The organism is Providencia alcalifaciens, from assembly GCF_020271745.1.
Lineage (GTDB): Bacteria > Pseudomonadota > Gammaproteobacteria > Enterobacterales > Enterobacteriaceae > Providencia > Providencia alcalifaciens_B.
Window position 1 is genome coordinate 2,074,633 of sequence record NZ_CP084296.1, and the last position, 115,343, is coordinate 2,189,975.

General features: G+C 45.0%; 112 protein-coding genes, 1 pseudogene and 1 other annotated feature (2 of these 114 only partly in view). Of the genes and pseudogenes, 88 read left to right on the top strand and 25 right to left on the bottom strand.

Annotated elements, in window-relative coordinates; genetic code table 11:
- The 14 genes from LDO51_RS09465 to LDO51_RS09530 all read left to right on the top strand — a co-directional run.
- Window positions 1-2,298 carry the 3' portion of a type I restriction-modification system subunit M gene (locus tag LDO51_RS09465; RefSeq protein WP_181489223.1) on the top strand. Its footprint begins 126 nt before the window's first position, so 2,298 of the gene's 2,424 nt are visible here — the last part of the coding sequence; the start codon falls outside the window, past its left edge; the stop codon is at window positions 2,296-2,298.
- 6 nt (window positions 2,299-2,304) lie between these two features.
- Window positions 2,305-3,594 (top strand): restriction endonuclease subunit S, encoded by a 1,290-nt coding sequence (locus LDO51_RS09470; RefSeq protein WP_011788460.1) that lies wholly within the window; start codon window positions 2,305-2,307, stop codon window positions 3,592-3,594.
- Window positions 3,595-3,603: 9 nt separating this feature from the next.
- Window positions 3,604-4,767, top strand: a complete 1,164-nt coding sequence (locus tag LDO51_RS09475) for a DUF4268 domain-containing protein (protein WP_181489225.1) — start codon at window positions 3,604-3,606, stop codon at window positions 4,765-4,767.
- A 14-nt stretch (window positions 4,768-4,781) separates the two neighbouring features.
- Window positions 4,782-7,799, top strand: coding sequence for a type I restriction endonuclease subunit R (locus LDO51_RS09480; protein WP_181489227.1), 3,018 nt, complete (start codon window positions 4,782-4,784; stop codon window positions 7,797-7,799).
- A 22-nt stretch (window positions 7,800-7,821) separates the two neighbouring features.
- Window positions 7,822-8,907 (top strand): ATP-binding protein, encoded by a 1,086-nt coding sequence (locus LDO51_RS09485; RefSeq protein ID WP_181489229.1) that lies wholly within the window; start codon window positions 7,822-7,824, stop codon window positions 8,905-8,907.
- Between the two features lie 22 nt (window positions 8,908-8,929).
- Complete coding sequence (locus LDO51_RS09490; RefSeq protein ID WP_000811851.1) at window positions 8,930-9,481, top strand: MarR family transcriptional regulator; 552 nt, start codon at window positions 8,930-8,932, stop codon at window positions 9,479-9,481.
- A gap of 303 nt (window positions 9,482-9,784) precedes the next feature.
- A complete protein-coding gene (locus LDO51_RS09495) occupies window positions 9,785-10,153 on the top strand; it encodes a metal-dependent hydrolase (RefSeq protein ID WP_011788464.1) in 369 nt (122 codons plus the stop codon).
- A gap of 9 nt (window positions 10,154-10,162) precedes the next feature.
- Window positions 10,163-11,317: an SAVED domain-containing protein gene (locus LDO51_RS09500; RefSeq protein ID WP_181489231.1), complete on the top strand. Its 1,155-nt coding sequence runs from the start codon at window positions 10,163-10,165 to the stop codon at window positions 11,315-11,317.
- The gene (locus LDO51_RS09505; RefSeq protein WP_181489233.1) at window positions 11,310-12,500 is read left to right on the top strand and encodes a nucleotidyltransferase domain-containing protein; all 1,191 of its coding nucleotides are present in this window, start codon (window positions 11,310-11,312) and stop codon (window positions 12,498-12,500) included. Before LDO51_RS09500 ends, LDO51_RS09505 begins: the two co-directional genes overlap by 8 nt.
- Entirely contained in the window at window positions 12,501-13,214 is a 714-nt protein-coding gene (locus tag LDO51_RS09510) for a hypothetical protein (protein WP_015066553.1), read from the top strand. It abuts the gene before it with no gap.
- A gap of 116 nt (window positions 13,215-13,330) precedes the next feature.
- Window positions 13,331-15,481, top strand: coding sequence for a MobH family relaxase (gene mobH, locus LDO51_RS09515; protein WP_181489235.1), 2,151 nt, complete (start codon window positions 13,331-13,333; stop codon window positions 15,479-15,481).
- 48 nt (window positions 15,482-15,529) lie between these two features.
- Window positions 15,530-17,350, top strand: coding sequence for a conjugative transfer system coupling protein TraD (gene traD, locus LDO51_RS09520; protein ID WP_181489237.1), 1,821 nt, complete (start codon window positions 15,530-15,532; stop codon window positions 17,348-17,350).
- Window positions 17,351-17,359: 9 nt separating this feature from the next.
- On the top strand, window positions 17,360-17,920 hold the full coding sequence (locus LDO51_RS09525) for a conjugative transfer protein (protein WP_181489239.1): 561 nt from the start codon (window positions 17,360-17,362) through the stop codon (window positions 17,918-17,920).
- Window positions 17,907-18,542 (top strand): DUF4400 domain-containing protein, encoded by a 636-nt coding sequence (locus LDO51_RS09530; RefSeq protein ID WP_181489241.1) that lies wholly within the window; start codon window positions 17,907-17,909, stop codon window positions 18,540-18,542. The genes LDO51_RS09525 and LDO51_RS09530 overlap by 14 nt, the downstream gene beginning before the upstream one ends.
- A 25-nt stretch (window positions 18,543-18,567) precedes the next feature.
- Here the strand turns inward: LDO51_RS09530 and LDO51_RS19670 are convergent, their stop codons facing one another.
- Window positions 18,568-18,846, bottom strand: a complete 279-nt coding sequence (locus LDO51_RS19670; RefSeq protein ID WP_000058216.1) for a helix-turn-helix domain-containing protein — start codon at window positions 18,844-18,846, stop codon at window positions 18,568-18,570.
- Window positions 18,843-19,166: a type II toxin-antitoxin system RelE/ParE family toxin gene (locus LDO51_RS09540; protein ID WP_001896384.1), complete on the bottom strand. Its 324-nt coding sequence runs from the start codon at window positions 19,164-19,166 to the stop codon at window positions 18,843-18,845. Before LDO51_RS09540 ends, LDO51_RS19670 begins: the two co-directional genes overlap by 4 nt.
- A gap of 180 nt (window positions 19,167-19,346) precedes the next feature.
- Here LDO51_RS09540 and traL point away from each other — a divergent pair, with 180 nt between their 5' ends.
- The 17 genes and pseudogenes from traL to LDO51_RS19685 all read left to right on the top strand — a co-directional run bounded on the left by traL (window position 19,347) and on the right by LDO51_RS19685 (window position 36,552).
- A complete protein-coding gene (gene traL, locus LDO51_RS09545) occupies window positions 19,347-19,628 on the top strand; it encodes a type IV conjugative transfer system protein TraL (protein WP_000433891.1) in 282 nt (93 codons plus the stop codon).
- A complete protein-coding gene (locus LDO51_RS09550) occupies window positions 19,625-20,251 on the top strand; it encodes a TraE/TraK family type IV conjugative transfer system protein (protein WP_159262613.1) in 627 nt (208 codons plus the stop codon). The genes traL and LDO51_RS09550 overlap by 4 nt, the downstream gene beginning before the upstream one ends.
- Complete coding sequence (locus LDO51_RS09555) at window positions 20,232-21,131, top strand: TraK domain-containing protein (protein WP_345725755.1); 900 nt, start codon at window positions 20,232-20,234, stop codon at window positions 21,129-21,131. The genes LDO51_RS09550 and LDO51_RS09555 overlap by 20 nt, the downstream gene beginning before the upstream one ends.
- 2 nt (window positions 21,132-21,133) lie before the next feature.
- Window positions 21,134-22,423 carry a TraB/VirB10 family protein gene (locus LDO51_RS09560; protein WP_159262611.1) on the top strand — a complete coding sequence of 430 codons (1,290 nt, stop codon included), beginning with the start codon at window positions 21,134-21,136 and terminating at the stop codon, window positions 22,421-22,423.
- Window positions 22,424-22,497: 74 nt separating this feature from the next.
- The gene (gene traV / locus LDO51_RS19675; protein WP_148039504.1) at window positions 22,498-23,070 is read left to right on the top strand and encodes a type IV conjugative transfer system lipoprotein TraV; all 573 of its coding nucleotides are present in this window, start codon (window positions 22,498-22,500) and stop codon (window positions 23,068-23,070) included.
- Window positions 23,067-23,453, top strand: coding sequence for a TraA family conjugative transfer protein (gene traA / locus LDO51_RS09570; protein ID WP_032469918.1), 387 nt, complete (start codon window positions 23,067-23,069; stop codon window positions 23,451-23,453). Before traV ends, traA begins: the two co-directional genes overlap by 4 nt.
- A gap of 220 nt (window positions 23,454-23,673) precedes the next feature.
- Window positions 23,674-24,465 carry a type IV toxin-antitoxin system AbiEi family antitoxin gene (locus LDO51_RS09575; protein WP_002040534.1) on the top strand — a complete coding sequence of 264 codons (792 nt, stop codon included), beginning with the start codon at window positions 23,674-23,676 and terminating at the stop codon, window positions 24,463-24,465.
- Window positions 24,458-25,394: pseudogene (locus LDO51_RS09580) on the top strand (nucleotidyl transferase AbiEii/AbiGii toxin family protein). The gene LDO51_RS09575 and the pseudogene LDO51_RS09580 overlap by 8 nt, the downstream one beginning before the upstream one ends.
- 131 nt (window positions 25,395-25,525) lie before the next feature.
- Window positions 25,526-26,218 (top strand): DsbC family protein, encoded by a 693-nt coding sequence (locus LDO51_RS09585; protein ID WP_001228924.1) that lies wholly within the window; start codon window positions 25,526-25,528, stop codon window positions 26,216-26,218.
- Window positions 26,218-28,617 (top strand): type IV secretion system protein TraC, encoded by a 2,400-nt coding sequence (gene traC / locus LDO51_RS09590; RefSeq protein WP_000648043.1) that lies wholly within the window; start codon window positions 26,218-26,220, stop codon window positions 28,615-28,617. The genes LDO51_RS09585 and traC overlap by 1 nt, the downstream gene beginning before the upstream one ends.
- Entirely contained in the window at window positions 28,610-28,957 is a 348-nt protein-coding gene (locus tag LDO51_RS09595; RefSeq protein WP_001044649.1) for a hypothetical protein, read from the top strand. The genes traC and LDO51_RS09595 overlap by 8 nt, the downstream gene beginning before the upstream one ends.
- Window positions 28,941-29,453: a S26 family signal peptidase gene (locus LDO51_RS09600; RefSeq protein ID WP_181159794.1), complete on the top strand. Its 513-nt coding sequence runs from the start codon at window positions 28,941-28,943 to the stop codon at window positions 29,451-29,453. The genes LDO51_RS09595 and LDO51_RS09600 overlap by 17 nt, the downstream gene beginning before the upstream one ends.
- A 7-nt stretch (window positions 29,454-29,460) precedes the next feature.
- Window positions 29,461-30,588: a TrbC family F-type conjugative pilus assembly protein gene (locus tag LDO51_RS09605; protein WP_225574384.1), complete on the top strand. Its 1,128-nt coding sequence runs from the start codon at window positions 29,461-29,463 to the stop codon at window positions 30,586-30,588.
- On the top strand, window positions 30,572-31,600 hold the full coding sequence (locus LDO51_RS09610) for a TraU family protein (protein ID WP_022609812.1): 1,029 nt from the start codon (window positions 30,572-30,574) through the stop codon (window positions 31,598-31,600). The genes LDO51_RS09605 and LDO51_RS09610 overlap by 17 nt, the downstream gene beginning before the upstream one ends.
- Window positions 31,601-31,602: 2 nt before the next feature.
- Entirely contained in the window at window positions 31,603-35,295 is a 3,693-nt protein-coding gene (gene traN, locus LDO51_RS09615) for a conjugal transfer protein TraN (RefSeq protein WP_225574385.1), read from the top strand.
- A gap of 231 nt (window positions 35,296-35,526) precedes the next feature.
- Window positions 35,527-35,859 (top strand): hypothetical protein, encoded by a 333-nt coding sequence (locus LDO51_RS19680; RefSeq protein WP_001132435.1) that lies wholly within the window; start codon window positions 35,527-35,529, stop codon window positions 35,857-35,859.
- A gap of 30 nt (window positions 35,860-35,889) precedes the next feature.
- Window positions 35,890-36,552 (top strand): hypothetical protein, encoded by a 663-nt coding sequence (locus LDO51_RS19685; RefSeq protein ID WP_000342215.1) that lies wholly within the window; start codon window positions 35,890-35,892, stop codon window positions 36,550-36,552.
- A gap of 90 nt (window positions 36,553-36,642) precedes the next feature.
- On the opposite strand, the gene LDO51_RS09630 is transcribed toward LDO51_RS19685, so the two are convergent.
- Window positions 36,643-37,245, bottom strand: a complete 603-nt coding sequence (locus LDO51_RS09630; RefSeq protein WP_000035788.1) for a hypothetical protein — start codon at window positions 37,243-37,245, stop codon at window positions 36,643-36,645.
- A gap of 367 nt (window positions 37,246-37,612) precedes the next feature.
- Here LDO51_RS09630 and LDO51_RS09635 point away from each other — a divergent pair, with 367 nt between their 5' ends.
- The 30 genes from LDO51_RS09635 (at window position 37,613) to LDO51_RS09780 (ending at window position 62,791) form a co-directional block, all read left to right on the top strand.
- Window positions 37,613-37,939 (top strand): hypothetical protein, encoded by a 327-nt coding sequence (locus LDO51_RS09635; protein WP_000455722.1) that lies wholly within the window; start codon window positions 37,613-37,615, stop codon window positions 37,937-37,939.
- A 15-nt stretch (window positions 37,940-37,954) separates the two neighbouring features.
- Window positions 37,955-38,374, top strand: coding sequence for a single-stranded DNA-binding protein (locus tag LDO51_RS09640; RefSeq protein ID WP_000795984.1), 420 nt, complete (start codon window positions 37,955-37,957; stop codon window positions 38,372-38,374).
- 79 nt (window positions 38,375-38,453) lie between these two features.
- Entirely contained in the window at window positions 38,454-39,272 is an 819-nt protein-coding gene (gene bet / locus LDO51_RS09645; RefSeq protein ID WP_000414662.1) for a phage recombination protein Bet, read from the top strand.
- Between the two features lie 81 nt (window positions 39,273-39,353).
- Window positions 39,354-39,497, top strand: a complete 144-nt coding sequence (locus LDO51_RS09650) for a hypothetical protein (RefSeq protein WP_000167276.1) — start codon at window positions 39,354-39,356, stop codon at window positions 39,495-39,497.
- 60 nt (window positions 39,498-39,557) lie between these two features.
- On the top strand, window positions 39,558-40,574 hold the full coding sequence (locus LDO51_RS09655; protein WP_000862954.1) for a YqaJ viral recombinase family protein: 1,017 nt from the start codon (window positions 39,558-39,560) through the stop codon (window positions 40,572-40,574).
- Between the two features lie 209 nt (window positions 40,575-40,783).
- Entirely contained in the window at window positions 40,784-41,743 is a 960-nt protein-coding gene (locus LDO51_RS09660) for an AAA family ATPase (protein WP_225574386.1), read from the top strand.
- Window positions 41,743-42,510, top strand: a complete 768-nt coding sequence (locus LDO51_RS09665; protein ID WP_000970191.1) for a hypothetical protein — start codon at window positions 41,743-41,745, stop codon at window positions 42,508-42,510. Before LDO51_RS09660 ends, LDO51_RS09665 begins: the two co-directional genes overlap by 1 nt.
- Before the next feature lie 98 nt (window positions 42,511-42,608).
- Window positions 42,609-43,562 carry a DUF3150 domain-containing protein gene (locus tag LDO51_RS09670; RefSeq protein ID WP_000027441.1) on the top strand — a complete coding sequence of 318 codons (954 nt, stop codon included), beginning with the start codon at window positions 42,609-42,611 and terminating at the stop codon, window positions 43,560-43,562.
- A gap of 61 nt (window positions 43,563-43,623) precedes the next feature.
- Window positions 43,624-44,064: a hypothetical protein gene (locus tag LDO51_RS09675; protein WP_024023027.1), complete on the top strand. Its 441-nt coding sequence runs from the start codon at window positions 43,624-43,626 to the stop codon at window positions 44,062-44,064.
- Between the two features lie 69 nt (window positions 44,065-44,133).
- The gene (locus tag LDO51_RS09680) at window positions 44,134-45,789 is read left to right on the top strand and encodes a VWA domain-containing protein (protein WP_053410252.1); all 1,656 of its coding nucleotides are present in this window, start codon (window positions 44,134-44,136) and stop codon (window positions 45,787-45,789) included.
- An 82-nt stretch (window positions 45,790-45,871) separates the two neighbouring features.
- Window positions 45,872-46,369 carry a RadC family protein gene (gene radC, locus LDO51_RS09685; protein WP_000797298.1) on the top strand — a complete coding sequence of 166 codons (498 nt, stop codon included), beginning with the start codon at window positions 45,872-45,874 and terminating at the stop codon, window positions 46,367-46,369.
- Complete coding sequence (locus LDO51_RS09690; RefSeq protein ID WP_024023025.1) at window positions 46,369-46,710, top strand: hypothetical protein; 342 nt, start codon at window positions 46,369-46,371, stop codon at window positions 46,708-46,710. Before radC ends, LDO51_RS09690 begins: the two co-directional genes overlap by 1 nt.
- 91 nt (window positions 46,711-46,801) lie before the next feature.
- A complete protein-coding gene (locus tag LDO51_RS09695) occupies window positions 46,802-47,875 on the top strand; it encodes a DUF7146 domain-containing protein (RefSeq protein WP_024023024.1) in 1,074 nt (357 codons plus the stop codon).
- Between the two features lie 89 nt (window positions 47,876-47,964).
- Window positions 47,965-48,672, top strand: coding sequence for a hypothetical protein (locus tag LDO51_RS09700; protein WP_225574387.1), 708 nt, complete (start codon window positions 47,965-47,967; stop codon window positions 48,670-48,672).
- A gap of 302 nt (window positions 48,673-48,974) precedes the next feature.
- Window positions 48,975-49,448 carry a trimethoprim-resistant dihydrofolate reductase DfrA1 gene (gene dfrA1 / locus LDO51_RS09705; protein ID WP_000777554.1) on the top strand — a complete coding sequence of 158 codons (474 nt, stop codon included), beginning with the start codon at window positions 48,975-48,977 and terminating at the stop codon, window positions 49,446-49,448.
- 101 nt (window positions 49,449-49,549) lie between these two features.
- A complete protein-coding gene (locus tag LDO51_RS09710) occupies window positions 49,550-50,224 on the top strand; it encodes a hypothetical protein (protein ID WP_092839476.1) in 675 nt (224 codons plus the stop codon).
- Window positions 50,225-50,308: 84 nt separating this feature from the next.
- On the top strand, window positions 50,309-50,638 hold the full coding sequence (locus LDO51_RS09715; protein WP_225574388.1) for a hypothetical protein: 330 nt from the start codon (window positions 50,309-50,311) through the stop codon (window positions 50,636-50,638).
- A 98-nt stretch (window positions 50,639-50,736) separates the two neighbouring features.
- Window positions 50,737-51,255: a hypothetical protein gene (locus LDO51_RS09720; RefSeq protein ID WP_225574389.1), complete on the top strand. Its 519-nt coding sequence runs from the start codon at window positions 50,737-50,739 to the stop codon at window positions 51,253-51,255.
- Window positions 51,256-51,409: 154 nt separating this feature from the next.
- Window positions 51,410-51,718 carry a hypothetical protein gene (locus LDO51_RS09725; RefSeq protein ID WP_225574391.1) on the top strand — a complete coding sequence of 103 codons (309 nt, stop codon included), beginning with the start codon at window positions 51,410-51,412 and terminating at the stop codon, window positions 51,716-51,718.
- A 475-nt stretch (window positions 51,719-52,193) separates the two neighbouring features.
- Complete coding sequence (locus LDO51_RS09730; RefSeq protein ID WP_225574392.1) at window positions 52,194-52,514, top strand: hypothetical protein; 321 nt, start codon at window positions 52,194-52,196, stop codon at window positions 52,512-52,514.
- Between the two features lie 82 nt (window positions 52,515-52,596).
- Window positions 52,597-52,959, top strand: a complete 363-nt coding sequence (locus tag LDO51_RS19690; RefSeq protein WP_225574393.1) for a DUF6210 family protein — start codon at window positions 52,597-52,599, stop codon at window positions 52,957-52,959.
- An 87-nt stretch (window positions 52,960-53,046) separates the two neighbouring features.
- Window positions 53,047-53,364 (top strand): hypothetical protein, encoded by a 318-nt coding sequence (locus LDO51_RS09740; RefSeq protein ID WP_225574394.1) that lies wholly within the window; start codon window positions 53,047-53,049, stop codon window positions 53,362-53,364.
- Window positions 53,365-53,450: 86 nt separating this feature from the next.
- Window positions 53,451-53,834, top strand: coding sequence for a hypothetical protein (locus LDO51_RS09745; protein WP_225574395.1), 384 nt, complete (start codon window positions 53,451-53,453; stop codon window positions 53,832-53,834).
- A gap of 95 nt (window positions 53,835-53,929) precedes the next feature.
- Complete coding sequence (locus LDO51_RS19695; protein ID WP_225574396.1) at window positions 53,930-54,259, top strand: hypothetical protein; 330 nt, start codon at window positions 53,930-53,932, stop codon at window positions 54,257-54,259.
- Between the two features lie 93 nt (window positions 54,260-54,352).
- On the top strand, window positions 54,353-54,631 hold the full coding sequence (locus tag LDO51_RS19700) for a hypothetical protein (protein WP_225574397.1): 279 nt from the start codon (window positions 54,353-54,355) through the stop codon (window positions 54,629-54,631).
- Window positions 54,632-54,914: 283 nt separating this feature from the next.
- Window positions 54,915-55,622 (top strand): AraC family transcriptional regulator, encoded by a 708-nt coding sequence (locus LDO51_RS09760; protein ID WP_225574398.1) that lies wholly within the window; start codon window positions 54,915-54,917, stop codon window positions 55,620-55,622.
- A gap of 106 nt (window positions 55,623-55,728) precedes the next feature.
- Window positions 55,729-56,637, top strand: coding sequence for a DMT family transporter (locus tag LDO51_RS09765; RefSeq protein ID WP_225574399.1), 909 nt, complete (start codon window positions 55,729-55,731; stop codon window positions 56,635-56,637).
- A gap of 245 nt (window positions 56,638-56,882) precedes the next feature.
- Entirely contained in the window at window positions 56,883-57,827 is a 945-nt protein-coding gene (locus tag LDO51_RS09770) for a thioredoxin family protein (RefSeq protein ID WP_067206255.1), read from the top strand.
- A gap of 2 nt (window positions 57,828-57,829) precedes the next feature.
- Window positions 57,830-59,218 (top strand): conjugal transfer protein TraH, encoded by a 1,389-nt coding sequence (locus LDO51_RS09775; protein ID WP_023584068.1) that lies wholly within the window; start codon window positions 57,830-57,832, stop codon window positions 59,216-59,218.
- A gap of 3 nt (window positions 59,219-59,221) precedes the next feature.
- On the top strand, window positions 59,222-62,791 hold the full coding sequence (locus LDO51_RS09780) for a conjugal transfer protein TraG N-terminal domain-containing protein (RefSeq protein WP_225574400.1): 3,570 nt from the start codon (window positions 59,222-59,224) through the stop codon (window positions 62,789-62,791).
- Between the two features lie 32 nt (window positions 62,792-62,823).
- On the opposite strand, the gene eexR is transcribed toward LDO51_RS09780, so the two are convergent.
- The 7 genes from eexR to LDO51_RS09815 are packed head-to-tail and all read right to left on the bottom strand — an operon-like array spanning window position 62,824 to window position 66,499.
- Window positions 62,824-63,255 carry an entry exclusion protein EexR gene (gene eexR, locus LDO51_RS09785; protein ID WP_225574401.1) on the bottom strand — a complete coding sequence of 144 codons (432 nt, stop codon included), beginning with the start codon at window positions 63,253-63,255 and terminating at the stop codon, window positions 62,824-62,826.
- 57 nt (window positions 63,256-63,312) lie between these two features.
- Complete coding sequence (locus LDO51_RS09790) at window positions 63,313-63,846, bottom strand: FlhC family transcriptional regulator (RefSeq protein ID WP_225574402.1); 534 nt, start codon at window positions 63,844-63,846, stop codon at window positions 63,313-63,315.
- On the bottom strand, window positions 63,843-64,142 hold the full coding sequence (locus LDO51_RS09795) for a flagellar transcriptional regulator FlhD (RefSeq protein ID WP_000210563.1): 300 nt from the start codon (window positions 64,140-64,142) through the stop codon (window positions 63,843-63,845). Before LDO51_RS09795 ends, LDO51_RS09790 begins: the two co-directional genes overlap by 4 nt.
- Window positions 64,139-64,687, bottom strand: coding sequence for a lytic transglycosylase domain-containing protein (locus LDO51_RS09800; RefSeq protein ID WP_225574403.1), 549 nt, complete (start codon window positions 64,685-64,687; stop codon window positions 64,139-64,141). Before LDO51_RS09800 ends, LDO51_RS09795 begins: the two co-directional genes overlap by 4 nt.
- On the bottom strand, window positions 64,674-65,336 hold the full coding sequence (locus LDO51_RS09805) for a DUF6475 domain-containing protein (protein WP_225574404.1): 663 nt from the start codon (window positions 65,334-65,336) through the stop codon (window positions 64,674-64,676). The genes LDO51_RS09800 and LDO51_RS09805 overlap by 14 nt, the downstream gene beginning before the upstream one ends.
- Window positions 65,323-66,192, bottom strand: a complete 870-nt coding sequence (locus tag LDO51_RS09810) for a hypothetical protein (RefSeq protein WP_225574405.1) — start codon at window positions 66,190-66,192, stop codon at window positions 65,323-65,325. The genes LDO51_RS09805 and LDO51_RS09810 overlap by 14 nt, the downstream gene beginning before the upstream one ends.
- A gap of 55 nt (window positions 66,193-66,247) precedes the next feature.
- The gene (locus LDO51_RS09815) at window positions 66,248-66,499 is read right to left on the bottom strand and encodes a helix-turn-helix domain-containing protein (RefSeq protein ID WP_024015942.1); all 252 of its coding nucleotides are present in this window, start codon (window positions 66,497-66,499) and stop codon (window positions 66,248-66,250) included.
- 117 nt (window positions 66,500-66,616) lie between these two features.
- Between LDO51_RS09815 and LDO51_RS09820 the strand changes: the two genes are divergently transcribed.
- The 12 genes from LDO51_RS09820 to deoD all read left to right on the top strand — a co-directional run bounded on the left by LDO51_RS09820 (window position 66,617) and on the right by deoD (window position 79,126).
- Entirely contained in the window at window positions 66,617-67,264 is a 648-nt protein-coding gene (locus tag LDO51_RS09820; protein ID WP_000854920.1) for a LexA family protein, read from the top strand.
- 256 nt (window positions 67,265-67,520) lie between these two features.
- Window positions 67,521-69,110, top strand: coding sequence for a peptide chain release factor 3 (prfC, locus tag LDO51_RS09825; protein WP_225574406.1), 1,590 nt, complete (start codon window positions 67,521-67,523; stop codon window positions 69,108-69,110).
- 338 nt (window positions 69,111-69,448) lie between these two features.
- Window positions 69,449-69,562 (top strand): Hok/Gef family protein, encoded by a 114-nt coding sequence (locus LDO51_RS09830; protein WP_225577252.1) that lies wholly within the window; start codon window positions 69,449-69,451, stop codon window positions 69,560-69,562.
- Window positions 69,563-69,975: 413 nt separating this feature from the next.
- A complete protein-coding gene (locus tag LDO51_RS09835; protein WP_224061125.1) occupies window positions 69,976-70,092 on the top strand; it encodes a Hok/Gef family protein in 117 nt (38 codons plus the stop codon).
- A 267-nt stretch (window positions 70,093-70,359) separates the two neighbouring features.
- Entirely contained in the window at window positions 70,360-70,773 is a 414-nt protein-coding gene (locus LDO51_RS09840) for a BON domain-containing protein (RefSeq protein WP_225574407.1), read from the top strand.
- A 142-nt stretch (window positions 70,774-70,915) separates the two neighbouring features.
- On the top strand, window positions 70,916-71,992 hold the full coding sequence (locus LDO51_RS09845; RefSeq protein ID WP_225574408.1) for a patatin-like phospholipase family protein: 1,077 nt from the start codon (window positions 70,916-70,918) through the stop codon (window positions 71,990-71,992).
- The gene (locus LDO51_RS09850; protein WP_225574409.1) at window positions 71,985-72,770 is read left to right on the top strand and encodes a TatD family hydrolase; all 786 of its coding nucleotides are present in this window, start codon (window positions 71,985-71,987) and stop codon (window positions 72,768-72,770) included. The genes LDO51_RS09845 and LDO51_RS09850 overlap by 8 nt, the downstream gene beginning before the upstream one ends.
- Window positions 72,771-73,065: 295 nt before the next feature.
- The gene (locus LDO51_RS09855) at window positions 73,066-74,361 is read left to right on the top strand and encodes a NupC/NupG family nucleoside CNT transporter (RefSeq protein WP_225574410.1); all 1,296 of its coding nucleotides are present in this window, start codon (window positions 73,066-73,068) and stop codon (window positions 74,359-74,361) included.
- 458 nt (window positions 74,362-74,819) lie between these two features.
- Window positions 74,820-75,599, top strand: a complete 780-nt coding sequence (gene deoC / locus LDO51_RS09860; protein ID WP_225574411.1) for a deoxyribose-phosphate aldolase — start codon at window positions 74,820-74,822, stop codon at window positions 75,597-75,599.
- Between the two features lie 100 nt (window positions 75,600-75,699).
- Window positions 75,700-77,022, top strand: coding sequence for a thymidine phosphorylase (gene deoA / locus LDO51_RS09865; RefSeq protein WP_225574412.1), 1,323 nt, complete (start codon window positions 75,700-75,702; stop codon window positions 77,020-77,022).
- A gap of 80 nt (window positions 77,023-77,102) precedes the next feature.
- Complete coding sequence (deoB, locus tag LDO51_RS09870; RefSeq protein WP_225574414.1) at window positions 77,103-78,326, top strand: phosphopentomutase; 1,224 nt, start codon at window positions 77,103-77,105, stop codon at window positions 78,324-78,326.
- An 83-nt stretch (window positions 78,327-78,409) separates the two neighbouring features.
- On the top strand, window positions 78,410-79,126 hold the full coding sequence (gene deoD / locus LDO51_RS09875) for a purine-nucleoside phosphorylase (protein ID WP_006657106.1): 717 nt from the start codon (window positions 78,410-78,412) through the stop codon (window positions 79,124-79,126).
- A gap of 71 nt (window positions 79,127-79,197) precedes the next feature.
- Here the strand turns inward: deoD and LDO51_RS09880 are convergent, their stop codons facing one another.
- Window positions 79,198-79,698, bottom strand: coding sequence for a GNAT family N-acetyltransferase (locus LDO51_RS09880; protein ID WP_225574415.1), 501 nt, complete (start codon window positions 79,696-79,698; stop codon window positions 79,198-79,200).
- Window positions 79,699-79,906: 208 nt separating this feature from the next.
- Between LDO51_RS09880 and LDO51_RS09885 the strand changes: the two genes are divergently transcribed.
- On the top strand, window positions 79,907-80,689 hold the full coding sequence (locus LDO51_RS09885) for a hypothetical protein (RefSeq protein ID WP_225574416.1): 783 nt from the start codon (window positions 79,907-79,909) through the stop codon (window positions 80,687-80,689).
- A gap of 109 nt (window positions 80,690-80,798) precedes the next feature.
- Window positions 80,799-82,355 (top strand): hypothetical protein, encoded by a 1,557-nt coding sequence (locus tag LDO51_RS09890; RefSeq protein ID WP_225574417.1) that lies wholly within the window; start codon window positions 80,799-80,801, stop codon window positions 82,353-82,355.
- A 74-nt stretch (window positions 82,356-82,429) separates the two neighbouring features.
- Here the strand turns inward: LDO51_RS09890 and LDO51_RS09895 are convergent, their stop codons facing one another.
- From LDO51_RS09895 to LDO51_RS09915, 5 genes are all read right to left on the bottom strand, one after another.
- Complete coding sequence (locus LDO51_RS09895) at window positions 82,430-85,219, bottom strand: M16 family metallopeptidase (protein ID WP_225574418.1); 2,790 nt, start codon at window positions 85,217-85,219, stop codon at window positions 82,430-82,432.
- Entirely contained in the window at window positions 85,209-86,915 is a 1,707-nt protein-coding gene (locus LDO51_RS09900) for an ABC transporter ATP-binding protein/permease (RefSeq protein WP_225574419.1), read from the bottom strand. The genes LDO51_RS09895 and LDO51_RS09900 overlap by 11 nt, the downstream gene beginning before the upstream one ends.
- Window positions 86,916-86,962: 47 nt before the next feature.
- Window positions 86,963-89,737 (bottom strand): secretin and TonB N-terminal domain-containing protein, encoded by a 2,775-nt coding sequence (locus tag LDO51_RS09905; RefSeq protein WP_225574421.1) that lies wholly within the window; start codon window positions 89,735-89,737, stop codon window positions 86,963-86,965.
- Window positions 89,738-89,854: 117 nt separating this feature from the next.
- Window positions 89,855-90,856 (bottom strand): FecR family protein, encoded by a 1,002-nt coding sequence (locus LDO51_RS09910; RefSeq protein ID WP_225574422.1) that lies wholly within the window; start codon window positions 90,854-90,856, stop codon window positions 89,855-89,857.
- A complete protein-coding gene (locus tag LDO51_RS09915; protein WP_225574424.1) occupies window positions 90,856-91,392 on the bottom strand; it encodes an RNA polymerase sigma factor in 537 nt (178 codons plus the stop codon). The genes LDO51_RS09910 and LDO51_RS09915 overlap by 1 nt, the downstream gene beginning before the upstream one ends.
- A gap of 165 nt (window positions 91,393-91,557) precedes the next feature.
- Between LDO51_RS09915 and LDO51_RS09920 the strand changes: the two genes are divergently transcribed.
- The gene (locus LDO51_RS09920) at window positions 91,558-92,340 is read left to right on the top strand and encodes an energy transducer TonB (RefSeq protein ID WP_225574425.1); all 783 of its coding nucleotides are present in this window, start codon (window positions 91,558-91,560) and stop codon (window positions 92,338-92,340) included.
- Window positions 92,341-92,353: 13 nt separating this feature from the next.
- Here the strand turns inward: LDO51_RS09920 and LDO51_RS09925 are convergent, their stop codons facing one another.
- A complete protein-coding gene (locus LDO51_RS09925) occupies window positions 92,354-93,115 on the bottom strand; it encodes an AhpA/YtjB family protein (protein WP_225574426.1) in 762 nt (253 codons plus the stop codon).
- A gap of 142 nt (window positions 93,116-93,257) precedes the next feature.
- On the opposite strand from LDO51_RS09925, the gene serB reads away from it, so the two are divergent.
- The 3 genes from serB (at window position 93,258) to nadR (ending at window position 97,477) form a co-directional block, all read left to right on the top strand.
- A complete protein-coding gene (gene serB / locus LDO51_RS09930) occupies window positions 93,258-94,235 on the top strand; it encodes a phosphoserine phosphatase (protein ID WP_225574427.1) in 978 nt (325 codons plus the stop codon).
- Window positions 94,236-94,579: 344 nt separating this feature from the next.
- Window positions 94,580-95,962 carry a DNA repair protein RadA gene (gene radA / locus LDO51_RS09935; RefSeq protein WP_036950249.1) on the top strand — a complete coding sequence of 461 codons (1,383 nt, stop codon included), beginning with the start codon at window positions 94,580-94,582 and terminating at the stop codon, window positions 95,960-95,962.
- Between the two features lie 270 nt (window positions 95,963-96,232).
- Window positions 96,233-97,477 (top strand): multifunctional transcriptional regulator/nicotinamide-nucleotide adenylyltransferase/ribosylnicotinamide kinase NadR, encoded by a 1,245-nt coding sequence (gene nadR, locus LDO51_RS09940; RefSeq protein WP_225574428.1) that lies wholly within the window; start codon window positions 96,233-96,235, stop codon window positions 97,475-97,477.
- 44 nt (window positions 97,478-97,521) lie between these two features.
- Here nadR and ettA read toward each other — a convergent pair whose 3' ends face one another.
- Window positions 97,522-99,189: an energy-dependent translational throttle protein EttA gene (ettA, locus tag LDO51_RS09945; protein WP_108479217.1), complete on the bottom strand. Its 1,668-nt coding sequence runs from the start codon at window positions 99,187-99,189 to the stop codon at window positions 97,522-97,524.
- Between the two features lie 436 nt (window positions 99,190-99,625).
- On the opposite strand from ettA, the gene LDO51_RS09950 reads away from it, so the two are divergent.
- From LDO51_RS09950 to trpR, 3 genes are all read left to right on the top strand, one after another.
- Window positions 99,626-100,207 (top strand): NleF caspase inhibitor, encoded by a 582-nt coding sequence (locus tag LDO51_RS09950; protein ID WP_225574429.1) that lies wholly within the window; start codon window positions 99,626-99,628, stop codon window positions 100,205-100,207.
- Between the two features lie 294 nt (window positions 100,208-100,501).
- Window positions 100,502-102,418 carry a murein transglycosylase gene (sltY, locus tag LDO51_RS09955; protein ID WP_225574430.1) on the top strand — a complete coding sequence of 639 codons (1,917 nt, stop codon included), beginning with the start codon at window positions 100,502-100,504 and terminating at the stop codon, window positions 102,416-102,418.
- Window positions 102,419-102,548: 130 nt separating this feature from the next.
- Window positions 102,549-102,866, top strand: a complete 318-nt coding sequence (gene trpR, locus LDO51_RS09960; RefSeq protein WP_225577253.1) for a trp operon repressor — start codon at window positions 102,549-102,551, stop codon at window positions 102,864-102,866.
- 105 nt (window positions 102,867-102,971) lie between these two features.
- On the opposite strand, the gene yjjX is transcribed toward trpR, so the two are convergent.
- Window positions 102,972-103,508, bottom strand: coding sequence for an inosine/xanthosine triphosphatase (gene yjjX / locus LDO51_RS09965; RefSeq protein ID WP_006657125.1), 537 nt, complete (start codon window positions 103,506-103,508; stop codon window positions 102,972-102,974).
- 52 nt (window positions 103,509-103,560) lie between these two features.
- Between yjjX and gpmB the strand changes: the two genes are divergently transcribed.
- Window positions 103,561-104,208 carry a 2,3-diphosphoglycerate-dependent phosphoglycerate mutase GpmB gene (gene gpmB, locus LDO51_RS09970; protein WP_225574431.1) on the top strand — a complete coding sequence of 216 codons (648 nt, stop codon included), beginning with the start codon at window positions 103,561-103,563 and terminating at the stop codon, window positions 104,206-104,208.
- A gap of 55 nt (window positions 104,209-104,263) precedes the next feature.
- Here the strand turns inward: gpmB and robA are convergent, their stop codons facing one another.
- Entirely contained in the window at window positions 104,264-105,175 is a 912-nt protein-coding gene (robA, locus tag LDO51_RS09975) for an MDR efflux pump AcrAB transcriptional activator RobA (protein WP_225574432.1), read from the bottom strand.
- Between the two features lie 252 nt (window positions 105,176-105,427).
- Between robA and creA the strand changes: the two genes are divergently transcribed.
- Window positions 105,428-105,865, top strand: a complete 438-nt coding sequence (gene creA, locus LDO51_RS09980; protein ID WP_282560337.1) for a protein CreA — start codon at window positions 105,428-105,430, stop codon at window positions 105,863-105,865.
- Between the two features lie 82 nt (window positions 105,866-105,947).
- Here creA and LDO51_RS09985 read toward each other — a convergent pair whose 3' ends face one another.
- Together LDO51_RS09985 and arcA are read right to left on the bottom strand one after the other, a co-directional pair.
- Complete coding sequence (locus LDO51_RS09985) at window positions 105,948-106,751, bottom strand: LEM-3-like GIY-YIG domain-containing protein (protein ID WP_225574433.1); 804 nt, start codon at window positions 106,749-106,751, stop codon at window positions 105,948-105,950.
- 140 nt (window positions 106,752-106,891) lie between these two features.
- Window positions 106,892-107,608, bottom strand: a complete 717-nt coding sequence (gene arcA / locus LDO51_RS09990; RefSeq protein WP_004905684.1) for a two-component system response regulator ArcA — start codon at window positions 107,606-107,608, stop codon at window positions 106,892-106,894.
- Window positions 107,609-108,704: 1,096 nt separating this feature from the next.
- Here arcA and thrL point away from each other — a divergent pair.
- From thrL to thrC, 4 genes are all read left to right on the top strand, one after another.
- Window positions 108,705-108,800: a thr operon leader peptide gene (thrL, locus tag LDO51_RS09995; protein ID WP_071992130.1), complete on the top strand. Its 96-nt coding sequence runs from the start codon at window positions 108,705-108,707 to the stop codon at window positions 108,798-108,800.
- Window positions 108,739-108,860, top strand: a sequence feature (Thr leader region). (Overlaps the previous gene by 62 nt.)
- A gap of 24 nt (window positions 108,861-108,884) precedes the next feature.
- Window positions 108,885-111,344: a bifunctional aspartate kinase/homoserine dehydrogenase I gene (gene thrA / locus LDO51_RS10000; RefSeq protein ID WP_225574435.1), complete on the top strand. Its 2,460-nt coding sequence runs from the start codon at window positions 108,885-108,887 to the stop codon at window positions 111,342-111,344.
- Between the two features lie 3 nt (window positions 111,345-111,347).
- Window positions 111,348-112,277 (top strand): homoserine kinase, encoded by a 930-nt coding sequence (thrB, locus tag LDO51_RS10005; RefSeq protein WP_225574436.1) that lies wholly within the window; start codon window positions 111,348-111,350, stop codon window positions 112,275-112,277.
- Between the two features lie 3 nt (window positions 112,278-112,280).
- On the top strand, window positions 112,281-113,576 hold the full coding sequence (gene thrC, locus LDO51_RS10010) for a threonine synthase (protein WP_225574437.1): 1,296 nt from the start codon (window positions 112,281-112,283) through the stop codon (window positions 113,574-113,576).
- A 69-nt stretch (window positions 113,577-113,645) separates the two neighbouring features.
- On the opposite strand, the gene LDO51_RS10015 is transcribed toward thrC, so the two are convergent.
- The 3 genes from LDO51_RS10015 to LDO51_RS10025 all read right to left on the bottom strand — a co-directional run.
- A complete protein-coding gene (locus tag LDO51_RS10015) occupies window positions 113,646-114,308 on the bottom strand; it encodes a hypothetical protein (RefSeq protein WP_225574438.1) in 663 nt (220 codons plus the stop codon).
- A 58-nt stretch (window positions 114,309-114,366) separates the two neighbouring features.
- Window positions 114,367-114,585, bottom strand: coding sequence for a hypothetical protein (locus LDO51_RS10020; RefSeq protein WP_225574439.1), 219 nt, complete (start codon window positions 114,583-114,585; stop codon window positions 114,367-114,369).
- A 224-nt stretch (window positions 114,586-114,809) separates the two neighbouring features.
- A protein-coding gene (locus LDO51_RS10025) for an aldo/keto reductase (protein WP_225574440.1) crosses the window boundary here: on the bottom strand, window positions 114,810-115,343 show its 3' portion. The gene runs 462 nt beyond the window's last position; the window shows 534 of its 996 coding nt (coding positions 463-996); the start codon falls outside the window, past its right edge — the gene reads right to left on this strand; it ends in the stop codon at window positions 114,810-114,812.

Consider the following 115,343-nt stretch of genomic DNA (forward strand, 5'->3'; position numbering starts at 1 on the left):
TTAGATACGTTACTTGAACCCACCAAAGAAGCGGTGCTTGAAGAGGTAAAGTTCCAAAAAGAAGAGATGCAAGCCACGGAGCTTGATGATGAACCATTGAAGGCGGCCAGTGGCTATGTCTTTTACAATACATCTAAATGGACGCTGAAATCCCTATTCAACACCGCAACAAATAACCAACAGATATTACTCGCCAACTTTGAAGAGTACCTGCTTGGCTTTAGCGATAATGTTAAAGAGATCATTGAATGCTTTAACCTTAAATCGCAAATTCGTCACATGGCCTCAAAGCAAGTCCTTCTTGATGTCGTCGAAAAGTTTGTTTCCCCTTACATCAATTTAACTCATGAAACGGTCGAAGACCCGGATGGCAACAAGATGCCAGCCCTTACTAACCTGGGTATGGGTTATGTGTTCGAAGAGTTGATCCGCAAGTTCAACGAAGAAAACAATGAAGAAGCAGGCGAACACTTTACGCCACGTGAAGTTATTGAACTGATGACGCACCTGGTGTTTGACCCTGTGAAAGACCAGTTGCCGCTTACCATGACAGTATATGATCCTGCGTGTGGTAGTGGTGGTATGTTGACTGAATCTCAAAACTTCATTGAAGAGAAATACCCTAACGACAGCCGTGATGTTTACCTTTACGGCAAAGAGATCAACGACGAGACCTACGCGATTTGTAAATCGGACATGATGATCAAAGGCAACAACCCTGAGAACATCAAAGTAGGCTCAACCTTGTCTACCGATGAGTTCGCGGCTTCACGCTTTGACTTTATGTTGTCTAACCCGCCATATGGTAAGAGTTGGGCGTCTGAACAGAAGCACATTAAAGACGGCAGTGATGTGATTGACCCGCGTTTTAAGGTTAGCCTGAAAGACTATTGGGGAAATCTCGAAGTGGTGGATGCCACGCCACGTTCAAGTGATGGCCAGCTGCTCTTCTTAATGGAAATGGTCAACAAGATGAAAGATCCAAGCGTAAGCCCATTAGGCAGCCGGATTGCTTCTGTTCATAATGGCTCATCGCTCTTTACCGGTGATGCGGGCGGTGGTGAAAGTAACATTCGTCGCTTCATCATTGAAAACGACATGCTAGATGCCATCGTTCAGTTACCTAATAACCTGTTCTATAACACCGGCATTACCACTTACATTTGGGTGTTGAACAACAATAAACCCGAGGCACGTAAAGGTAAGGTGCAACTGATTGATGCCAGCTTGCTATACCGTAAGTTGCGTAAGAACTTAGGTAACAAAAACTGCGAATTTGCGCCTGCGCACATCACGGAAATTACCGATACTTACCTCGCGTGTGTGGGCGTTGAAAGAGCACTTGATGCAAACAATGATCCTGTTGGCATAGCCAGCAAAGTGTTTAGCAATGACGACTTTGGCTATTACAAAGTCACTATCGAGCGCCCAGACCGCCGAAGAGCCAAGTTCACTCAAGACGCAATAGCCCCACTGCGTTTTGATAAGCAGCTTAGTGAAGTGATGGAGTACGTGTACGCAGAGCACGGCGAACGTGTTTACGAAAAAACTGGCTATGGTACTGAAAAGAAAAAGAGCTTCTTGAAATCCATTGAGAAAGACATTCTTTCTTGGTGTGAAGATAACGACATCAGTCTCAATGCCAAAGCTAAAGCAAAACTGCTCGATGTGAAACATTGGCTGGCGCTTAAAGCATTGCTTGAAACGGCAGAAACGCTGATGGCTGACATCGGTAGCATTGAATTTGATGACTTCAATAGTTTTAAAACCCAAGTTGATAAATCGCTAAAAGCCCATGCTATTAAGCTTTCAGCACCTGAGAAAAATGCCATCCTGAACGCGGTGAGCTGGTATGACGAAACCGCCAAGAAAGTGGTGAAAAAGATCGTTAAATTAACGGGTGATAAATTAAACGACCTGCTGGAGCGCTATGAGTGTGAAGTCGCTGACCTGCCAGATTTTGGTTATTACCCCGTTCCTACAACAGAAGGCGGCAAAAAAGGCGAGTTCATTACTTACGAGACCAACTCAGACCTGCGTGACACAGAATCTGTCCCACTGAAGCAAAGCATTTACCAGTACTTCCTAGACGAAGTGAAGCCTCATGTTGATGAAGCATGGATAAACCTAGATACGGTAAAAATTGGCTATGAAATCAGCTTCAATAAGTATTTCTACCGTCATAAACCGCTGCGTAGTTTAGAGGAGGTCGCAACCGATATTATCAACCTAGAACAAAAAGCCGAAGGTCTTATTGCGCAGATATTGGGCGTCGCAGTAGAAAAGGTTCAGGGGTAAGCAGTTATGATAAATATTGCTGAAATGCCTAAATATCAAACTTACAAGGACTCTACCGAGGGCTGGATTGGTGATGTACCGGAACACTGGGATATTAGAAAGTTAAAGCATCTCTTTTATGAAAAGAAGCATCGGCCAAATATGAGCTTGAATAGCGGTGCTATTAGTTTTGGAAAAGTTGTTACAAAAGATGATGAAAAGATATTACTGAGCACTAAAGCCTCTTATCAGGAGGTATTATCTGGTGAGTTTTTAATAAATCCGTTAAATCTTAATTACGACTTGATCAGTTTGAGAATTGCTCTTTCAGAAATCGATGTGGTTGTTAGTGCAGGATATATCGTCATTAAAGAAAAGGAAGAACTGCAAAAGCAGTATTTCAAATATCTTTTGCACAGATACGATGTTGCTTACATGAAGCTATTGGGTTCAGGGGTACGACAAACAATTAGTTTTAACCATATTGCGAATAGCTTGCTGGTATTTCCACCTCTAGAAGAACAATCCCTTATTGCCAACTACCTCGAAAAGAAAACAGCACAAGTAGACGAAGCTATAGCTATCAAAGAACAGCAAATTAGCCTGCTCAAAGAGCGTAAGCAGATCATCATCCAACAGGCGGTGACCCAAGGGCTTGACCCCAATGTGCCAATGAAAGACTCCGGTGTGGATTGGATTGGTAAGGTTCCAGCGCATTGGGAAGTCCGTCGTAGCAAGTTTGTATTTACTCAAAGAAAAGAGCGGGCTTGGAAAGATGACGTACAGCTTTCTGCAACTCAAGCTTATGGTGTTATACCGCAAGACCAGTATGAAGAGTTAACGGGTAAACGCGTTGTCAAAATTCAGTTTCATTTAGATAAAAGAAAGCACGTCGAAAAGGACGACTTTGTAATCAGCATGAGAAGTTTCCAAGGCGGCTTAGAGCGTGCCTGGTCGCAAGGATGTATCCGGTCCTCCTATGTAGTCCTGAGAGCATTAGATGAAATTGATCCTTCTTTCTATGGGTATTTATTAAAGCTACCCTCTTACATCGCAGCTTTGCAGCAGACAGCAAGTTTCATTAGAGATGGTCAAGACCTAAATTTTGACAACTTTTCAAAGGTTGACTTGTTTATTCCGCCCATTGAAGAGCAAAAAGAAATAGCTAACTACGTCAGCGCTTTTATGAAGTCTTCTGATGAAGGCATTGAGTTGCTATTTGCACAAATCGAAAAGCTCAAAGAATACAAAACCTCCCTGATCAACAGCGCCGTGACAGGGAAAATAAAAATCACCCCAGAAATGATTGAGCAATAGGACGCGATTATGTTCACGGTAAATCATCAAACCAACAGAATCAGTCCTGTTAGGACAAAGAAGTTCAGTGAGTTGGGCTTTACAGAGCGCAAGCATCTTCAGGAATGGTTGGCACACGAGCCTTCCGCACTGGGTGAAGAGCTACTGATTATTCAAAAGGAGTTTGATGGCTTTGATGATACCCGTGAACGCCTAGATTTACTGGCACTGGATAAAGATGGCAACTTGGTCATTATTGAAAACAAGCTGGACGACAGTGGCCGAGATGTGGTGTGGCAGGCGCTTAAATATGCCTCGTACTGTGCAAGTTTAACCAAAGCGCAAATAGTTGAAATTTACCAGCAGTACTTAGACCGCTATGAGCCTGTAGCAGGAGAGGTTGACCTGTTAAATACCCCTGCAAGTGCATCGGCGAGAATATGTGAGTTTTTGGATGCGCCCGATCTCGATGAGTTAAAACTCAACCTGGGTAACAGCCAGCGCATTATGTTGGTTGCGGCAAACTTTCGCAAGGAAGTGACCAGCACAGCGCTATGGTTATTGGGTCAAGGCATTAGCATTGCCTGCTTCAAAATCACTCCTTATTCACTGGGTGAACAGCTACTGATTAATATTGACCAGATCATCCCAACGCCAGAAGCGAAAGAGTTGATGATCGGTATTAATGCTAAGGAAGCGGAAGAAAAAACCACCGAAGTGGTACTAAAAAACCGCCATACCGTGCGTCGCGAGTACTGGGAGCGTGCCTTAGAGGCGTTTCAGAAAAGCGCTTGCCAACTCTATAACAATATTAGCCCAAGCAAAGATCATTGGTTATCAGCAGGCTCAGGGCTAAGTGGATGTCCGTATAACCTGATATTTCTGCAAAAAGAGCTTCGAGTAGAGCTTTGGATCAGCCGTGGGGTTACCGAAGAGAATAAATACCTTTTTGATTTTTTGAGTCAGTCCAAACAAGACATTGAGCATACTTTTGGTGCAGAACTTGAGTGGATGAGACTGGATGAGAAGAAATCTTGCCGTATTCAGTTTTCGACCAAAGCTGATGGGTTTAACAAAGAGACTTGGCCCCAAGCGGTTGCGTGGCACTTAGAGCAGATGACAAAGTTAGAAAAAGCCTTAAAAGGACCGCTGCAAAAAGCGGCTGAGGCAATGAAACAGAAGAATTTTGATTAAGGGAATTTACAATTATGGTCAGTCAAACCAATGAACAAGCATTAGAGTCGGCCATTGAGAAATGTCTGGCTGGGATCAGTACTGAAGAGCTCAAAGAGGGGCTGAGTCAGCAGTCACTGGGTGCTGGATACTTCATTGGTGCTGCTAGTGACTTTAATATGCAATATGCCATTGATGAACGTTTTTTCTGGCAATTTCTGCAAAAGACACAAGAAGTAGAGTTGGCCAAACTGCAAAAGAACAACCCCTCAGATTGGCAGCGTAAGTTACTCGAACGATTTGACCGACTGATTAAGAAGCATGGCATTCTTCATTTACTTAAGAAAGGGCTAAGCGTAGACGATGCTCACTTCAATTTGCTCTATCCAGCCCCTTTGGCAAGCAGCAGTGAAAAGGTAAAGCAAAACTTTGCAGACAACGTGTTTAGTTGTACTCGCCAAGTGCGCTATTCCATGGCAAATCCCCTACAAGAAATCGACATGGTATTGTTTATCAACGGAATACCATTGATAACGCTGGAGTTGAAGAACGCATGGACGGGGCAAACAGCACGTTATCACGGCCAAAAGCAGTATCGAGATGATCGAGATGCAACGCAAGCCTTGCTGACCTTTGGCCGCTGCCTAGTGCATATGGCGGTCGATACCGACGAAGTGTATATGACCACTAAGTTATCAGGTGGCAGTACCTTCTTCTTGCCGTTCAATAAAGGACACAATCTTGGACAGGGTAATCCACCTAACCCAACTGGCCATAAAACGGCATACCTATGGCAAAAAGTATTCACTAAAGAAAGCTTGGCGAATATTATTCAGCATTTTGTGCGTCTGGATGGATCAAGCAAAGATCCATTACCAAAGCGAACCTTATTCTTTCCTCGATACCACCAATTGGATGTGGTGAGAAAATTGGTAGACCATGCCGCCCAGCACGGTGTCGGTCAGACTTACTTAATTCAACACTCTGCCGGGTCAGGTAAGTCTAATTCGATTACCTGGGCTGCTTATCAGTTAATTGAAACCTATCCTGCTTCGTCTGATGTAGCCGGTGGAAAAAGCCTGGAGCAGCCGTTATTTGACTCTGTAATTGTGGTTACCGATAGACGCTTATTGGACAAGCAGCTGCGGGATAACATTAAAGAGTTTTCTGAAGTAAAGAACATTATTGCCCCGGCGAACAAGTCTTCTGAGCTTAAGCAGGCGCTGGAGAATGGCAAAAAGATCATCATAACGACGATTCAGAAATTTCCGTTCATTATTGATGGTATCGCCGATCTCAGTGACAAGCGCTTTGCGGTGATCATCGATGAAGCACACAGCTCACAGTCTGGTTCGGCGCATGACAATATGAACCGAGCGATGGGCAAGTCTGAAGTCGAAGAGGCCGAAGATGCCCAGGATAAAATCCTTCAGGCGATGAAATCGCGCAAGATGCGCGGGAATGCGTCGTACCTGGCATTTACAGCGACACCAAAAAACAGCACTTTAGAGAAATTTGGTCAACGCCAAGAAGATGGCTCTTTCAAGCCGTTTCACTTGTATTCGATGAAACAAGCCATTGAAGAAGGCTTCATCTTGGATGTCCTGGCAAATTATACGACGTACAAAAGTTATTATGAGATTGAGAAATCAATCGCTGATAACCCTGAGTTTGATACCAAAAAGGCACAGAAAAAACTCAGAGCTTATGTAGAGCGAAGCCAGCAAACAATTGATACCAAGGCAGAGATTATGCTGGAGCATTTTGTTCCACATGTCGTGAATGCGAAAAAGCTCAAAGGTAAAGGTAAGGGAATGGTGGTCACTCAAAATATTGAGACGGCCATTCGATACTACAAAGCGATTAAGCGGACACTTGAGGAGCAAGGAAACCCGTTTAAAGTTGCCATTGCTTTCTCAGGAACCAAAGAAGTTGACGGTATTGAATATACCGAAGCAGATATTAATGGTTTTGCCGAGTCAGATACCAAAGATATGTTTGATACCGATGAGTATCGACTTTTAGTGGTTGCTAACAAGTATCTGACTGGGTTTGACCAGCCTAAGCTTTGCGCCATGTATGTGGACAAGAAGCTCGCCAGTGTCTTATGTGTACAGACATTGTCTCGTCTCAATCGAAGTGCGCCTAAATGGGGTAAAAAAACTGAAGACCTGTTTGTTTTAGATTTTTTCAACTCGGTTGAAGATATTCAGTCAGCATTCGATCCTTTCTACACAGCAACGTCATTGTCGCAGGCTACAGATATAAACGTGCTGCACGAGTTGAAAGATGAAATGGACGATGTCGGTGTGTACGAGTGGTATGAGGTTGAAGACTTTGTGACGCGCTATTTCAAGAATGAAGACGCTCAGACACTCAGCCCAATCATTGATGTTGCAGCAGCTCGGTTTGACCATGAGCTGGAGCTTGAAGCTGAAGCTAAAGTGGACTTTAAGATTAAAGCCAAGCAGTTCGTGAAAATCTATGGGCAGATGGCTTCTATCATGCCTTATGAAATGGTCAGCTGGGAAAAACTGTTTTGGTTCCTGAAGTTTTTAATACCGAAATTGAAAGTGGAAGATCCCGATGCAGATGCTATTGATGAGCTTCTCGATTCTGTCGATCTGAGTTCATACGGTTTGCAACGTGTGAAGCTTAACCACAGCATTAAACTTAGTGACCAAGAAGCGGAGCTTGATCCTCAAAATCCGAACCCACGTGGGGCGCATGGCGGTGAAAAAGAAACTGACCCGCTGGATGAAATCATTCGCACATTTAATGAACGATGGTTCCAAGGCTGGAGTGCCACACCTGAAGAGCAAAAAGTTAAGTTTGTGAACATCGCTGAGAGTATCCGCAATCACCCAGATTTTGAATCTAAATACAAAAACAACCCAGATCCTCATAATCGAGATTTGGCTTTCGAAAAAATGCTCAAGGAAATTATGCTGCAACGCCGTAAAGACGAACTTGAGCTCTACAAGTTGTTCGCAGGAGATTCAGCATTTAAAGCGTCGTGGACGCAAAGTATGCAACGAATGGTAGGTATGTAGGTAGGTAGAAAGGAGTGATGGTTTGCTGAAGGCAGTCTCAGAGTTATTAGATGGGTCACCAGGCCTGAAAGGACGTCAAATTGCCAAGGAGCTGGGACTGGATAAGTCCCAAGTGAACTCGTTTCTTCACAAAAACCAGGATACGTTTGTGAAAAACTCAAATCATGAATGGTGCTTGATACGGGCTCAGCATGTGGAAATTGATTTCGGTACAGGTTGGATTGATGAGAAAGCCTTTGAGAGTGCTATCGGTAAGCTTGCGTATCAAAAAGATGCAAACAAGATAACATTTAGATTCGGCATCGATTGTAAGTTTTTGCTGATAGCATTGGCCCGTTTTCTTGCTCTCGCGAATCAGCTTACTGCGTATGGTAAGGATGTGGTGATGGATACTACAGCATGTCCTAATACTCACAGTTTTTTCAGCAGAAATGGCTTCTTTGATTATCTTAATCAAAGTGTCACTTGTCTTCCTGAAAGGCCCGTTTTGTCAGCTGCTAAAACTTATCGGGATAATAGCGATACCTTGGTCGAACTAGGAGAAATTGCACAGCCAACCCAAAACAAGGAGCTTGTAATTCGTTTGGGCGACAGGTTTGTAGAGCATTCTTCAGCTAGCTATTTCTTAGCGGCTAAGACTGTTTTTTCAGAGCTTGTAGGCAACGTTACTGATCACAGTGAATCCAAAATACCTGGACTAGCAGGTCTGCAAGTGTATCGACCATATAATAAACCAAAGCATATTCAAACAGTCATATCCGACTCTGGTTTAGGTATTGCCGCTACCTTGAGAACAACGTTACAAAGTGAACATCCGAAGTTGTACGCACAGTTTTCAGCGGAAACTGTTGAGAATGACATTGCGCTCGTTCAAAAAGCATTTACATCTGGTGAGGTTAGTCGCTTTGGTAAAGGCCGGGGGCTAGGCTTTAAGAGTAGTCGAGAGCACGCTAGCAAAGAGAAAGTTATCATTGTTATTAGGCAGCTAACTTTCTCATTGGCTTTGGAATATGCGAAGGGTCAACTCATCAATGTTTCTGAAGATAGAGGGTTGGTCCCTATCACAGGAACCCATATCTGTTTTGACTTCTATGTTGACAATTTCTGATAAATAGTGTCAACTTAAGCAGATGAAACAGTTAACTCATAAAATTCTTCTTTCAGAAGTCGTAGGTTCTGACCATGCCTTTGGTAACGATGAAGGTAGTGAAGCCTATGTGAAGATTAAAAAGATCGTTGATGGTCACCCATCATGCGATATTTTTGCTATTAGCTTGGAAGGGATTCGATTCACTGATGCTTCATTTCCTCGTGAAAGTGTAATCTCGTTGGCTAAAGCATTGAAAGGAGAAAAAGGTTTTTACCTTTCTAATGTACCGAGTCGTGACCTTCTGGACAATTGGTCTTATGGCGCTACAGCCAAGGATCAACCTCTTCTAGTCAAGAGTGATAGCGGTTACGAAGTGCTCGGTGTGAAACTTAGTGCGACTGTCAAAGAGCTTCTAGATTTTGTTATTGCAAAAAAGACAGTGACTTCGTCACATGTATCTAAGCACTTTGACATTTCAGCACAGAATGCCAGTGGTCGATTAAAGAAGCTTCATGCTACAGGTCTTGTGTTAGGTCAAAAAGAAGTGGCAGAGTCAGGTGGACTGGAGTTTGTCTACCGATCAATTGTGTAGTTTTTTTGGTTTTCTGGTTAATCTGCTTGCGTTAATCAGAATTGAAGTTTATTATTTGATCAGATCCTTTGGATCTTTTTTATTAATATCTGATAAATGTGATTAAGTTAAGCAGAATAGGAGGCTTTATGGCTACAAATCCCCCATCAGGTGACGGACACAGAAACGGTGCCGTTAAAGGTAGATCTCAGACTCAGACGCCAAGTGGACATTGGGTAAAGCGAGATGCTGATACTGGTCGATTCATGGATGTAAAGACATCTGACAAAACGCCTTTTAAAGGCGTCAGGAAGGAGAAATAGTTTGGCTAATGGTAAAACCCATTTGGTCGTCGGGGCTGCGGTTGGTTTAACCGTTGCCCTAGCGGACAACAAAAAACAAGCTGTCAGTCACCATCCTGTAACTGCCATTACGGTTGGCTCTCTATTTGGCAAGCTTCCAGATATTCTGGAACCCTCTTTGGGTAACCCTCACCATCGCCAGTTTTGCCACAGTCTATTGGTGTTAACTGCACTAGGTGTTGGTCTCAAACATTTGTATGAGTGGCAACCGGAAGAGGCAATTGATAAGTGTCTTCGCGGGCTGGGGCTAATCGCCGGATGTGCTTATGTCAGCCATTTGCTCTGTGATGCGACAACACCGCGCTCACTTCCTTTAATTGGCAAACTATAGGAGTTTTGAATGGTCGTTGAAGTCACGAGGCACATTAAGCGTCCTGTTGAGCGGGAGCTTTGGGCTCGCGCAGCTGCTCGTTGTCAGTTTAGCGGGTGTAATAAATTGTTATACAAATCAGCGGTGACCCAGGAATCGGTCAATGTCTCTCAAAATGCTCATATTTACGCATTTTCTGAGAATGGGCCTCGTGGTTGGGGACTCTTTAAAACCAAGCCAACCAGCTTGAATGACGTCAGCAACCTCATGTTGATGTGCTATGACTGTCACAAAAAAATTGACCAGAAAGGCAGCGAAGATAGGTATCCAGCCGATCTCTTGATTAGTTGGAAAATGCAGCATGAGCAACGTATAGAAATCCTCACAGGCATTGCTCCTGATCGCAAATCAAATGTTGTTTTATATGGTGCCAATATTGGAACTGAAAGATCACCGATTAATTATCACGGTTGTGTTGAGGCAATGTTTCCGAATTGGTATCCGGCAACTGAAAAGCCAGTGACACTATCCATGGTATCAGAGCTGAAGGATCACTCTGAACAATATTGGCAAGCAGAGTCGCAACACCTAACGAAGCGTTTTCAAAGTAAAATTTCATCGATCATCGAAGAGGATTCTTGTAAGCATTTTTCATTGTTCGCGTTAGCTCCTCAGCCATTGTTAATAAAACTTGGCGCTTTGCTTACCGACAAAATTGAGGTCGAGACTTATCAGCTGCATCGAGAGCCTAAAGGCTGGTTTTGGCAAGACTGTTCAGATGATTTTGAGTACATCATCAACAGACCTCAAAATATGGAGGGGAAGCCTGCCCTGGTACTTTCTTTGAGTGACCATGTGTCGCATGAGCGAATTACTCGGGTTGTAGGGCCAGATACATCGATTTGGGAAGTGACTATCAAGCACCCTCATAATGATTTCATGCAGTCAAAACAGCAGCTCTCTTTGTTCAGAAAGTGCATAAGAAAGCTGATTGTTGAAATCAAAAATACACACGGGGATGCCACGCCACTGCAAATATTTCCTGTGATGCCAGTATCGTGTGCCGTCGAATTAGGACGGGCCAGAATGCCTAAGGCTGATATGCCATGGCTTATTTATGACCACGACATAAAAACACAACAATTTGTAATGGCAGTCGAGCTTCGAGGAGACCTTCATGAGTAATACTAAAAGTAACGATGTTCTAAACACAATTCTGGAAAAAATTGAGCTACCAGAGAGTGCTTATGAAAAGGCTGAAAAACGCTATAAGGATCTAGGTGATTGGTTACATCGCCCAGAGTCAACATGCGTGAATTTTGATCCCCACGTGTTTTCTCAAGGGTCCTTTCGTTTAGGTACGGCGATTAGGCCCGATTCAGAAGAACAGTATGACCTAGACATGGGGTGCAATCTTCGGCGTGGCCTGGATAAAACGTCTATCACTCAAAAGCAACTAAAGCACCAAGTCGGTCATGAATTAGAGCTTTATCGAAACGCCAGAGGAATTAAGGAAGAGCTAGCCGAGAAGAAACGCTGTTGGCGCTTAGAGTATGCCGATGGTCTTAGCTTTCACATGGACATAGTTCCGTGTGTGCCAGAGAGTGATACAGGAAGAGGACTTTTGAAAAAGCGGATGGTCGAAAACTCTAAGTTTGATGAAAACTTGGCTCAAAACGTGTCTCAGCTTGCAGTTTCGATTACCGACAACACAGATTCCACTTATGCAGTTGTGAATGAAAACTGGCGTATCAGCAATCCTGAAGGATATGCTCGATGGTTTGAAACGCGCATGAAGACGGCACGGTTAGTGATAAACGAACGTGAAATGCGATTTAAAGCCAGTATAGATAGTCTGCCATATTATCAATGGAAGACACCCTTACAGCAGGTTATCCAATTATTGAAGCGTCATCGTGACACTATGTTTAAAAACAATGAGGATAGTAAGCCAATATCGGTAATCATCACTACATTGGCGGCTAAATCGTATAAAGGTGAAAGTGATTTGGCTTCAGCGTTGAATACGGTGCTCTCCGAGATGGATGACCATATTTCTGCACAAGCACCAATGATTCCGAACCCAGTCAACCCAGCCGAAGATTTTGCAGACAAGTGGTATGACGAAAAATCTGCTCAATACCGATTACAAGAAAACTTTTATAAATGGCTGTATCAAGCTAGAGCTGACTTTAGTGCGCTTTGCTCAAGTGATGATACGCAACGAATAGTAAATGCGGCGCAAAATGGTTTGGATTTGAAGCTTGATTCAAGTTCGGTAGCACGTCTATTGGGTATTCCTGCGGTGACAACAAAACCAACTTTCGCAATTCAATCATCTGATCCAAAGCCATGGTTTAAGCAATAGATGAAGCACTGGAAGGCTGTGGGCCTAGAGGCTTTTCTCTCGGCCTATCCGAACATTAGATTAGTAGATGTCCATGCAGATAAGATTGAGTTGCAGGGAGAGTATCAGTTAAAAGCACAGCTAGCTGGAAGTCGGTTTATTGAGCGAACATTTTCTCTAAGGATTGTATGCCCAAGTGAGTATCCTAGGGCTTTACCAGTGGTGTTTGATACAGCTGGTTACTTTCCTCGTAATCAGGACTTCCATACTTACTCTGATGGATCATTTTGTCTTGGCTCAGACCTAAAAATTAAGTCAATTTTGAAAGCCGACTCGTCATTGACAACCTTTTTCGAAAAGATTGTTGTCAGGTTTCTTTATTCGGTGTCCCATAGGGTTGAATTTGGCAACTTTCCCTATGGCGAACTGGACCATGGTGAGAAAGGCCTGATTGATGATTATTCTCAGTTGTTCAATGTTAATGGTAAAGCATCGGTTCTACGGGCACTGAAAGCGTTAGGTTTGCGCAAGCGTGAGGCAAATAAATTACCTTGTCCATGTGGTTGTGGTGATCGTCTTGGCTCGTGTGACTATCGGTTTGTCTTGAACGAGTTTCGTCAAGTTGAGCGCCGCCGATGGTTTCGCGATCACCTACAAGAAGCTTTTACACCGATTGAAAAACCCAAAAGGAGAGTTGGGAAAAAAACTAAAAGGCCAAGTAGAAATACGCCTTAGCTTAATCAGCTCCCTCAGCATTTTTTGGCGTATGTGTTAATACATATCGGATTTTTTAGTCTAATCAACCGGCAACGCCAGATTGAACCTTCACACTATCGTGTCGGAGGTTCACTATGTTCAAAAAACTATTTTTTCAAACCAAAGCACTACCAGAGCTTTCATCGCAACTGGATGCAGACATTCCACGCTATCCGCCATTCCTGAAGGGGTTGCCAGCTGCGTCACCCGAGGATTTGCAGTCCACACAAGACGAGCTAATTGCCAAACTGCGCCAAGTACTTGGCTTCAACCAGCGTGATTTTCAAAGGCTAATTCAGCCCTGCATTGATCATCTGGCGTCCTATGTTCACTTGCTGCCAGCATCTGAGCATCATCATCACAGTGGCGCTGGTGGTTTATTACGTCATTCGTTGGAAGTTGCTTTCTGGGCTGCACAAGCTGCTGAAGGGATCATCTTTGTTGCCAGTGGCACACCGGTTGAGAAAAAAGAGCTTGAACCAAGGTGGCGTGTTGCGGCGGCATTAGGCGGTTTGTTCCATGATATTGGTAAGCCCGTTTCAGACCTGTCCATTACAGACGAAGATGGACGCTATCAGTGGAACCCATTTTTAGAAACTTTATCCCAGTGGACCACAAATAACAGTATTGAACGCTATTTCATTCGCTGGCGCGACGGACGGTGCAAGCGGCACGAGCAATTTTCAATTCTGGTGTTAAACCGGGTGATGACACCTGAGTTGCTCGCCTGGTTAACCCAGCCGGGCCCTGAGATTTTGCAAGCCATGTTGGAAGCAATTGGCAATACCGATCCCGAGCATGTCCTGTCTAAATTGGTTATTGAAGCTGACCAAACCAGTGTCCAGCGAGATCTGAAAGCTCAACGAATTTCCGTTGACGACAACGCCCTTGGTGTCCCAGTTGAACGCTATCTACTTGATGCTATGAGGCGATTACTTGCCAGTTCCCAGTGGCTGGTCAATCAGCGAGACGCCAGAGTCTGGGTACGAAAATCGAATCAATCAACCCATCTTTTCCTGGTTTGGAAAAGCGCGGCTAAAGACATCATTGAGCTATTGGCCAAAGACAAGATACCTGGCATCCCAAGAGATCCCGATACCCTTGCGGACATCCTCATTGAGCGAGGATTGGCCACTAAATCCGCCTCAAATGAGCGATATGAAAGCCTTGCCCCTGAAGTGCTGATCAAAGACGACAAGCCAATCTGGCTACCCATGCTGCATATATCTGAGGCAGATATATTGTTCAGCTCGAATGTACCAAGTAGCGTGATGCTGTTCAGCAAATCTGAGTGGGAAGCAAAACAGCAAACACAAGCAGAGCCACAGAGTCGCTCCAGTGAGCAGCCAGGCTTGCCTGAAGCGTCATCATCAATTGAACTCAGTAATTCGGCTGAGTCGCCATCGACAAAATCGTTAGAACAAGATGATGAACTTCGTCATTCAATCGATGTTAATAACCTCCAGTCAGCAGAAAACGATCCAAGAGATGGATGTGAAAAGCCTAACAATTCATATGATGGCGCTATCTCAAATAACGTAAGCCAGCAAAACGAAGCAGCATTTAATCTCCCTGAATCTTTGGCGTGGCTCCCAGAGGCCAGCAGTGCGTTGATTATGGCTGGTGAACAGATACTGATCCGCTATCCCGATGCCGTAAGACCTTGGTGTGCACCCCGAAAACTGCTTGCTGAACTCAGTCGATTAGATTGGCTTGAACTAGATCCCGCAAACCCGACACGTAAGGCCAGAACTGTGACTACGAATGATGGCGTTCAGGAGCAAGGGTTACTGCTGAAAGTATCGATTTCTAAAGGGCTAATTGCACTGATTGACCTTTCCAAACAAGACGCAGAGTCAGTGGAACCAATTCAGAACGAAGAGGCTTCACAGCGTCCGAGTCGAACTGAGACAGCCAATGCCCAAGCAAAAGAGCCCGCCACAAGAGCGGAGCGTAAGCAAAAGCCGATTGCGCCCAATGCAAACTCAAGTACAGACCCCAAACACGCGCAGCGGCAACAGATGGTTAATTTTGTGAAAGATTTGCCCATCTTACTGACCGATGGCGATTACCCAGACGTGGATCATAGTGCCGATGGTATTCGCGTCACGATTCAAACCTTACGCCAAGTCGCCAATGAGCATGGCATTCCAGCCGGACAGCTGCTTCGGGGGATCTCGGCCAGTGACCAATGCCAGTTTGATGAGGGGGAAACGGTTCTGTTTACCGCTCACGCTGAACGTTAATCCATTTGAAGTTAAGCGGATTGTAAACGGTTATTTTGCGGAGCATGAATGAAAGAAAACGCATATGAGATGCCCTGGCGCACGAACTATGAAGCCATGGCAGCAGCAGGTTGGCTGGTTGGTGCAACTGGGGCAATTGCCGCAGAAATGCTGACTGAGCTACCACCTGAGCCATTTTGGTGGATGACAGGGATTTCCTCGGGCATGGCGTTGTACCGCCTTCCTGAGGCTTATCGCCTTTATAAGTTGCAGATGGGGCTAAAAGGCAAACCATTGGCTTTTATGGAGCTTTCGCATTTACAAAAGGTGATGGCAAAACATCCAGATGAATTGTGGTTAGGGTATGGCTTTGAGTGGGACCAACGTCATGCCCAACGCGCTTATGAAATCCTAAAGCGGGATAAACAAACCTTGCTTAACCAAGGTCACGGCAAACAAATGGGTTCAACCTGGATTCATGGTGTTGAGCCCAAAGATGAAGATGTGTACCAGCCAGTTGGTCACACAGAAGGCCATACCTTAATTGTCGGCACGACCGGTGCTGGAAAAACCCGATGCTTTGATGCGATGATCACCCAGGCCATTTTGCGTAATGAAGCCGTGATTATTATTGACCCCAAGGGAGACAAAGAACTTAAGGATAATGCACAGCGAGCCTGTATTGCCGCCGGTAGTCCTCAGCGCTTTGTGTATTTTCATCCGGGGTTTCCAGAGCATTCAGTACGACTTAATCCCCTGAGGAACTTTAACCGGGGCACTGAAATTGCCAGCCGAATTGCGGCATTAATCCCATCCGAAACCGGTGCTGATCCATTTAAAGCCTTTGGCCAAATGGCACTGAATAACATCGTGCAAGGTCTGTTGCTTACGTCACAACGTCCTGATCTGAAAACACTGAGACGATTCTTGGAAGGTGGCCCAGAAGGCTTGGTAGTAAAAGCCGTCACAGCCTGGGGGGAGCAGGTGTATCCAAACTTTAGTGTGGAGATTAAACGCTTTACTGAAAAGGCCAATACCTTGGCTAAACAAGCCATGGCGATGCTGCTTTTTTATTACGAACGCATTCAGCCCGTTGCCGCCAATACCGATTTGGAAGGGCTATTGAGTATGTTTGAGCATGACAGAACCCACTATTCCAAGATGGTGGCTTCATTGATGCCGGTGCTCAATATGCTCACCTCAAGTGAACTAGGTCCATTGCTATCACCTATTGCAAACGATGTGGATGACAGCCGGTTAATTACGGATTCTGGCCGTATTATCAACAATGCCCAAGTGGCCTATATCGGGTTGGATTCATTGACCGACGCCATGGTTGGCAGCGCCATTGGTTCGTTGCTTTTATCCGATCTCACCGCCGTGGCCGGTGATCGCTATAACTATGGTGTTGAAAATCGTCCCGTAAATATCTTCATCGATGAGGCGGCTGAAGTCGTCAACGATCCCTTCATTCAACTGCTCAACAAAGGCCGTGGCGCAAAAATGCGTTGTGTGATTGCTACTCAGACCTTTGCTGACTTTGCAGCCCGTACAGGCAGCGAAGCTAAGGCACGCCAGGTGTTAGGTAACATCAACAACCTGATAGCTCTTCGGGTGATGGATACCGAAACGCAGCAGTACATTACTGACAATCTGCCTAAGACTCGGTTGCAGTACATCATGCAAACTCAAGGTATGTCGTCCAACTCGGACAGCCCCGCGTTATTTACCGGCAATCATGGCGAACGCTTGATGGAGGAAGAAGGCGATATGTTTCCACCGCAGTTATTAGGCCAGCTCCCCAACCTAGAGTACATCGCCAAGCTTTCAGGTGGCCGCGTCATTAAAGGTCGCATTCCTATTTTAACCAGCTCTACACAGGCAGCATAAGGAGTCTGTATGCATCATTCTGTCTGTCTGAAAATGACAACACTTACCAGTAAGGAAATGCTCGCTCAGTGGCAGCAACATAACCCCCAGTTCAAGGAAACCTTAAGACTGCTTGAAACCGACTGGCCTCATGCTTTGGCCTCGGTGTATTGCTTGGCGGACTACTTAACGGATGCGTTCACGTTAGATGGCCATTCCATCTTTGATTTGTGTCTGTGTAATGGTTTGGGCAGTTATGAAGAAGTCAGTTGTGATGATGACAGTGTACGCCTTTGGCATTTCATTGAGGCACTGACCTGGACTGCCGCCAGTGCTTTTACGGGGATTCGCCTGCGTGATCCTGACCATTTTGAGTGGGCCGCCGTGGATGGTGTGTATTTCTACACCTGGATTCGTAATCGTCCAAATCGGATGACGTATTTGGCTGAAGGACGCATCGAGGTGCGTTATGTCAGTGGTCATACGACGACAAAGCGGCTTCAACAAGTGATTAAAGCCCGGATTATGACGCCAACCGTTGCAGCCATGCTGGCACGAGTAGAAGAGGATGTTTGGCATGAGCAAGCATAAGTCGGTTTGGCTACTGTGTCTGGCACTGATGCTGGAGATTATTGCCATTGGCGTATTAGTGCCCGGTGATTGGACTGGCCGAGTCATTAGTAAAGAGAAGCAGATGATCCAAAATCAATTGGGCGCACAAACAAGCTATTGGATTGGTCAAAGTAGCCATGGCTGGTATCAATCATGGGTTGTGGATACGCAGATGGAGCAATCTGTGCGTGATTTTCTAATCCCCACTGAAGAGCAGCGACTTCGTTCTAAAGGGATGGAGAACATGGGAGGCTTTTGGTTTGTCTGGGTAGAAGACCGTATTCAGGCATTTTTTGATGTGTTGTACCAAGTGTTCACTCGATTTGCGTTGCTGATGGTCTGGTTGCCCTTTGCGCTTATTCTCATGTTACCGGCGCTGTGGGACGGCTTGATGACCTGGAAAATTAAGAAAACAACCTTTGATTTTTCGAGCCCTATCATTCACCGCTACAGCATGATTATCCTGGGCTCAGGCGTCATTTTGCTGTTTATGGGATTGTTCGCCCCGCTGGCTATTCCACCGGTGGTACTACCGTCGCTGATCATCGGCTTGGCATTGATGGCAGGGTTGGCGTTAAGTCACTTGCAGAAGAAGATATGAGGCCTATCAGGCCTCATGAATGACGTTAACTCATTTTTTGTGGCTTGAGTGTTAGTTCAAAGCCACATGCGTGAGCATATTTTAGAAGAGTTGACCAACTTGGATTGGCATTACCTTTTTCTAAACGACTGACGTTACTTTTTTGGGTATGCATTCTTTCAGCAACCTGTTCTTGAGTAAGCCCCGCCTTTGTTCTCATGGTAAGCAATTGGTCAATAAAGCTGAACTCACTCTCAAGCTTATCGTACTCATTCTTAACTTCAGCATTGGCTAAAGCACGTTGTTTCAGTTTTTGCAGACTCATGATTTTTGAACCTCTTTTTGTCTATCTCTGGCAAGATTGAGCTCATTTTTGGGCGTCTTTTGAGATTTTTTTACAAAAGCGTGTAACACATAAATGTGCTTCCCTTTTAAGTAGCAAAATAAGCCTCTACCAATACCTTCTTGAGCTTTGGCGCGGATTTCAAATAACCCATCGCCCATAGACTCAGTATGAGGAGGCCCCAAGTTTGCACCATGCTTTTCCATCAGCTCTAAAAGCTTAATCATGCGAGCTTGTATTTTGGGTGGCATATCGAGGATCTGATCCTCAACGCCATCGTAAAAGTCGATCTTCCAGCTCATGGGTATCCTTAACTTAGGTTATCATAAATGATAACTCTGGTTGCGCGGTTTGTCTAGAACTTAACCGTCTTGTCTGAGTAGAACCCTCAAAACCTTCAAAAATTCGGCATCTAGCTGACCACCGAACCTGCCAATCCCAAGGCATTCTTCACTTCTCAATTCAAACAACGAGGAGTGACTATGGAACCTGTGAGTATTCCATCCTATATCGATGACCCGCCGCACTTCCTGCTTTGGAGTGCCGATGAGATGGCTCCCATCCTGTTGGGGCTAGTGATCGGCATTTTTACCGGTAATGCCTTGGTTTTATGCCTGTTGGGGTTGGTGACAACCAAGCTCTATCGGCGTTTTCGTGATGGTCGCCCAGATGGTTTTATTCTTCACGCCATCTACTGGGCCGGGCTGTTGCCAACCAAAGCCAAGACGATCCCTAACCCATTTATCAGGAGCTATCTACCGTGAAGTTCGACGTGTTTTTAAAATCATGGCAAGGCACGCAATTAGAGAACCGATGGCAACGGTTCCTGATTGCGGTGCTGGTGCTATCTAACTTGCTGCTTGCGGTTGCGGCATTTTCTCGCAATACCGTGGTAGCCATTCAACCGCCAACCTTGTCTGAAACGGCTGAAGTGTCACGAAACCAGGCTACTCAGCCTTACTTGGAATCCTGGGGGCTCTACCTAGCTGAGCTTATGGGCAACGTGACGCCGGGCAATGTGTCTTTTATCCGAATTGCTATCGAGCCGCTGCTTTCTCCAGCGGTGTACCAGCAAGTGGTCGATGCACTGGAGATTCAGGCAAGACAAATCCGGGAAGACCGAGTCACGCTCAAATTCCAACCCAGACAAGTGGAGTATGAGTATGAAACCGGCCATGTCTTTGTGACCGGTTATTCCTTGGTCTCTGGACCATCTGGAGATGAACAGCGCCAAACTCGCACCTATGAGTTTGACATCGATATTGAGCAATACCGTCCAAAACTTAGCTGGATGGATACCTATGAGGGGCAAGCTAGAACGAAGCGCGTTCGTGAAAAGTTGACCCAAGAGCAAAACCGGAGGGTGAATGATGCGAACCAAAATTAGTCGATGGATTACACCAAGCTTAATCGCAATGAGCTTGAGTGGCGTCCTGTTATCTCAAGCGTCGTATGCAGACGTGGAATTGCCGATTGTGCCAGCTAGTGTGATGAAGCAGCCCGCTACAGCAAATCCACCGGTTCAAACCAATATGGTTTCAACGGATGTGCCAACAACGCTACTGATGACACCGGGGGTTAATGAACTGATCCCTGTCGCACTTGGTCATCTGAATCGGATTGTGACGCCGTTTGAATCGCCTCAGGTGAGAACAACCAGTGATGCTCAGACGCAAATCAAGGGGAATGTTGTATATGTGGCCACGGACAAAGAATCACCGGTTTCACTTTACATCACTCCGCCTGGTCTGGAAGCGCCCGCGTTATCTGTCACCTTAGTACCTCGTCGTATTCCACCGCGTGAAATCACCTTAGCTATTGATGGTCAGCAGTGGCCTATTAAGGGCGTCGTGAACCGCAAAGCCGCCACTTGGGAAACAGCTCAACCTTACGTCGATAACCTACGTGACTTACTCAGACGCCTTGCACTAAATGAGTTACCACAAGGCTATGACATCCGTTTAGCTGGCCAAACTGACACAAGCCCGAAATGTTTTCAGCCGGGCTTAAAGTTTGGTTTTAAGCAGGGGCAAATTGTGTCGGGACATTACTTCACCGTCTATGTAGGACTGGTTGAAAGCTTTGCCGATGAGCCGATAGAAGCCAGTGAATTAGCCTGTCATACACCAGATATAGTGGCAAGCGCCTACTGGCCTCGCAATATCTTGTTGCCGGGTGAAAAGACTGAGTTGTATGTGGTTGTTCGCAATCATCGTGAAGAAGCGGTGGAAAGTCAGCGACCTTCGCTTCTTGTGGGAGGTGAATAACGATGAAAGCACAATGGGAACAAATGAGCCCGAACATGAAGCGGGGCCTATCGGTTGCAGGTATTGCTGGTGGTCTCATCCTTATGGTGATGGTGTTTTCACCTAATCCTGACGATGGCTCAAGTAGTCGGAACCGACAGGAAACGATCCGGCACATTCTTACGGATACCAATACTCGTGATGTTGGGGTCGATAGTTTGGCTGCGAACGTAAAACTACTCAGTGAGCGCAATGAACAGTTACGTCGTGAAGTTGAGCGCTTGCGTCGTGACGTCGATTCAGGACGGCTAAGCCCAGGTTCGCCTTCTATACCAAGTGAGGTCAATGCGGAGCTGGCCCGCCTTAGAGCGGAACTTGATGATGTTCGCGCAGGAGGTGATGCAGCAGTTGAAGGCACAAATAGCCGTTTTGAAGTGCCTTTATCTGCCATGGAATTACCCAAAGACGAAAAGCCTCTGCCGTCTAACCCAGACGACTATTTTGCCAATGCGCCGCTGCCTGATCCGCTCTATCAGCAGCCAGCCAATGGCCAAGGTACACGAGCACGAGATGTTCCATTGCCGCCAATCACGATTCGTATGATTGAGCCTGAAGTGGTTGCTGAACCAGAGGTTGTTGTGCAAGAAGCGCCGCCTTTGTATCTACCGGCGGGCAGCATCATCTCAGGTACTTTGATCACCGGTTTGGATGCACCTACTCACGAGTCCGCAAGACGCGAGCCTTTTCCTGCATTGCTGAGGATTCAAAAGGAAGCCATTTTACCCAACCGATTTAGAGCGGATATCAAAGAGTGTTTCTTGATCGCCGCAGGTTACGGTGATTTGAGCTCTGAGCGTGCTTATTTGCGAGGCGAGACCATTTCATGTGTGAGAGAAGATGGTGGCGTCATTGAAACGCGACTTGATTCTTATGCCGTGGGTGAAGACGGCAAAGCCGGTATTCGTGGCCGATTAGTGTCGAAACAAGGCCAGCTGGTGGCCAAATCGATGATGGCCGGATTCCTTCAGGGCTTGGCAGGCGCATTTGATGTGAATCCTGTTCCGACGATTCAGACGGGTAATGCCGGTGATACTCAGCTGTACCAGCAAGTCATGAGCCAAGAAGCATTACAAGGTGCTGCGATTAAAGGCACCGGTAAAGCATTGGATCGAGTGGCCAAGTTCTATTTGGACATGGCTGAAAATATGTTCCCAGTCATAGAGGTAGACGCTGCCAGGAAAATTGATGTCATAGTCACTCGTGGTGCCTCGTTGTCGTTGGCCACTTCGCAAGGGGGAGGTGCAAGAAGATGAAAAAATCCTGCATGTTGCTAACCGATCGAAGTCCGTTTCAGACAATAAGATGTGTATCCAGAGGAGAGTTAACCATGACGACATCAATGCAGAACAACCCAAAGCACCATTCAAAACAGTGGTCTAAAGCTGGATTACTTTTATTGGCAGTCGGCTCAACCTTATTGTCTGGCTGTAGTTCATTGGGTCTTGGGAGTAGTGAATATGGATGTCCAGGTATGCCTGACGGTGTGCGCTGTTTATCCGCTCGTGAAGTCTATGAGCTTACAAGTAATGGGGCTGCACCCAAGACGATTGATGCTGTGGCGACTCGAATTGGTTCTCCCTCTGGGTATTCACAATCTGATTTAGAGACAGGACTGCTGAGCCATCCAGCATTACCTGAGACGCAGCAATCTGCACCTCTTCGCATTCCTTCAAGAGTGATGCGAATTTGGATTGCGCCTTGGGAGGATGACCGTGGAGATCTGAATTTATCCAGCTACGTGTTTACCGAAATTGAACCGCGCCGGTGGGATATTGGGGTGTCAGCACCTCGAACGGTTTCGCCAGTGCTACGTCCACTTCAGACTCAAAGCGATTCTGCCTCAGCGGGAGCTGATGGTAAGCGCGATAACTTGAGTATCTACGGAGAAACTAACGAATGACAAATGCAGTTCGCACCATTCAAACTCAGCGCCTAATGACCATTGGTGCGCTTGGTTTGATGGCGTTAATGATTTCGGAGCCCTCATTTGCGGGCACCGGCGGTGATGCTTTCACCGATGTGTGGGATACCCTAAAAGATTGGACCCAAGGTACTTTGGGACGGATCGTAGCGGGAGCCATGGTACTGGTGGGTATTGTGGGAGGTATCGCTCGCCAAAGCTTGATGGCCTTTGCCTTGGGCATTGGTGGCGGTATGGGTCTCTACAACACACCAACAGTCGTTGAAAGTGTTATGTCTGCAACCTTACCTGTTGTTGCCAGCACTCAAGAAGTCATTGGCACAACAGTTCCAGCAATCAGCGTCGTCTTACTGGGCACCTGAATGTGAGCCATATTAGGCAGTTCACTTAAGGCAATCAAACTTAGGTCTACACAACATCGGGTTATTGGTGATGTTGTGTAGACCTTTTCATTTCAGCGACGCCACATTAACGAACTTGGTTTACAGTATTTGGTATATTAATACCTAAGGTGTTAAAATTCCTATCGTAATAAACTATATGGTTTATACTGTTCGTGATATTCATACCTTGGGTGTTAAAATGTCATCTAAAATAAACTGGCTTGTTGCTCATACTTCTCCTGGTGCGCTAGTACTTCAGCAATGGCTGACTGAAAACGGCGTGAGCTACTCCCTGGCTCAAAAGTACACGCAGAACGGTTGGCTGAAGAAGCTTAGTTCTGGTGTGTACTATCGTCCAAATGCGCAGGGCGATATAAAGCCAACTTGGGTTGATGCCATTCAAGCATTGGATGTGCAATTGGGCGTTCCAGTTCATTTGGCTGGATTGAGCAGCTTAACTCACCAAGGACTGAGTCACTATTTGCAGCTGAACAAAGAGCAAGTTTGGATTTGCGTTAAAAACAAGTCGTCCTTACCGAAATGGTTTCGTGAATTCCCTTATCAGAATTGGTTTTACTGCGGAAACCATAAGCTTGAAGTGAATCCCGAGAAGGATTTGAAAAGGATCACGGTTAAAGAGAAAGAGCTCACTGTCAGCTGTGCAGAACTTGCTGCCTATGAAGTGGTAGATGCGATTGGAAAGCTGATTTCATTTGAGCATGTCGCAGAATTATTTCAGGGTTTAGTCAATCTTAGCCCTAGAAAAGTACAAGATATTCTTGAACGAAGCAGCTCTGTTCAGGCAAACCGAATATTTCTATTTCTGGGTCGATACTACGATCACCAGTGGGTCAATCGCATAGATGAAACAAGAATTAAATTGGGGGCAGGAAAGCGGCAGGTTGTCGAAAAAGGACGTTTTGATGAGCGATATCAAATCACAGTGCCAGAGATATTAAGCGTCAAAAAAGGTGAACAACATAATGGATAAAGATAGCCCATATTACAAACAGGTTTCCTTGCTCATAAGAATGCTTCCTGTGGTAGCAACAGAGACGGTTTTTGCACTTAAAGGTGGCACCGCCATTAATTTATTTGTGAGAGATTTTCCTCGGCTATCTGTAGATATTGATCTTGCTTATCTTCCACTTGAACCAAGAGATGAGGCTTTGATTAATGTCAGGGCTGCATTGCAGCGCATTACAGACAGAATCAATACTCAACCAGATATCAGAGCGGCATTTCAGGATAATAAAGCTGATGAACTGAGAATCGTTGTATCAAGTCCGGTTGCGACGATCAAAATTGAAGTGTCGCCCGTCGCCAGAGGTACATTGCATAGTGCAGAAATAATGCCAGTTCAAGAGTCTGTTGAAGACGAGTTTGGTTATGCTGAGATTCAGGTAGTCAGTCTTCCCGATCTGTATGGTGGAAAATTGTGTGCTGCAATGGATCGCCAACATCCTCGCGACTTATTTGATGTGCGTATGTTACTTGGCAGTGAAGGGATTTCGAGAGAGATTTTGGTGGGTTTTTTAACCTATACATTAAGTCACCCTCGGCCTATTAATGAAGTCATGTCGCCAAACTGGCAGCCTCTGAATGAGAAATTTCAGGCAGAATTTGACGGAATGACTTTTGAAAAAGTTGAATGCGAAGACTTAGCCTCTTAGGCCCATGATGTTAATTGAACTGCAAAAACATTTCACAGAAAGGGATCATGCTTTCCTTATGTCATTCAAAAGAGGACAACCTGACTGGGCATTGTTTGACTATCCTAAAGCAGCAGACTTGCCAGCGATTCGTTGGAAGTTGCAGAACATTAACAAATTGGCAAAGAATCAAGCAAAACATCAAGAGCAATTAGATAAATTGAAGCAAGTGCTTGATGATTGGCTTGTTAACGCAAACGCCGAGTAATTCGTTTATAACAAACCTCAACGAGCTATAAGCCCCCTAGTTAGATTGCGATTTCTTCAATCTATCTAACCGAGTCCACATAGGACAACTGCATAGACTGGAGCCTCGATTTACATTAACGAGGACTCCTCATGCGAAAACTATCTCCAATTATTCTGGCGCTTGCGCTGTCTCCATTGGTTCAAGCTGAACCTGTGTCTGAAGTGTCGCCCGTTGGCAAAATTGACGGCATGGTTTCTTTGCCGGTCACGGGTATGAAAGCGGTCGAAAGCAATGGCCGTATTGTTTTCATGTCAGACAGTGGCCGGTTCGTCATTGATGGCACGCTCTATGATGCCTGGTCGAAAAAGCCGCTTACCAGCCTTGAAGAAATTCGTGAAGCGGGTAACACGCTGGACTTAAGTCGTCTTGGCTTAAAAATGGATGATTTGAATCCACTGACGCTGGGTGAAGGCAAAAAGAAAGTGGTGGTCTTTGTTGATCCCCGGTGTCCGCATTGCCATGAGCTTTTGAAACAAGCCCTACCGCTAACCAAAGAATACACCTTCCAAATACTCCCTGTGCCAGTGCTTGGTCCTGATTCAGAGCGTCAGGTTCGCCAGCTTGGCTGTGCGCGTGACAAAAAAGCGGCCACCGATGCATTGCTGAATGGCCGGATTGGTAACCTAGAACAGGATGATGCCTGCAACTTAGAACCAATGCAGCGTACCTTGGTGACGGCTCAAATCCTGGGCATTCAAGGTGTGCCTTTCATCGTCGCCAATGATGGTCGCATCAGCCGAGGCCGTCCTTATGATCTTTCTGCTTGGTTGGAGGGGCGTTAATGAAAGCCTCTCTGTATTCAGGGCAACGCGCTTCAGAGCTATTGCCAGTATTGGCCTATTCAGACGATGAGCAACTGTTTTTCATGGAAGACCAAAGTGTTGGCTTTGGTTTTCTATGTGACCCATTGCCGGGTGGTGATGAGTCTGTTGCAGACAGGGTTAATGTTCTTCTCAACAACGACTGGCCAAAAGACACTTTGCTGCAATTTGGCCTGTACGCCTCGCCTGATATTCAAACCGACCTTCAGCGCATGATGGGCTTACGGCATCGTCAATCCGATCCATTGCTTAGGGCGTCGATACGCAAACGTGCGGATTTTCTCGATGGGGGCACGGTTCAACCGATAGAAGAATCGACCCAGACTCAGGTTCGCAACTTTCAACTGATCGTCACCTGCAAATTGCCTTTGGAAAGTCCTATACCGACGGAGCGTGAGTTGAGTCGAGCATCCGCGCTTCGGGCTTCTTTCTCGCAAGCGCTGGCAACGGTTGGTTTTCGCGTCACTGAGATGACTGACCGAAACTGGCTCGCGGCAATAAGTGCTCAGCTTAACTGGGGAAAAGATGCTTCCTGGCGCAATCCATCACCAATCCGCAGTGAGGCAGATAAACCACTTCGGGAGCAAGTGTTGGATTATGACCGAGCTATCAAGGTGGATAGCCAAGGTCTGATGCTGGGCGATTACCGAGTTAAAACCTTATCGTTTAAACGCTTGCCTGAGCGGATCTGGTTTGGTCATGCCGCAAGTTTTGCGGGCGATATGATGACGGGCAGTCGCGGTTTACGCGGCAGCTTTTTGCTAAATGTCACCATTCACTTTCCCTCAGCTGAGGCGATGAGATCTCGTTTAGAGACGAAGCGTCAGTGGGCGGTCAATCAGGCCTATGGCCCGATGCTCAAGTTTGTGCCGGTGCTTGCAGCCAAGAAAAAGGGATTTGATGTTCTTTTTGAAGCTTTGCAAGAAGGTGATCGTCCTATTCGGGCCAATATGACTTTGACGCTGTTTTCACCAACGGGAGAAGCGTCCATCAGCTCTGTTTCAAATGCTCGAACTTATTTCAAAGAACTCGGATTTGAGCTGATGGAAGACAAGTACTTCTGTTTGCCCATTTTCCTGAATGCCTTGCCATTTGGTGCTGACCGCCAGGCGATGAACGACTTGTTTCGATTCAAGACCATGGCGACACGGCATGTCATCCCTCTGTTGCCTTTATTTGCGGATTGGAAAGGCACTGGCACGCCGGTGATTAACTTTGTTTCCCGTAATGGCCAGATCATGAGTGTGTCCCTTTATGACTCGGGCAGTAATTACAATTGTTGCATCGCGGCGCAATCGGGATCGGGTAAGTCATTCCTGGTGAACGAAATCATCTCCTCCTACCTATCAGAAGGCGGGCAATGCTGGGTGATTGATGTTGGCCGCTCTTATGAAAAGCTGTGTGAAGTCTATGACGGTGAGTTCTTACAGTTCGGGCGAAACAGTGGCATTTGCTTAAATCCGTTTGAAATCGTTGAGGACTATGACGAAGAAGCGGATGTGTTGGTTGGGTTATTGGCCGCAATGGCCGCACCTACGCAGTCATTAACCGATTTTCAGATGGCAAACCTAAAGCGTCAGACCCGTGAACTGTGGGAGAAAAAAGGTCGTGCCATGTTGGTTGATGATGTGGCAGAGGCCTTGAAAAATCACGAAGACCGACGTGTGCAAGACGTGGGTGAGCAGCTCTATCCATTTACGACACAGGGCGAATATGGCCGCTTCTTTAATGGCCACAATAATATTCGCTTCAAAAACCGTTTCACCGTTCTGGAGTTAGAAGAGCTCAAGGGGCGTAAGCATCTACAACAAGTGGTGTTGCTTCAGCTTATCTACCAAATCCAACAAGAGATGTACTTAGGTGAGCGGGATCGTCGCAAGATTGTGTTCATCGACGAAGCCTGGGATCTGCTGACTCAAGGTGATGTCGGTAAATTTATCGAAACGGGTTACCGGCGATTTCGAAAATATGGTGGCAGTGCTGTAACGGTAACGCAATCGGTCAACGATTTGTATGATAGCCCTACAGGTAAAGCCATCGCTGAAAACTCAGCCAATATGTACCTGCTTGGTCAAAAAGCTGAAACCATCAACGCGCTCAAAAAAGAAGGCCGCTTGCCACTAGGTGAAGGCGGCTATGAATACCTGAAAACGGTTCATACCGTCACTGGTGTCTATTCCGAAATTTTCTTTATTACCGAAATGGGCACCGGGATTGGCCGCCTCATCGTCGATCCGTTTCACAAGCTGTTGTACTCGTCCCGTGCAGAAGATGTAAACGCGATTAAACAGTTAACGCGCAAAGGCCTTTCTGTTGCTGATGCCATCTCTCAGTTGTTGAAGGAGCGAGGCTATGAATAAGACCACGCTTTGGCCATTTATGGCCTCTATTACTTTGTCTATTGCTGGTAGCGGTTTAATGACCAGCTGGCTCTTAATGAAAACACTCGAACCCATCCACAGCCAGTTGGCGTTAAGTACGCCCATTGCGGTCGTGGATTTTGGGGAGGCTGTGCTGTCACTGGGCCCCAATGCCAGCGAACAAGACATCGAATCCAGGTTGCTTCAGACCAATCAGCAAATTGAAAAGCTAAAAGCAGCCGGTTTTATCGTGCTGGATGCCCAAGCGGTGGTGGGTGCTGATGATTCCGTATTTGTGCCATTAGGCTCAAAGGAGGTGTCTCATGCAGATACTCCGTAAAAGAATGCCTTGGCGGCCATACCTCATCCAGTTGACTGTTCTTGCGTTAATCATGGCCTTGGTAGGCACCTACGCCATGATGCGCTACCGAATAGGTATTGATACCCAGCAAGAGCGCTGCCTGCCTGATACCACGGTGTATCTGATTGACCTATGGAATAAAAAGCCCGTTAAGGATGGTTTGTATGCCTTCCACTCAAAAGGACTCGCTCCGTTATATAACGACGGTACTCGGATGCTGAAACGCCTAACAGGGATGCCTGGGGATGAAGTCAAGGTGACGCCTGAGCATGTGATGGTGAACGGTGCTGAAGTCTCTACCGGCATGGCATTAGCCCAGCGTCTTGGTGTGGCGGAAACAGAATTTAGCCGCTCATTGACGCTGCAAGAAAACGAATATTGGTTTTCCGGTGAGGCTGCAACGAGTTTTGACTCCCGCTATTGGAATGCCGTTAAGCGCGAGCAGATTGTTGGTCGCGCTTGGCCGCTTTGGTAGGAGGTGGATGATGAGAAGACTATGCCTCTTATTTTTGTTGGTTGCTCCATTGGCTTGGGTTCAAGTGTCCTGGGCACAAGAGCCTTATCCGTTGTCTGATGAGGACAAAAAGATCGTTGAAATGAGCCGCAGCATTTTACAAAGTGCTGTGGATGGCTCATCTGAATTTATTGAGCCTTTTGCACCGGTTGAACAACCTGTGTCGCTCAAACACAGCGATGAATGGTTGATATTTGCGTCGTCCTCATTGGGTGATTCCTCACTGAAGCAGCTATTTAAAGAGGCCAGTGCTACCGGCGCTATTGTGTTGTTTCGGGGAATTCCTGAAGGAAAGACCTTGGGGGCGGCGATCCGTGATTGGCATACGCTGATGGTGGGACTTGATCCTGTTCCTCAGGTTCGAATCGATCCGAAAGCCTTTGTGCACTGGCGGGTGACTAGCGTGCCTGCCATTTTCCGCATAGAAGATGACAAGGTGACTGCAAGTGCACTAGGGGTTTACAGCAAGGACTGGTTGCAGCGTCAAATTGAAACAGGCAATACCGGTTCATTGGGTCAACGCGGTCCTATTCATTCCATTTTAGAACCGGATTTGATGCAAGTGGCGATGCAGCGTTTACAGTCGCTTGACCTGGGCGCGTTAAAGAAAAAAGCCATTGAGCGTTTCTGGTCTCGCCAAACTTTCACTGACTTACCCAAAGCCACGCAGTATCGGATAAGAATGGTTGATCCAACCATCGTCATGAAGCGGCCACTATTGGATGCCAATGGCCGAACATTGATCCCAGCAGGAACGCGTATTAACCCGCTAAAAGCCTTGCCATTTACTCAGCAGCTCGTGGTGTTTAATGCGTCGAACGCTGAAGAAGTGGACGCAGTAGCGCATTGGCTTGAGGGCCAAGATAGGACGCTGCGCCGCATTACGCTTATCACCACGCAGCTCGACCGTGCTCAAGGTTGGAATAGCCTCAATGCGCTCGAAAAGACATTGGACAGTCCGGTTTATCTTCTCAATGCCTCGCTAAAGCAGCGCTTTGATTTGCAAGTCACCCCATCGTTTGTTCAAGCAAAGGGACTCGCGTTTGAAATAGAAGAAATTCCAGCAAAGGAGCTTGTTCATGAAAAAGCTCAATAATACGTATCGTCTGTTGCGGACTCTCGTTGTCATGTTTGTCCTTGGCGCATCTATTCCTGCAAAAGCCGAACTGACCTGCCCAGACGCGGGTTTATTGTCGGGCAAGTTGCTGACGGATGTTTGCTGGTCATGCATTTTTCCTATCCGGGTTGCCGGTCTTCCTCTTGGCTCAGGCAATGTCCCAAGCGGCGCATCAAACAAGTCGTTTTGCTTATGTGAAGATAACTTAGGTGTGCCAAGGCCAGGTATTGTTACCAGCATGTGGGAGCCAGCGCGTTTGATTGAACTGGTCAGAACGCCAGGTTGTTCGCCTTCACTGGGAGGGATTCGCTTACCGTTAGGTGATAGGCGATTGCAAGGTGGTCATGGTGAGGGTGAATACGATACCGGTGATCTCGCTTTCTACCATTACCATTATTACGCCTTTCCGCTTTTGGTCATGCTCGATTTGTTCATGGATGGCAATTGCAATGCCGATGGTTACATGGACTTTGACTTGATGTATTTGTCGGAATTGGACCCGACATGGCTGAACGATGAACTGGCCTTTTTTACTCAGCCTGAAGCGGCTGCCGTTGCCAATCCATTAGCTATCTCTGCTTGTACCGCTGACGCTGCCTCATCAACGCTTGGTAAACCCATCGACCAGTTGTTTTGGTGTGCTGGCAGTTGGGGACATCTCTATCCGTTATCTGGCCACACCTTAGCCTTTGGTTCATTAGCAGAAAACACCAGTCATTTAGCGGCGCGTGCAATCGCGGCTCAACACAGGCGTGGTCTTGCAAGACGAACAATGGGGAACAGTGCGCTATGCCGACCTGTTATCGAACCCATGCTGCCGAAATCACAATACAAGATGAGTATGTTCTTCCCTGTACCGGAAACTGAAAGTGCGCATGTCATCGGTGAAAGCACCATGAAATGGGGAGAGTGGAGAATGATCCCCGGTGCCGGTGAAGATGCGCTCTACATTTTGTGGCGCTGGCAAGACTGCTGTAACTCGGGAGGTTAACCATGAAACCAACGCTTTTTACCCGAGTTTTAGCGGGTATTTTATCAATCACTATGGCGTGCTTGCCCTTACATGGTGTGGCCGCTGATGTGCAGCGCCAATCCGGCCTAAGCGGACAACAAGAAGGTAAGCAATTACTGCAAAACTGGACGATGCCCGCACTTAACGGCAATACGTTGTCGGTGCCGAATGGCAGTGGTCATGAGTCAATTAACTTGCAAGAGCTTTTCCCTGGTATGGATCAGGGCTCATTGGATGTCTTAACGGGCGTTTATGGCTCTGATGCCAGTATGAATCAATTGGGGACACAGCGCCAAGAGAGCATGGCATCTGAAAGTGGCGCTATGGGTGAAGCATTTCGTTCGCTACAGCAAATCAAAGACCGGTCTCGGCCAGATATGGTCAATGATCCGCTTTGGGCATTAACTGATGCGGTTCAAACTGACCCCAATCTATTAACGCAAAGCTTCCCAGGCTGTGAGTCTCAAGGTGAAGGCAGCCCAAATTACCAGCAATGTGACAGGCTCAATACAGCGGTTAACAGCTGCACTATTACTCACGATTACACGGCAGGCATCATTGAGCATGTTTCAGGGCCGATGAACCTTCGCTCTTGTGGTGAAGGGTGTCTTGAAGTTTGGATAGGACGTATTGGCGACAACTACTGGAGTGGCCGTTGTAAAGTGTTTGAACAGGCCATCACACTAAAAGTCGTGAACCCCGATGCGATTACTTCAGCCGTTCTTGAGTACGCCAAATGGGATGACTACATGCAAGTTTGGCTTGGCGATCAGAAAGTCTGGTCTGGGCCGAACAATAACTTTCCACCAGAAACGGCTGGCCGCTGCGAGCTCAGTACCAGTTGGGAGCGCAATCCTAATACTGACCTCACCGCCAAGTTAAAAGCGGTAGAGCCCGGTTTAGAAGTGCCAGTCAAAATTCGCGTATCGGTAACGGGTAGTGGTGAGGGGTATGCACGCATCAAGGTGCGCTTTGATCCAACCAAGGTGGTGATGAATGATAGTTGGTCACCACAGTCCTGTATCGAACAAGCAGCGGATATCCCGGCTAAGTTTTCAGACTACAGCATTCAATGTACGGATCAGCCGTCATCAACCAACGGATGTACGGTGGTCAATGGTGTTTCAGTTTGTGAATCCTATTTTGCCCCAAGCCCAGTGGCTGGCATATCGCCTTTGTGTCGGCGTGTACAAGTTAGTGTGGATGATGAAAGCTATAAGGGGATTGAAAATCAGGCCTGCCAAGTGCTTGAAGCGAATCCTTCCTGTGGATTCATGTCGTCAGAATGTGCCGAGACCAATGATAAAGGTGAATGCATTCGTTTTACCGATACCTATGACTGTGGATTGCAAACCAGCGATCCAAAGTGTGTGGTATCCAATCTTATGCCGAGTAGTTTTGAGGCCTGTGAGCCTACTCAGACGATCACGCCATTTACTGAAACCAAGCATGTACCCGATTACCAGGTGTGCGAGAAGATCAGCACGCTTACTCAGTGTCAGTTAGAACGACGTGTATCCGTTGAAACCCATCAAAAAAGCTGGTCCATTGAGCGCGGTTGCTTTAGCTCTGAAACGCTCAGCTTTGTTCCACAGCACAGCAGCACTATGCAAACTGGAAACGCGACGCTGAGTATTTTTGATAATCAAAATACTGAGATAAAAATCACCGAGTCGCCATCCAAGGCAAATGGTTGGAAAACGACACTCTCATTGACGGGCAATAAGGAGACGGTGACTGAGACGAAACCGTCCATTAAGTACCCTGAAATGACGTGTCCAAAAGGAACCTTGGTTGGCTCATTGTGTAGGGTCGTTAATGGGTCGATTATTTCGTGGCATGAACCCCAGGAAATCACTCGTTCCAGATGCGAGTCCGGCTGGAACAAAGTCGATTTCGATACTTGCAGCCGAGAAGTTCAGAAGTGTTTGGCTCCTGCGAAACTAAGTGCTTCCTTGACATTCTCCGGCAAGTACTTAGAGCAGGACGTTGTTCATCAATCAAGTGATCCGGGCATAGACCAATGCTTGATGCAAACGGATCAGTTTACTGCGGTGCAGTGGCAGTGTTTGGATACGGGGACAAAACGAATAGAGGGGTTAACGGTTGGTAGTGGCGAGTTGGCAAAGCTTGGAAGTCTTTATCCGGCGGTTGTTTCGTCTCCTGCTCATTTAACCAGTCGTGGTAGCTCTGATGGACTGGGGCTCTCATGCTGGAGGGCAAAAGCGACCTACAATGCCTCGACTGCTCACCCAGAGTTCAACATGGGCAGCTCAGATAGCTGGGTAGATGCCAATGGTAATATACAAACCATCGTCAATAACGGACAAAACACGACCACCAATACGTGTTCCGCGCTGGAGCAAAACCCAGCCTGCCAGTATGTCAGAACCGAATGCACTGAAGGCGGAGCTGGTCATGAAGGCTTCTGCTATATCCAAAGTTTGGTGTATGACTGCGGACAAAGCGTAGAAGTGCAAAACGCTCGAATGGAAACTCAATACAACTGTGAGGGGCCAGTTCGCTGTATGGGCACAGATTGTTTAGAGCCAGAGTCAATCAAGCAGGCTAACTTTGCAGAGGCCGCTGCGATGCTTAATGCAGCGCAGTTTATGACCAATGATATGTCATGCACGGGAGCTGATGGCCAAGATAACGTCGAGTGTACGGTCTTTAAAGGTAATGCTGGCCAGTGCAAAAAAGCCGTTGGCGGCATAGTGGATTGCTGTGAAAAGCCAAGTGGCGTGTCGTTATCGGATTACATCACAATGATAGTTGCGGTCAACAAGCTTGATACGGCAGTCATGGCCATGAATCCGTCGTCGGCAATCTATGGTTCCTGGAATACGCTCAGGGAGCCAATCACGAGCACTTGGAGTGCGGTCAAAGAGCCTTTTGTGTCTGCATGGGACTCTCTCATGGGGGCTGGGCCATCAACGGCTGCTGGCGCGGGAGCGGAGCAAGCTGCGACTGGCTTTATGCAGGTGTTGACCAACAAGACGGCTGAATGGGTAGGTACGACCTTTGGTTCGGGGGCGCAATCGGCACTGTTTAGCAACGTTGGTGGCGCGGTTGGAGCCGATGGTGTTGTTTCGGGTGGCAACTTTGCCCTCGGTGGCGCTGCGGGCGCGGTTCTGAGTACGGTTATGACGGCCTACATGATTTATTCAGTCACCATGATCCTCATTCAGCTAATCTGGAAATGTGAGCAAAGTGAGTTTGAGATGAACGCCAAGCGGGTATTGAAGAGTTGCCATTACGTGGGCTCTTACTGCAAGTCTAAGTTCTTAGGTGCCTGTGTTGAGAAACGGCAATCATATTGCTGCTTTACTTCGCCACTTTCACGGATCATTCAAGAACAAGTACGTCCTCAATTGGGCCTTGGTTGGGGCAGTGCCAAGTCACCAAACTGTGAAGGTTTGACCGCGAGTCAGTTAAACCAGGTAGATTGGAGCCAAGTCAATCTGGATGAATGGATAGGTATCTTGTCGATAACAGGCAACCTACCCGAAGTACCGTCACTGGATCTGGAACGACTCACAGGCTCAGGAAGTACGCTAAACGTTGATGGAAATCGTCAAAGTGCCGCAGATAGAGCCATTGAAAGGCTAAACGGAATGGATGCTCAGAAATTACGCCAGGAGGCGACGGAAGAAATTTCGGGGAATAATTGAGCGTATCCATCTAAAACAGCTTTGCCAATAATGTTCCATCATGGTTACTTTAATGAGCTTATTGCGCCTTAAGGTAACCAATTTGGCACTTTGGGCCTCTTATACTTTCTGTTCAGCGTGTGCGCAATTTGCTCTTATTTTTTTACCATTTTCAGACTTAGGAGGCTGCTGCAAAAAGGAAAAGCTGATAGTCTGGCACATATAAAATTTATGATAAAAGGAAAATTAATAATGCCTAATTTCGATCAAAACTTTGAAGCTACTCGTTTGTCTATGCTTTCAAAACAACACCCTGACATTGTGAAGGTGTCGGGTGAGGTGGTGTTTCGTGCGGAAGATGACGAAGACCGCCTAAGCGGAACATCTTGGACTCTTGAAGATGACATTTTTGATCAGGTCACCGAATCAGGCTTCAAATTACACTTGCTTGAACTTCTGGATAATTTCATAGAATACCGAGGTCAATGTAACGAGCTGCCGAAAAAGGAAGGGATTGTGCGTTTTGGTGGTGGCACTTTAAATATTGAATGGCTACCTAATGGAACTACCCATCTATCCAAATGATGTTTTATAAGAACCAGCCTGAGTTTTCCTATGGATGATAAATATGTTTCAGAAATAGACTGTCTTGATAAGTTAATGGTTGCATGGTCAGAGGCATTCCCGAAGGATTGGTATTTCAACTACGATGGAGTGATTTCAACTGAGGACTGGGATAGTTGTGGTAAAAAAGTTTTGTTTGTTTTAAAGGAAACAAATGAAGCAAAGCAAAATATTGTCAACGCTATTAATAGGGCTATTGAGGTGAAGGCAAGTGGATGGTGGCGAGGAAAGGTTCTTCGTCGGGTGGGGCGTTGGGCTTACGGACTTCAAAAATATGATGGGGCTGTGCCGTCACTGAGAGATGCTAAATTAAATGAAAAAAATGCAGTTAAGAATATTGCATACATAAATATAAGGAAAACATCTGGAAGTGCGCGAACCGACCAAAAGTCGTTTGACGCCCATGCCAAAGAGTTTGCCCCTTTTGTTCGAAGGCAAATTGAGTTGATTAACCCTGATATTGTTGTGCTTTGCGGCACATATAATCAAGTTAAACGTTACGTATTCCCTGAGCTTAAAAAAGTTAGCGAACGAGTGCATGTTAATGACGGGGTTGTCTTCATCAATGCCTTCCATCCTGCCGCAAGAAAAAAGTCGGCCATGCTTTATCATCAAGTACTCGATAACTACCACGCTTACAAAAATCATATATAACCAATGCTTGAATAGTTATATGCAGCGCAAGCCTTGCGTCGTATCTTGAAAAAGCCCCTTCAAGAGGGGCTGTGTGATGGGAGCCGTTCGCTAGTTGGCGGGAGTATCTGTTTCCTCTTCAGTGATATCGTCATCGGTTGAAGGCACCGCTTGCTCAACTTCTGCTTCTTTACCCTTAGCTTGGGCTGATTTTCGTGCACGAATTTCGATATCAATAATGCGTCGTGCAAGTTTGATAATGCGCTGTTGCCATGCGTAGTTGCCATCAACACGTTGCTTGTTACTAAGCACGCTAGATAACCAGAGTGTGTCCATTGAGATCATCAACGAATCGAGTTTGCGCACTAAGCCGACAAACTGGCCAACCTGAGGCGAGCTGATTTTAGCGTTGAAGGTAATTGGGTCGGTGTAGTCAGGTACTTCATCGATGCCGTTGGACTCCATCAATTTGTCCAAACGAGATTGTTCGTTGTCTACCGCCTTAGCGCAATCCTCGATCAACTGGCTAATGATCTGTTCCACGTCATCAATTTCGTTCTCATCGCCAATGATGCGCAGGATGACATCGATTCCGTAAAGCGCACTGACCGTCCGTCTAAAAACACGGTCAACGACACGTTGCGCCTGTAAGCTATTAATTGTGAATGATTGTTCAAAGATGGGTTTTGAGTAACTGGGTTTTGCTTGGGCCATAAGTTTGCTCCTGATATGACAATAATCAGTCCCTAGACTAATCCTCTGTGAGGTAATGGCCTTTCAGCTAGGTGGAAGAATTGAGCATCTTTCTGACTATCCTGTCTGGATAAGACGGTTACACTGACTATCAAATATTGCTGATCTGTTTCAGTGATATCTGCGCCTGAGAGCATGAGCTCAAAGGAAGCCCGCCGCTGAGTATTCTCAGTGGTACTAAGAGGTAGCTAGCCTCCTTAAACAAATAGCCTGCATGTTCTTACATGCTCAACCATGCGTTCCTTACGGTTCGCCTTTTCACCACCCAACTGGGGGAGTTTTCCCCAGTTGGGGGTGACTCCTTCAAAACCAAATTATGGAGTCACCAATGGAATATATCTTCGGATTTATTATCCAAATCGCGGGCATTATGTTGCTAGCAAAACTGAGCTGGTCGCTTTTGCGATTGCTTGCTCGTCAAAGCGTGCGTCCGTTTCGATTTGTACTTACTCAAATCAAGCGATTGCTCACACCAACACCAAAACGTCGTCCAATGGCAGTGCCTAAAGCTCCTGGTATGCCCCGTTTGACATCTGCGTTTTACAAAGAGCCACATCAGTACGACATGGCTTTACTCGAAATACCAACCTATCTGCGTCGTCAGTCTTCTTTGCCCAGCCGGGTAGAAGCGACTGTGTGCACAGAGTTCAACTAAGACGAGGAGAACATCATGAAAAACCAAGTAACACTCATAGGCTACGTTGGCGCTGAGCCAGAGACACGAGCCTATCCATCAGGTGATTTAGTGACCAGTATTTCACTGGCCACTTCTGAGAAATGGCGCGACCGTCAATCCAATGAGCTCAAAGAGCATACGGAATGGCATCGGGTCGTTTTTCGAGATCGTGGTGGATTTAAGTTAGGGCTAAGAGCAAAAGATTTAATCCAAAAGGGAGCGAAGCTTTTTGTTCAAGGGCCTCAGCGCACGCGTTCATGGGAGAAAGATGGCATTAAGCATCGATTGACCGAAGTGGACGCGGACGAGTTTCTGCTTCTTGATAGTGTGAACAAAGCATCTGAGCCATCACCGGCGGATGATGCGAGCTCCCAAGCTAATTGGGCACAAACTTATCCTGAACCAGATTTTTAACCGAGCAAAAACGCTTTAACCCAGCCGGGAGTACTTTCCCGTCAGGGGCAGACTCCCACTTTGATTGTCGGAGTCCATAATGGAAAAACCAAAGCTAATCCAACGCTTTGCTGAGCGCTTTAGTGTCGATCCAAACAAATTGTTCGATACCCTAAAAGCAACAGCATTCAAGCAACGTGACGGTAGTGCACCGACCAATGAGCAGATGATGGCGCTCTTGGTGGTTGCAGATCAGTACGGCTTGAACCCTTTCACCAAAGAGATTTTTGCGTTCCCTGATAAACAAGCTGGAATTATTCCAGTGGTAGGTGTCGATGGATGGTCTCGCATCATCAATCAACACGACCAGTTTGATGGCATGGAGTTTAAGACTTCAGAAAACAAAGTCTCACTGGATGGCGCGAAAGAATGCCCTGAATGGATGGAATGCATCATCTATCGGCGCGACCGTTCGCACCCAGTCAAAATCACTGAGTATCTGGATGAAGTCTATCGACCGCCTTTTGAAGGTAACGGCAAAAATGGCCCTTACCGGGTAGATGGTCCATGGCAGACGCACACTAAGCGAATGCTAAGACATAAATCCATGATCCAGTGTTCCCGCATTGCGTTTGGCTTTGTGGGAATTTTCGATCAAGACGAAGCGGAGCGAATTATCGAAGGCCAAGCAACACACGTTGTTGAGCCATCGGTGATTCCACCCGAGCAAGTTGATGATCGAACCCGAGGGCTTGTTTACAAGCTTATCGAGCGGGCGGAAGCTTCAAACGCTTGGAATAGTGCATTGGAATATGCCAATGAACATTTTCAAGGTGTTGAACTGACGTTTGCGAAACAAGAAATATTTAATGCACAGCAACAAGCAGCCAAAGCGCTCACACAGCCTTTAGCTTCTTAGAGCCACGCATTCATTTTACTAACCCTGGCGGGATTATTCTCCCGTCAGGGGGAAGGTCTCGTCTTTTTTTGGAGATCTTCCATGACTAAATCAGCCTCACTTTTTCGCTTGGTATTGGTTGTTGCCCTTGTCGTAGGTTCGATTCAAGCCGGTAAAACGGCAATTGATTCGCTTCAAGCAAGTGTTGTTCAGCACCAAACAGCGTTAGCACAAGCTGCAAAGTAACCACTTAACCCTGAAGGGGAGTTCTCTCCTTCGGGGGAGTCTCCCTTCAAAGGAGGCAATATGAAGGTTATCGACCTATCACAACGTACTCCTGCATGGCACCAGTGGCGCATTGCAGGGGTTACGGCATCTGAAGCCCCAATTATTATGGGGCGTTCACCCTACAAAACACCTTGGCGATTATGGGCAGAAAAAACTGGATTCGTATTACCGGAAGACCTGTCGAATAATCCAAATGTGCTTCGCGGTATACGGTTGGAGCCTCAAGCAAGGCGAGCATTTGAAAATGCGCATAATGACTTTCTTCTGCCGTTATGTGCAGAAGCCGATCATAACGCAATCTTTCGAGCCAGCTTTGATGGCATCAACGATGCGGGCGAGCCCGTTGAACTGAAATGTCCTTGCCAGTCAGTTTTTGAGGATGTGCAAGCTCATCGAGAACAAAGCGAGGCGTACCAGTTGTATTGGGTGCAAGTACAGCATCAAATACTGGTCGCCAATAGCACGCGTGGTTGGTTGGTATTCTATTTTGAGGATCAACTGATTGAGTTTGAAATACAACGAGACGCGGCGTTCTTAACTGAATTGCAAGAAACAGCGCTTCAGTTTTGGGAGTTAGTACAGACCAAAAAAGAACCGTCAAAATGCCCTGAGCAAGATTGTTTTGTTCCTAAGGGTGAAGCCCAATACCGTTGGACATCGCTGTCTCGACAGTATTGCTCAGCACATGCCGAAGTGGTCCGACTGGAAAATCACATTAAATCTTTGAAAGAGGAAATGCGAGACGCCCAGTCAAAATTGGTCGCCATGATGGGTAACTACGCTCATGCCGACTATGCTGGGGTCAAACTCAGCCGCTACATGATGGCGGGCACGGTGGACTATAAGCAATTGGCCACCGATAAGTTAGGCGAGCTGGATGAACAGGTTTTAGCCGCTTACCGAAAAGCGCCACAAGAGCGGTTGCGCATTAGCACCAATAAGCCAGAGCAGCCCGTTGAAACACCAATCAAAATCAGCCTTGAGCAAGAGAACTTGGTTCTGCCAGGTGACTCGCCGAGCTCATTTTATTTTTAACGTTCACTTGGAGCCGATTTCGGCTCCTTTCTAATGCGCTCATATGGAGTGCATCAGAAAGCAGTTTCACTCGTAGCCAATGCTGGGTACGAATGATAGAGCGAGCTGAACTCTTACATACACAGCCATACCACAATCAACATACCACCCGACGGGGACTTCATTCCCTGCTGGGGCATGGAGCCTCGTCAAAACTGATGAGGTTTACCATGACTGAACAATCCCCATTTTTGGTTCAAGTGAATCAAGCGTTTAATGTCCCGGCTCCTGATGCTTTCGTTCTGGAAGGATTTAGTGCCGACACTACCCATCCAAACATTCCCGTTCGCAAGGACGAGTATGTTTTTAGAAAAGAAGACTTACGTGACGTATTGGCGTTCTTGTCTCACCCAGACGGTGACGGTTTGTATATTACAGGCCCCACTGGATGCGGTAAGACCTCGCTAATTTGCCAAGTTGCTTCTCGATTGAATTGGCCTGTTCAGCAAATTACTGCGCACGGTCGATTGGAATTGTCCGATCTTATCGGTCACCACACACTGGTTAATGGCAACATGACCTTTGTGTATGGACCGCTGGCACTGGCTGTAAAGCATGGCCATTTGCTGATCATTAATGAAATGGATCTTGCTGAGCCTGCTGAACTGGCTGGGCTCAATGACATTTTGGAAGGTGCCCCTTTGGCCATCGCACAAAATGGCGGAGAGATCATCATGCCACACAACAAGTTTCGTTTTATCGCTACCGGCAACAGTGCGGGCAGCGGTGACCAAACGGGCTTGTATCAAGGCGTGCTTCAACAGAATTTGGCTTTCCTTGATCGCTTTAGAATCATTGAAGCGACCTATGCAGAACCATCTGTAGAGGAAGCCATTCTGGAGAACGTTGCGCCGGGCTTACCAGAGGTCTTTCGCCAAAAAATGGTGAAGGTGGCTGGTGACATTCGTCGTCTTTTTATTGGGGGCGCGGATGGCGGTGCAGAGCTTAGTATCACCATGTCCACTCGGACCTTGGTGCGCTGGGCAAAGTTAACACTTGCTTTTAAAGGCGCTCCTAACGCAGTGGAGTATGCACTGGTTCGGTCTTTGACGGCTCGTGCTGAGTTGGAGCAACGTGAAGCCATTCACCGTATTGCCGCTGATGTCTTCGGTGACCACTGGGAGGATTGATGATGGAAAAGTGCTTTGCTCTTTACCGTTACAGTCATTCTGATGGGACAGCCAAAGAATGGGCCATTTACGTTGGATCAGATACCCAGGAGATTGAAGTTCGGTTTGGAAAAGCAGGTCAATTGTCGCAGCAGCGATTAATTGACTCGACTGATCCTAACGCAGAAGCAGACCGAAGAATCAATGAGAAAATCAACAAGGGTTATCGATTTGTTGGACAAGTCGGCATTGATCATCAAGGGCGGCCATTTGAACTATCAAATGCGCTTGATAGCGTCGCGTGCGCCAATAACGTCAGTTGGGAGTTTCGTACTCGCAAGGACGTCAATGGTCAAATCTCGCTGGCGCAAAAAGCGTTGTTCGATATGGCAAAGCTGCTTGAAGCCTATGGCTTGGCTGTTATTGATGATAACCAAGTCAGGATTGGAGAATGGTCATTAGGGTTTTGCAAAAGCGGATTACCTAGTACCAATCAAATCAGCATGGTGTCAGGTGAAGGCGCTGGCATTGTTAACACTGATGATGGCCCGTGGCCATTGTTGCTGTTACTGGCTTTTAAGCGTCAATTACCACCACTGTGTTCGCTCACAGTAGCGAGTCCTGAAGGGATAGAAGTATCCGACCAACTGAAGTTGGAAAAAGATGTATTGCGGTTGCTAGGCAGTGATTTAGAGCGGGTTCGCCCGATAGCTGAAGCACTGGACTTAATGCCTGTGAAAATCGATCTCAACCAATCGTCGCCTGATTCGCAAAATTACTATTTCTGATAGTGGTATTGCCATTAGCGCGTCAACTACTACCACCCAAACGGGGGCCATTGCTCCTGTTGGGAGTGGTGCGTCCCCATCTCGCATGAGGATGCACTATGAGTATTCAAACCCTCGACAAACTGTTGATTTGTCACATCGACTGTTCCATCTGGAGCGGTAGAAAAAAGCTAAGGCCTGAAGATTTCAGATTAGCCAATGGCAGCCAACTTCCACCGAAGGATGTTGCCAGCTTAGGGAGTAAAAAAATTTGCGACCCAGAGGCATTGGCGAACTTTGAAAGGCTTAAGAAAGAAGCGCAGCGCTTGTGTGAGCAAGTCGGTGTGCGGTTTTTAGGTGGCTATGCCGTCCCTGAAGACCGAATTGATCAGATTGTTCCAGAGCTTGACAGGATCGGTCAGGAGTTTGCGCAGTGCAAGCAGTTGTTCTTGGACAACTATGATCAGGTGACGTTTGACTGGGTTGCGAAACACCCGGAATTTGCAGATGCAATTCGGCGTGCGCTGTCACCCATCGAAGACGTGGAACAACGGCTTCAGTTCGATTATGCCATCTATCGAATGCAACCGGCTGAACAAGCTGGTGGCTTAGATGACAAGGTCAATGGCATGGGACACACCCTATTTAGGGAGGTGGCTCGTGATGCTAATGAACTGTTTGAGCGTTCCGTTGCAGGAAAGAATCAAATCAGTCAGCGTGCCCTTAATCCTCTCAAGCGATTAAGAGACAAGTTGGATGGTTTGTCATTCCTGGATCATCGAGTTCAGCCGATGGTTGAAGCGATGGACAATTTATTTGTTCGTCTGCCGAAGACCGGCCCTGTGACAGACAATCTCTATCACGAACTGATGGCGACCATTTTAATTTTGTCTGATCCAGACAAGATGAGAATGCACGGTGAAGGTCAATTGGATATCAGACAACTGATGCCCAAACCTGAACCTAAACCCGCACAGCCAGTATCTGCTCAGGCAGATAACTTACGTGCAATACCACAACCAACCGTCAGACCAAACCTTGGTTCGACTGTACCAAACTCATTTTATTTCTAACGTCCTTGAGGGCATGTTGCCCTTAAGGGCGCATGTCCTCTGAACTATGTAAGAGGAAATTATGCAATCAACCATCCATAACCCCAGCCAACTGAACCAGTTTGAACCGCATTTTCGTGGTGTGACTGATGCGGTTGAAAGTGAATCGATACCAGAAGTGGCGTGTTGTCGAACGTTAGTACAACGATCGTACTCAACACATAGTGTCGTGATCCCCAAGAACCCTGTATTGATCGCAGATGCGGACGGGCAAGGTGTTTGGGTAACGGCCATGGTGTTTGTTCCAAACATGGCATTGCAGCAAACCGCTCATGAGCGGGCCTGGCTGCAATATCAACACGAGGTGTCTACTCAGTTACAAGACCAGTATGGTCTGACATTGGATGACATCCTGAGTTTAGACCAGCTTAAAACGTCATTTGAGCAGCACGAGAGTACCGCTCAATTGGTGGCTTGGTTAGGTCAAAAATACGACCTGGTTAAGCTAAAAGCACAGGTTTAAACACTTACATTCCCAGCGGGGAAACGCTCCCGCTGAGGGAGTATTCCCCCTAATGATTAGGAGACTCCCATGAATCATCCATTAAAAAATGCACTGCCAATCGTTGCCGCCGCTTATGGCGAAAAGTTTGGTGTGAAGGTGCTTATTCAAGGACAAGATGCGTTTACCGATGGTGAGCGGATTGTGATCCCAACAGCAAACCCAGACGACCCACACTATCAACAAATAGCTTGGGGTTATCTGGCTCATGAAGCGGCGCATATTCGGCATACCAATTTTGACATGGTGAAGAAGGCGTCGTCTAAGCCGATCCGTAAGGCACTTCTCAATATTATTGAGGATGTGCGCATTGAAAACGAATTGGCAAAGGATTACCCCGGAACCCGGCGCAGTATTTCGCAAGTGATTGAGTACATGGTGGACACACAGCAAATGTGTGTACCTGAACAGCCTGAGCCTGCATCTAACTTGCAAGCCTGGTTGTTGTTTCGCTTGAGATGCCATTTTCTGGGCCAGAAAGCGCTGACGCCTTTGTATCAAGCTGTTGATGAAAGAGTGAGACAACTCTTTCCTGCCGCAGCGATGAGCCGGTTAAGCGCCATGCTGACAGCAGTGCCTAGCCTGGCATCTACAGGTGAAGTGCTGAAACTTGTCGATGCCATCGTTGCCATGTTGGAAGAAGAATCTCGTCCACCACAGGATGAGTCTGATGCTGATGGCGGTGATGACATTGGACAAGATGCGAGTAATGACAGCAATAGCAGTAGTGACAGTCAAACCCCGGAAACAAGTTCGTCTGCAACAGGGGATGCTGCTGAAACGAGTGATTCAGATAACTCTGATCAAGCTGATAATTTGCGACAAGCCTTAGAGGCCAGTGCCGCTCACTTTGAACCCGATACCTTTGCACAAGTGGCAGAAGTGTTGTCGGAACAAGCAGAAGGACATCAGGGCGTCACTCCACTCAGTTTGCCCCAAGCAGAGCAAGCTATGTTGGGTGATGAGGCTATCTTGACCTTATCGGCGTCTGAGTCGGCTCAAATTCGAGCCCGACTTAGGGGCATGGTTCAGTCCAGTCAGGACAATCGGAATCATGCCAAACGGTACGGTCTTCGAGTGGCAACTCATCGTCTTGCCGCTTCACAAGCAGGTGAGTCGAGATTGTTTATTCAAAGGCAGCCCCGCATTGCGCCTAATGCTGCTGTGCACTTGCTTGTCGATATATCGGGCTCAATGGGTAAGCCCATTGGCGAAGGTAATCGCAAGTATTTTCATGTTGCCAATGAAGCCGCTTTGGCTTTAGCCATGGCATTGGAAGGTATACCGGGTGTTGTACCTGCGGTCAGTTATTTTCCTGGTATTCATCAGGAAGTTTCTATCGCGTTATTGCCCAAGCAATCGGTTCGACATCGGGCCGCCTGTTTTGACCAAAAACCAAGAGGTTGTACGCCTATGGCACAAGCTATGTGGTTTGCGGCAAACAGTTTGTTGGCACAAAAACAGAAGCGAAAGCTAATGATAGTGCTAACGGATGGTGACCCAGATGATTGGGCTGCCACGCATGACATTGTTGACCGGTGCAGACGCAGTGGCTTTGAGCTGCTGGGGATCGGGATTCAAACACGCAGTGTTGAGAAATTCTTTCCTCGAAGCATCGTGATTAACGACGTCAAAGATCTGAAGCGTGAGTTATTCGAAGTAACACAACAACTGATAATTCAGTAACCACATCCATTTTACCACCCTGCGGGGACGATTCCGTCCCCGCCTGGGCATGGGTTCGTCTCCGTTTTTTTTGGAGACTCCTATGAAAAACAGAAAGTTCTTAGCTGGCGAAGAAGCCGGTACTTACATCGTTCCTGAGCAAGTGACTGAAGCGGATATCTTAGATATGGCGCTCAAGCTTGCCCGTGGTCGATTGAGTAAAGGTCGAAAAATTGAACAGCCATCGTCGGCGTTCTCATACCTGCAAACACTGATGCACGAGTATGAGCACGAAGTCTTTGGCGTACTGTTTCTTGATACAAAGCATCGCGTTATTCGATTTGAAGAGCTGTTCAAAGGCACTTTAGATGCAGCGAGCGTTTATCCAAGGGAAGTAACAAAACGAGCGCTAGAACTTAATGCGGCAGCAGTGATACTGGTTCATAACCATCCATCGGGTGATCCTGAACCCAGTGAAGCTGATAAACGCATCACTCATCGACTCCGTGACGCCTTGTCACTTGTTGATATTCGAACGCTTGACCATGTCGTGGTCGCATCCGAGGGCTGCGTTTCGCTTGCCGAACGCGGTTATCTTTAATGAATGGGCGCATTGCCCATTCTCCTTCATCACAAAAGCAGTCCTATCAACACACGTCATCACAGCTCGAATTTCTATTTGAGTTTGATGATGCCCCAGTCACTTGGTCTGACACGGAAATCTGGCAGTTACGCGAAGGCATTCTATTGGATGCGATCCGTGTATTGCTGGACGGTCGTGTCAGTACTCGATTGCGAAGGGATGTGTTGTCGTGGATTCAAAATGACGAATTAACGCCATTTTGCTTTCGTGTTTGCGCGATGGCTGCGGTTGTCGATCCTGATGTGCTTCGTGATTCCATCATGTGGCTATTAAGACGACATGGTATCCAGCTTGACTAACGTTCCTGCATTAACCAAACGGCTCAATGCAGGACCCAAGCTGACTTTTACCACCAGTGGTAGGAGTCGGCTTTTTACTTAAGGAGGTTATATGGCGTTACCTTTACAAATTGAAACAGTAAGGCCATATCTTAATGGCCAATGGCTTCAAGTATTAGCGGTATTGGTGCCAGAACTTGATGCCGCCATTGCTCGAAAGGGCCGTCATGTGGCTTGTCCTGTTCATGGCGGTCGTGATGGCTTTAGGCTATTCAAAGATGCTGAATATACCGGAGGTGGCGTTTGTAACACCTGCGGTATCTTTCATGATGGTTTTGAACTGTTGTCTTGGATTAATGGATGGAACTTTGCTCAGTCTATTGAAGCAATCGGCCAGGTTCTTGGTATTCAACCCGGACAAATACAAGCGCCTATTCGGCCAATACCGAGTAACGCAGTTGATTGGAAGGCTAGAAAGCAGGACGAGGACAAAGCGATTATCCATCGCTTGAATCAAACCTGGGGAGAAACGTTTTCTCTTGCAGATACTCGTGCGCAACCAGTTTGGAACTACATGCATCGTCGTGGCATTGTTACCCGGCTTCGTCCTGAATGGGATTCGGTGCTGAGGTATCATCCAAACTTGCCTTACCATGATGAAGATGGCTTGTTTATCGATAGCTACCCAGCGCTGCTAGGTAAAATCGTTACTCAGCAAGGGCGTTCGGCCACGTTTCATCGGATCTACCTAAGTGAAGATGGATTCAAAGCGCCGGTTGAAAAGCCTAAAAAGATGATGCCGATACCAAGTGACAGAACAATCACTGGTGGTGCCATTCCGATAGGTGAGCCTGGTGAGGTATTAGGTGTTTCTGAAGGCATCGAAACAGCTTTAGCGGTTACCAGAGCTACGGGACAGACATGTTGGTCGGTTGTGAATGCAACGCTACTGGCTAGGTTTGAACCACCAAGTAATGTGAAAATGCTGTACATCTGGGCAGATCACGATCTCTCTGAGACCGGCCTGAATGCAGCGAATGAACTCAAGAAAAAAGCCTGGCAAAAAGGCATTCTGACACAAGTTCTGATCCCTCCGATACCAACGTCACTTGGCGTGAAAAGTTGGGATTGGAATGATGTGCTGAATGTTTACGGTGCCATGGGCTTTCCGAAAGTTCATATCTGATCCAAGGGGCTTCGGCCCCTTTTTTTGCGCCTTGCATATTTGAAAAAACATGGAGAATGAAAAATAGATAACCAATAGGAGAAACAAACATGATGGTATTAACCCTGTTAACAAAGCAGACTGATGGTGAGTTTACGGTTTACTGGAAGACCGGCCTTCGAAGAGGTGGTGAGCTAAAGGTCGATTTAGGTGAGCAATACGACAAGTTACCTGAGCAGCAAAAGCTAATTGCAGCTGAGCTTTATGCTATTCACTACCTATTGTCAGTGAAAGAGGTGATGGGGAGTAACCGAGGCGGCAATGGGCTTCAAATCCGAGTCAGTAAAGGAGCCATCAAAAAGTTACAGAAACAACGCTCAACTCAGCATTCACTTTACAGCCTGACCAGGTTCTTGCTCACCCGTTACCAAGAAGCACAGATATCGGTAGAGAAACGGGAAGATTGGCTCTCATATTCCTTCGAAGAATACAGCGTCGATAATGCTACCGTGAGAGAAATCGATGAGGTCATCAACGTTCCGAACATTGGGCCTGTCGTGGTGACTCGTCATGCACTGGAAAGGTTTGTGGAACGGCTTTCAGGCGGTGTACCTAAGCATCCTTGGAAGGCTTTGTGCAAAAAGCTGCTATGCTCAGGGCTAACTAAAGCACAGTTACCAGGACGCGTCGCTATCCAAAAATCAAAAAAATATGCACAAGAGGCCGAGTTCTGGCAGCATGTGGGGAGCAAGATATACTTTGTTATGATTCCTGGTGGCTCAATTAAAACGTTGGTGACGGTTTTTGCAGTAAAGTGAACTAATGTAGTATTCGCACTTTATGAATATTACTTATGTGCCAAGAGCGGACATTCGTTCCAATATTTACTCAAATTACTTACTGTAATTAAGAACATTTATTTTCAAAAATCCCGACACGCTTTGTTAGACCGAAGTTTCCGTATTTTTCACGATTATTAAAATTTGCGTGTACCCATAAACCATTGTAAATAATCGAATTACGATGTAATGTCATCAACATCAAATTTACAAAGGCGGAAAATTCCGTGTTTAAATACGGATATTTCCGCCCAATAAGTGTTAACCTCTGAGGAAGAATTGTGAAACTATCACTAATGGTAGCTATATCGAAGAATGGAGTTATCGGGAATGGCCCTGATATTCCATGGAGTGCCAAAGGTGAACAGCTCCTGTTTAAAGCTATTACCTATAACCAATGGCTGTTGGTTGGACGCAAGACTTTTGAATCAATGGGAGCATTACCCAACCGAAAGTATGCGGTCGTAACACGTTCAAGTTTTACATCTGACAATGAGAACGTATTGATCTTTCCATCAATTAAAGATGCTTTAACCAACCTAAAGAAAATAACGGATCATGTCATTGTTTCAGGTGGTGGGGAGATATACAAAAGCCTGATCGATCAAGTAGATACACTACATATATCTACAATAGACATCGAGCCGGAAGGTGATGTTTACTTTCCTGAAATCCCCAGCAATTTTAGGCCAGTTTTTACCCAAGACTTCGCCTCTAACATAAATTATAGTTACCAAATCTGGCAAAAGGGTTAACAAGTGGCAGCAACGGATTCGCAAACCTGTCACGCCTTTTGTACCAAAAGCCGCGCCAGGTTTGCGATCCGCTGTGCCAGGCGTTAGCTTTCAGGAGAAGTATGAAGTTTTATCTCTTTATCTTGGTGATTTTTAGCTCGCAAGTTACTTATGCCGAAAGCCTTAGAAAAGTGCGACTAGATGACACTAAAATTTGCTATCCATCTAGTTTTTCACCGGATAGTTCATTTATGAAAGCATTTCTTGCACCTATCGCTGACGAGCTCGATAGTTCGGATGGTCAAGAATTGATATACATCCCAGCTCAAAATATTAAGGCTAAGGTTTCGGGATACACATTAAGCCATATCAACAGTAATGGGGTAGATTTTGAGCATGAGCTAATGGGGTTGGCATATGCAAGCTCACAGATTGGCAATCCTAATGGAATGGCTGAAGCCGCTTGGAACGTTTACGACAAAAGAGATACCGTGTATGTGGAAAAAGACCCAAGCCTGCCGTTTTATCGTGTTTATGAGTATCACGAGCCTCTGTTTATGTGGCACCTTGTTCGATCTGCGCCTTTGAAGAACCCAGGAAAAGCTATTCCATCGGACTGGTATATAGGCCATTGCTCTGAATCGGCAGGCAGCTTTAGCTGCAAACAAACAATTAATTTTGAATCCATATTCTATGAATATGAGCTACAAGCACATGATCTACATCTTCGTAGCGAAGTCAGCGAAGCCGTGAAATCGCTGTTTAAAGAGTGGAAGCAGAACTGTGAAAAAAGCTAACAAGCGCAGGCACGGCGACGCCTTTTTCGTTGCGGCTTCGCCTCCACTACAAAGCCGCGCGTGCTGCGGGCGTTATGTAGCACTATGAAATCAGCGTTATTTTTAACCTCAATTTTCCTTTCACTCGATTGTGTCGCAAGTGATGTGGAATTTATGATTAGTAGTAATGGACAAGGAACTGTGCATTTAGTTACCGTGCTTGGTTCTGAGCAGTCAGAGGCAGAGCTTACCAAACGGTGGCATGAGAAAGTCCAAAGCTTATGTTCTGCCGGGGTAAGTAAAATTGAGCCAAGCGATAAACCTCTATTCAGGAAAAATAGTTGTGGTGATGCTGTAGAAGTCATAGACGGCAAACAGAAGTGCGAGGAGATTCAGGCGCATGTATTTGGTAAAGTCATCTGCAATGCTACATAACAAGGCGCATCACTCGCAGCCCTCGGCTGCTGGGACGTCAAACGCTAACGCGTTTTTCCGCCCGTGTGCTTTGCGTTATGCCTAAAAAGGAAAATGGAATGCGCATCAATTTCTTACTAATAGTTCTTGCCTTTCTGAATTCGAGCATTGTGGTAGCGCAGGAATGCAAAATTCCGTCATCTGACAATCCCAATGTGACTTACTCTATAAACCCTAATGTCACATACAAATGGAATCCTGACGTTACTTACGCCATCAATCCAAATGTCACCTATTCAATAAACCCCAACGTCACCTACAAATATAATCCAAATGTTACGTACTCCATCAACCCAAACGTAACCACAAAATTAAACCCGTACATCGGCGACTGGACAGGGTACTTCGTTTGCACTCCAGATGGTGATCTCATTGGTGCTAGTGTAATTGCCAATGAAGATGTCATGGTTATCTATACAGGTAGAAACTGGATTGGCCATTTCGTAACAAATAAGAAAGGTGGCTTTAATTATTTTAATCGTGAAAATGAGTGGAAAGGGTTTTTGGTGCCAACCAGCTCGGGCGGATTTGCATTCTTTAATAAAGAAAAAGAATGGGTGCTTTCATTAACAAAATAGGCATAACAAATAGCTTCACCGGACAAAATACTCGCTGCGCTCGCATTTTTCCGGTGAGCTAGGCGTTAACTTCTAAAACCAAAATATGCGCACAGTTAAAGTAAGGCACTTGTATGGAGTAGGAGAAACTTCCGCTCCATGGGAAAATCACCCTTTGGATGAGTTTATTTTCATGCATCCATTTTTAGGGTTTGCTCTCGCATGCTTCAAGGTTATGCCACCTTTAGCCGTGCTAAATGATGCGTTCTGCAAGTCAGAGTCAGATGCAGGCATGAGCGGAGGAGTCGAATGGAAGTCATTCGAAATTGACGCTGAGGAATATTCGGAATTAGTAGAGGTTTTATATACTGACCCCAAGCGAGGCATAGTGCTTGATGAAGAACTCAATAAAATTGAAACATTTAAAGAATGGAACAATAAAGCAATGTCAAAGTACAACCCAAGAAAACGGCAAAAAAGTTAACAAGTCAAAGCACGCGGACTTGGTAAAGCTGTCACCTTTTTTGTTCCAAAAAAGCCGCCAACTTCACCAAGCCGGTGTTTGAGGCGTTATGTGCTCTAAAGGAGTCAAGTTCGTCGCATGTGGATGAAAAATATTAAGAGTGCTGTTTCGGAAGCAATAGGCTCACACAGTCAGTGTTGCTTTTGTGGTGAGCTGATTAAGGATGCGATACCTGTTGTAATGAGTTTAGATCTTGGGGATGGGCAAGTTCAGTCGATGTATGCACATGGCATGTGCTTGCAAGAAAAACTCCATCCGTCGGTACCGTTTATTGCCCCTAGTGAAATTGATCATGATTAGTCTAAGTATGGGGTTTGCACATAACAAGGCGCATCACTCGCGGCCTGCGGCCGCTGGGACGCCAACCCGCTGCGCGGCTCGTCGCCCGTGTGCTTTGCGTTATAAGCCATCAATAAACTTAATCAGGGATAGATGAATGAAGAAAGTGATATTAGTTGTTCTGCCAATTTTAATGGCGAGTTGCGCTTCTACACCTAGTGTCAAACCTAAAGTTTCTATCGCTGTCTCACAGGCAAACCAAGAGGCTAAGATTACCGTCTTGGACAAGCTTTCAAAATCCGACAAATCTATGCAAAAGCTTGCAAATATGAGTGCGCAAGGGGCGGCGGCCTCTTTGGGATGCCCTGACAATCAAGCTACAGTGGCTTGGGAAAACAATGGTAATGCCATTATTTCAGATGAAAATCCAAATGCAAAAGTGGTTACACTGCTGGTTAAGTGTGCAAATAGCTTATAACAAGGCGCTGTTGTCGCCACTATCGTGGCTGGGACGGCTTACGCTGCGCTCCAGCCACCCCAAAGCTTTGCGTTAACTTTCTATGAAATCAATCAGTCTCTATGATTTAGAACAACCAGCATTAATCCTGTTGGATAGTGGCGGCGCAAAATATATGAACCAAGTTGGCGGGACAGCATGTTTGCAGAAATCGGAACATGGATATCTATATCCAATTTCAAATGACCACAATAATGGCTTACTTGACATTAAACTGAGTGAGGCTTGCAGAGATCTCGCAGTTCTTACGGATGAGTCAGCTCTCAGGCTTGAAAGCTGTCTATCTCATTTGGTGGAGCTAGATATTAAAGTTCAAACTAGTAGGCTTGCGCATAGCTCAGAGGCTTGGGTTTATGTCTTTTCCAGCCTTGGGGACGCTGTTTTAACTTGGTGCAACAGTGATTAAAGTTAACAAACGCAATCAAAACGGGCTAGCGCCCTCGACTCGCTCCGCTCGCGTTTGTTGCGGGCGTTATGTTTTTCTGGAGTTTGTTTGAAGCCGTTACGTTCGATGTTTAAGTCACCTGAAAACTTGCTGAGAGCAAACTTTAAGGCATTGGACAAAAGTGAAGTTAGAGTTTTGTTATCTCGATTGCTCGGTGCTGAGTACAGTGCTCACCCAATTAAAAGTAACAAACGGCTTAACTCTTACTTTTTGCGTCTTAAATGGAAGCGTGTCAAAGTTGCAAAACACTATGAATCGATTGGCGGTGTCATCGATCCAATCGCAAAACAATGGGCATTGCCAATGGGGAAAAGATGGCCAGGAACAATCGCGCTAATCAAAGACAGAGTGCAAATAAAAACATAACAAGGCGCAGCACTCGCGGCCTGCGGCCGCTGGGATGCCAACCGCTGCGCGGTCGTCACCCGTGTGCTTTGCGTTAGGCATACACAATGAGCCGTAGATACCTCAATCTTCAGGAAGCAGAGTTGGCACTTAAGCGAGGAAAAGCAGTTGAGTGCTTTCTTGGTGGCTGCGAACGGGACAGCCGTGCTGGTATTCAGTGGCTGAGCATTCGAGGTTCCAAATCCGAAATAGATGTTTCAATTTACGAAACGGCTGATTTGGGGGATGAATCATTCCTTGATATTTATGAGTTTGGTCCACTTGATCCAGACCTAGAGCTAGAGGATGCCAATGAGGTCAAATCGCTCACTTCATTTGGCCAAGCGATAGAGTTTATTGAGCAACGATTCGCAGGATCATCTGAAAGGTTGGTGAACGAACTAATGATTCAAGACGAATATGCCGAGTATATTTCGAGAGGCAGGAGGTAGAAATGCCTAACAATCGCAGGCACAGCGACGGCTTTTTCGTTCCGGCTTCGCCTCCACTACAAAGCCGCGCGTGCTGCGGGCGTTAGAGCACTCGCATGAAAGCATGTAGATACTTAACAATTTTGATTAGCTTGTTTTTACTAGGCTGTGTAAATAAACAAATAAATTTTGATACCGGAACTGGCTTTGCGTGCTTTGATGAACCCAAATGGCCAAACGACAAAAAGCAGTACTACCTATGCGTGTTTGAGTTAAATACTGTTAGCCCGCATTATTCAAAAAGTGACCGAATGGTTCTAGTAAATAAATTCATAGAAAAGATTGGTAAAGAATGTACTGTATCAGAAGGTCAAGAAATGGTTGATCCAAAAGCTGAGACTGACCACGTTATGTTTTTAATGGTGCATCATGTTCGATGCAATTAGCCCGTGCTCTAACAAGCGCCATCAAAACGCCGCTTCGCGGCTCGACTCGCAACACGTTGCTCGCGTTTGTGGCGGGCGTTAGGAATACAGGGAATGTATCGCACAGAAATGGAATCGCTGGATAAAATTATCAACGAGCTATCTAATCCTCTAAGTAAGGATGATTGTGCACATTCATGGACTGAAGAATCTAGAATGGCAATTCTCAAGTACTTCCAAACAACCAGATCTGAAATCAAAGCTGGAAATAAAAGTCCTGCGATTAAGGGGCTTGTTCGAGGCCTAGATGCCTGGGGTGTATCAAGCGGAAGTCTTTGGGAGCAATGTATGGCGGTTAACCACAAATTAAGGGTAGCGGGCCATGCAGAGTAATGTATTCCTAACAATCACAGGCAGTAAAGCTACGGCCCTTCGGGCCTCCGCGGGACGTCTTACCTTGTGCGCCTTTTGCGCGGGTCGCTACGCTCCCATTTTCGCGCAAAAGGCGCACAAGGTAAGCCGCCCCTGCTGTGGGCGTTAACGTCCGCAATTCGCTCGCAGCGGTCTGACTGCTCGGTGCCAAAAGCAGACAAAAATAGAAACCCTAGGTATTTTATTTGGTAGTATCTGTCTACATACATGTTAACCTGATAATCTTAAATTGGTGCTTTGATTTATGCTCGACGCATTATGTATTCGTTCTTATAGCACTAAGCCCACCAATCACTCACATGACTATTACCAATTGGTTTTGCCACTCCGTGGCGTGATAGTTATTAAAGTCGGAAGTTTTAGCGGCAGAGTCGCAGCGGGTGAATGTGTAGTAGTAAGGAAGCATGAAGCACATCTTTTTAATGCAAACCCTGAAGCGCTATTTGTCGTCGCAGATATGAGCGAGCTTCCTGAAAATATTAATTTTTTTGATGGTACTGTTTTCACGATTTCAAAATCACTTTCCTGCTATCTGTCATTTATAGAAGCGCAATTACAGCTTCAGCTAAATGCTGAACTAGAGCGATCTATGTACAAAACATTTTATCTCTTGCTAGCAGAACAGGAACTGCTTCCGAAGCTGGATAGTCGTATTGTCAGCGCAATGCGCTACATTCAAGAGAACCTTCAAGAGACGTTAACGATAAACCTACTAGCAAAAGTAGCGTGCCTTAGCAGCACACAACTTAAATTTTTATTTAAAAAGCAAACTGGTTTGACTGTGAATAGCTATATCACCAAGTTACGGATGGAAAAAGCTCAGGCAGTGCTTAGACATACGGATTTTACTGTTCAACTGGTCGGTGAAATGGTCGGCTATCCTGAGCTATCCGCATTTAGCCGTAAATTCACTCAATACTTTGGATTTCCTCCGACGCATTTTAAGAAATAACTTCCGTCTGAATCGACAACAAATACGTCCTTATAGCCAAATGTTTAATCTATAACACTTGTACCATCTCACCACTTTGGTTAATTGGTAGTTAAGGATAGCGGCGATGTCAATAAATTCTCGTTTTAACGGCACTCTGGCAATTGTCTTTGCGAGCTTGCTTTGGGGAACAACGGGGACGGTAGCTCATTTCGCATCGAACGTAAGCCCTTTAGCAATAGGCGCTTTCGCTATGGGGTTTGGTGGCATTTTTTTATGTGCTAATGCCGCAAAGAGCTTAGTGCATGACTTATCAAAAATGCGAAAAATGCCGGTTATCCTTGTTGCTGGGAGCATATGTGTAGCGGTGTACCCGTTAGCATTTTATACATCTATGCGCTGGTCTGGCGTTACTATAGGTACTTTAGTATCTATCGCTAGTGCACCGCTTTTTTCAGTGATTCTGGAGCGTCTTTTTTGCCAAAAACCTTTCTCTTGGAAATGGGGAGTTAGCTTCGTGTTAGGTGCTGGAGGTGTTTTGTTGTTGAGTTCAGGAAAAACATCAAGGGAAGTCATCGAGATGGATACTCACCTACAGCAAATTGGTGTTTGTCTTGGCTTGGTAGCTGGACTGACTTATGCAGGTTATTCATTGGCAGTGAAATCCATGATAAATTCGGGAGTCAATTCAAGATCTGCGATGGCTGGGTTATTTGGTCTTGCAGCACTCATCCTATTACCTTCATTAATTGTTACCGGCGAAAACCTGTTCGTTTCAGCCGGAAATACAATTGTTGCTCTTTATATGGCTATTATCCCCATGTTTTTTGGCTACTTATTATATGGTTATGGGCTTCGGTCTATCGATGCAAGTAAGGCAACGTTGATCACTTTAATAGAGCCATTAATTGCTGCACTTTTAGCAGTCTGGATTCTTGACGAAACATTTAGACCAATAGGTTGGCTGGGTATGATGCTTGTGTGTGCATGCCTATTAATCCAGTCAGTCAAAATAGAGAGCAGAGCTTCAAGTTGATCTCTTAAGCGACTAACCGACAAAATGCTGCATGAAGTAATAGCGCTCATAAGGAATAGGTATTCGGCGTAATGTCCGCTTTTCGCTCAAAGCGGTCCAATCATAAATTTGGCTCGTTAAAATTAGCTGTTGTTACTGGTCACAACAGCTAGTCAGAAAAACACACGATTCATTCATCTATCTGGCCAATCGCTCTTACCGGGATCATTAGCATGTTAGCTCTATGAAATTTTCTGGAGCTGACAATGAGAACCCCCTTGTTCCCTTGGTTCATCCTATGGGTGACCATCCCAATCATTATTTTCTTGCTATTCATCTTGCCCGCCCATGCCAGTGATGGACCATTCTATCAGCGTGGTCAGGAAGGCTGGTTTTGGTATCAGGTTATTCCTGAACCTGAGCAGCCTGATGAGCTGATAGAGCCGGAAACTGGTGTCGTGGAGTCCAGTCAGAGCGAACTAAAGCCCTTCAGTGCCGCATGGTTCCGAGAGCATATGCAATCGTTCATGGACAAGGCAATTGATGAGCCGACGAATGAGAACGTCAGGGCTTATCTGTATCTTCAGCGCGTCATGATGGATAAGGGTTCACAGTTTGCTGATGTTAGTCAGCAGGTGGTCATGGGCGATCCTGTTTTGGATGAAATCAGTCGCAGACCCTTGGCGACCTATGCTGCCAATCGGATGGATCGAGAAGCTGGCGCTCAACGCGATGTAGCTTTAGGTGAAGTAGCAAAACGGGCTGGCTTGTTCTTCTTCTATCGTTCGGATTGCCCTTACTGCCACGCTCAAGCGCCTATCATCGAATCCATGGCTTTGAACTACGGTTTCGAGGTGTTTGCTATTGCTGTCGATGGCATGCCTTTACCGGGTGGAGAGTTTCCCAATTACAAAGTCGATTCAGGACAAGCACAATCCTTGTCCGTTACGACTGTCCCTGCCGTGTTCTTAGTTGATCCGCCTAATGTCATCACTCCGATTGGCCAAGGCGCAATGAGCCTTGATGAGCTCAATAATCGAATCATTCTTGCAGCCCATCAAGCCGGTTGGATTGACGATCAAACTTACTATGCCACTAGACCTGTTCAGCCAGGCGTGTCACTCGCGATGTCAGCCCAAGAGCTTAACGAGAAGATATTGCAGGACCCTGAGTTCCTTGTTCGCTATCTGCGTGCACAAGGAGGGTTATAACAATGAAAAAAGTATTCCGAGTATCGCTAATCGCCTGTGCGATTGGTTTTTCATCTATGAGCCAAGCAAGCTTGCAACAGGAGATGAACCAGTTGTTTGGTTCAATGACCAACACTACTGCGCCTGGCGTATTCGAGAGTCAGCGGCGTGGCGTTATATCTGGAGGAAGTGTTGTTGTCCGTAACAGAATCATGAACGAGAACCTCGTCTCTATGGTGCCTCCGTCATTCCAAGCCGGTTGTGGCGGCATTGATATGTTCGCTGGAAGTTTGTCATTTGTTAATGCAGATCAGTTTGTTCAATTACTCCGTTCTGTTGCTGCAAACGCCAAGGGATACGCATTCCAATTAGCGCTCAGTGCTATGTGTGAGAAATGCTCTCAGCACATGGAGACACTGCAAAAGAAAATCCAGCAGTTGAACGAGTATTTCGGCAATTCCTGTCAAATGGCTCAGGGAGTCGTGAACGATACCCTGGCTGCTTTTGGTAAAAAGGGGCAAACAGAAGCCAGCATGTTGAGCTCACTTAAAGGGGCTGGAGACGTTTTTACCAGTTGGAGTGAATCCAATGGTAAGAACCCATATGAGAACGCTTCGAGTGTCGCGGCATCTGATGTGAACAAAACGATTAAAGGTAATTTGGTTTGGCGAGCATTGAAACGTCACTCGGCATCAAGCTGGTTTGCATCGGGGGATGACCGTTTTCTTGAAGCGGTTATGTCGGTGACTGGTTCGATCATTGTTGGTGATCTTGCTAATGCCGCTGATGGCCAAGGTAAAGCCCCAAAACTGACCAGGCTGAATGGCAATAAAGTGACTATTGAGAATCTAATTCATGGCGGTAACGTCGCTATGTACCGATGTGACACAGTGACGCAAGACGGTTGTCTGAACCCAACAATCACTAATGTGACTCTTACCGGGTTATCAACTCAGGTAGAAAATTTACTTCTTGGTACAGGTTCTAGTAACGGCATTATTTTTAAGTTTGCTCGAAATACAGGGGCTGCTAGCACCACCGAAAAGGCTTTTATGACCTCGGCTCCCGCGAGCATTGGCGGCATGATTCGAACACTTTCTGCATTAAATGAAGGGGCTGCTAGGTCGTTTGCTTCAAGAGCGGCACCATTTATTGCTGTTGAGATGGCCCGGGCATTGGTTGAAGACATGCTCAATGCAGCTAGAAGCACCTCTGGTGTAGAAGATCATGCCTATGCGAAGTTGTTAACTGAAGACCTCGAACGTGCACGTCGCCAAATCAATGAGGAGTACGCCGCGTTACAGCGAAGATACGGCTCAGAGCAAGAGTTGCTGGCGCATTTTAATCAGGTGATTCAGACCATTCGCAAGCAGCGTTATTACACCGTTAAATCTACGGCACTGGGGGAATAGGTCATGTGGGAGATCTATTCCATCGGGGATTCGGCATTTTTAGAGCAGGTCTTGAACGCTGTCGCGATGATCACTGGTACAGGCGACTTTACTTCAATGGTTCGGATTGGCTTGCTCATTGGGGTATTGATGGTCTCTGTTCAGGCCTTAATGCAAGGCGGTCGTGGGATTAACTTTCAACATGTTTTAGTCTCATGGCTAGTCTTTGCAACCATGTTTGGGCCCAGTACCCGAGTGAGCATTGAGGATGCGTACACGGGACAAGTTCGAGTGGTTGATAATGTGCCCATCGGTGTTGCTGCCGCAGGTAGTACGATTTCGACTGTTGGCTTTCAAATCACGCGATTGTTTGAAACGGCGTTCTCAACTCCCGCCATGACGGAATACGGCTTTGCATCCAGTTTACAGTCACTGATTAAAGTGAGAAAACAGGTGATGGATCGCTCTGGGTTGGGTGATGCAAATCGTGTCGCCGGTTCTGACATTGAACAATCGTGGTTTAACTACATCAAAGAATGCACCTTGATTGGCATCGACATCGGCCAAAAGAACCTAGATCAGGTGCTGAGTGATCCTAACCCGATGACTGCGATTAGGTTTGATTCGCGCATATATGGCACACGCATCATGCTCAGTGGTAGCAGTAGCGATCTGGACTGCACCGATGCCTATAGCCAACTGAAACTCATGACAGAATCAACCTTCATTCCGAGGCTTAAACAGGTTCTGTCAGCCTCATTGGGGACTTCGTCAGCCACTGACACTGATGACGTGATCCGAAATGCACTGAATAACCTTGGTTTGGCTTCGGTTAACACCCAAGAGTACATGACCGCGTCAGTGCTTTTGCCTATTTATGAGCAAAGCGTGACGGGCAAGTATATGGATGATCAAGCTTTCACCGCCGCCGTTATGGTTAATCAAGCGATTGAACAGCGCAATACACAATGGGCGGCGGAGCAGACTCTTTTCCAAAGTATCGTTCGTCCGATGATGACGTTTTTTGAGGGTTTCATTTACGCCATCACCCCTTTGATGGCCTTTGTGATAGCCCTTGGCCAAATCGGGATGCGAATGGCTGGGAAGTACTTGTTAATCCTGCTTTGGATTCAACTTTGGATGCCTGTCATGGCTATCATTAACCTGTATATTCATTTAACCGTTGCAGGGAAAATGTCGGCTCTTGATGCCTTTGCAGGTACAGAAGTGCCATCTTTTGCTGGGATGATGCAGATGGATTCAGTGCTGCAAACCTGGATAGCTACTGGCGGCATGTTGGCGTCGAGTGTTCCGGCAATTTCGCTCATGCTCGTGTATGGCTCAGCAATAACTGCAACCCACTTGGCTGGACGTCTTCAAAACGGTGATGCCATTGATGAAAAGATGGCAAGTCCAGATGTCGCGAAAAATGCCCCGGTAATGCAATCACAGTCAATGTTCCAGAATTCAGCCCTTACGGGTTCTGCTATGACCGGAGCGTCAAACCTACTAAGCAGTTTCTCTGTAGGAAACGCAGTGGGTTCAATGGTCGGCTCTGCAAAAGAATCCATGACTCAGGCAACCCAAGCCTTTAGTCGTCAGGTTGGAAATACTATGAGTCGAACTTTTGGTGAAAAGCTAAGTTACGACAACCTGTCTTCGGTTGGACGTCAGATCGGCTCATCTAACTCCGCATCTAGCGCCGTTGTTAATCAGGTTACTGATGACCTGCAAACTCGGTATGGTTTTGGAGACGATAAAAAAGATGCTGTACGTGGCTTGGTATCTGGCGTGTTATCGGGAGGCCTAAGGGTCGGTGGCGATGGAACTATTACAAATACCGGTGATAAAGAAGTAGCAGATAAAGGGTTCTTGGGAAGATTACTTGGTACAGGGGGGAATGACTCCCCACAAGGTAACTTGCCTGGAGTCGATAAGCCTGAATCCTCAAGAGTGCCAAAAATATCACGGTTACGAGCAGGCTTGGATTTAGGTGGAAACTTTAGTGGCCAAGTTGAGTCGTCAGAGGGCAGTTCTCGGTCAACGACCGCAAATACGCTCACTGGGGAGATGAAAAGCTTGGCATCAAGTGATTCACGACGTGCAGAGTATCGCGATGCAATGGTTAAGGACCTTTCAGATTCAAGACGTTCTGGCATTGAGATGTCCTTGTCTAACCAAGACTATCAGTCACTTCAGAGTTCAGCACAAGATGTTATCACGGCATCAAACCGTTTTAGTGAGCTTGATCAGGCCAGCTACAGTCTATCAGGACAAAGGAACACGGATGGTGCGACGTTAACTCGATTAGCAGCGGATAATCCTGAAGTCATGGATTATTTAGGTCGCTATATGAACCAGCATGTTGAAGCAGGTAACCGATTACGTGAAAACCTTCCAATGTATCAGCGCTTGCTACCTGATGATAATCAGGCGTATGTGGCCGCAGCTATGGAGTCTTTAACCTATAGCAACTCCTCAACGCCCGCTGAACGAGACAATGATTATCAAGCAGCAATGACTGTTATGGCCATGGCTACCGGAGCCGATTTACGATCAATTCAACCGCGCTCTAATGAAGGCTTGTCATCAGCTGCACCTACTTTTGGTGGCATTCAAAGCCAAGTGGAATCGGGTGTATTGGGCGGCTACGAGGATGCTGCAACTGTTCAAACGCAGTTCAACTCAGCTCAATCAGCTTACCAAGCCAATCTGTCTGGTGTTGATGGGCAACTAAATACACATCAACAACAAGCCCAGCAGGCCGTAGCTTCTGACACAAGTACCTATCAATCTGAACTAAACAGTGCAGCTGGCTCTCAGTGGCGATCTCGCATTATGGCTGATGATAGCGGAGTCTCTGGTGCTGAAATGTTCTTTAACAGCGCCAGTGCTATTGGTGATTTCAGTGGCAAGCATACTGATGCAGCACTGCATACCTTGAATCATTTTGGCGAAGATTATGAGAGTTACAAAGAACAGGCGCTTGAAGATCCTGGCTCACGAGGTTTCTTGCACAATGCTACGGTGGCCAGCAAATCAACATGGGATGGCTTAAAAGCAGCCGTTGACGCAGGAACCTCTTTGGAAAACCCATTGACGGCGTTTAATAATGCATACAGTGGATCGAGTTCGCAGTATGCCTCCGAAGTAAACTGGGGCACTAAGTCTGAAGCCATGTTGGCTGGGGCATTTGGTGCGGCAGTTAACAATCGATATGGTGAGTTCTTAGAACAGTATGCCGATGATTTTAAACAGGAAGCATACAGCGAAGGGCAGAGAATGGGATTGACCCCGATTCAAAGTCAAGTGTTCGCTCAAGCTTTCAATGAAGGTTTGGCGGGGCGTGTATTCAACTCTGAAGACTCATCGAGTTGGTCGCCTGAGATGCTTGGCCTAAGGGAGCAAATGCTAAATGAGTATCGTCAAAAGGATGAGAGTGGCGCTTACATCCCCGACAGTGTGTCCGAAGAAGATAAAGCATTTGTGGATAAGCAGATTGCAGTGATCTCAAATGCATCCCTTGCGGGAGATTATGCTCAGAACAACTTGATCGATATTAGGGCCTATAACCAGGCATCAGGAAGGAACTGAAAATAGAAGGTAGCCAGCTTGTGGTGAGCTGGCTATTTTTTTGGCCTTTTTGGGAGGAGAGATGAGCGACCGTCTGCAAATTCGTTTACCCAGTACCAATATTTTTTTTCGCTCAGGCTTAGTTCTCGACCGGTATCTTTCAGTTGTCTTTGAAATAAATGGATTAGTCCGCTTAAGCCTAAGTAAGTTAAACCGACACATAAAATTGCCCAACTCGCTTGCCAATATGCAATTGCTAAAAACATAGTGGTGATGGTTATAAGGCCGATAGGACTAGCCGTTGCTTTGAATCCCAAGTAGCTGAAAAAAACGATGGTGCAAATCAGAAATGGCAAAGCCGCTAACTTGGCAAATGCCGTTAATATTTCTGATGGAAAAAAATGAGCCGCAGCCAAAGTCGCCAGAAAAAGCCCCAGTGATATAAACCAGCAGCGTGCTGGTAAAGATTTAAGTATGTTTGTCATCTTCTTAGTACTCTCAAAGTGCACGGGAGGTGCACAATCAAATTATGTGTCAGCATGTTAGTTCTCAAAAAGTGCTCTAGTGGTTTGCTCGGCCATAATTACGCACACAGGACATTTAAGCTGAATGCGCTGTTGAGATACCGTCAAATACAGACTACCGCATCGACACCGGTGTAAGGATGCAAGCTGTGATCTTAAATCACGAGCTAGAACCCAACCTTCATTGATGGTTAGTTTTTTCCAGGGGATCTCAGCTGGAAGATCTGCTTCTTTTCTTGCAACCAAGTACGCATCGTAAGCCTTCATCAAAGCATCAATATTTAATTGCTTGTAGACATTGTCACCACCAATATTGACATAAAGCGCCATCAGCAGGGAGCCTTCAACTAAGGCTCTTCTGCTTTTAACAATGGCATCAGATTCTGGCAATTGACCAGGACAAGGTGACTTGCCAGTCACTTCTTTGTGAAGCCTTCTGATAATGTGGATTGGCAAACCAGTATCGAGCGCGATTATGGTTGTTCGAAATCCGTACTTAATAAGCAGCGAGGCTCGGGTAAATTGCTCACTTTTGGACAGGTTATCAATCATGCATCCCCCTTGTTGTTTAGGGTTGATAATAAATAAGCGATTCTTGGGATACCTGTGCCTTTGCTCTTCACCATCTCAATCAGTTGGCTTTGGTTACCCCTTGGTTGAAACAGCATGAATGATGAGGTCGCCACTCGTTGCAGGTCGTCAACACCAGCATTAATCAGTGCATCAACCACATCGCGTGTAAGTCCAAAGCGCAAGACCGCCTCTTGCGGATCAATTCGCGCTAATTCTCGTGCTGCGTGCAGGTACGCCAAATTTAATTGATAGAAGTCTTGTTGATTGGTTGTCATTGACGGACCTCCAGTTCATGTAAAATATTGCGATAAATAGAAAGCACTCTTTGTCCATACCAGCGTGCTCGCTCTTCGTTCCAACTGTGATAGCGGCCTATGCCAAGCTCTAAATCGTTTGGTGAAGACTTGATTGCTTCGGCCAAAATATTTGAGCCGACCGTAAGGTTGGTGATGGGGTCTAGCAGTTCTGCCGGTGAGCTCACACGATGCCCATGCCAATGCAAATTGATTTGCATAAGGCCAATATCGAGCTGGTATTTTTCACTCTCTTGCAGAGCCTGGTTTAACAGTTGTTCTGCTTCTGTCTGAGATTTGGCGTAGGTTGCATTTGAACCATTGCGAATTGCGTATGGCCATGGACTGGTCATGTTAAGACCACGATGTGAGGCCGACTCAGCCAAGGCAACGGCGTAGAGCATGACTGGATCAATACCAACGCTTTGTGCTGCTTTTTCCCACTGATAGCCCGGAAACGCATAGACTGAAGTGCTTGCAGACATGGCTATCACTAGGGCAATGGTTTTTGCTTTAATCGTTTTCATTTTTGTCCTCTAATTGATTTCCGAGAAGCGCCTGAATGGCTTTCGGGCTTATTCTTTTCAAAGGCACTGCGCTAAAGTCAGCGATGCCTCTTGTATAAACTTGTGCTGCTTTTGACCAGTCGCCCACGGCAACAGGCGCTTGCATATCAAATCCTTTTTGCTGGTTCTGATGGTCTGCAATACCCTGTAATAGCCTTGGGTATTCACCCACTTCGTCCCGCAGCAAGTAAGCCTGGTAGCGTGTTAAAAACTCTTTTTGCTTAAAGGGGTATTCCCTGTCATCAACCTTGCAGAGTTCAACCCATCCACCCATATCTGAAATCACGCGGTGGATAAGCGCATCGTCAAACATCACTGATGTCCAAGCGCCAACCTGACGAACAGCCTTGTCAACTTTGTTCCAAGCAATCATTGCTCTTGAACCCGAGTTGCCATCGATATGCTTGATGACGTCAGCGGGCTTTGGAAAAAATTGCCCAGTATCCGGTGATTGAATATGCCGAGTCAGACCGATTCGCACTTCTTGAATGCTATAAGCACGAAGGGCTTCAAATGCGATGGATAGCGATTGTGGTGATACGCTTTTGCCATACATGGCCCAAGCAGCTCCCCAAACTTCAGCAAACTCGCGTTTATCAACCTCCTGCACTTGAACGAACCTCCCGAATACCTGGTCCGGCCCAACTTTCAGCGATGCGACGATTGCTTTCTTCAATATTCAACTGGTGATTGCTGCCTTTTAGGCTCGTCGATGATTGCTTTACTTCATCAATGCGAACGTACTCGTCTTCCCATTGCCGGTTTAATAGCCAGTTATGTGGCATAGGGGTCTTAGTCCGATCTTGATACTGCAATCGGTTGTCTCGTTGCTCTTTCCAGCGTGTTAGCACTTCCAAGGCGAGTTCATGGTCTTCATTGAGGCCCATGCGTAGCCATTCTTCTTTGGCTTTCGCTTTTTTTTCTTTGCGTATTTGTACATCCCAGAAGTCTTCAAACTGTATGTGGTCAACAGTTTTAACTGTTGGTTTATTGCTTCTCTCAGAGTCATCCGACCGTTGAGAGTCCCTTACCGGGTTGCCATCAGGCATAAACAATGATGAAAATTCTTCTGGTAGCCGAGCTTGAAAAGCGGCAAGAGATTTCAAAAGCGATGCCATACCAATGAAGTCGGCAGGTACATCTTTAAGCAACCGAAAGGCTGCCTTACCTTGGTTTGGGTTTTCGATTGGGTTGTGCTTCAGAAAGCTTCGAATCAAAGTCCAACCAGATCCCTCGCAACGAATCAGGAACTGATCTTGTTCTAACTCACTTAACGTCTTGGCAACCTGTTGCTCATCCCAGTTCAAGTCAGAAGCAACGTAACCAATCGGCAGTCGAAAGCAGCCAAGCAAATTACAATGTGGGCATGTAAGCAAATACAGTCCTAGCAACTTCGCTGAGTCACTCCAGGACAAAACATTTTGCTTTAGCCAAAAGCGGGTATAGACCTTGCCATAATCACGCATGGAGGAACTCGCTTTTGTGTTTACGTAAAATGCTGACCATTATTTGCCCTTAATCCTACTGGTTACTGGCTTTCAGCTCGCTTGGGCATTCGGGATAGATGTCCGGTCTTAACTGAGATCGGGTTACCTGTCCTTGCGTAGCTTGTTCGATGGGTAAAACGAATTCAGCGGGAACACGCCCTGATTTATTCAACCAAAACCAGACGTTTTGCTGTTTTGAGTTGATGGCTCTTGCTAATGCTGATTGCCCGCCGACCAAGTCAATGGCACGGCGGAGATGTTTTTGTGTCGTTTTGAACACTTCCATACCGTCTCCTGTTACAATAATAACTGTTACAAGATTGAATGTTACAGTTTAAACTGTAGATAAGTCAACAGTTAAAATTGTTGAAAGACTACAGTTTTATTTGTAGAATGCGGGCTTATGAAAACTTTATCCGAACGACTAAACCATGCCTTGCAGCTTACTGGGGTAACTCAGTCTGAGTTGGCTCGTCGCATTGGTATCAAACAGCAGTCGATCAGCCAGATTTGCTCTGGTAAATCGGCTAGGTCTCGTTACACCATGCAGATCGCGGAGGCGCTTCGCGTGAATGCTCATTGGCTCGCCACAGGTGATGGCGAGATTGGCTTGGGGGTCGGTAATGTAGAAGTCGGGCCTGATATTAAGGGAAGAATTCCTCTCATTAACTGGGTTCAGGCCGGTGATTGGACTGAAATAGCGGAGGGATTTGCCCATGAAGATGCTGAGGAGTGGCGTGAAGTCACTGGGAAAGCACATGAGGGTTGTTTCGCACTTCGCGTAAAAGGCGACAGTATGGAAAATCCAAGCGGAAAAAAATCCATACCTGAGGGGGCAGTGATCGTTGTTGATCCTGAGTTACCTTACTCTTCAGGTTCATTGGTTGTTGCGCGTTTGGATGATTCGAAAGAAGCAACCTTTAAGCAGTTGGTTATTGATGGTGAACAGAAGTATCTAAAACCTTTGAACCCGCAATACCCTGCAATACCGATCAACGGCAACTGCACCATCATCGGTGTAGTACGACAAGCTATCATCGATTTCTGGTAGCGAAGGAATTTGTGGTTTAGCCACAGTTGTTCATTAGCTGAAGAAGCAACGATTGCAAACAGCTACAACTGAGCATTGGTGCACGCTGAGAGTAAATGGTAACCGATTAGATAACCATTGATTGTTTATAAAGTCAAGATCAGCGAAAATAGCGGCCAATTACGATTAACACGACGGATTTGACAAGCGAAGAACTGAAAAGAGAGTACTTCCAAAAGTGTGTACAAATCCGTGTACAAACTAAAAGAATTTATACATGGCAAACCAAGATTTTCTTAATGAAATCAATAAGCGAAGGACCTTTGCTATCATCTCGCACCCCGATGCCGGTAAAACCACGATCACCGAAAAAGTATTACTTTTCGGACACGCAATTCAACGCGCGGGAACGGTAAAAGGTCGCGGCTCTAACCAGCATGCCAAATCAGACTGGATGGAAATGGAAAAGCAGCGTGGTATCTCAATTACCACCTCTGTGATGCAATTTCCCTATAATGATTGTTTAGTGAACCTGTTAGATACTCCAGGGCACGAAGACTTCTCGGAAGATACCTATCGTACATTAACCGCCGTTGACTGCTGCTTAATGGTTATCGACTCCGGTAAAGGGGTTGAGGATCGTACTCGCAAGCTGATGGAAGTTACCCGCCTGCGTGATACACCGATTCTGACCTTTATGAACAAATTGGACCGTGATATTCGCGATCCAATGGAGCTGTTAGATGAAGTGGAAAATGAGCTGAAAATTGCTTGTTGCCCAATCACATGGCCGATTGGCTGCGGTAAATTATTCAAAGGTGTTTACCATTTACTGCGTGACGAAACCATTTTGTACCAAACGGGTCAAGGTCACACTATTCAAGACGTTCGTATCGTAAAAGGGTTAAATAACCCTGAATTAGACGTGGCTGTTGGTGATGAATTAGCTTCTCAACTTCGTGAAGAGCTGGAGTTAGTTCAAGGGGCTTCCCATGAATTTGACCACGATGCATTTTTAGCGGGTGAGCTGACCCCTGTATTCTTTGGTACCGCCTTAGGTAACTTCGGTGTGGATCATATGCTGGACGGTTTGGTTGAATGGGCGCCTGCACCGCAAGCACGTAAAACAGATGTACGAGAAGTGGAAGCCACAGAAGAGAAATTTACGGGCTTTGTCTTTAAAATTCAGGCGAATATGGATCCTAAACACCGTGACCGTGTTGCCTTTATGCGTATCGTTTCGGGTACCTATGAAAAAGGGATGAAACTGCGCCAAGTTCGTATTAAGAAAGACGTGGTGATTTCGGATGCGCTGACCTTTATGGCGGGTGATCGTTCTCAAGTTGAGCATGCTTATGCAGGGGATATCATCGGTTTGCATAATCACGGTACCATCCAGATTGGGGATACTTTCACGCAAGGTGAAGAGCTGAAATTTACCGGGATCCCGAACTTTGCGCCTGAGTTATTCCGTCGTATCCGTCTGCGTGACCCGCTAAAGCAGAAGCAGCTACTGAAAGGTTTGGTGCAGTTATCCGAAGAGGGTGCTGTGCAGGTCTTCCGTCCATTAATCAATAATGACTTGATTGTGGGCGCGGTCGGGGTGCTCCAGTTTGATGTGGTGGTTTCTCGCTTGAAGAGCGAATATAACGTTGAAGCGATCTATGAAGCGGTTAACGTTTCTACCGCTCGTTGGGTTGAGTGTGATGATGTGAAGAAATTCGAAGAATTTAAGCGCAAAAATGAGCAGAACTTAGCCTTAGATGGCGGTGATAATTTATCGTATATTGCGCCGACAATGGTTAATTTGAACTTAACCAGCGAACGTTATCCTGAAGTGAGATTCCGCAAAACGCGCGAACACTAATTATTATCTCTAATTAATGCGTTTATATCGAAATGGTCAACTGAGTTGGCCATTTTTGTTATTAACCCCATTAATTATCAATATTTTCAATACATTAATTAATTGAATCGATATTTTTTCGTGATGAGCATACTGCTATGATGGCGGTGGGTGCTTGGATCATTTTGGTTCAAGCAGACAATTGGATTCATTAAACAATTAGTTGTGAGACCAAAAAGACGAAAGCCCCGAGTTCCATTAACAGTAACTCGAGGCAGTCTCCAACCTAGACAATTGGATTCTGTCTCCTTTTTGTACAGGAGTCAAGAGGAATGACCAAGTTTGCTCTTATCGGGCTAATGACCGTGTGCGCCACGGTATTGTGCCTTTCACTGCTGCTGCGGGACCGACTTTGTTCGGTTAATGTAGTCAGTGGAAACACAATGGTTCACGCTACTCTGTTATGCGTTTAGTAGTCTGGTGGGGGAGTAATCCCCCACATTTCTCTACTGTTGTTGGTTGGTGGTACAGGCACCCTTTTTTAAGTCAGATAACCCTTCAAAATTCCCATTATCTATCGATTAGTTATAATAAATAGCTATTAATGATGATAATCATTAAAAATAAATTTAATATCATATGGTTAGTTAATTGAATCGATATTTTTTCGTGATGAGCATACTGCTATGATGGCGGTGGGTGCTTGGATCATTTTGGTTCAAGCGAACAATTGGATTCATTAAACAATTAGTTGTGAGACCAAAAAGACGAAAGCCCCGAGTTCCATTAACAGTAACTCGAGGCAGTCTCCAACACGACAACTGGATTCTGTCTCCTTTTTGTACAGGAGTCAAGAGGAATGACCAAGTTTGCTCTTATCGGGCTAATGACCGTGTGCGCCACGGTGTTGTGCCTTTCACTGCTACTGCGGGACCGACTTTGTTCGGTTAACGTAGTGAGTGGAAACACAATGGTTCAAGCTACTCTGTTATGTGTTGAGTAGTCTGGTGGGGGAGCAATCCCCCACATTTCTCTCTGATTGTGGGTTAGGTGGTACAGGCGCCCTTTTTCTGTTTTTCTCATTAATAGGTATTAGACAATTATTTCTTAATTTCTTATTCAAATCATCTAATTAAGATTATTGATCTCAAAACTGAAAATTACCTTGAGCCATACTCTGGAAGGTGAGTTATTTGGCTTTATTTTTACCGGTTTTTTACTTAGGCTATGACATTGTTAGTTTATTAATCATACCAAGAGGAAGGTTCCAATGAAAAAGATCGCCGTTTTACGTTCTTTAGGTGTCATTGGATTGAGCTGGGCACTTTTTGCTTGTAGCTCATCATCTGATAGCGCCTTGAAAAAACAAGCTTCAGAAACTTGGGACAGCGCAGCTAAAACTGTTGAAATGGCAGGCAAAGATACAGGTAATGCCATCTCTAGTGGCGTGAAAAATACCGATACCTATATTGATGATTCGTCCATTACTGCGGATATTAAAAGTAAACTCTTAAGTACCAGTGGGCTCCCAAGTAATAGTGTGTCGGTGAAAACTGTCCAGGGCGTGGTTTACCTCTCTGGTTTTCTCAAATCTAGCGAGCAGATAAATCAAGTTGTGCAGATTGCATCCATGGCGAAAGGGGTAAAATCAGTACAGAATGGTTTAGTTCTGACGAACAAGTAATTTATTTCAAATGGGCTTTCAGCCGAAAGCTCATTTTACTATTTGCTCTCCCTGAGAAAAGCGGTTTAATGAGAATCATTTAATTTAATCATATTTATAATGGAATTGATTAAAAACACGTCAATATAGATAAAGGGTTACTATGGGAAAGCATGTTCCAGTCACTTTAGGCACGATTGAGCCACTCGCATTTTCTGATGAAATTAATGGAAGAAAAACTGCCCTTATCTGTGAAGGTGGCGGTCAGCGTGGTATTTTTACGGCCGGTGTATTGGATGAATTTCTGATAGAAAACTTTAATCCATTTGACTTAATGATAGGGACGTCTGCGGGCGCCCAAAATTTATCCGCTTATATTTGTGGTCAAGCCGGATATGCCCGCCGAGTTATTACTCGCTATACTACGAATCTTAATTTTTTTAACCCGCTGAGATTTATTCGTGGAGGAAACTTAATTGACCTTGATTGGTTGATTGAAACGACGGCGAAAGAGTTTCCGCTTAATATGGATGCAGGGCTTGAATTGTTAGATTCTGGCCGTGAATTCTATATGGGAGCTAGTCGTAGCGATGATTTTTCCGCTGTATTTTTGCAGCCAGATGCGGATTCTTGGTTGGATATCATTCGTGCTTCCAGCGCCATTCCAGGATTTTATCGAACTGGCGTAGAATTTAGCGGCGTGCGATACCACGATGGAGGAATAAGTGCAGCGATTCCTGTCGAGGAAGCTTATCGTCGTGGGGCCGATACGATAGTTGTGATCCGCACCGTGCCTTCTCAAATGTACTTTACTCCTGAGTGGGTAAAGCGTATGACACGCTGGCTTGAAGGCGACAGTTCGGCGCTGCAACGCATGGCAGCGATGTTAAAAGTTCACTTGAAGAGTTATCGGAAAACACAGGAATTTATCGAAAATCCACCTGATGGCGTGCAGATTTTTGAAATATACCCACCGACACCACTGAAAAGCAGCGCATTAGGCAGTAAAGTTAGTGCCTTAAACCAAGATTACCATGTTGGACGACGCTGTGGACGTTACTTTATTGCGGCATTAGCTCAACAATTTGCGAGTAATGATGCTGATTTCACTCGGTTTTCTAAGAGCACAAATTCATTAGAATTGATGCATATGGAAGATCAGCGAGAGTCTTTATTAGCAGGAAAGACGTCAGAGGCAGCAGGTGCTAGCGCCCTGCAAGGCAATCCTGCTCATGAGTGATAATATTCGATTTATCGACACGCATTGCCATTTTGATTTTCCCCCGTTCAGTGAGGCTCTTACAGAAAGCCTAGAAACCGCAAAGCAAGGTGGAATTACGGATATTATTATTCCTGCGGTTAGTCAGGATAACTTTCAGCGTGTCTGGAATTTAGCGCATGATCATTCTCAACTTCACGCAGCAATGGGATTTCACCCTCTATATTTAAGCCAGTTTCAAGAATCACATTTTGAAAAACTGACAGATTTTCTGATGCGTAAAAGCCAGAAATGCGTGGCGATAGGGGAGATTGGGCTTGATCTCTATATGGACGAACCTCAATTTGAAAGGCAGCAAGTGTTGCTTCAGCGCCAGTTGAAGCTAGCGAAGCAGTTTGACTTACCCGTTATTTTGCATTCACGAAAAACCCATGACCAATTGGTTGCTATGTTACGTCGCTATGAAGTCCCTGCACGTGGTGTTGTGCATGGTTTTGCTGGCAGCCTTTCTCAAGCAGAAAGTTTTGTGAAACTGGGGTATTACATTGGCGTAGGAGGAACAATCACTTATGAGCGAGCGAATAAAACCCGCCAAGTGATGGCTCAACTCCCGCTAAGTTGTCTTGTGTTTGAAACCGATGCACCGGATATGCCTGTATCCGGTTTTCAAGGTGAACCTAATCGACCTGAGCGTATTCAGTGGGTATTTCAGTCTTTGTGTGAGCTGCGCCACGAATCTCCCGATGAAATAGCGCAACAACTTTACAACAATAGCCGGACGTTATTTAATCTAATTTAGAATATAATTAGCCGATTAATAATTATTTCTTAAGTATTTTATGCGGTTATCACAGTAAATCCATTCAGCTTTTTATCTCTTCGACTATCGTATTAGTGTCTTTCCAGACTAAACTGACCTCATATTGTGATCTTCATCACAATGTTTGAATTTATGTTACTTATTGCACTTTGGATTTGTGATGAATGTTGCGGGTAATTTATGATGACTGGTTATAATCATCAAACTAAGATTCGTGGAATCTTGCGAGTTTCTTTATACATTAACCTAGAATTAAGTGAACAGGGATACTTCCATGCAACTCATTTTGAGTATTGTTGGGATGGCGGTGCTTATTGCGATAGCCGTTCTCTTCTCCAGCAATCGTCGCGCAATTAGACTTCGTACAGTCGGCGGTGCTTTTTTAATCCAAGTCGCTATCGGCGCATTCGTTCTATACTCCCCTGCGGGACGTAGCGTTTTACAAGGTATATCTGACGGTGTTTCTAAAGTTATCGGTTACGGTCAAGACGGAATGAGCTTCATTTTCGGTGGCCTAGTTTCCGACAAAATGTTCGAATTATTTGGTGGTGGCGGCTTTATCTTTGCTTTCCGTGTATTGCCTATCATCGTATTCTTCTCATCTTTGATTGCAGTCCTGTATTATCTCGGCATCATGCAACTGGTCATCAAAATTCTAGGTGGTGGTCTGCAAAAAGTACTGGGAACTTCAAGAACCGAATCACTGTCTGCAACCGCGAATATTTTCGTGGGTCAAACTGAAGCGCCTCTGGTCGTTCGCCCCTATATTTCTACTATGACTAACTCTGAACTATTTGCCATCATGTGTGGTGGTTTAGCGTCTGTAGCGGGTTCAGTATTAGCGGGTTATGCGCAAATGGGTGTTCCAATGGAATATCTGATTGCAGCATCCTTCATGGCGGCACCGGGTGGATTACTCTTTGCTAAGTTAATGGTTCCTGAAACTGAAGTTGTTAAAGATGATGTGGATGCTAAAGATTTAGTGGCTGAAGCAGATCGCCCAGCCAACATCATTGATGCAGCTGCATCGGGTGCAGCATCCGGTATGCAACTGGCCCTGAACGTGGGTGCAATGTTACTGGCATTCATCGCATTAATCGCCTTAATTAATGGTATTTTAGGTGGTGTGGGTGGCTGGTTTAACTATCCACAATTATCCCTCGAATTATTACTAGGTTGGTTATTTGCTCCAATTGCATACTTAATTGGTGTGCCATGGAGCGAAGCAACAATTGCGGGTTCTTTCATCGGGCAAAAAGTGGTCGTGAACGAATTCGTTGCTTTTATGAACTTTGGTGAATATATGAAAGCGGATGCGGAAGTGATTGCGGCGGGCAAACAAGTTCTGTCTGATCATACTAAAGCAATTATTTCCTTCGCACTGTGCGGTTTCGCGAACTTATCTTCTGTGGCAATTTTGCTGGGCGGCTTAGGTGGAATGGCACCAAATCGCCGTAGTGATGTGGCTCGTTTAGGTATGAAAGCGGTTATGGCCGGTACACTCTCTAACTTAATGAGTGCAACAATTGCTGGCTTCTTCTTAACATTAGCCGCAATGACCGCAATGTAATCCCCCTGTTTGCAGCGGAAAGGCGATTTGTCTTTCCGCTGTCATTTTCTTCTGCGATATTCTTTTTCTGGTTTTTATCGTAACTCTTACTTTTTCAACTATTCTTAACGTAATCAATTTAAGACGAGAAGGCCTCAGCCTGTATAATGGCTGATAAAGAGTAAGTAATTATTCATGAAATTGTGATATTGTTCACGAATATATATTTAATAATGTAACGTTCAGTCGATAAATGTGATTTGTAGCGCATAAAATACCCCGGTTACGTGGTCAAATAGGTAACAGTAAGTTGCCACGGAACTGATAGTTCATAGAGTCAACTGGCTCTAGGGCATCGTGCGGTGAGATGGATCTCAGCTGCTGAGTTTGGAAAACCTAACTAGCATCTTTATGGAACAAGCCCGCTCGCCAACAAAGAACGTATCGTTCTGAAAGAATTAACATCGTTGGAGAGTTATATGACTGATTTAAAAGCAGCAGCGCAACGCGCACTGACCCTGATGGATTTAACCACGTTAAATGATGACGACACTGACGCAAAAGTGATCGCCTTATGTCAGCAGGCAAAAAGCCCAGCAGGTCACACCGCTGCTATCTGTATTTATCCTCGTTTTATTCCTATTGCACGTAAAACCTTACGTGAACAAGGAACACCAGATATCCGCATTGCGACCGTCACCAACTTCCCACATGGTAATGATGATATTGAGATTGCTTTAGCTGAAACTAAAGCTGCCATTGCTTATGGTGCGGATGAAGTTGACGTTGTATTCCCATACCGTGCACTGATGGCTGGCAATGAAAAAATAGGTTTCGATTTAGTGAAAGCATGTAAAGATGCTTGCGCAGCCGCAAATGTATTACTGAAAGTGATCATTGAAACTGGCGAACTAAAAGATGCCGCATTAATCCGTAAAGCGTCTGAAATTTCAATCAATGCAGGTGCTGATTTTATTAAGACATCTACAGGTAAAGTGCCTGTGAATGCCACTTTAGAAAGCGCAGAAATCATGATGCAAGTCATTCATGATATGGGCGTTGCGAAAAGTGTTGGTTTCAAACCTGCTGGCGGAGTTCGTACCGCTGAAGAAGCAGCACAATATTTAGCCTTAGCAAGCAAAATCTTAGGCGATAACTGGGCTGATGCTCGCCATTTCCGTTTTGGTGCATCTAGCTTATTAGCGAATTTATTAAATACGCTAGGATTTGACGTTAAAAAATCCTCCAGCAGCTATTAATAATCGCAATTATTAGTGACATCAGGCTGTTGCTCAATCTGACTGAGCAACAGCCGTGACTATTTAGCCGAAGAATTCGATGTGAATTAAGGAGCCTATTGTGTTTCTCGCTCAAGAAATTATTCGTAAAAAACGTGACGGCAAACCATTAAGCGAAGAAGAAATTCGCTTCTTCATCAATGGGGTACGTGATAATACTGTTTCTGAAGGTCAAATTGCAGCCCTTGCAATGACCATCTATTTCAATGATATGACAACCCCTGAACGTGTCGCACTAACGCTAGCGATGCGTGATTCAGGTTCCGTATTAAATTGGAAATCACTGAATCTTAATGGCCCACTCGTAGATAAACACTCCACGGGCGGTGTGGGGGATGTGACTTCACTCATGTTGGGACCTATGGTTGCTGCATGCGGCGGGTATGTTCCGATGATCTCCGGCCGCGGCTTAGGTCACACTGGTGGAACCCTTGATAAGCTCGAAGCTATCCCTGGGTTTGATATTTTCCCTGACGATGAGCGTTTTCGCGACATTATCAAAAATGTAGGCGTGGCAATTATTGGTCAAACTAACTCTTTAGCCCCTGCTGATAAGCGTTTCTATGCGACTCGTGATATCACAGCGACCGTGGATTCTATTCCGCTTATCACCGCGTCTATCTTAGGTAAAAAGTTAGCCGAAGGGTTAGATGCGTTAGTGATGGACGTTAAAGTGGGTTCTGGTGCATTTATGCCAACCTACGAAAAATCAGAACAACTGGCTGAATCTATCGTGCAAGTCGCCAATGGCGCAGGTTGTAATACCACCGCGTTATTAACTGACATGAATGAAGTGCTGGCATCCAGTGCTGGTAACGCAGTGGAAGTGCGCGAAGCTGTGCAATTCTTGACGGGTGAATACCGTAACCCACGTTTGTTTGAAGTCACCATGGCGCTGTGTGTGGAAATGTTAGTTTCCGGTAAATTGGCGTCGGATCGTGACGATGCGCGTCAGAAATTACAAGCGGTACTGGATAACGGCAAAGCGGCGGAAGTGTTTGGTCGTATGGTTGCGGCACAAAAAGGACCGAAAGATTTTGTTGAAAATTACAGCAAATATCTGCCAACTGCCGTCCTCAGCAAGGCGGTTTACGCACCACAAGCGGGCATTATCACACAAATGGACACACGAGCACTGGGTATGTCTGTGGTAACGTTAGGGGGTGGTCGTCGTAAAGCTTCTGATCCTATCGATTACAGCGTTGGCTTAAGTGATATCGTAGCATTAGGTAGCAAAGTTGATACCCAAACCCCACTTGCGATCATTCATGCCAATAGCGAAAAATCATGGGAAGATGCAGCGAAAGAAGTTCGCGCTGCTATGATTATTGGGGATAAAGCCCCAGAAGCGACACCAATGGTCTATCGTCAAATTAGTGAATAAACCGATACCCGCATCTTTCATTGAAGGGTGCGAGTTAGATGACGCGATGAACAGATAAGCTGTATCGCAGGAGAATAAATATGAAACGCACATTTATCATGGTACTGGATTCCTTCGGGATCGGCGCTGCAGGTGATGCCCACAAATTCGGTGACGAAGGTTCGAACACTCTAGGTCACATCGCAGACGCTTGTGCTCGTGGGGAAGCAGACAAAGGCCGTAAAGGTCCATTACACCTGCCTAACTTAACGAAATTAGGTTTAGGAAAAGCAGGGGAAGAATCAAGCGGAAAATTCCCTGCGGGTCTGGATCCAAATGCAGAAATTATCGGTGCATATGGTTACGCGAGCGAGTTATCTTCAGGTAAAGATACACCGTCGGGTCACTGGGAAATTGCGGGCGTTCCTGTGCTGTTCGATTGGGGCTATTTCGAAAAACACGAAAACAGTTTCCCACAAGAATTGCTGGATACGCTGGTAGAAAAAGCCAATTTACCGGGTTATTTAGGTAACTGCCATTCATCGGGTACGGTTATTCTGGACCAACTGGGTGAAGAGCACATGAAAACTGGCAAGCCAATTTTCTATACCTCTGCGGACTCTGTATTCCAAATCGCGTGCCATGAAGAGACTTACGGCTTAGATAAGCTGTATGAGCTGTGTGAAATTGCCCGTGAAGAGTTAACTAAAGGTGGTTACAACATCGGTCGTGTCATTGCGCGTCCATTTGTTGGTGACAAAGCAGGTAGCTTTGAGCGTACGGGTAACCGCCATGACTTAGCGGTTGAGCCACCAGCACCAACGGTACTGCAAAAATTAGTGGAAGAAAAACAAGGTGAAGTGGTGTCTATCGGTAAAATTGCCGATATCTACGCTCATGTTGGTATCACCAAAAAAATCAAAGCAACAGGTATCAATGCGTTGTTTGATGCAACCTTAGAAGAGATGAAAATCGCGGGTGACGACACTATCGTTTTCACTAACTTCGTGGATTTTGACTCTGCATACGGTCACCGTCGTGATGTTGCCGGTTATGCTGCTGCATTAGAGCTATTTGATAGCCGCTTACCTGAAATGCTGAAACTGGTTAAAGAAGATGACATTCTTATCTTAACCGCTGACCATGGCTGTGACCCTACTTGGCCGGGTACAGACCACACTCGTGAACATATCCCAGTGTTGGTGTACGGACCAAAAGTTAAACCGGGTTCTTTAGGTCACCGTGAAACATTCGCAGATATTGGGCAGACGGTCGCGAATTATTTTGATTTATCACCAATGGAATACGGTAAGCCGATGCTTTAAGCTTGCAGCAGGGTGATTTAAAAATAAGGCAGGAAACTGCCTTATTTATTGTGCACAATTTTAACGATTAAAAGGGAATACGAATGGCTACTCCACATATTAATGCAGAAATGGGTGATTTCGCTGACGTCGTACTGATGCCGGGTGACCCACTGCGCGCGAAGTACATTGCAGAAACTTTCCTTCAAGATGTTCGCCAAGTGAATAACGTACGCGGTATGTTAGGTTTCACAGGGACTTATAAAGGTCGTAAAATTTCCGTTATGGGCCATGGTATGGGTATTCCTTCCTGCTCCATCTATGCAAAAGAGCTGATCACTGATTTTGGCGTTAAAACGCTGATCCGTGTTGGTTCATGTGGCGCAGTCATGGATGACGTGAAACTGCGTGACGTGGTTATCGGTATGGGCGCATGTACAGACTCTAAAGTGAACCGTCAGCGCTTCAAAGACCATGATTTTGCAGCAATTGCAGATTATGACTTAGTGCATAACGCGGTTGAAGCTGCTAAAGCGCGTAACGTAAATGTTCGTGTTGGTAACCTGTTCTCTGCGGATCTGTTCTATTCTCCAGACCCAGACATGTTTAAAGTGATGGAAAAATACGGCATCCTCGGTGTGGAAATGGAAGCCGCAGGTATCTACGGTGTTGCTGCTGAGTTTGGTGCTCGCGCACTGACTATCTGTACCGTTTCTGACCACATCAAAACTGGCGAGCAAACAACGTCAGAAGAGCGTCAAACCACGTTCAATGAAATGATTGAAATCGCACTGGATTCGGTTCTGTTAGGCGATAAATAATTGTTAATTAGCGCTCTAATCTGAATATAAAAATGCCACTTTCGAGTGGCATTTTTGATTTATAAATCTGCTTAAATTTTCGATTTAATTCGACTCATCACAATCGCATCCACATACACACCATCACGAAAAGCGTAATCACGCAAAACCCCCTCTTGCTTGAAGCCAAATTTTTCATATAGACCGAAACCGCTACCATTAGAGGCAAAGACTTCTAATTCAATGCGGTGAACATTCAGCCAATTGTCACAGTAATCCACCATAACTTGCATTAATTTTGAACCAATTCCTTTGCCTTGATAAGCCTGGCTCACAGTAATACCGAAACTTGCCACATGTCGGCGACGTATTTGTGCTGGTTGATGCACGACAAGTAGCCCCACCACGGCATTATCAAGTGTGGCGACAAATTGAGTCACTAGCGGATCATTGACTCCTAGTCGAGCTTCCCATGTTTTCTCTGTGGGATAAGGCAGTTGCAAAGTGTTGGCATAAGCGGAGTAATCAGCATGCATTTGTGTGATAGCGTGGACATCGTCCAAAGTGGCTCTACGTATTATTACGTTGTTCACAAAAATTTCCTTTTATTATCGTTTTTTAGAAGAATATTAATCACATTAAAAGCAATGTATGTCAACGAAGTAAATGGCTTATTTCCATGGATTAATATGGGGAATATAAATTTTAATATTGAAAACATATAAATGGCGATATTTGATATCGTAGATAAATTGAAGGATATATTATTATTTTTATTTTATTTAAATTAAGGAAGCGAGTATGTCATTTATTAGAAATGGTTCAATTAGCAATAAAAATAATATATTCCTAAATAAGGGCGTAAATCATGATGTTCAGCACAAATCTGGATTCAAAAGTACATTGAACTCAACGATTGGATGCTTTATTTCATCTGTTCAAAATAAGCTTGATTCAGTCAATGAAATGGTATTGCGAAAAAAAGTGATTAGAAGCTACCATTCAGTCATTGAATCTATTGAAATTAAATCAAATAATAATGATATTTCAAAGAAATCACTAAGAAAAATAGAGCGTAAAATTACGGAAATTAACAAGAATAATTCGTTCCTAGAGAGTGTGGATATTAAAAAAACGATTAAAGCTAAAACGAAAAGTGCTAATGAACCTGTGCGTGAAAAAATTGCTATGATGCTTGATCGTAAGTTTGGGATTGATATTTATCATAGTGAAGAAAAAGCATCTTCTATGGTAAAACCCGAAAGCGATTTTATTGATTCGCAAGTTTCAAATAGAAATGTAAATTCAGATGTAAACGATATTGCATTTTTAAACTCAGTAAAAAATCACCAAATGATACCAGTGGAAAAGAAAGATAATAAAATTAATAAAGATAGCTATATCCTTTCAAAGATAGAAGAAGTTGATGTGGAAGAAGATAATGAAAATAACTTATTAAGCTTTAAAAAAGATATCGAGAAAACAATTGAAGCACTTTCTAAGTTAAAAATAAAATTTAAAACCAGAAGGAATGAATTGAGTTTACGTGATGCTTATAAAGTTAATAAAAATTCATTCAATTAAATTTTTAATACAATAATATAACTATTCTCAAAAGAGCTTATTTCTTAGTTAATGTTAAGAATAAGCTCTTTTTTTAAAACTAAACTAGTTTATACAAAAAGGAATGTATATGAAACTTTTTCAAAATCAATCTAAAACTGCTGCGTTAATTGATGGTTCATTGAATGATATGGTAATCGCAATAACTAAAAATCCAAAGGTTTTCGAAGGGAAAAGCGATATCATCATCGATAAAATTAAAGCAGCCAAAAACAATGGTGGAGATGGCTGGACAGAAATAAATAATGCATGGAGCATTGTTGCAAGCGAGGGTGCGAAAAGAAAAATTGATAAGTATTTTAATAAAGCCTTAAAGGTTGTGAATGGCACGGAAAATGAATATTTAAAAGCGAGTGTAAAATCGGAAGCGAAAAGCGAAAGTTCATCGGATAAACTTACTGCAGCCTCTCCTTCAGGTGAGAAAAAAGTAAAGTCAAGCCCTGTACTGGAAAAAATTGAGAGCAAGTTTACTCAGTTTAAATCAGATGTGAAATCAGAAATAAAAAGTAAATTGGATTTAATTAGGATAAAAGAAATCAATCAACCAAAAGAGAGTCAAGAGCTCAAGGAAGTTTTTTACAACAGTTTTGAAGAGTTAACAGATAACTTAAAAATCGGGGAAAGGCTTTCAGAAAAAAACTTGAGCTATATAAATGTATTAATTAGCTATATTAGAACGAGAAAAGCCATTGATGGAAATGATCAGGTAAGAACGGAATTGGAGAATTTTTTCATCGGTATTATTGGAAAATTGGACAATGATTCTGATAAAAAAACGGTTCTTAACCTTTTTCAAGAACAACGATTTTTATCAATCTATAAATCCTATTATCGGACAATGTCTTACTCTATCTTGTCTCTGCTTGAGAAACATCATTACCCGAAGGAAATTACCGCAGAAATCAAAAAGCAGATTATGGCCTATTCAAATGAAAACTTAGATAAACTTAAATCAAATAAGGCCGATTACATGGAGTCAGTGAAAAATATCAAAGATATAAAAAGTGGTGCTGGATTTGATGCCTTTAACTCGATTGATAGTATAAAAAAAATTACGCTAATTAAAAAAGTTCTTTCCGATAATGAATTTACAGGTGAGAAAGGCGAATGTTTAACTACATTGAGTCATAATGTAAAAGATGGGCGTATTATTGAATTTATCAAAGAGAAAATGAATTCGGATATTGAATCATTACAGTCTGAATATGATGCCAAGCGCGACAAAGAAAAAAGCCTATATGATAATTATATTAAAGAGAAAAATGAGGTTGTAGATACGAGCATTAATAGAATTCAATCAATGTTAATAATGAAATCAATCCCTAAAAGTATTGTGGATTCTGTGATTGACTCGATTCATAAAAAAAGAAGTGGCTCAAAGATAGATGTTTTTTCCTCTAGACTTGATTTAATTATTAACATTCTACAGTGTAAGAGAATCAAGGTTAATAAAATTGCTAACGATATTGAACATTATCTGAATCTTTCAACGGATAAATTAATATCAGAGGTTGAAATAGCAAAATCTAAGAAATCATCATTTAAAGAGCGCTTTTATTCATTATTTAATGACTTAAATAATCGGATACTAAATTTTATTTATAATGTAAGACATGTATTTAAATAAGGGTATGGTTAATGTGAAACAAAAACCAACCGCTTGATAAATTAAGCGGTTGGCTTCTTACGATACTATAACGGCTATGGCGTCATCATAAATATTTTTTGATTTTGCCCTAAGTATTTACCCGCTAACTGATTTATCTGTGGGAGTGTTAAGGACTCAATCACCGCACGTTCTTGCGTGAGGCGTTGATATTGCCCATCATCAGCTGCGATTTGTGCGAGTGCTTCAGTCCAATAGCTTGAGCTATCCGTGACTTGTGCATTTTCAGTGAGCCAAATATTTTTGGCTTCCGTTAACTCTTTTTCCGTTACACCCGTTTGGCGCAGCTGGGCAACAGTATTGTGTGCCAACGTCACCATTTCTGACGCACGTTCTGGCGCGGTGGTGAAATTTAAGCGTCCGGTGTAATACGGTTGTGGTTTCTTCGCTAACATTTGCGAGAAGCTAAGGGCATAAATGCCGCTGGCTTTTTCACGCAATTCGCTACGCAGGCGCTGGCTAACAATGGTATCAATCAATTGTAGAGCCAGCTGATCTTGCTGAGACCACTGGGCTGGCGCGGCAAATTGAATGCTGATCATACTCTTATCGCTGCTACTGATCGGATATTGCTGATTAAAGCTGGCCATCTTCGGCATGATCCCTTGGTTGCGCCATGCCAGTTTGCCATCATGGGCAGGTAGTGTTGCGACCCATTGCTCCAATAGTGGTTTCAGTTCGCGGGCATTCATCGCACCAGTGATAACCAATGTCATATCTGACGTGGAAGTGAGTAATTGGCGGTTGGCTTGTTGAAGCTGCTGAGCGGTAAATGTCTTCCAAGCGCCTTCAGGGGAGATCACTAACAGCTCGCCATGTTGGTAACTTTGCTGATTAATATGGTCGAGGAAGGTGCGCTCTACAGGCATTTTCGATAAGTTCAGTGCGAAAGCCTGCTTTTGCTGCTCGAGTTTCTCTCCGCTAAACTGCGGCGCGGTCAGCTTTAAATTCAGTAGCTGCAACGCGGTTTCGAGATTATCAACGGGAGTTTTACCTCGATAACCGTGGTTGAGTAGCTCGCTATAAGGGCGAACGCTAACCTGATTTTGTTTGGCTAATAACGCCAAATCACGGGCACTGTAATTGCCATAACCGCTGCTTTCTGGCAGCTTCATTGCCCAGTCGGTTAAGCCTGCAGTTTGCAGGGTTTCAAGGGAACGACCACCCGGCAGCTGTAAGTTAAACTGAATATCATCTTTGAGATTTTTATCCGTTTTAACAATCACTTTAATGCCATTGCTGAGTGTCCACTGCTCTGTTTTTTCAATAGGCAGTGACGCTTGTTCGGTAATTGTGCCTTTTGCTACGACGGGTAACTTCAGGCTAATGGCTTGAGAACGCAGCGTGAACGGACCCGGTTGTGTTTGGCGAATTCGTTGCCACTGTTCATTGAAGGTTTGTTTGTTCACCGCCTTTTCATCGGTATCAGGGCCAATCAGCGCTAAGCGTGGGGATGCGACCTGTAAAAGGCTAGCCACATGACGCTGTAAATCTTGAGGCTGGATATTTTTAGTTAATTGGTAGCTATTATCCAACTGCTGGCGTTTGTTCCACATCGGCATTTCATATTCGAGTGCGGTGGTCAGTTGCCCAGCTAAGTATTCATTACTATAACGCTGCTCGGAACCGGCTTGTTGGCTCAGTTTCTTCAACATGCCTTGCTTGGCGCTATCCAGCTCTTGTTGAGTCACAGGTTCGGTCGCAAGGCGTTGTAGTTCAGTAAACAGAATTGCGGTCGCGCCTGTATAATCATTACCTTTCGGGTGGATGATCATCAGCTGCTGAAGGCGTTGGTTATCTAGCATTGCTCCTTGTTCATTAATACTAATGGACGGCAAAATGCCATTATCGACCATCACGGAAAAACGTTGATTCAAGATGGTCAACCATAAATTATCCATCAGATCGTCGGTTTGACCTTGGCGAGTATTCAGCGGTGCGGAGACATTTTTTTGCAGTGAAAACTGCACGTAGCGGGCACCTTGTTCTTTATCAAATACCCCTTGAACAAGCATATTGTTGGAATCGGCAAAGCGCTTCCATTCTGGAGAATCTTGGGCAATTTTTTCCGGCTTTGGTAACGCAAACAACGTTTTTACTTCATCACGTACTGTTGATGTGCTGAAGTCCCCAATAATCAATAAGCTCATGCGCTGAGGCTGATACCACGTTTTGTAGTAGGCCTTGGCTTGCTCAATAGGGGCTTGGCGAACCACATCAAGGGAGCCAATAGGGTTACGCTCTGCGTAGCGGCTACCGTGGTAACGCAATTTTTCGAGGCTGTCATTAATGCGGTAGCCCATGCCTTGACGCAAGCGCCACTCTTCAATAATGACGGGGCGCTCTTTTTCAAATGCCTCGGTATCGAAGGTCATATTTGCTGCCCAATCCGCCATGACCTGTAACCCTGTGCTGACTTGCGCTGGCGTGGCATTTGGCAGTGACAATTTATATAAGGTGCTGTTGAGACTGGTGATCGCATTGACGTGACTACCGAGTTTAAGCCCTTGCTGTTCTAATTGCTTAAAGCCTGTGGTGCCGGGGAAATGTTGGGTACCTTTAAACGCCATATGTTCAGTAAAATGGGCTAAACCGAGTTGCTGTTCGGTTTCTTGCAATGAACCCGCATTGATCAATAAGCGCAGCTCGACCCCTGGTTGATTGCGCTGAAGCAGATAAACTTGCAGCCCATTATCGAGTTGATAATGTTGCAGATCTTGGCGTACTGGCAGCAATGTTTGCTCGCCAGATTGTCGAGGTGCGCCGTTAACACAGCCTCCTAAAAGAGCCGCAATGACGGCGACCAAGGTAATTTTACGAAGCATATTCTGGGGCTCCTGTCATCAATGGGGTATTTTGCGTTGTTTCAGATAAACGCAGATGCTTATCAGCTAATGGGTCAATAAAGCTTTGATGGCTAACCAAAACGATGCTGCTGGCGGGGAGTTGGGCTTTTAGCATATTTAGCAAAGCCAGCGCACTCGGTTCATCTAGGGCAGAGGTCATTTCATCCAATAGCATTAACTTAGGTTGATTTAGAAGCAGTCGCGCAAACATGATCCGCTGCTGTTCACCGCCAGAAAGTCGGTTATGCCAATCGGTTTCTAAAGCCAGTTGTGAATGAAGTTTTTCTAATCCAACAAGGGTCAGCGCATATTTCAGATCCGAAGCCGCAAATTGGCTGGCATCTTGTGGGTAAGCCAATAAGTTATCTAAACGGCTTATTGGTAAATAAAGCCGCTGCGGGATCCACATTACGTTATTTGTACGTGTAATCTCACCATCAAAGAATGGCCAATGACCGCTTAATGTGCGCAGTAGCGTGGATTTACCAATACCGGAACGACCGGAGATCAACATCAGCTCACCGCTTTTGAGGTTAAGCTCAATGGCGCTCAGTAATGGGCGATGATCTGCCGTAAACAGGCTCAAATTTGCCGTTAATGGTAGGCTATCTTCGTTGATAGTGGCTTCTGGGGTTTTATCGTTTTCCAATAACACCACGAAGTTGTACAGACGCGTGACGGTAGCTTGCCATGCCGCAATCTCTTTATAGGCAAAAATAAACCAGCCCAATGAAGTCGCTACACTGGTGAACGCTTGGCGCAGCTGCATTAATCCACCCAGCATAATCTCACCGGCTAAAAATTTAGGTAATGCGAGTAACACAGGGGCGAGGGCGGTCACTTGCTGATAGCCGACGGTATAAAACGATAAATTACGTTCGCAGCGAATTAACTGGTTCCAGTTACGGATAATTTCACTAAAGCGGGTCATCAGCTCTTTACGATCTTGTTGCTCACCCCGTTGTCCTGCGATGGCATCCCCATGTTGGCGGCAATTGATTAACGAGCTACGGTAATCCGCTTCACGGCGCTGTTTATCCATATGCAGGCGGCGCAGTGGGAAACCAATGAGCTGGGTTAGCGCGATCCCGATGATGGTGTAAATAATACAGGCCCAGAACATATAGCCCGGAATGGTCCAATCGCTGTCGGCGAAGCTTAATGAAAGGCTGCCTGAAAGCGTCCACAAAATCGCGGCAAAGGAAATTAATGTCAGCATTGAATGCAAGAAAGTGACGAGCAGATTCAGTGTGGATTCAATCAGTAAGCGAATATCTTCTGCAATACGTTGATCTGGGTTATCGGGCTCTTGGGAGACGAGCCTCAGCATATAGTGTTTACTGTTGCTGGAAAGCCAGCGACCGAGCACTTGCTCGGTCATGCCTTTACGCCAACGGATAATCAGCATCTGCTTGAGGTAGGTGCCCATCACCACCACAAAAATCAGCCCGCTGACGAGAATCACAAAGTATTGCAGCAGCCCATACAGTGCTTGCCCGTCCAGCTTTTGCAGGGCGTTATAGAAATCCCCGTTCCACATGTTCATTTTGACATTGAACCAGACGGAAGAGAGGGTTAGCCCTAATGAGGCAAACAGCAGTACCCAGCATACAAGGGCAGCACGCTGCCCCCAAAAAGGTTTAACTAAATAGAAAAATTGTTTAATGGTCTTCATGACACTATTTCTTGGTTATGGTGTTTGACATTGCTCACGGCTATTACTTAGAGATCGTAATTCACTTGCAGCCAGAACTGACGACCCGGATCATAAGATTTGATCGTACGGTCATTGAACATAAAGCGGTCTGCAATATTTTTATTATTCAATACGTTATTCACTTCAACCGAGAATCCAAAGCCATAAGCAAAGTCAGGTTTCCAGCCTAGGCGAGTATCCCAGGTGTATTTGCTCGCGAAGTTTTGCTTGGTGTATTTGCGTAACTGACCATATTCAGGGTCGGTGTAGTAAGCGTTGTCATAGCGAACCGCTTGGTCACGAGAACCCCACCATTGCAGGCGGTTGTACCATGTGACGTCATACTCATCCCAAACACTGGTCATCTCTAGGTTAAGCTTAATCGGCGAGTTAAAGCTGGTGGATGGCAGTTTTGATGAATCAATCACTTTACCGTCGTACCACACTTTGTTGAGGTTAACTTTGTTACCCGGATCGAATGAGTTATAGCCAGAGTCTTTTGGTGTATTACTTTCGCTTTGTTGCCACGTGAACGAGGCGGTCATCACATGGGATGCCTCTGCCCATTCCCAAGGTTGGCTATTATTGACGGATAATGTCACGGTATCGTGAGAGCTGCGCCCACCATTATCGTACATACGGATGCTGCGTTTATCTTCATCGCGGCTGTTGTATTTGGTGCGGGTGCGCACTTCGTCATAGCCTTCACGGTGAACATACTGTAAGCGCCACGTGGTCGATAAGATTTCTTGTTGCAGTGCGAGGGTGAGCTCATCGTTATAAGGGGTTTTAAGAGAATCGATCCCTTCGTAGTCTTTTTTGTTGTCCCATTCATTATTTTCAGGGATCAGCGAACATGGCTCGAAATATCCTGCACAGGTTTGCATGCCACCATTTTGTGCCCCATACAGAGCATAGGTCAGCATTGAACGACCGTAATAGCGGTTTGCACCGGCAATTAACAGCGTTTTCTTATCGCCAAATAAGTCATAGGTACCTGAAAGGCGAGGGGCAACGTTGGTGCGATTAACAAAGTCATCGCGATCAAGACGAACGCCAGGACGTAAGGTTAATTTTCCATATTGAATATTGTCATCAAGGAAGATGGCGTAATTGGTGTAATCCGCGGAGTAACTGCCTTTTTTAAAGCGGCTGATATTCGTTAAGCTCCCAGAGTAGTCATCACCCATCAGATTTCCAGAATAGGTATATTGGAAATAATCATGGTCACGGACATAAGTCCCTTTGGTGTAATTGACTTCAGCTCCTGCGGTTGGCTGGTGAGTTAACCCTAAGCTATCTTCTTGCGGATTAAAACGCATTACGGTTTTCAGGCTATGGGTATTTTGTTTCGACTCTAAATCCCCTAGTCCTCCACTATTACGTTCCGTGGTGCCTTTGTAGTTAAAGTCTTCATCAAATTCAAATGCGCGAACCATTAACGAATATTTTTGATCATTCTTACGATCATCTTTCAAACTTTGTGTATTGGCGGTCGCTTCAAATTGGCCTAAATCGAATTGATGTTTGAAGACAGCGGTAAAACCTAACCCATCATGGGTTGAATCATAGCCGGAATTGCTGATTGATGAAGAAAATAAGCGGCTATCATAAGAGGCGTAATTGGCTGATAAATCTAATGAGCTCTTCTCTGATAAATTCATCGAATACTTCAAAAAATAGTTATCGGAGGTACGGCGCTGATTTTTTTTACCCGAGTCTGAGTAGATAGGCTCAATTGTATTATTCTCTAAAACAAAGGCTTCGCCACCCGTCACCGTCATCGGAATCGTCGAACTACGGCGAGATGCTGAGAACACCACACCTGAATTTTCCGTCACGCCCAATTCAAACCAGCCACCAAAATCATTTTTATCGTAGCGATTCTGGAAGCGAGCTGGGTTAGCGGTATCGTTCTTGGTGGTATCGATAGATTGAGTCGAATCGTGGAACAGATTATTCCAGCCAGAACGGGTTAAGCGATAATAGGCATGGGCGCTATTTTCACCTTGCCAACGGCGGCTGTTTACCTCAACGGTTCCTCCTGTAAAGCCACCGAATTCCACTGGGATGTTGTTATCATAAACGGCCATGCTATCAATCAAGCGGCTGTCGATGTAAATCCCTTGGTCGCTGCTGCTCAGTCGTGTGGCGGTTTCGCCTAAGCCACTGTCGGCAGGGTCAAAGTCATTGTTGAAGCTCACGCCATCAAGGCGATAGGCGTTCTGGTAGCTACTGGAACCATGAATAGAAATACGTGAAGGCTTAATTTCCCCTTGGTTCATGGAGTTGCTATCGTTATTCGCAAACTGCACCGCAGGGTTGGTTTTCATTAAGTCGGTAATATTGCCATCACCAGTGTTTTTTTGGCTAATCTCTTCTGAGGTGACATATTGCGGCGCAGATATGACGTCCATGGCCGGGTGATTTTGTACTACGCCCGACACTTGAGTTTCAGGGAGAACTAACGTGCCTTGGTTTACGTTTTGAGGACGAATAACCAACATGCCGTTTTCGTTAACCAGCTCTAACCCGCTACCAATAAGAATTTTTTGTAATGCGGTTTGTGGGGTATAGCTGCCAGAAAGGGCGGGAGCGCGTAGCCCATTGAGCTGGCTTTTGTCATACAGGAGCGAAACCTGACCTTGGCGACTGATTTGATCAATCGCACTTGCCAATCCTTGTTCTGGTAATGAGAAAGTGATTTCTTGGGCGATAGCAGATTGGCTGACTAAGGCACTGGTGACCGCCAGTGACAGCGCAATCGGCTTGAACCGACCGAGTGTGAATTGAATTGCCATGGATATCCCTTATTCTTAAGCTGCACGAAAAATATGCTAAAAAGTAATCAATAAAATAAAGCTACTTAAGAAGAGGGTGAAATGAGAATTATCCTCACCTGCAAATAAAAATATTTTTTATTTATTTTTTTTGTTTTGGATAATCAGTAGGTTATTTTTATCCTGATACACGACTTGCACAGGAAGGAGGGAGGGAAGCGCCTGAAAAAAGGCATCTGGCTGTTGAAGGTTAATGCGCCCTGATATTTTCCGGTTAGCTAAATTGCTCGGAGAGAGTTCAACTTGAAAGTCTGAATAGGTTTTTAATTCAGACAGGACTTCACCAAGGGGTTTATCCACAAAGCTGAGTTCGCCAAAGCGCCATCTTGCTACCTCTTGCGGGGGGACAGAATTGAGCGCGATTTTACCATTGATGCTCGGGCTTAGCGCACCTTGTCCGGCAAGCAGTAATACGGTTTTTTGAGCGTTGAGACTTTGAAAGCTGACAATGCCTTGGCTGACATTGACCGCCACCTGCTCGCCTTTTTTATTCACTTCAAATTCTGTACCGACTACCTGAACTTGTCGCTGATCGACATTGATAACAAACGGGCGATAAGGGTTGGATTTTACTTTAAAGTAAGCAGAACCTTGGTCTAAATAGAGCTGGCGGATTGGCGTTTCATAAGCAACTCGAATGCGGGTATCGCGATTAAGAAACAGCTGAGAGCCATCTGACAACGTCACCTCTTTGGTGGAGTCAGTGGAAACCAACGTCATGTTATTGAGCAACATGGAGGGAAGCTGGCTGTAAGGTAAAAACAAGACTACGGCAATAAAGCAGGCGGCAACGAGATGGCCGAGAGGCTTCCAAAACGATGAAAATCCGAGTTTTGAAGCGGCCGGTTTAATAGGTGCAGGACGCGGAACTTTTTCAATATCTTGCCAAATCCCCGCGATTGCCTCATAGGCATCGCCATGGGCTTTTGAAGCACGTAACCAGGTTTTAAATTCTTGAGATTGTTGGTCACTGAGCTGCTGGCTATGCACACGGGTAAACCACAGCGCCGCGTCTTCGTCGATGCGTTGTTGCTCGACTGACGAGGTATTTTCTGGTTGCTGGGTTTGGTTCTTTGCCATTACGGATGATTGCTCTGATCGTCTAGATATTTTTTACAATGCACTAATGCCGCTGCAATATGTTTTTCCACCATACTGATCGAAATTTCCATACGCTCTGCAATTTCACTTTGCGATAACCCATCAAAGCGATACAGCAAAAAGGCTTCTCTGCGCCGTGGAGGCAAAAGATCAATCGCCTCGCCAAGCCGCGCAATCCGCTGTTGGTGCTCTAAAATTTCGCTAGGGTCGGCGGTGGTTTGCTCAAAACTTTGTTCATGCATCACTTCATCAATCGAGGTATGGGACTGGCTCTGTTGATGATTCCGTCGCCAATGGTCAATTAACACATTGCTAGCGATTTTAAACAGATAAGCACGGTTCTCCTTCACAGGATCCTGTGCTTTACGGTTTAGCCATAGTGTAAACACATCCTGTGATAAATCATCCGCATCGTTACTATTACCTAGTCGACTGCGGAAAAATCGCACAAGCTGACCGTAGGTTGATTGATATGCGCCGCTGATTTTGCGAGCAAGGGATTTATCGATAGTCATTCTCTGGTGTCAAAAGTGAAAATAGTTTAATAAATAGCTCAAATTGACTTTATAAATTAAATCAATACCTTGTAGTTACTATTGTTATTTTATTAATAATAATGAATATCATTTTGATTTGCATTATGCCTATAATCTGCGAAAAATAAAGATGTGAGGCAAAATATGAACAGCAGTATGGGGCAGCTGGGAAGCCCAATTTTTCGTCCTCTGGGCGGTTTATGTGGAAGTCTTGTTTTCCATGGAATACTGGCAATGATTTTTATTGGGTGGTTTACATCAAACCTACCAAAAACCGGGGTTTTACCACCCGCAATCTCTTTACAATTAGGGCTTTATCAACTGGAACAGCAGCAGGAGCCTGAAGTTAACAATGCGCCTAAACAGCAGATGGCAACACGAGAAGAAATTGAGCCTGAAGTCGTTGAAAAAGCAGAAAAGTTACCACAAACGCCGTTAGTTGATAATGGAACATTGACGCGCGTCACCGAGAAAAAACGCCCGCCAAAGAAAAAGCCAGTTCAAGAGAAAAAAGTGGTGGAAGAAGCCCCGGTTTCTACTCAAGAATCGGAAGTGACTTCGGTGCCAACCTCTGGTAGTGCTTCTAATAGCAGCGCGAATTTTGCCAGCAGTGCCGCTGCACCCGTTAGTGGTCATCATGGGTGGGAAAGTGAAGTTCATCAACGGTTAGCGAAAGCAAAGCGATACCCACGCGCAGCTTTGCGTTTTCGTTCAACAGGCGTTTCTCAAGTCAAAATTATTGTGGATAACCAAGGCCAGTTAGTGAGTGCCAGCTTGATTAACTCGTCAGGTACCAAGCTCCTTGATAAAGAAGCGTTAGCGACTATCCAACGAGCTGCACCGTTTCCGATGCCACCCGAGACTTTGTTAGCCAACGGAAAAGTGGAGCTTATTGCGCCGATTGTGTTTGATACGACGTCAATCTAGACAGAACTGATTGTTACTGCTTTTCTGTCAATTTGCGTGCCACCCGTCTTGGTCGATGTGGGCTCGGATCTTTTCGGCGTTTGGCGCGTGGTGATTTTAAGGGGCTACGCGTATTTTTAGCCCCTTGTGACCCACTGTTCTGTACTTCCGGTTTATCTTCATTCTCTTCCGTATTTTCGTCAGGTTCGACTATCAATTGCTGCTGACCTTTCTTTTTCTTCAGACGCATTAGAGTATTTGCCAAAATAAAGCCAATACATAAAGATAATAAAATAAATATGCGCATGATATTGGCGGTGTTATCGGCTTGCTGAAGATCGGTGGTCAGTGACTCTGTATCGATAGTTAGGCGTAAATACCCTTTGGGTTCTTGTGCACCCGGCACGGTTACCACTAACTGATAATGAAAATTTTGTAGCTCTGACTTTCCATCAAGAGAAAGCCGTTCCTTAACACTGGCGGGCTCCCCGGCTTGGGTGATTAATACGCCAGCCGCCGTATACAAACTGGCATCCAAAATATAGTGATCTTTAGCTAGATGATTTAAATTGGCATTAATTCGTTCTAAATTAAAATCTTTGCTGCCGGGAACCACATAATCAGATAAGCTGAATGCCACTTGCTCAGCTAATACTTGAGTTAATTGCTTAAATTGTTCCAGCCGGCTTTGGCTTTGGCTATATCCCAAGTATGAAACCCCGTGCATTAAGAAGGTTACCAATGCAACGCAAACAACGATAATAACGGTTTTGTGCAGCCTAAATGGGAGTTTCATAGGAATCATCGTGCTCTTTGTCTGTTTTATCGCAATTAGCAAAGTTATGAAGCGCTAACTTGCTGGAAAATTTAAGTATAGTAATTTTATACAGGGTATACATTATAAAAAAAAGTTGTATCCACTACAGGAGCTAATTTTCATGTCAACGAGTTTGACCTATTGTTATCTGCCCGATGAAATTCAAAAATGGCCGGGATTACCGCTTTCATTGAGTGGTGAAGAAGTGATGCCATTAGATTATCGTGCAGGGGATACTGGGTGGTTGTTATATGGTCGCGGCTTAGATAAAGCGCGTATCAGTGATTTCCAGCAGCGTTTAGGGTTAGCGATTGTGATTGTTTCCTCTTGGCGCATTGATGATTACCAAGTTGTCCGCATCGCGGGCAGCATTACCCCTCGTATCAAAAAGCTTGCAGATGAAAGCAAATTGGATGTGGTGCCACTTGGTAAAATTCCACGTTTACGATCCCCGGGGATCTTACTCATGGACATGGACTCTACCGCGATCCAAATAGAATGTATCGATGAAATTGCCCGTCTGGCAGGGGTTGGTGATCAAGTCTCTGAAGTGACCGAGCGCGCCATGCAAGGGGAGCTCGATTTCACGGAAAGTCTACGTGCTCGTGTGGCACTGCTCGAAGGCGCTGACGCAGCTATTCTCGATCAAGTGCTTGAAACCCTACCATTAATGCCGGGGTTAACCAGTTTAGTTCGTAAGTTACAAGCGATGGACTGGCATATTGCTATCGCCTCCGGTGGATTTACGTTCTTTGCCGATAACCTACGTCAGCGATTAAAGCTGGTCGCGGCAGTTGCCAACCACCTAGAAGTTAAAAATGGCAAACTGACAGGCAAAGTCAAAGGGGCGATTGTCGATGCAAAATACAAAGCACAAACCCTCGTTAAACTGGCAGAAAAACTGAATATCCCAATAGAGCAAACTGTCGCCATTGGTGACGGGGCAAACGACCTAAAAATGCTCAGAAAAGCAGGGCTGGGGATAGCGTACCACGCCAAACCAAAAGTGTTTGCAAGGGCGAAAGTGGGGATTAAGCATGCGGATCTGATGGGAGTTCTATGCGTCCTTAGCGGGGGGCTCAAGCACGAGGAGCGCTAGTTTTCGTCATATTTCGGGTTGTAGGGGTGTTGGCTTCTTTCGGCTACTCGGGTCACATACTTGTGTATGCTCCCCGAGATATCCTCACTTGCCGCCTGCCTACAACGCCGAACTATTTAGAAAATTTCGTCATATTTCGGGTTGTAGGGGTGTTGGCTTCTTTCGGTTACTCGGGTCACATAATTGTGTATGCTCCTAGGAATATCCTCAATTGCCGCCTACCTACAACGCCGAACTATTTAGAAAATTGATGGAAGTTAAAACCAAAGAATTGAAAAAAGCAAAAAATTAAAGATTTAAAAATAAAGCGTTAAACATTTTTATTGGGTGATTAAGGAGTGGCTGTGGCGAAAGGTGCGAAAAGGGCATTTGTGTGTAATGAGTGTGGGGCGGATTATCCGCGCTGGCAGGGGCAGTGTAGTGCCTGTAATGCATGGAATACCATTACGGAAGTGCGTTTGGCATCGACGACTGCGGCGCGTACGGATAGGCTGACGGGCTATGCGGGGAATGCGGCGGGAGTCAGTAAAGTTCAAAAACTCTCTGAGATTAGCCTCGAAGAACTACCACGCTTTACCACCGGATTTAAAGAATTTGACCGCGTGCTCGGTGGTGGGGTTGTGCCAGGCAGTGCCATCTTGATTGGGGGAAACCCTGGAGCGGGTAAAAGTACCTTACTACTGCAAACTATGTGCCTGTTATCGCGGGAGATGAAAACTCTGTATGTCACGGGGGAAGAATCCTTGCAGCAAGTCGCCATGCGCGCTCACCGATTAGGGCTACCTACCGACTCACTCAATATGCTGTCGGAAACCAGTATCGAACAAATCTGCCTGACCGCAGAGCAAGAGCAACCTAAGCTGATGGTCATCGACTCCATCCAAGTGATGCACATGGCGGATATTCAATCTTCGCCGGGCAGTGTGGCGCAAGTGCGTGAAACCGCGGCCTATCTGACTCGCTTTGCGAAAACTCGCGGCGTGGCGATTATTATGGTGGGTCACGTCACCAAAGATGGCTCTCTGGCAGGGCCAAAAGTTCTTGAACACTGTATCGACTGCTCCATTATGCTCGATGGTGATGCCGACAACCGCTTTCGTACCCTACGCAGCCACAAAAACCGCTTTGGTGCCGTCAACGAGCTGGGTGTATTTGCCATGACGGAACAAGGTTTAAAAGAAGTCAGCAACCCGTCCGCCATCTTCTTAAGTCGTGGAGATGAAATTACCTCGGGCAGTTCTGTGATGGTGGTATGGGAAGGCACGCGACCATTGCTGGTGGAGATCCAAGCACTTGTCGACCATTCTATGATGTCCAATCCCCGTCGTGTGGCGGTGGGGCTAGAGCAAAACCGTTTAGCGATTTTGCTGGCGGTACTGCATCGCCATGGCGGATTGCAAATGTCTGACCAAGACGTATTTGTGAACGTAGTCGGTGGGGTAAAAGTGACTGAAACCAGTGCTGACCTCGCGCTGCTATTATCGTTAGTTTCAAGTTTTCGTGATCGCCCATTACCTCGTGACCTTGTGGTTTTCGGTGAAGTGGGGCTGGCAGGAGAAATTCGCCCAGTCCCAAGCGGGCAAGAACGTATTTCCGAAGCCGCAAAACATGGATTTAAACGCGCCATCGTCCCTCATGCCAATATGCCGAAAAAATTACCGGCCGATATGAAAGTGTATGGGGTGAAGAAGTTGGCGGATGCATTAAGTATTCTCGATGAGTTCTAAATTATCGTCATGCTCCGCGCTGTCGCGTTGTTGCTTGCGTTTGCTAACCCTAGTCACATACTTTATGTATGCTCCTAGGGATTAGCGCCACTTAGCGCCTAGCGACAACACGGATCATTTAGATAATTATGGGATAGAAAGAAGGTTCATGCTCTGCACTGTCGCGTTGTTGCTTGCGTTTGCGACAGCACGGAGCATTTAGAGAATGATGAGATAGCGAGAGAAAAGATTCTCTGTTAAAAAGGGAATAAAAGCGAAAGGACAAATAATATGGCTGAATTTGACTATCTAAAGAGTGCCATCAAAGGCGCGGGTTACACATTGCAGCAAGTAGCGGATGCGACCGAGATGACCAAAGGCTATCTCAGCCAGTTAATTAACGACAAAATTAAAAGCCCCAGTGCGCACAAAATCGCGGCGCTTCATCGCTTTTTAGGCTTAGAGTACCCGCTTCAGCAGAAAACCATTGGCGTTGTTTTTGGTAAGTTTTATCCGCTCCATACGGGGCATATCTATTTGATCCAACGAGCTTGTAGCCAAGTGGATGAACTGCACGTGATCCTCTGTCACGATGAGCCTCGTGATAAAGATCTGTTTGTGAATAGCTCCATGTCACAACAGCCAACCGTCAGTGACCGCCTGCGCTGGTTATTACAAACCTTTAAGTATCAGAAAAATATTCATATTCACTCTTTTGATGAGCAAGGGATAGAGCCATACCCTCACGGCTGGGAAGTGTGGAGTGATGGGATGAAAGGCTTTATGAAAAAGTACAATATCAACCCGAGCTTTATCTATTCCGGCGAGCCTCACGATGTGCATCGCTATAAAAAATACCTTGGGATCGAAACTATTCTTATCGATCCTGAACGCACATTTATGAATATTAGCGGCAACCAAATTCGCCAAGCGCCATTCCGCTATTGGGAATATATTCCAACCGAAGTGAAGCCATTCTTTGTGCGTAAAGTGGCGGTGTTAGGCGGCGAATCAAGCGGTAAATCCACTCTTGTCAATAAATTGGCCAATATCTTCAATACCACCAGTGCGTGGGAATATGGGCGCGATTATGTGTTTAGCCACCTTGGTGGGGACGAGATGGCGCTGCAATATTCTGATTACGATAAAATCGCATTAGGTCATGCTCAATATATTGATTTTGCGATTAAATATGCGAATAAAGTGGCATTTATTGATACAGATTTTGTCACCACGCAAGCATTTTGTTTGCGTTATGAAGGGAAAGAACACCCTTTTGTGCAGGCGTTGATTGATGAATACCGTTTTGATCTCGTTATTTTGCTGGAAAATAATACCCCGTGGGTAGCGGATGGTCTGCGCAGCTTAGGCAGTGATAAAGACCGAATGGAGTTTCAAACATTACTGATTGAAATGTTGAAGAAAAATAATATTGAATTTGTGCATGTGGAGTCGTCAGACTACGATTCGCGTTTCTTAGAGTGCGTTTCTTTGGTTCAGCAATTATTGATGCTGGATGATTCACTTTCTGCATAAAAAAACGGCCCCTAAGGGGGCCGTTTTCGATCGTAATAAACGAATTATTTGGTCATCTTTTTGTACTTGATGCGGTGTGGTTGCAGCGCATCTGCACCTAAAGTACGTTTCTTGTAATCTTCGTACTCAGAGAAGTTACCTTCGAAGAAGGTGATATTGCCTTCATCTTGGTAGTCGATGATGTGGGTTGCGATACGGTCAAGGAACCAACGGTCATGGGAAATAACCATTGCGCAGCCCGGGAATTCTAACAGGGCGTTTTCCAATGCGCGTAAGGTTTCAACGTCAAGGTCGTTGGTTGGTTCATCGAGCAGCAATACGTTGCCGCCAACTTGCAGCAGTTTTGCCAGATGTAAACGACCACGCTCACCACCAGACAGCTCACCTACGCGTTTACCTTGGTCAACGCCTTTAAAGTTAAAGCGCCCGACGTAAGCACGGCTTGGGATTTCAAAGTTACCGATACGCATGATGTCTTGACCGTTGGAAATCTCCTCCCACACAGTTTTGCTATCATCCATTGCATCACGGAACTGATCCACAGAGGCAATTTTCACGGTATCACCCAAGGTGATTGAACCAGAATCTGGCTGCTCTTGACCGGAAATCATACGGAATAGGGTAGATTTACCCGCACCGTTTGGACCGATGATCCCGACAATCGCCCCTTTCGGGATCGAGAAATTCAGGTTGTCGATCAGAACGCGATCACCATAAGACTTGCTCAGGTTCTCCACTTCGATAACTTTGTCACCTAAACGCGGTCCAGGTGGGATAAACAATTCGCTGGTTTCGTTACGTTTTTGATATTCCACGCTGTTAAGCTCTTCAAAGCGAGCCAGACGCGCTTTACCTTTGGATTGGCGACCTTTCGGGTTTTGACGGATCCACTCAAGTTCTTTTTCAATGGATTTACGACGAGCCGCTTCTGTTGACGCTTCTTGCGCCAGACGCTCATCTTTTTGTTCCAACCAAGAAGAGTAGTTACCTTCCCATGGAATACCTTCACCACGGTCAAGTTCAAGGATCCAACCGGCAACGTTATCGAGGAAGTAACGGTCATGGGTGATCGCCACAACGGTGCCTTCGTAGTCGTGCAGGAAGCGCTCTAACCAAGCAACGGATTCAGCATCCAAGTGGTTAGTTGGTTCGTCGAGCAGCAGCATGTCTGGTTTTTCCAGCAGCAGGCGGCAGATAGCCACACGGCGGCGTTCACCCCCAGATAAGTTTCCGATAACCGCATCCCAAGCTGGCAGGCGCAGTGCATCAGCAGCACGTTCCAGTTGGTTATCTAAATTATGACCATCTTGTGCGGCAATAATCGCTTCTAACTCACCTTGGATTTTCGCCAGTTTGTCAAAGTCAGCGTCTGGATCGGCATATTGCGCATACACTTCATCTAAGCGAGTTAAAGCGTTTTTTACTTCGCTTACTGCTTCTTCAACCGCTTCACGAACGGTATGTTCTAGATTCAGTTTCGGTTCTTGTGGCAGATAACCGATTTTAATACCTGGTTGAGGGCGGGCTTCCCCCTCAATCTCAGTATCAATGCCCGCCATAATACGAAGTAACGTTGATTTACCTGCACCGTTGAGACCTAAAACACCAATTTTCGCCCCAGGGAAGAAGCTCAGAGAGATGTTTTTTAAAATATGACGTTTCGGGGGAACTACTTTTCCCACTCGATACATACTGTAAACGTATTGAGCCAATTTGATTTACCTTTTGTTTTATAAGAAAAAACTAAATATTTTTTCATCTATGGGACATGTAAGGGACATTTATCGCTAGCTGCAGCATTTTAGTGCTTTAACCTGACCACTTGTGTGTTCAGGGGGCAGTTTCCATAGACAGTAAAATCATTTGTGCCTCACTGTAATTGTTCCTGCACCTAAGTCAATAATTTCCCATACGAGAGTGCCGTATCGGTCAAATTTTTGTCTAATGTAGCTATGAAGTCATGACGTCATTTGTGAAAAAAGTATGGCGTTTCATGCAATTTAACAAGGATTAACTGGTTTAAGATGATGAAGAAACTTAATAAATGGTACGTTTTTAAACGTCGTTTATTAGCGTTATATCAATATGGAATCACTTATTTATCATTGTATTTTTATATTTAAATAAATATGTATAAAAGGAATTAATATGTTTACAGCTAATATTTCTCATCGTCATTCTGATTTAATTGATTTTAGCGATATACCCCCACAAGCAAATACAAAAGCAAATGACTTAAATTCTTTAACGACAGTGAATGAATTAAATGCTTACCACTTACTGGATTCATCACAACAAAATGAAGTAGATAGCATAATTAATGCTTATTCAATGTCAAATAAGGAACAACGAAATCAATTAAGTAGCAGAGTCGATAAAATGGTTGATAACTTATTTGAGACTCGAAATATGACTTACCAGTTTTTTGACGAAGGAACGGATAGTGTACGTGGTGAGTTCAATCCGGGGAAAACCACTAACGATAGAGACCACTATATTAGAATGTTAGTGGCTTTTAATGCGATAAAAAATGGAATTGAAAAAGTGAAAGAAGACAAAGGATTTGCAAGATGTGATGTAGATGCAAGTCTACACTTACATCATGCTTCTTCAATATATGGAGACCTGCAATCATTGAATAACTTATTGAGCAAAAATGGGGCGAGTGGTAATTCGACGACGCCTCTTCCGAACCTAACGTATAATAAAGGTGAACTGCAATTCGGCTAAATAGAAACCTAAATATTATTTTATAGAACGTAAATACAGATAAATATTTCTATTTTTCACGCCAACATAAATCGTTGGCGTGATAGTGTTTATTTTTCTGCCGACTTCAACCGTCACCGCAACCACGTCAATCAATGAGTGTAAAAGTATTGTAAACTCTATAATTTCAAGAAATCTCCTCTGTCGCTGGCTGAAAACTTTAGGTAGCATTAACATTATTGATATATCTAATAAATGCTTTGAGTATGTTTGAGGTCAATCTCTAACAAGATTTAAGCGATGGAGCGAATTAATATGAAAGGTTGGTTAGCGGCTGTTCCGGTCACTATGCTGTTGGTATCCACAACAGTTTGGGCGGATTCTTTACAGGCACAACGTGAACGTTATCAAGCAATTAAGCTTGCTTGGGATGCCAATGAAATGGATGAAGTCGAGCGTTTATTGCCAACCTTACGTGATTATCCGCTGTATCCGTATTTGGAATACCGCGAGCTGTCACAAGATTTAGATATTATCTCGCCAAGACAAGCGCAAGAATTTATCGATGCATACCCAACGTTGCCTGTGGCAAAAACCCTCAAAAGCCGGTTTGTGAATGAGCTGGCGCGTCGTCAAGAGTGGACATCGTTATTGGCATTTAGCCCTGAGCCACCACAGCCTGCGGAAGCGCAGTGTAATTTCTATTTTGCGAATTGGGCGACGGGCAATAAACAGGTTGCGTGGCAGGGCGCTGAAAAAATGTGGCTCAATGGCAATTCCATGCCAGCAGCATGCGACAAACTGTTTACTGAATGGGAAAAAGCCGGATACCTTTCAACGGATATGATTTTGGCGCGTATTCACCTTGCTATCAAAGACGGTAACACGTCAACGGCAACTTACCTCGCGAAACGCTTACCAAGCAGCTACAAAACCATCTCTGATGCGTTGGTCAAACTACAAAATGACCCCGCTTCGGTTGTCACGTTTGCGAAAACATTGACGCCGACGGATTTTACACGTCAAGCCACATTAGCTGGATTTAGCCGCTACGCGCGTCAATCTCCGGATGCAGCTCGCGCGGCATTAGCGGGGATCAGCTCTGCCCAGAAAATGAATATGGCAGAAAACCAGCAAATGAAAGACAGCATTGCGTGGCAATATATGGGGGTTGATGTTACCCCTGAACAGGCAATGTGGCGTGATGAAGTGATCCGCGAAACCAATTCTGCCACTTTAAAAGAGCGCCGGGTACGTTTAGCGCTGGGGGAAGGGGATAAAACGGGATTAGCATCATGGTTGCGACAACTACCGAACGATGTCAGAAATAAGGAAGAGTGGCAATATTGGCAGGCGATTACCTTGATTGATCAAGGTAAAACCGCTGAAGGTGAAAGCATACTGCGAGAGTTAACTTCGAATCGTGGGTTCTACCCAATGATTGCCGCCCAGCAGCTAAAAATGGATTACCCAGTCATGGTGAACAAAGCGGTTAAGCCGGATGAAAGCATCCATAATATGCCGCAAATTCAGCGTGTTCGGGAATTAATGTATTGGGAGATGGATAATCTGGCGCGCTCCGAGTGGATCAATTTAGTCTCTTCGATGTCTCCTAATCAACAAGAGCAACTGGCTCGTTATGCCTTCGATAATAAATGGGCAGATCTGAGCGTTCAAGCGACGATCACGGCGAAGCTGTGGGATCATCTTGAGGAACGTTTCCCACTGGCGTGGGAAAAACAGTTTGATAACTACACTCGCAGTAAAATGATCCAAAAAAGCTATGCGATGGCCATAGCTCGCCAAGAAAGTGCATGGAACCCACAAGCGCAGTCTCCAGTTGGCGCGACAGGCTTAATGCAGTTAATGCCTGCAACCGCAAAACATACAGCGCAAAAACAAGGTATCACAGGTTATGTGAATGCAGGGCAACTGACGAACCCGGTGATGAATATTGAGTTAGGTACCGCGTATCTTGATGATGTTTATCAGCAATTTGGGAATAACCGTATTTTAGCCAGTGCGGCGTATAATGCCGGTCCATCACGAGTGACTCGTTGGTTAGGTAACAGCGCAGGGCGTATCGATGCGGTGGCTTTTGTAGAAAGTATTCCGTTTGCAGAAACCCGTGGTTATGTGAAAAATGTGCTTTCTTACGATTTGTTTTATAAACATTTCTTAGGCGAAAAAGGCAATGTGTTATCCGCGAACGAGTGGAATATGAAGTATTAATTTGTAGGGAATTTCATCTTGTTGGTAGGTTGGGTTTACCTTCAACAAGATGAGTACTGTATTTTTAACTATACGAGATAGTGTTCTGTGCTATTATTTGTACTAGTTTAATAGTATGGATGGGTGGATGATGACTGTAGAATATAAACCAGACCCGGCGTTAACCGCCGATGAAAATGCGGATTGGCGACGTTTTGTGGAACTGCTGCAAATGGCCTTCGAGCAAAATATACAGGATTCGATTCTTCAGCTATTACTCACACCGGATGAACGGACGGCTTTAGGGACTCGCGTTAGGATTGTTCAAGAATTAATGCGCGGTGAAATGAGCCAGCGTGAATTAAAAAATGAGCTTGGCGTAGGTATTGCCACCATTACGCGTGGTTCAAACAGTTTGAAGTCAGCCCCTATTCCGGTAAAAGAGTGGCTGGAATCTAAGCTATTGTAGTTTTTTGATTATTTTTTAAAGCAGTCAGTGATTATTCTCAAAAAATAAAAGTGGGGCTCTTATTGCTAAGAGCCCCACATGCATTTTAAATCGTTTTGAGTATAATTAGTCTTCTATGTGATTTAGCTCTTTATAAATTTCGTGTTTAATAGGAACTAAAGCCAGTATTAGCGCTTGCTGATAAACACTGGTGCGCGTCAATACGCCATTGGTGAAAAAGCCAATCGCACCGCCTTGTTGTTTGATATTATCAATACCAGTAAGGTCAGCCATTTCATCACCCAGCTCACGGCCTTCACGGATCCCCGCAAGGACTTTTTCTGGGATCATAATACTGGCAGAACGGGATTCTCCACGGATTTGATGGTGCTCAATCACAATCCATGCAAATGTCATGTCATCTTCAACACCCGCTTCAATACCCACCCAAAAGTCAGCTTCTGGGCGTACTTGGCGTGATGCCATCACACGTTGTCTTGCTCCTGTACGGGTTTCATTATTACCGATAGGTTGCTGTGGAACACTGCTATCGACATTAATATCTTCAATTTGATAACTGCCAGGCCCAAAAACGGCATCGAAAGCAAGATGAATCGCTTTAATTTTGGCTGGATTCGTCGTTGCAGCTATAACTTGGTACATTAATTATTTTCCTTTGAACACATACTTTGTACAGTAATAACGGAACACATCTATGTTACAGGTTTATCTTGTTCGCCATGGCGAAACTGAATGGAACGTTGCACGTCGCATACAGGGACAATCTGATAGCCCTTTGACCGCACTTGGTCGTCAACAGGCCATGCAGGTTGCTCAACGGGTTAAATCCGAAGGTATTACCCATATTATCACTAGTGATATGGGACGCACACTTGAAACTGCACAAATTATTGCACAAGTGTGCGGGTGTGAAATTATCACAGAACCGCGCCTGCGTGAATTAAATATGGGTGTCTTGGAGCAACGAGAAATTGGCTCACTGTCTGAACAGGAAGAACAGTGGCGTCAAAGCCTGATAAATGGTGCTGAAGGCGGCCGCATTCCTGAAGGGGAATCGATGGAAGAATTGTTTACCCGAATGTTTGCGGCATTGAATCGTTGCTTGGAATTACCGGAAGGAAGCCGTCCATTATTGGTCAGCCATGGCTTGGCACTCAGTACATTGCTAAGTCGTATCTTAGGCGTGCCTGCAAACTCGCCGCGTCGCCTGCGTCTACGTAACTGCTCGCTTTCTCGCGTGGATTACCAAAATAGTCCATGGTTGGCGAATGGCTGGATCGTTGAAACGGCAGGTGAAGTCACGCATTTGACTCTGCCTGCATTAGATGAGCAGCAAGGCTAACGGGATAAAAAAGGCGTTTTCTTAGAAAACGCCTCAATCACTCGAATAAAATACTTTATTGTGAGTTTTGGGTTTTATCCATTTTGATAGGCACATAATAGCTGAAGGCATCAATGTGCGTTTTAGGGTCGTTATTACTGATATTATCAATTTCAACGTCTTTGACTTTGTAATGCTCGATATCATAACCAGGGCGACGAGTCAGATTCAGCTTGGGAAGATAAATCCCGTAAACCTGATATAAAAACTCTTGTAACCTTTCTCTGCTTGCTTCACCACTGAAATTGAATTTCACATATTCCCCCGGGGAAATGGTGATATGGCTGTACTGGGTATTACTAAAGCTTGCATCTTCAGGTTTGACCGCAGTGGTATAAAACACCGTTTGTTCATCTTCTTTTTCAGCATTGTGGATAGCATGATGTAATCCAAACACTTCAGAAGCTACGCGGGTGGTATGTTCTAAATAATAACGCCAGAAAGCTTGACGCATTTGCGAGCACGCGGTTGACCACTCTTCTAAGGCATAGGAGCAACTTTGCTCTAAACCAACCAGTGGCTGCTCTGGCATCTGAACAAACTCATAGTTTAGAGGATGATGGTCTTCTAACATGATCGGTGGACAAATACCGGTTGCGCACCATTCTTCAGTACGGCGATAAAATGCAGGCGTCAGATTAAATTGTTTTTTAAAAGCTCGGGTGAAAGTTTGTTGTGAATCAAATCGATACTGTAATGCAATATCAAGAATAGGACGGCTCGTTAAGCGCAGTGCAACCGCGGCACGAGATAAGCGTCTAGCACGAATATAAGCACCAATTGCTTGGTCGGTCACATCCTTGAACATTCTCTGTAAATGCCACTTTGAATAACCCGCTCTTGCGGCAACATTATCTAATGACAATGGTTTATCAAGGTTATCATCTATCCAACGAAGAAGGTCGCGAATAATATTTGTTTGATCCATGGATATCCCCAGGCAATACGACTCACAGAACAGATATGAGTAATCAATGAATGGCTATTCTATAACAAGTTATCTTTTTCGTTTATAGTAAATGAGTTGTATCTAAGAATTAGTTAATAAACAGAATTATTGCCGTTTAGGTTATTTAAAATTCAGATGTTAAGCTGAAAAAGGGAATACTGTATGCGTTCTTCCAAATTTAAAAAAGGTATTGCGAAAGGTAATACACTGAAAAACCTCATTTTGGGATCAATGTTGTCTGCACTATCTTTTATGGCAGTCGCAGAAGAAATCGGCTCAGTTGATACTGTATTCAAGGTGTTTGGCCCTGACCATAAGATAGTCGTTGAAGCTTTTGATGACCCGGATGTGGACAATGTGACTTGCTACCTAAGCCGTTCAAAAACGGGCGGGATTAAAGGTGGGCTTGGATTAGCGGAAGATACCTCGGATGCTGCCATTTCCTGTCAACAAGTAGGTCCTATTGAGCTAAATGACCGCGTGAAACGTAACCCGAAAAAAGGGCAGGTGGTTTTCCAAAAGAGAACGTCACTGGTGTTTAAAAAGCTCCAAGTGGTTCGTTTTTATGATCCAAAACGTAATGCGCTCGTCTATTTGACCTATTCCGATAAGATGATCGACGGCTCGCCTAAAAATGCGCTAAGTGCCGTGCCAATTATGCCGTGGTGATAGTGCTTTGAGATAAAAATCGCCACTGATTATGTTTAAAATGAGTGGCGATTTTTGAATGATTCTCAGAAAATATAATTCACTAGATTTCTGAATCTGGATTATTAAAGCCAACCTTGAAAAATGGTTGAGCGTAATTTCTATCGCGTATTATTTTTTTACCCACATAAAGCGATCGGATTTTATCATTGGCTTTTCTACCAATAAATTCCCAACGCCCACTTCCTTTATTGATATTTCGAGTAAAGTATTGCTGAGTACCTGCTTCTACCCAAGAGTGAATTTCATAGACTTCTTTAATTATGTTGTTATAGGTAGCATAAGCATATTTTATATCTTCGTTTTTACGAGGAGGGTTATGCCATACTCCACGAGTTGCTTCGAATAATTCAAGTTCACTCATATTAAATCTATAAAGTTTATTTAAAATAAACCCTATACCTTGGTGCTTAATATCTGATACATGCATAACTTCAGGTGAATAAAGTGAGGCTGTTTCTTCTAATGTTAGCCGCCCTTGTTTGAGAATATCAATATCGTTACTAGTGCCTTGACCATTAATCTTATTAGTTAAGCCCTCTAGTCCGTGCAAATCTATACACGTTGTTTCTACCATCAAAGCAGTGCCTGAATCTAAGCCATGACAAAGAATATCAATACCCAGTAAGTTTTTCTTATGTAATTCATAGATTCGTTTAAGTTTTTTGTCTTCTTTTCTTGATGATCTATCACTCGCTAATGCATCTTTTATGTGCGTTAAGCATCGAGAACCAGTACCTTTCCCGATATAAAAAGGAATTCGGGTATTACCTCTAACTTCACATAGGGCATACACATAAGATTTTAGTTGGCTTAATGTGTCTTTATATTGGCTAAAATTGCTCATTAAATTCTACCTATTAATCATTTATTTATAGATAGATATCGGCTAATAATTTTAATTTTTTAACGTTGAAATAATGTCTTTGATGTTTAATGTTTAAAAAAAAACCGGCTTGCGCCGGCTTTTCATTAATCAGAATAAAATTACTCGTCTAAATCACCGCAGAAACGGTAGCCTTCACCGTGGATGGTAGCAATGATTTCAGGGGTATCTGGCGTGGACTCAAAGTGCTTACGAATGCGACGAATAGTTACATCGACTGTTCTGTCATGAGGTTTTAACTCACGGCCAGTCATTTTCTTCAGTAAGTCTGCACGAGTTTGGATTTTGCCTGGGTTTTCACAGAAGTGAAGCATTGCACGGAATTCACTACGTGGTAATTTGTAGTGTTCACCAGCAGGGCTCACTAAAGAACGGCTATTAATGTCTAATTCCCAGCCATTGAACTTATAGCTCTCAACCAGACGGCGTTCTTCTGTACCACCAGCTAAATTCATAGTACGGGACAGTAAGTTACGTGCACGGATAGTCAATTCGCGTGGGTTGAATGGTTTGGTGATATAGTCATCAGCACCGATTTCAAGACCAAGAATCTTATCAACTTCGTTATCACGGCCAGTTAAGAACATTAATGCGATACTTTCTTGCTCACGTAATTCACGAGCCAGTAGTAAGCCGTTTTTGCCTGGTAAGTTAATATCCATGATCACTAAGTTGATGTCATGTTCAGAAAGAACATTGTTCATTTCTTCACCATCGGTGGCTTCGTGAACAACATAGCCTTCCGCTTCAAAGATACTTTTCAGCGTATTACGTGTGACAATCTCGTCTTCAACGATCAAAATGTGTGGGGTCTGCATATTTGCTACCTAAAGTATTAAAATAAAAATACTGAACCCATAGGCCGTTTCCAGTTAGGTGGTTGTTGGTATGATTATCTGGAAAAACACGTCCATGAGTATAAATTTGTCTTTACATTTTTCAGTGACTTAACGCTGCCTATCCATTAGGCAAAAGGTCATAAAACTCACCAAAACTTAAGCACTTTCCCAATATTGGGCTGTTAACAGCAATATAACAGCTAATACTGCATTTACCACCTAAAAAACTAACTTTTGTTGATACATATCAAAATCAATTGTAGCACGTTAACAATGATTGTTAGGTAGATAATTATACCAAAATTATTTGTTATAGAGATATCGAATTGACGATAAAAATAAGAGAAAAAAGGAGAGATAACGCCAATTTTTCATCGTGATACCGCAAAGAAAGGTAGATGTGAATAGGGATGAAGATATTTGGATTTAACTTAAGCGAAGTCACGTAAGTGATTTTTTCGTATTCAGAACACCTTAAAATTGTCAGAGAGTAAAATTTCGTTTAACACATCAAAATCGCGTAAAAAAAGGATTTTTGGTTTTTTATAAAAGAAACTAAGTAATTATACGTATATGCTTTGCGTGAATCTATTTTGTTTTACAAAAAAATAACAAGAATCCTCGGAAATATCTGAATTAATGTTTGCATGCTTATAATTAACTAGATGGCTATTCAGTTTCTTATGTGCAATTTTGATTTGAAACTAAGTAGGATTTTTTAAGGTTGATGCAAGTATTGATCAAGATTAATCAGAGAAAGAAAGATAGGACATTAATGGCAATTTATTTCAAATTTACTGTTGAGAAACACGGTTAAAATTCCGCCATCAAATTTGATATTTGATTATTTTTTATGCAGTTGGTGTGGTTATTTTTTAAATAAAATTAAAATCTATTAATTTGAGAGTTAATGAATTTTACAACTGGAATCTCTAGATTGACTCTCTTTTTATGAAGGTATTTTTGATGAATGCAGTGGATCTCTGAGCTGAATTTCCGCTTCTATAGGGAGCGTAAATGCAAATAAATTTGACATTGTTGTGTGATTACTTTAACCGTATAGGGAGAAACCGAAATGTTCCCTACGAGACAAACAAATTTTATGCGTAACATCAGCCTGACTACGATTATTACCACCACCACCGTGACCACAGGAAACGGGGCGGGCTGACGCATCCAAAAAATAAAAATGAAAAAGCCCGCATCCTAGAAAGATGTGGGCTTTTTTTTGGCGCTAATTCAGGAGAGAAATACCATGCGTGTGCTTAAATTTGGCGGTACTTCAGTCGCAAATGACGAACGAGTACTTAATGTTGCTGATATCGCGGAAAGTAAATTGGCAGATGGACAAGTCGCGTTGGTGCTATCTGCACCCGCGAAAATCACTAACCATTTGGTGGCGATGATTGAAAAAACGGCAGCAGGCCAGAGTGTCATCACGCATGTGAGTGATGCAGAAATGATTTTTGCTAATCTATTAAAGGGTTTAAAAGAAAAGCAGCCCGGCTTTGAATATGACAAACTGAAAAAGCTGACTGAACACGAATTCGCGCAAATTAAACAAGTACTGCATGGTATTACTCTTCTAGGACAATGTCCTGATAGCATCAACGCCTCTATTATTTGCCGTGGCGAGAAGCTCTCTATTGCCATCATGGAATCTGTATTAAAAGCTCGCGGTCATAAAGTCACTGTGATTGATCCGGTGAAAAGCTTGCTGGCAAAAGGTCACTATCTTGAATCCACCGTTGATATCAATGAGTCCACTAAACGCATTGTGGAGCTGAACATTCCTAAAGACCATTTTGTATTGATGGCAGGATTTACGGCTGGAAATGAGAAGGGCGAACTGGTGGTGCTAGGCCGTAATGGTTCCGACTACTCAGCTGCGGTATTAGCGGCATGCTTACGTGCTGATTGCTGTGAAATTTGGACGGATGTTGATGGTGTTTATACGTGTGACCCGCGTTTAGTGCCTGATGCCCGTTTACTCAAAGGGATGTCATACCAAGAAGCGATGGAGCTTTCCTATTTTGGTGCAAAAGTTTTACATCCTCGTACTATCGCCCCAATTGCACAATTCCAAATTCCTTGCCTGATCAAAAACACCACTAACCCAAGTGCTCCGGGTACGTTGATTGGTGATGGCCAAACGGATGCTAGCACGCCGGTGAAAGGGATCACTAACCTGAATAATATGGCGATGATCAACGTCTCAGGTCCGGGTATGAAAGGCATGGTCGGTATGGCTGCGCGTATTTTCTCTGTTATGTCCCGTAAAGGGATCTCCGTGGTGCTTATCACTCAATCATCGTCGGAGTACAGTATCAGCTTCTGCGTGCCGCAAAATGAGCTACAACGCGCTCGCGGTGCATTAGAAGAAGAGTTTTATTTAGAGCTGAAAGACGGGGTATTAGACCCGTTAGATGTGATGGAGCAACTGGCTATCATCTCCGTTGTTGGTGATGGTATGCGGACGTTAAAAGGCATCTCCGCACGTTTCTTTTCAGCATTAACCCGTGGCAATATCAATATCGTTGCTATTGCACAGGGCTCGTCTGAGCGTTCAATTTCTGCAGTGATCGCCAATGAGTCAGCCACTTCAGCGGTGCGTTTATGCCACCAAATGCTATTCAATGCAGAACAAGTGATTGAGGCCTTTATTATCGGTGTAGGCGGCGTAGGTAATGCGCTGATCGAACAGATCCACCGCCAACAACAGTGGTTGAAACAAAAACATATTGATCTACGTGTCTGTGGAATAGCTAACTCAAGAGCGATGCTGATCAATATGCAGGGGATTGATTTAGATAATTGGAAAGCAGAATTAGCCGAAGCCAAAGAGACGTTTAGCCTCAGCCGTCTGATCCGTTTAGAGCGTGAATACCATTTTTTAAACCCAGTGATCATCGACTGTACATCCAACCAAGAGATTGCAGAGCAATATGCTAGCTTCCTAAAAGATGGCTTTAACGTCGTTACGCCGAACAAAAAAGCCAACACATTGTCGATGGATTATTATCATCAACTCCGTGCTGCCGCTGAAAGTTCAAAACGTAAATTCCTTTATGATACCAACGTAGGGGCGGGTTTACCGGTTATTGAAAACCTACAAAACTTACTGAACGCTGGGGATGAATTAGTTCATTTTAGCGGAATTTTATCCGGTTCCTTGTCATTTATTTTCGGTAAATTGGATGAAGGGATGTCCTTATCTGAAGCGACAATGTTAGCGAAGGAAAAAGGTTTCACAGAGCCAGACCCACGCGACGATTTATCCGGCATGGATGTGGCGCGTAAATTACTGATTTTAGCCCGTGAAGCGGGTTATGAATTAGAACTTAGTGACATCAATATTGAATCTGTACTCCCTGCTGATTTCGACAGTTCAGGCAGTGTTGCTGAGTTTATGGCTCGTTTACCACAACTGGATGCCCAGTTTGCTGCGCGGATAAAAGCCGCAGAAGCAGAAGAAAAAGTGTTACGCTATGTGGGTCTTATCGAAGAAGGTCGCTGTCAGGTGAAAATGGTTGCCGTTGACGGGAATGACCCACTGTTTAAAGTAAAAAATGGCGAAAACGCACTGGCATTCTACACGCGCTATTATCAACCAATTCCTTTAGTTCTCAGAGGTTACGGTGCTGGTAATGATGTAACTGCAGCGGGTGTATTTGCGGATATGCTGCGTACCCTATCATGGAAATTGGGAGTTTAAGAAGTGATCAAAGTTTATGCACCCGCTTCAATTGGTAATGTGAGCGTTGGATTTGATGTGCTAGGCGCAGCAGTCTCTCCGGTTGACGGTTCACTGCTCGGTGATTGTGTCAGCATTGAAGCGGCAGAGACATTTTCATTAGAAAACCAAGGTCGATTTGTTTCTAAGCTACCGAAAAAAATGGAACACAACATTGTTTACCAATGCTGGGAACTGTTTTGCGAGCGTCTTGGTAAAAAGCTGAACGTGGCAATGACCCTTGAAAAGAATATGCCAATTGGTTCGGGTTTAGGTTCAAGTGCTTGCTCTGTCGTAGCTGCGCTGATGGCACTCAATGAGTTTGCAGATAAGCCATTTGACCAAACGGCACTGCTTGGCATGATGGGTGAGCTAGAAGGGCGTATTTCAGGTAGTATTCACTATGATAACGTAGCACCTTGTTATCTCGGTGGATTACAGCTGATCATCGAACAAAATGGCATTATTTCCCAGCCTGTACCTGCGTTTGAAAATTGGTATTGGGTGATGGCCTATCCGGGTATTAAAGTTTCCACTGCGGAAGCGCGAGCCATTTTACCCGATAGCTATTCTCGCCATGATATTGTTAACCATGGACGCTATTTATCGGGCTTTATCCATGCATGCCATACTCATCAGCCAACGCTCGCTGTCACGATGATCAAAGATGTCGTCGCAGAGCCATACCGTACTCAGCTGCTGCCGGGTTTTGCCAAGGCGCGTGAACATGCGAAGCAAATTGGTGCGCTGGCATGTGGAATTTCGGGGTCAGGACCAACAATTTTTACCATTTGTGACGATAAAAAAATCGCAGAAGAGATGGTGCAGTACCTACAACAACATTACATTCAAAATGATGAAGGCTTTGTGCATATCTGTCGTTTAGATATGGCGGGTGCAAGGACAATAGGGTAAACGATGAAACTGTATAATTTAAAAGATAACAACGAACAAGTCAGCTTCGCGCAAGCCGTGAAACAGGGGTTAGGTAAGCAACAAGGGCTATTTTTCCCTCAAGACTTACCTGAGTTTAGCCCCAGTGAAATTGATGAATTACTGAAGTTAGATTTTGTCACTCGCAGTAGCCGTATCTTAAGCGCGTTTATCGGGGATGAAATTCCAGCTGAGCAGCTCGCTGCAAGAGTTAAAGCGGCTTTTGCGTTCCCTGCGCCCGTTTCTAAAGTTGAAGATGATGTGGCAACGTTAGAGCTATATCATGGACCAACACTGGCATTTAAAGACTTTGGCGGCCGCTTTATGGCGCAAGCGTTAGGTCAAGTAGCTGGCGGCGCGCCAGTCACTATCTTAACCGCGACATCTGGTGATACGGGTGCAGCTGTAGCACATGCATTCTATGGTTTAGATAATGTTCAAGTGGTTATCTTATACCCAGAAGGCAAAATCAGCCCACTGCAAGAAAAGCTATTCTGTACGCTGGGTAAAAATATCCATACTGTGGCTATCAAAGATGATTTTGATGCATGTCAGGCGATGGTCAAACACGCTTTTGATGATGAAGAGCTGAAAAAAGCGCTGTATTTGAACTCTGCGAACTCCATCAATATTAGCCGTCTATTAGCGCAAATTTGCTATTACTTTGAAGCGGTTGCTCAGATCCCAGCTGAAAAACGTGATCAACTGGTGATCTCTGTGCCAAGTGGTAACTTTGGGGATTTAACGGCAGGCTTATTGGCGAAATCCGTAGGGTTACCAGTGAAACGCTTTATCGCTGCCACTAACGTTAATGACACCGTTCCACGCTATTTAGTCGATGGAAAATGGGCGCCGCATCAAACCGTTGCGACATTATCTAACGCAATGGATGTCAGCCAGCCAAATAACTGGCCACGCATTGAAGAGCTATTCCGTCGTAAAGGCTGGTCATTAAAAGAGCTAGGTTACGGTGCGGTAAGTGATGAAGTAACTCAAGAAACCGTGCGTGAGTTAGATAAGAAAGGCTATTTATCCGAGCCTCATGCGGCGGTTGCTTATCGTGTTCTGCGTGACCAACTGCAAGATGGCGAATATGGTCTGTTTTTAGGAACTGCCCACCCAGCGAAATTCAAAGAGAGCGTGGAAGCTATCTTAAATAAACAAATTTCGCTGCCAAAAGAGCTGGCAGAACGTGCTGATTTACCACTACTTTCTCACTTCTTACCATCAGATTTCGCTCAATTACGCGAATTCTTAATGAAGTTAGCACCGAAGCAGTAATTGAAGTTCGCCGCTAAAGGAAATGTTAACAACGGAAGCTAAATTGGCTTCCGTTTTTTGATGAGTGAATTAATAGCTGGCGCCATCCGTGCCATTTTGCCCGCCATTTGGCCCACCTTTGCCGCCTTTACCTGCTTGTCCTCCAATACCTGCATTCCCGCCATTTCCGCCATTACCACTACCGTCACCGTCTCCTCCATTACCACCATGACCACCATTGCTTCCTCCGTGTCCGCCATTGCCACCACTACCATTGACGGATCCGTTTCCTCCGTTACCCCCGTTACCTAGGCCATCCCCGTTGCCACCGTGTCCACCGTCACCACCCTGTACACCACCATTACCGCCATTGCCGCCATTTCCATTACTGCCGGGAGTCGCGTGGCCTCCATGGTTGCCGTGACCATGACTGCCGCCGTTGCCACCATTTCCACCATGCTGACCATTGCCTCCTCTGCCGCCATTGCCACCGATTCCGCCATTACCGCCGTTTCCTCCACTGCCATTTTGTCCATGAGTTCCATTTATGCCATTTTCGGAAAAATGAAAATAATAATTTTGGCAATAAAAAGGAATGCAAAAAAGTGACTGAGAAATATTATCGATAATAATAGATTTATTTAAATGGAATGAATGGGGTTTATTAATGTGAAGGTTATTGGAATAGCTTAATGTGGGTGTCGCTGTAAAAATTAAAATAGAAAAAAATTGAAATAGAGATTGATTAATCATTGTTTCCTCCATCCCCCTTCATATGTGAAGGGGGAAATAATTAAATAATCGGGTTTATTTAATTTCCATTACCGCCGTTTCCACCATTGCCTCCATGCCCGCCATTACCACCGCTTCCACCATGACCGCCATTGCCCCCGTGTCCACCGTTACCGCCATGTCCTCCGTTACTCCACAGATACTCGGTGGTTGTTTGTTGGGAGTCGGTTGGTATGGTCATGGAAAACGCAGATAAAGGGAATAATAGGGTGATTAAGACAGTAGAGATTTTACGCATATAAATTCCTCGTTATAAAGTGAATTAATTAAACTGCAAATAAAGCTTAAATGACTCACTTAAATAATTAAAGAATGTTATCGATTAATTAATAACTCAAATTTGTTTTGGGTGAATATAAAATAATAAACCAGAATGTTATTCGTTCGTTTGTATTTAAATTAAAGATAATAAATAGAAAGCTATCCCTTAAATATATTTTAAGGGATAGCGATAGAACGGGTTTAAATTGAATCTTCGAGGATCAGCTCAATGGCTTTTAATTCATCTTGGCTAAAATCACGATTTTCCATCATGCCGAGTGCATCATCGATTTGGCTGATACGGCTTGCGCCGATAAGTACGGAAGTAATGCGGTCATGGCGCAGCAACCAAGCTAATGACATCTGACTCAATTTTTGCCCACGATTTAAGGCTAATTCATTGAGTTTTTTAACTTTTGCTAAAATGGCAGAAGTAAGCCTTTCTGGCGGTAGTGATGGGTTACCTGCTGCGCGGGAATCAGCGGGAATGCCATTGAGATAGCGATCCGTTAAAATACCTCCGGCAAGTGGTGAGTAGGCAATCGAGCCGACACCTTCCTCTTCGAGCAAATCGAGGAGACCTTCTTCTGGGGTACGTTCTAACATGGAGTATTTAGGTTGGTGAATAAGGCAAGGGGTACCCAGTTGATCGAGTATACGGATAGCTTCTTGCGCGGTTTCTGCTGGGTAATTCGAAATTCCCACATAAAGCGCTTTACCTTGCCGAACGATCAA

Coding starts and splice junctions, on each gene's coding strand:
- LDO51_RS09470 (WP_011788460.1), top strand. CDS start 2,305: ATGATAAATATTGCTGAAATGCCTAAATATCAAACTTACAAGGACTCT.
- LDO51_RS09475 (WP_181489225.1), top strand. CDS start 3,604: ATGTTCACGGTAAATCATCAAACCAACAGAATCAGTCCTGTTAGGACA.
- LDO51_RS09480 (WP_181489227.1), top strand. CDS start 4,782: ATGGTCAGTCAAACCAATGAACAAGCATTAGAGTCGGCCATTGAGAAA.
- LDO51_RS09490 (WP_000811851.1), top strand. CDS start 8,930: ATGAAACAGTTAACTCATAAAATTCTTCTTTCAGAAGTCGTAGGTTCT.
- LDO51_RS09500 (WP_181489231.1), top strand. CDS start 10,163: ATGGTCGTTGAAGTCACGAGGCACATTAAGCGTCCTGTTGAGCGGGAG.
- LDO51_RS09505 (WP_181489233.1), top strand. CDS start 11,310: ATGAGTAATACTAAAAGTAACGATGTTCTAAACACAATTCTGGAAAAA.
- LDO51_RS09510 (WP_015066553.1), top strand. CDS start 12,501: ATGAAGCACTGGAAGGCTGTGGGCCTAGAGGCTTTTCTCTCGGCCTAT.
- mobH (WP_181489235.1), top strand. CDS start 13,331: ATGTTCAAAAAACTATTTTTTCAAACCAAAGCACTACCAGAGCTTTCA.
- traD (WP_181489237.1), top strand. CDS start 15,530: ATGAAAGAAAACGCATATGAGATGCCCTGGCGCACGAACTATGAAGCC.
- LDO51_RS09525 (WP_181489239.1), top strand. CDS start 17,360: ATGCATCATTCTGTCTGTCTGAAAATGACAACACTTACCAGTAAGGAA.
- LDO51_RS09530 (WP_181489241.1), top strand. CDS start 17,907: ATGAGCAAGCATAAGTCGGTTTGGCTACTGTGTCTGGCACTGATGCTG.
- LDO51_RS19670 (WP_000058216.1), bottom strand. CDS start 18,846: ATGAGTCTGCAAAAACTGAAACAACGTGCTTTAGCCAATGCTGAAGTT.
- LDO51_RS09540 (WP_001896384.1), bottom strand. CDS start 19,166: ATGAGCTGGAAGATCGACTTTTACGATGGCGTTGAGGATCAGATCCTC.
- traL (WP_000433891.1), top strand. CDS start 19,347: ATGGAACCTGTGAGTATTCCATCCTATATCGATGACCCGCCGCACTTC.
- LDO51_RS09555 (WP_345725755.1), top strand. CDS start 20,232: ATGATGCGAACCAAAATTAGTCGATGGATTACACCAAGCTTAATCGCA.
- LDO51_RS09560 (WP_159262611.1), top strand. CDS start 21,134: ATGAAAGCACAATGGGAACAAATGAGCCCGAACATGAAGCGGGGCCTA.
- traV (WP_148039504.1), top strand. CDS start 22,498: ATGACGACATCAATGCAGAACAACCCAAAGCACCATTCAAAACAGTGG.
- traA (WP_032469918.1), top strand. CDS start 23,067: ATGACAAATGCAGTTCGCACCATTCAAACTCAGCGCCTAATGACCATT.
- LDO51_RS09575 (WP_002040534.1), top strand. CDS start 23,674: ATGTCATCTAAAATAAACTGGCTTGTTGCTCATACTTCTCCTGGTGCG.
- LDO51_RS09585 (WP_001228924.1), top strand. CDS start 25,526: ATGCGAAAACTATCTCCAATTATTCTGGCGCTTGCGCTGTCTCCATTG.
- traC (WP_000648043.1), top strand. CDS start 26,218: ATGAAAGCCTCTCTGTATTCAGGGCAACGCGCTTCAGAGCTATTGCCA.
- LDO51_RS09595 (WP_001044649.1), top strand. CDS start 28,610: ATGAATAAGACCACGCTTTGGCCATTTATGGCCTCTATTACTTTGTCT.
- LDO51_RS09600 (WP_181159794.1), top strand. CDS start 28,941: ATGCAGATACTCCGTAAAAGAATGCCTTGGCGGCCATACCTCATCCAG.
- LDO51_RS09605 (WP_225574384.1), top strand. CDS start 29,461: ATGATGAGAAGACTATGCCTCTTATTTTTGTTGGTTGCTCCATTGGCT.
- LDO51_RS09610 (WP_022609812.1), top strand. CDS start 30,572: ATGAAAAAGCTCAATAATACGTATCGTCTGTTGCGGACTCTCGTTGTC.
- traN (WP_225574385.1), top strand. CDS start 31,603: ATGAAACCAACGCTTTTTACCCGAGTTTTAGCGGGTATTTTATCAATC.
- LDO51_RS19680 (WP_001132435.1), top strand. CDS start 35,527: ATGCCTAATTTCGATCAAAACTTTGAAGCTACTCGTTTGTCTATGCTT.
- LDO51_RS19685 (WP_000342215.1), top strand. CDS start 35,890: ATGGATGATAAATATGTTTCAGAAATAGACTGTCTTGATAAGTTAATG.
- LDO51_RS09630 (WP_000035788.1), bottom strand. CDS start 37,245: ATGGCCCAAGCAAAACCCAGTTACTCAAAACCCATCTTTGAACAATCA.
- LDO51_RS09635 (WP_000455722.1), top strand. CDS start 37,613: ATGGAATATATCTTCGGATTTATTATCCAAATCGCGGGCATTATGTTG.
- LDO51_RS09640 (WP_000795984.1), top strand. CDS start 37,955: ATGAAAAACCAAGTAACACTCATAGGCTACGTTGGCGCTGAGCCAGAG.
- bet (WP_000414662.1), top strand. CDS start 38,454: ATGGAAAAACCAAAGCTAATCCAACGCTTTGCTGAGCGCTTTAGTGTC.
- LDO51_RS09650 (WP_000167276.1), top strand. CDS start 39,354: ATGACTAAATCAGCCTCACTTTTTCGCTTGGTATTGGTTGTTGCCCTT.
- LDO51_RS09655 (WP_000862954.1), top strand. CDS start 39,558: ATGAAGGTTATCGACCTATCACAACGTACTCCTGCATGGCACCAGTGG.
- LDO51_RS09660 (WP_225574386.1), top strand. CDS start 40,784: ATGACTGAACAATCCCCATTTTTGGTTCAAGTGAATCAAGCGTTTAAT.
- LDO51_RS09665 (WP_000970191.1), top strand. CDS start 41,743: ATGATGGAAAAGTGCTTTGCTCTTTACCGTTACAGTCATTCTGATGGG.
- LDO51_RS09670 (WP_000027441.1), top strand. CDS start 42,609: ATGAGTATTCAAACCCTCGACAAACTGTTGATTTGTCACATCGACTGT.
- LDO51_RS09675 (WP_024023027.1), top strand. CDS start 43,624: ATGCAATCAACCATCCATAACCCCAGCCAACTGAACCAGTTTGAACCG.
- LDO51_RS09680 (WP_053410252.1), top strand. CDS start 44,134: ATGAATCATCCATTAAAAAATGCACTGCCAATCGTTGCCGCCGCTTAT.
- radC (WP_000797298.1), top strand. CDS start 45,872: ATGAAAAACAGAAAGTTCTTAGCTGGCGAAGAAGCCGGTACTTACATC.
- LDO51_RS09690 (WP_024023025.1), top strand. CDS start 46,369: ATGAATGGGCGCATTGCCCATTCTCCTTCATCACAAAAGCAGTCCTAT.
- LDO51_RS09695 (WP_024023024.1), top strand. CDS start 46,802: ATGGCGTTACCTTTACAAATTGAAACAGTAAGGCCATATCTTAATGGC.
- LDO51_RS09700 (WP_225574387.1), top strand. CDS start 47,965: ATGATGGTATTAACCCTGTTAACAAAGCAGACTGATGGTGAGTTTACG.
- LDO51_RS09710 (WP_092839476.1), top strand. CDS start 49,550: ATGAAGTTTTATCTCTTTATCTTGGTGATTTTTAGCTCGCAAGTTACT.
- LDO51_RS09715 (WP_225574388.1), top strand. CDS start 50,309: ATGAAATCAGCGTTATTTTTAACCTCAATTTTCCTTTCACTCGATTGT.
- LDO51_RS09720 (WP_225574389.1), top strand. CDS start 50,737: ATGCGCATCAATTTCTTACTAATAGTTCTTGCCTTTCTGAATTCGAGC.
- LDO51_RS09730 (WP_225574392.1), top strand. CDS start 52,194: ATGAAGAAAGTGATATTAGTTGTTCTGCCAATTTTAATGGCGAGTTGC.
- LDO51_RS19690 (WP_225574393.1), top strand. CDS start 52,597: ATGAAATCAATCAGTCTCTATGATTTAGAACAACCAGCATTAATCCTG.
- LDO51_RS09745 (WP_225574395.1), top strand. CDS start 53,451: ATGAGCCGTAGATACCTCAATCTTCAGGAAGCAGAGTTGGCACTTAAG.
- LDO51_RS19695 (WP_225574396.1), top strand. CDS start 53,930: ATGAAAGCATGTAGATACTTAACAATTTTGATTAGCTTGTTTTTACTA.
- LDO51_RS19700 (WP_225574397.1), top strand. CDS start 54,353: ATGTATCGCACAGAAATGGAATCGCTGGATAAAATTATCAACGAGCTA.
- LDO51_RS09760 (WP_225574398.1), top strand. CDS start 54,915: ATGCTCGACGCATTATGTATTCGTTCTTATAGCACTAAGCCCACCAAT.
- LDO51_RS09765 (WP_225574399.1), top strand. CDS start 55,729: ATGTCAATAAATTCTCGTTTTAACGGCACTCTGGCAATTGTCTTTGCG.
- LDO51_RS09770 (WP_067206255.1), top strand. CDS start 56,883: ATGAGAACCCCCTTGTTCCCTTGGTTCATCCTATGGGTGACCATCCCA.
- LDO51_RS09775 (WP_023584068.1), top strand. CDS start 57,830: ATGAAAAAAGTATTCCGAGTATCGCTAATCGCCTGTGCGATTGGTTTT.
- LDO51_RS09780 (WP_225574400.1), top strand. CDS start 59,222: ATGTGGGAGATCTATTCCATCGGGGATTCGGCATTTTTAGAGCAGGTC.
- eexR (WP_225574401.1), bottom strand. CDS start 63,255: ATGACAAACATACTTAAATCTTTACCAGCACGCTGCTGGTTTATATCA.
- LDO51_RS09790 (WP_225574402.1), bottom strand. CDS start 63,846: ATGATTGATAACCTGTCCAAAAGTGAGCAATTTACCCGAGCCTCGCTG.
- LDO51_RS09795 (WP_000210563.1), bottom strand. CDS start 64,142: ATGACAACCAATCAACAAGACTTCTATCAATTAAATTTGGCGTACCTG.
- LDO51_RS09800 (WP_225574403.1), bottom strand. CDS start 64,687: ATGAAAACGATTAAAGCAAAAACCATTGCCCTAGTGATAGCCATGTCT.
- LDO51_RS09810 (WP_225574405.1), bottom strand. CDS start 66,192: ATGCGTGATTATGGCAAGGTCTATACCCGCTTTTGGCTAAAGCAAAAT.
- LDO51_RS09815 (WP_024015942.1), bottom strand. CDS start 66,499: ATGGAAGTGTTCAAAACGACACAAAAACATCTCCGCCGTGCCATTGAC.
- LDO51_RS09820 (WP_000854920.1), top strand. CDS start 66,617: ATGAAAACTTTATCCGAACGACTAAACCATGCCTTGCAGCTTACTGGG.
- prfC (WP_225574406.1), top strand. CDS start 67,521: ATGGCAAACCAAGATTTTCTTAATGAAATCAATAAGCGAAGGACCTTT.
- LDO51_RS09830 (WP_225577252.1), top strand. CDS start 69,449: ATGACCGTGTGCGCCACGGTATTGTGCCTTTCACTGCTGCTGCGGGAC.
- LDO51_RS09835 (WP_224061125.1), top strand. CDS start 69,976: ATGACCGTGTGCGCCACGGTGTTGTGCCTTTCACTGCTACTGCGGGAC.
- LDO51_RS09840 (WP_225574407.1), top strand. CDS start 70,360: ATGAAAAAGATCGCCGTTTTACGTTCTTTAGGTGTCATTGGATTGAGC.
- LDO51_RS09845 (WP_225574408.1), top strand. CDS start 70,916: ATGGGAAAGCATGTTCCAGTCACTTTAGGCACGATTGAGCCACTCGCA.
- LDO51_RS09850 (WP_225574409.1), top strand. CDS start 71,985: ATGAGTGATAATATTCGATTTATCGACACGCATTGCCATTTTGATTTT.
- LDO51_RS09855 (WP_225574410.1), top strand. CDS start 73,066: ATGCAACTCATTTTGAGTATTGTTGGGATGGCGGTGCTTATTGCGATA.
- deoC (WP_225574411.1), top strand. CDS start 74,820: ATGACTGATTTAAAAGCAGCAGCGCAACGCGCACTGACCCTGATGGAT.
- deoB (WP_225574414.1), top strand. CDS start 77,103: ATGAAACGCACATTTATCATGGTACTGGATTCCTTCGGGATCGGCGCT.
- deoD (WP_006657106.1), top strand. CDS start 78,410: ATGGCTACTCCACATATTAATGCAGAAATGGGTGATTTCGCTGACGTC.
- LDO51_RS09885 (WP_225574416.1), top strand. CDS start 79,907: ATGTCATTTATTAGAAATGGTTCAATTAGCAATAAAAATAATATATTC.
- LDO51_RS09890 (WP_225574417.1), top strand. CDS start 80,799: ATGAAACTTTTTCAAAATCAATCTAAAACTGCTGCGTTAATTGATGGT.
- LDO51_RS09895 (WP_225574418.1), bottom strand. CDS start 85,219: ATGCTTCGTAAAATTACCTTGGTCGCCGTCATTGCGGCTCTTTTAGGA.
- LDO51_RS09900 (WP_225574419.1), bottom strand. CDS start 86,915: ATGAAGACCATTAAACAATTTTTCTATTTAGTTAAACCTTTTTGGGGG.
- LDO51_RS09905 (WP_225574421.1), bottom strand. CDS start 89,737: ATGGCAATTCAATTCACACTCGGTCGGTTCAAGCCGATTGCGCTGTCA.
- LDO51_RS09910 (WP_225574422.1), bottom strand. CDS start 90,856: ATGGCAAAGAACCAAACCCAGCAACCAGAAAATACCTCGTCAGTCGAG.
- LDO51_RS09915 (WP_225574424.1), bottom strand. CDS start 91,392: ATGACTATCGATAAATCCCTTGCTCGCAAAATCAGCGGCGCATATCAA.
- LDO51_RS09920 (WP_225574425.1), top strand. CDS start 91,558: ATGAACAGCAGTATGGGGCAGCTGGGAAGCCCAATTTTTCGTCCTCTG.
- LDO51_RS09925 (WP_225574426.1), bottom strand. CDS start 93,115: ATGAAACTCCCATTTAGGCTGCACAAAACCGTTATTATCGTTGTTTGC.
- serB (WP_225574427.1), top strand. CDS start 93,258: ATGTCAACGAGTTTGACCTATTGTTATCTGCCCGATGAAATTCAAAAA.
- nadR (WP_225574428.1), top strand. CDS start 96,233: ATGGCTGAATTTGACTATCTAAAGAGTGCCATCAAAGGCGCGGGTTAC.
- LDO51_RS09950 (WP_225574429.1), top strand. CDS start 99,626: ATGTTTACAGCTAATATTTCTCATCGTCATTCTGATTTAATTGATTTT.
- sltY (WP_225574430.1), top strand. CDS start 100,502: ATGAAAGGTTGGTTAGCGGCTGTTCCGGTCACTATGCTGTTGGTATCC.
- trpR (WP_225577253.1), top strand. CDS start 102,549: ATGACTGTAGAATATAAACCAGACCCGGCGTTAACCGCCGATGAAAAT.
- yjjX (WP_006657125.1), bottom strand. CDS start 103,508: ATGTACCAAGTTATAGCTGCAACGACGAATCCAGCCAAAATTAAAGCG.
- gpmB (WP_225574431.1), top strand. CDS start 103,561: ATGTTACAGGTTTATCTTGTTCGCCATGGCGAAACTGAATGGAACGTT.
- robA (WP_225574432.1), bottom strand. CDS start 105,175: ATGGATCAAACAAATATTATTCGCGACCTTCTTCGTTGGATAGATGAT.
- creA (WP_282560337.1), top strand. CDS start 105,428: ATGTTGTCTGCACTATCTTTTATGGCAGTCGCAGAAGAAATCGGCTCA.
- LDO51_RS09985 (WP_225574433.1), bottom strand. CDS start 106,751: ATGAGCAATTTTAGCCAATATAAAGACACATTAAGCCAACTAAAATCT.
- arcA (WP_004905684.1), bottom strand. CDS start 107,608: ATGCAGACCCCACACATTTTGATCGTTGAAGACGAGATTGTCACACGT.
- thrL (WP_071992130.1), top strand. CDS start 108,705: ATGTTCCCTACGAGACAAACAAATTTTATGCGTAACATCAGCCTGACT.
- thrA (WP_225574435.1), top strand. CDS start 108,885: ATGCGTGTGCTTAAATTTGGCGGTACTTCAGTCGCAAATGACGAACGA.
- thrC (WP_225574437.1), top strand. CDS start 112,281: ATGAAACTGTATAATTTAAAAGATAACAACGAACAAGTCAGCTTCGCG.
- LDO51_RS10015 (WP_225574438.1), bottom strand. CDS start 114,308: ATGATTAATCAATCTCTATTTCAATTTTTTTCTATTTTAATTTTTACA.
- LDO51_RS10020 (WP_225574439.1), bottom strand. CDS start 114,585: ATGCGTAAAATCTCTACTGTCTTAATCACCCTATTATTCCCTTTATCT.